The organism is Marinoscillum sp. (assembly GCF_040222955.1).
Classification (GTDB): Bacteria; Bacteroidota; Bacteroidia; order Cytophagales; family Cyclobacteriaceae; genus Marinoscillum.
In genome coordinates this window covers 1-115343 of record NZ_JAVKCA010000008.1, presented here as the reverse complement: position 1 = coordinate 115343, position 115343 = coordinate 1, and the positions used below count along the sequence as shown (strand labels likewise).

The 115343-nt window shown below is 46.1% G+C and carries 96 protein-coding genes, 1 tRNA gene and 1 other RNA gene (1 of these 98 running past the window's edge); 58 read left to right on the top strand and 40 right to left on the bottom strand.

Annotated elements, in window-relative coordinates; genetic code table 11:
- Both RIH33_RS06285 and ruvC read right to left on the bottom strand, forming a co-directional pair.
- Positions 1 to 5103, bottom strand: partial view of an FG-GAP-like repeat-containing protein gene (locus tag RIH33_RS06285; RefSeq protein WP_406654174.1) — the 5' portion only. It extends 426 nt beyond the left edge of the window; 5103 of the gene's 5529 nt are visible here — the first part of the coding sequence; the start codon lies at positions 5101 to 5103; its stop codon lies off the left edge, out of view.
- Positions 5104 to 5301: 198 nt separating this feature from the next.
- Complete coding sequence (ruvC, locus tag RIH33_RS06280; protein WP_406654172.1) at positions 5302 to 5859, bottom strand: crossover junction endodeoxyribonuclease RuvC; 558 nt, start codon at positions 5857 to 5859, stop codon at positions 5302 to 5304.
- Positions 5860 to 5912: 53 nt separating this feature from the next.
- Here ruvC and RIH33_RS06275 point away from each other — a divergent pair, with 53 nt between their 5' ends.
- The 12 genes from RIH33_RS06275 to RIH33_RS06220 all read left to right on the top strand — a co-directional run bounded on the left by RIH33_RS06275 (position 5913) and on the right by RIH33_RS06220 (position 14257).
- Complete coding sequence (locus tag RIH33_RS06275) at positions 5913 to 6722, top strand: hypothetical protein (protein WP_406654171.1); 810 nt, start codon at positions 5913 to 5915, stop codon at positions 6720 to 6722.
- Positions 6719 to 7828, top strand: coding sequence for a glycosyltransferase (locus RIH33_RS06270; RefSeq protein WP_406654169.1), 1110 nt, complete (start codon positions 6719 to 6721; stop codon positions 7826 to 7828). The genes RIH33_RS06275 and RIH33_RS06270 overlap by 4 nt, the downstream gene beginning before the upstream one ends.
- Positions 7804 to 8076 carry a hypothetical protein gene (locus tag RIH33_RS06265; RefSeq protein WP_406654167.1) on the top strand — a complete coding sequence of 91 codons (273 nt, stop codon included), beginning with the start codon at positions 7804 to 7806 and terminating at the stop codon, positions 8074 to 8076. Before RIH33_RS06270 ends, RIH33_RS06265 begins: the two co-directional genes overlap by 25 nt.
- An 8-nt stretch (positions 8077 to 8084) precedes the next feature.
- Positions 8085 to 9278, top strand: coding sequence for a SpoIIE family protein phosphatase (locus RIH33_RS06260; RefSeq protein ID WP_406654165.1), 1194 nt, complete (start codon positions 8085 to 8087; stop codon positions 9276 to 9278).
- Positions 9275 to 9910 (top strand): polysaccharide deacetylase family protein, encoded by a 636-nt coding sequence (locus RIH33_RS06255; protein WP_406654164.1) that lies wholly within the window; start codon positions 9275 to 9277, stop codon positions 9908 to 9910. Before RIH33_RS06260 ends, RIH33_RS06255 begins: the two co-directional genes overlap by 4 nt.
- A complete protein-coding gene (locus RIH33_RS06250) occupies positions 9907 to 10671 on the top strand; it encodes a TatD family hydrolase (protein WP_406654162.1) in 765 nt (254 codons plus the stop codon). Before RIH33_RS06255 ends, RIH33_RS06250 begins: the two co-directional genes overlap by 4 nt.
- Positions 10671 to 11738, top strand: a complete 1068-nt coding sequence (locus tag RIH33_RS06245) for an asparaginase (RefSeq protein WP_406654160.1) — start codon at positions 10671 to 10673, stop codon at positions 11736 to 11738. Before RIH33_RS06250 ends, RIH33_RS06245 begins: the two co-directional genes overlap by 1 nt.
- Before the next feature lie 87 nt (positions 11739 to 11825).
- A tRNA-Ser gene (locus tag RIH33_RS06240) sits at positions 11826 to 11914 on the top strand.
- Positions 11915 to 11989: 75 nt separating this feature from the next.
- Positions 11990 to 12820, top strand: coding sequence for a MotA/TolQ/ExbB proton channel family protein (locus tag RIH33_RS06235; RefSeq protein ID WP_159584926.1), 831 nt, complete (start codon positions 11990 to 11992; stop codon positions 12818 to 12820).
- Between the two features lie 20 nt (positions 12821 to 12840).
- Complete coding sequence (locus tag RIH33_RS06230) at positions 12841 to 13152, top strand: hypothetical protein (protein WP_406654157.1); 312 nt, start codon at positions 12841 to 12843, stop codon at positions 13150 to 13152.
- A complete protein-coding gene (locus RIH33_RS06225) occupies positions 13152 to 13787 on the top strand; it encodes an ExbD/TolR family protein (protein WP_406654156.1) in 636 nt (211 codons plus the stop codon). Before RIH33_RS06230 ends, RIH33_RS06225 begins: the two co-directional genes overlap by 1 nt.
- Before the next feature lie 8 nt (positions 13788 to 13795).
- Positions 13796 to 14257: an ExbD/TolR family protein gene (locus tag RIH33_RS06220; protein WP_406654154.1), complete on the top strand. Its 462-nt coding sequence runs from the start codon at positions 13796 to 13798 to the stop codon at positions 14255 to 14257.
- A gap of 56 nt (positions 14258 to 14313) precedes the next feature.
- Here RIH33_RS06220 and RIH33_RS06215 read toward each other — a convergent pair whose 3' ends face one another.
- From RIH33_RS06215 to tsaD, 4 genes are all read right to left on the bottom strand, one after another.
- Positions 14314 to 14724 (bottom strand): hypothetical protein, encoded by a 411-nt coding sequence (locus RIH33_RS06215; RefSeq protein ID WP_406654152.1) that lies wholly within the window; start codon positions 14722 to 14724, stop codon positions 14314 to 14316.
- Between the two features lie 70 nt (positions 14725 to 14794).
- Positions 14795 to 15301: an HNH endonuclease gene (locus tag RIH33_RS06210; protein ID WP_406654150.1), complete on the bottom strand. Its 507-nt coding sequence runs from the start codon at positions 15299 to 15301 to the stop codon at positions 14795 to 14797.
- Between the two features lies 1 nt (position 15302).
- Positions 15303 to 15770, bottom strand: coding sequence for an SsrA-binding protein SmpB (gene smpB / locus RIH33_RS06205; protein ID WP_406654148.1), 468 nt, complete (start codon positions 15768 to 15770; stop codon positions 15303 to 15305).
- A 56-nt stretch (positions 15771 to 15826) separates the two neighbouring features.
- Complete coding sequence (gene tsaD / locus RIH33_RS06200) at positions 15827 to 16834, bottom strand: tRNA (adenosine(37)-N6)-threonylcarbamoyltransferase complex transferase subunit TsaD (protein WP_406654146.1); 1008 nt, start codon at positions 16832 to 16834, stop codon at positions 15827 to 15829.
- 21 nt (positions 16835 to 16855) lie between these two features.
- Here tsaD and RIH33_RS06195 point away from each other — a divergent pair, with 21 nt between their 5' ends.
- The 5 genes from RIH33_RS06195 to RIH33_RS06175 all read left to right on the top strand — a co-directional run bounded on the left by RIH33_RS06195 (position 16856) and on the right by RIH33_RS06175 (position 24744).
- Entirely contained in the window at positions 16856 to 21364 is a 4509-nt protein-coding gene (locus tag RIH33_RS06195; RefSeq protein WP_406654144.1) for a translocation/assembly module TamB domain-containing protein, read from the top strand.
- 46 nt (positions 21365 to 21410) lie between these two features.
- Positions 21411 to 22715 carry a cryptochrome/photolyase family protein gene (locus RIH33_RS06190; RefSeq protein ID WP_406654143.1) on the top strand — a complete coding sequence of 435 codons (1305 nt, stop codon included), beginning with the start codon at positions 21411 to 21413 and terminating at the stop codon, positions 22713 to 22715.
- Between the two features lie 33 nt (positions 22716 to 22748).
- Positions 22749 to 23147, top strand: a complete 399-nt coding sequence (locus tag RIH33_RS06185) for a hypothetical protein (RefSeq protein WP_406654141.1) — start codon at positions 22749 to 22751, stop codon at positions 23145 to 23147.
- A 16-nt stretch (positions 23148 to 23163) separates the two neighbouring features.
- Positions 23164 to 23568: RNase P RNA component class A (gene rnpB / locus RIH33_RS06180), an RNA gene on the top strand.
- Between the two features lie 18 nt (positions 23569 to 23586).
- Positions 23587 to 24744: a sigma-54-dependent transcriptional regulator gene (locus RIH33_RS06175; RefSeq protein WP_406654139.1), complete on the top strand. Its 1158-nt coding sequence runs from the start codon at positions 23587 to 23589 to the stop codon at positions 24742 to 24744.
- A gap of 248 nt (positions 24745 to 24992) precedes the next feature.
- Here RIH33_RS06175 and RIH33_RS06170 read toward each other — a convergent pair whose 3' ends face one another.
- Entirely contained in the window at positions 24993 to 25964 is a 972-nt protein-coding gene (locus tag RIH33_RS06170; protein WP_406654137.1) for an acyl transferase, read from the bottom strand.
- Positions 25965 to 26015: 51 nt separating this feature from the next.
- On the opposite strand from RIH33_RS06170, the gene RIH33_RS06165 reads away from it, so the two are divergent.
- Entirely contained in the window at positions 26016 to 26765 is a 750-nt protein-coding gene (locus RIH33_RS06165) for a hypothetical protein (protein ID WP_406654135.1), read from the top strand.
- Between the two features lie 21 nt (positions 26766 to 26786).
- On the opposite strand, the gene RIH33_RS06160 is transcribed toward RIH33_RS06165, so the two are convergent.
- Complete coding sequence (locus RIH33_RS06160; protein WP_406654133.1) at positions 26787 to 29192, bottom strand: thiamine pyrophosphate-dependent enzyme; 2406 nt, start codon at positions 29190 to 29192, stop codon at positions 26787 to 26789.
- Between the two features lie 276 nt (positions 29193 to 29468).
- Here RIH33_RS06160 and ald point away from each other — a divergent pair, with 276 nt between their 5' ends.
- Complete coding sequence (gene ald, locus RIH33_RS06155) at positions 29469 to 30581, top strand: alanine dehydrogenase (RefSeq protein ID WP_406654131.1); 1113 nt, start codon at positions 29469 to 29471, stop codon at positions 30579 to 30581.
- Between the two features lie 58 nt (positions 30582 to 30639).
- Here ald and RIH33_RS06150 read toward each other — a convergent pair whose 3' ends face one another.
- Both RIH33_RS06150 and RIH33_RS06145 read right to left on the bottom strand, forming a co-directional pair.
- Positions 30640 to 31083 (bottom strand): type I restriction enzyme HsdR N-terminal domain-containing protein, encoded by a 444-nt coding sequence (locus RIH33_RS06150; RefSeq protein WP_406654129.1) that lies wholly within the window; start codon positions 31081 to 31083, stop codon positions 30640 to 30642.
- Entirely contained in the window at positions 31070 to 32365 is a 1296-nt protein-coding gene (locus RIH33_RS06145; RefSeq protein WP_406654128.1) for an MFS transporter, read from the bottom strand. Before RIH33_RS06145 ends, RIH33_RS06150 begins: the two co-directional genes overlap by 14 nt.
- Before the next feature lie 135 nt (positions 32366 to 32500).
- Between RIH33_RS06145 and RIH33_RS06140 the strand changes: the two genes are divergently transcribed.
- The 9 genes from RIH33_RS06140 to RIH33_RS06100 all read left to right on the top strand — a co-directional run bounded on the left by RIH33_RS06140 (position 32501) and on the right by RIH33_RS06100 (position 43193).
- Positions 32501 to 33829: an NAD(P)/FAD-dependent oxidoreductase gene (locus RIH33_RS06140; protein ID WP_406654126.1), complete on the top strand. Its 1329-nt coding sequence runs from the start codon at positions 32501 to 32503 to the stop codon at positions 33827 to 33829.
- Between the two features lie 4 nt (positions 33830 to 33833).
- Entirely contained in the window at positions 33834 to 34565 is a 732-nt protein-coding gene (locus RIH33_RS06135) for a C39 family peptidase (protein WP_406654124.1), read from the top strand.
- Complete coding sequence (locus tag RIH33_RS06130; RefSeq protein WP_406654122.1) at positions 34555 to 36003, top strand: RimK family protein; 1449 nt, start codon at positions 34555 to 34557, stop codon at positions 36001 to 36003. The genes RIH33_RS06135 and RIH33_RS06130 overlap by 11 nt, the downstream gene beginning before the upstream one ends.
- Before the next feature lie 5 nt (positions 36004 to 36008).
- Positions 36009 to 37250: a glutamate-cysteine ligase family protein gene (locus RIH33_RS06125; RefSeq protein WP_406654120.1), complete on the top strand. Its 1242-nt coding sequence runs from the start codon at positions 36009 to 36011 to the stop codon at positions 37248 to 37250.
- The gene (locus tag RIH33_RS06120) at positions 37247 to 37978 is read left to right on the top strand and encodes an N-formylglutamate amidohydrolase (protein WP_406654118.1); all 732 of its coding nucleotides are present in this window, start codon (positions 37247 to 37249) and stop codon (positions 37976 to 37978) included. Before RIH33_RS06125 ends, RIH33_RS06120 begins: the two co-directional genes overlap by 4 nt.
- Positions 37979 to 38012: 34 nt before the next feature.
- Positions 38013 to 38942, top strand: a complete 930-nt coding sequence (locus RIH33_RS06115; RefSeq protein ID WP_406654116.1) for a succinylglutamate desuccinylase/aspartoacylase family protein — start codon at positions 38013 to 38015, stop codon at positions 38940 to 38942.
- A gap of 130 nt (positions 38943 to 39072) precedes the next feature.
- Positions 39073 to 40710 carry an alpha-glucan family phosphorylase gene (gene glgP, locus RIH33_RS06110; protein ID WP_406654114.1) on the top strand — a complete coding sequence of 546 codons (1638 nt, stop codon included), beginning with the start codon at positions 39073 to 39075 and terminating at the stop codon, positions 40708 to 40710.
- Positions 40711 to 40806: 96 nt separating this feature from the next.
- On the top strand, positions 40807 to 42660 hold the full coding sequence (locus RIH33_RS06105; protein WP_406654112.1) for an ATP-binding protein: 1854 nt from the start codon (positions 40807 to 40809) through the stop codon (positions 42658 to 42660).
- A 92-nt stretch (positions 42661 to 42752) separates the two neighbouring features.
- Positions 42753 to 43193, top strand: a complete 441-nt coding sequence (locus RIH33_RS06100; RefSeq protein WP_406654110.1) for a hypothetical protein — start codon at positions 42753 to 42755, stop codon at positions 43191 to 43193.
- Here the strand turns inward: RIH33_RS06100 and RIH33_RS06095 are convergent.
- Positions 43190 to 44017 carry an alpha/beta hydrolase gene (locus tag RIH33_RS06095; RefSeq protein WP_406654108.1) on the bottom strand — a complete coding sequence of 276 codons (828 nt, stop codon included), beginning with the start codon at positions 44015 to 44017 and terminating at the stop codon, positions 43190 to 43192. The genes RIH33_RS06100 and RIH33_RS06095 overlap by 4 nt on opposite strands.
- Positions 44018 to 44076: 59 nt before the next feature.
- Here RIH33_RS06095 and RIH33_RS06090 point away from each other — a divergent pair, with 59 nt between their 5' ends.
- Positions 44077 to 46350, top strand: a complete 2274-nt coding sequence (locus RIH33_RS06090; protein WP_406654106.1) for a patatin-like phospholipase family protein — start codon at positions 44077 to 44079, stop codon at positions 46348 to 46350.
- Positions 46351 to 46353: 3 nt separating this feature from the next.
- Here RIH33_RS06090 and RIH33_RS06085 read toward each other — a convergent pair whose 3' ends face one another.
- Positions 46354 to 46974 (bottom strand): hypothetical protein, encoded by a 621-nt coding sequence (locus tag RIH33_RS06085; protein ID WP_406654105.1) that lies wholly within the window; start codon positions 46972 to 46974, stop codon positions 46354 to 46356.
- Positions 46975 to 47151: 177 nt separating this feature from the next.
- Between RIH33_RS06085 and RIH33_RS06080 the strand changes: the two genes are divergently transcribed.
- The 6 genes from RIH33_RS06080 to RIH33_RS06055 all read left to right on the top strand — a co-directional run bounded on the left by RIH33_RS06080 (position 47152) and on the right by RIH33_RS06055 (position 54636).
- On the top strand, positions 47152 to 47991 hold the full coding sequence (locus tag RIH33_RS06080; RefSeq protein WP_406654103.1) for a YHYH protein: 840 nt from the start codon (positions 47152 to 47154) through the stop codon (positions 47989 to 47991).
- A gap of 15 nt (positions 47992 to 48006) precedes the next feature.
- A complete protein-coding gene (locus RIH33_RS06075) occupies positions 48007 to 48645 on the top strand; it encodes a toxin-antitoxin system YwqK family antitoxin (protein ID WP_406654101.1) in 639 nt (212 codons plus the stop codon).
- Positions 48599 to 49279: an SCO family protein gene (locus tag RIH33_RS06070; RefSeq protein ID WP_406654100.1), complete on the top strand. Its 681-nt coding sequence runs from the start codon at positions 48599 to 48601 to the stop codon at positions 49277 to 49279. Before RIH33_RS06075 ends, RIH33_RS06070 begins: the two co-directional genes overlap by 47 nt.
- A gap of 411 nt (positions 49280 to 49690) precedes the next feature.
- Entirely contained in the window at positions 49691 to 50065 is a 375-nt protein-coding gene (locus tag RIH33_RS06065) for a type II toxin-antitoxin system VapC family toxin (RefSeq protein WP_406654098.1), read from the top strand.
- A gap of 593 nt (positions 50066 to 50658) precedes the next feature.
- Complete coding sequence (locus tag RIH33_RS06060; protein ID WP_406654097.1) at positions 50659 to 51672, top strand: TonB family protein; 1014 nt, start codon at positions 50659 to 50661, stop codon at positions 51670 to 51672.
- Between the two features lie 285 nt (positions 51673 to 51957).
- Complete coding sequence (locus RIH33_RS06055; RefSeq protein ID WP_406654096.1) at positions 51958 to 54636, top strand: LamG-like jellyroll fold domain-containing protein; 2679 nt, start codon at positions 51958 to 51960, stop codon at positions 54634 to 54636.
- A gap of 227 nt (positions 54637 to 54863) precedes the next feature.
- Here the strand turns inward: RIH33_RS06055 and RIH33_RS06050 are convergent, their stop codons facing one another.
- From RIH33_RS06050 to RIH33_RS06040, 3 genes are all read right to left on the bottom strand, one after another.
- A complete protein-coding gene (locus RIH33_RS06050; RefSeq protein ID WP_406654094.1) occupies positions 54864 to 56042 on the bottom strand; it encodes a DUF1624 domain-containing protein in 1179 nt (392 codons plus the stop codon).
- A gap of 105 nt (positions 56043 to 56147) precedes the next feature.
- Entirely contained in the window at positions 56148 to 57650 is a 1503-nt protein-coding gene (locus RIH33_RS06045) for a TolB family protein (protein ID WP_406654092.1), read from the bottom strand.
- 156 nt (positions 57651 to 57806) lie between these two features.
- Positions 57807 to 58973 carry an aspartyl protease family protein gene (locus tag RIH33_RS06040; RefSeq protein WP_406654091.1) on the bottom strand — a complete coding sequence of 389 codons (1167 nt, stop codon included), beginning with the start codon at positions 58971 to 58973 and terminating at the stop codon, positions 57807 to 57809.
- 206 nt (positions 58974 to 59179) lie between these two features.
- Here RIH33_RS06040 and RIH33_RS06035 point away from each other — a divergent pair, with 206 nt between their 5' ends.
- The gene (locus RIH33_RS06035; protein ID WP_406654090.1) at positions 59180 to 59923 is read left to right on the top strand and encodes a hypothetical protein; all 744 of its coding nucleotides are present in this window, start codon (positions 59180 to 59182) and stop codon (positions 59921 to 59923) included.
- Positions 59924 to 59938: 15 nt separating this feature from the next.
- On the opposite strand, the gene RIH33_RS06030 is transcribed toward RIH33_RS06035, so the two are convergent.
- Both RIH33_RS06030 and RIH33_RS06025 read right to left on the bottom strand, forming a co-directional pair.
- A complete protein-coding gene (locus RIH33_RS06030) occupies positions 59939 to 61261 on the bottom strand; it encodes a hypothetical protein (protein ID WP_406654089.1) in 1323 nt (440 codons plus the stop codon).
- Positions 61262 to 61398: 137 nt separating this feature from the next.
- On the bottom strand, positions 61399 to 61599 hold the full coding sequence (locus tag RIH33_RS06025; RefSeq protein ID WP_406654088.1) for a hypothetical protein: 201 nt from the start codon (positions 61597 to 61599) through the stop codon (positions 61399 to 61401).
- A 288-nt stretch (positions 61600 to 61887) separates the two neighbouring features.
- Here RIH33_RS06025 and RIH33_RS06020 point away from each other — a divergent pair, with 288 nt between their 5' ends.
- A complete protein-coding gene (locus RIH33_RS06020; protein ID WP_406654086.1) occupies positions 61888 to 63270 on the top strand; it encodes a T9SS type A sorting domain-containing protein in 1383 nt (460 codons plus the stop codon).
- 87 nt (positions 63271 to 63357) lie between these two features.
- Here the strand turns inward: RIH33_RS06020 and RIH33_RS06015 are convergent, their stop codons facing one another.
- On the bottom strand, positions 63358 to 64491 hold the full coding sequence (locus tag RIH33_RS06015; RefSeq protein WP_406654085.1) for a Fic family protein: 1134 nt from the start codon (positions 64489 to 64491) through the stop codon (positions 63358 to 63360).
- Between the two features lie 324 nt (positions 64492 to 64815).
- Here RIH33_RS06015 and RIH33_RS06010 point away from each other — a divergent pair, with 324 nt between their 5' ends.
- The 6 genes from RIH33_RS06010 to RIH33_RS05985 all read left to right on the top strand — a co-directional run bounded on the left by RIH33_RS06010 (position 64816) and on the right by RIH33_RS05985 (position 74644).
- Positions 64816 to 65457, top strand: coding sequence for a cupin domain-containing protein (locus RIH33_RS06010; protein ID WP_406654084.1), 642 nt, complete (start codon positions 64816 to 64818; stop codon positions 65455 to 65457).
- A gap of 103 nt (positions 65458 to 65560) precedes the next feature.
- Positions 65561 to 66169 carry a Pr6Pr family membrane protein gene (locus RIH33_RS06005; protein ID WP_406654083.1) on the top strand — a complete coding sequence of 203 codons (609 nt, stop codon included), beginning with the start codon at positions 65561 to 65563 and terminating at the stop codon, positions 66167 to 66169.
- A 296-nt stretch (positions 66170 to 66465) separates the two neighbouring features.
- The gene (locus RIH33_RS06000) at positions 66466 to 69843 is read left to right on the top strand and encodes a methylmalonyl-CoA mutase family protein (protein WP_406654082.1); all 3378 of its coding nucleotides are present in this window, start codon (positions 66466 to 66468) and stop codon (positions 69841 to 69843) included.
- A 240-nt stretch (positions 69844 to 70083) separates the two neighbouring features.
- Positions 70084 to 71955, top strand: coding sequence for a DUF1080 domain-containing protein (locus tag RIH33_RS05995; protein WP_406654081.1), 1872 nt, complete (start codon positions 70084 to 70086; stop codon positions 71953 to 71955).
- Between the two features lie 10 nt (positions 71956 to 71965).
- On the top strand, positions 71966 to 73882 hold the full coding sequence (locus RIH33_RS05990; RefSeq protein ID WP_406654080.1) for a c-type cytochrome: 1917 nt from the start codon (positions 71966 to 71968) through the stop codon (positions 73880 to 73882).
- 105 nt (positions 73883 to 73987) lie between these two features.
- Positions 73988 to 74644: a hypothetical protein gene (locus RIH33_RS05985; RefSeq protein ID WP_406654078.1), complete on the top strand. Its 657-nt coding sequence runs from the start codon at positions 73988 to 73990 to the stop codon at positions 74642 to 74644.
- Positions 74645 to 74695: 51 nt separating this feature from the next.
- Here RIH33_RS05985 and RIH33_RS05980 read toward each other — a convergent pair whose 3' ends face one another.
- Positions 74696 to 75556 (bottom strand): lysophospholipid acyltransferase family protein, encoded by an 861-nt coding sequence (locus RIH33_RS05980; protein ID WP_406654077.1) that lies wholly within the window; start codon positions 75554 to 75556, stop codon positions 74696 to 74698.
- A gap of 75 nt (positions 75557 to 75631) precedes the next feature.
- On the opposite strand from RIH33_RS05980, the gene RIH33_RS05975 reads away from it, so the two are divergent.
- Positions 75632 to 76462: a DUF1080 domain-containing protein gene (locus RIH33_RS05975; RefSeq protein ID WP_406654075.1), complete on the top strand. Its 831-nt coding sequence runs from the start codon at positions 75632 to 75634 to the stop codon at positions 76460 to 76462.
- A 53-nt stretch (positions 76463 to 76515) separates the two neighbouring features.
- On the opposite strand, the gene RIH33_RS05970 is transcribed toward RIH33_RS05975, so the two are convergent.
- Complete coding sequence (locus RIH33_RS05970; protein ID WP_159584878.1) at positions 76516 to 77574, bottom strand: 3-deoxy-D-arabino-heptulosonate 7-phosphate synthase; 1059 nt, start codon at positions 77572 to 77574, stop codon at positions 76516 to 76518.
- A 183-nt stretch (positions 77575 to 77757) separates the two neighbouring features.
- Between RIH33_RS05970 and RIH33_RS05965 the strand changes: the two genes are divergently transcribed.
- Positions 77758 to 78168 (top strand): OsmC family protein, encoded by a 411-nt coding sequence (locus tag RIH33_RS05965; RefSeq protein WP_406654074.1) that lies wholly within the window; start codon positions 77758 to 77760, stop codon positions 78166 to 78168.
- A gap of 1 nt (position 78169) precedes the next feature.
- Positions 78170 to 79132 (top strand): carbon-nitrogen hydrolase family protein, encoded by a 963-nt coding sequence (locus RIH33_RS05960; RefSeq protein WP_406654072.1) that lies wholly within the window; start codon positions 78170 to 78172, stop codon positions 79130 to 79132.
- 49 nt (positions 79133 to 79181) lie between these two features.
- On the opposite strand, the gene RIH33_RS05955 is transcribed toward RIH33_RS05960, so the two are convergent.
- Positions 79182 to 79373 carry a cold-shock protein gene (locus tag RIH33_RS05955; RefSeq protein ID WP_159584877.1) on the bottom strand — a complete coding sequence of 64 codons (192 nt, stop codon included), beginning with the start codon at positions 79371 to 79373 and terminating at the stop codon, positions 79182 to 79184.
- 110 nt (positions 79374 to 79483) lie between these two features.
- Here RIH33_RS05955 and RIH33_RS05950 point away from each other — a divergent pair, with 110 nt between their 5' ends.
- Positions 79484 to 80056: a collagen-like protein gene (locus RIH33_RS05950; protein WP_406654070.1), complete on the top strand. Its 573-nt coding sequence runs from the start codon at positions 79484 to 79486 to the stop codon at positions 80054 to 80056.
- 94 nt (positions 80057 to 80150) lie between these two features.
- Here RIH33_RS05950 and RIH33_RS05945 read toward each other — a convergent pair whose 3' ends face one another.
- The 4 genes from RIH33_RS05945 to RIH33_RS05930 all read right to left on the bottom strand — a co-directional run bounded on the left by RIH33_RS05945 (position 80151) and on the right by RIH33_RS05930 (position 84364).
- Positions 80151 to 80786, bottom strand: coding sequence for a peroxiredoxin (locus RIH33_RS05945; protein WP_159584875.1), 636 nt, complete (start codon positions 80784 to 80786; stop codon positions 80151 to 80153).
- 133 nt (positions 80787 to 80919) lie between these two features.
- Positions 80920 to 82845: an OmpA family protein gene (locus RIH33_RS05940; protein WP_406654068.1), complete on the bottom strand. Its 1926-nt coding sequence runs from the start codon at positions 82843 to 82845 to the stop codon at positions 80920 to 80922.
- 68 nt (positions 82846 to 82913) lie between these two features.
- Entirely contained in the window at positions 82914 to 83579 is a 666-nt protein-coding gene (locus tag RIH33_RS05935; protein ID WP_406654067.1) for a hypothetical protein, read from the bottom strand.
- A gap of 44 nt (positions 83580 to 83623) precedes the next feature.
- The gene (locus RIH33_RS05930) at positions 83624 to 84364 is read right to left on the bottom strand and encodes an NrtR DNA-binding winged helix domain-containing protein (protein WP_406654066.1); all 741 of its coding nucleotides are present in this window, start codon (positions 84362 to 84364) and stop codon (positions 83624 to 83626) included.
- Positions 84365 to 84453: 89 nt separating this feature from the next.
- Between RIH33_RS05930 and RIH33_RS05925 the strand changes: the two genes are divergently transcribed.
- Both RIH33_RS05925 and RIH33_RS05920 read left to right on the top strand, forming a co-directional pair.
- The gene (locus RIH33_RS05925) at positions 84454 to 86829 is read left to right on the top strand and encodes a glycoside hydrolase family 3 N-terminal domain-containing protein (RefSeq protein WP_406654065.1); all 2376 of its coding nucleotides are present in this window, start codon (positions 84454 to 84456) and stop codon (positions 86827 to 86829) included.
- Positions 86830 to 86984: 155 nt separating this feature from the next.
- Complete coding sequence (locus RIH33_RS05920; RefSeq protein ID WP_406654064.1) at positions 86985 to 87629, top strand: hypothetical protein; 645 nt, start codon at positions 86985 to 86987, stop codon at positions 87627 to 87629.
- A gap of 1 nt (position 87630) precedes the next feature.
- On the opposite strand, the gene RIH33_RS05915 is transcribed toward RIH33_RS05920, so the two are convergent.
- From RIH33_RS05915 to RIH33_RS05875, 9 genes are all read right to left on the bottom strand, one after another.
- Positions 87631 to 88101 (bottom strand): N-acetyltransferase family protein, encoded by a 471-nt coding sequence (locus tag RIH33_RS05915; RefSeq protein WP_406654063.1) that lies wholly within the window; start codon positions 88099 to 88101, stop codon positions 87631 to 87633.
- Positions 88102 to 88132: 31 nt separating this feature from the next.
- Entirely contained in the window at positions 88133 to 89257 is a 1125-nt protein-coding gene (locus tag RIH33_RS05910; RefSeq protein ID WP_406654062.1) for an ABC transporter permease, read from the bottom strand.
- Entirely contained in the window at positions 89254 to 90357 is a 1104-nt protein-coding gene (locus tag RIH33_RS05905; protein ID WP_406654060.1) for an ABC transporter permease, read from the bottom strand. Before RIH33_RS05905 ends, RIH33_RS05910 begins: the two co-directional genes overlap by 4 nt.
- Positions 90354 to 91100 carry an ABC transporter ATP-binding protein gene (locus tag RIH33_RS05900; protein WP_406654058.1) on the bottom strand — a complete coding sequence of 249 codons (747 nt, stop codon included), beginning with the start codon at positions 91098 to 91100 and terminating at the stop codon, positions 90354 to 90356. Before RIH33_RS05900 ends, RIH33_RS05905 begins: the two co-directional genes overlap by 4 nt.
- Positions 91090 to 92007: an ABC transporter ATP-binding protein gene (locus RIH33_RS05895; RefSeq protein WP_406654057.1), complete on the bottom strand. Its 918-nt coding sequence runs from the start codon at positions 92005 to 92007 to the stop codon at positions 91090 to 91092. The genes RIH33_RS05900 and RIH33_RS05895 overlap by 11 nt, the downstream gene beginning before the upstream one ends.
- The gene (locus tag RIH33_RS05890; protein WP_406654056.1) at positions 92004 to 92894 is read right to left on the bottom strand and encodes an HlyD family secretion protein; all 891 of its coding nucleotides are present in this window, start codon (positions 92892 to 92894) and stop codon (positions 92004 to 92006) included. Before RIH33_RS05890 ends, RIH33_RS05895 begins: the two co-directional genes overlap by 4 nt.
- Positions 92891 to 94180, bottom strand: a complete 1290-nt coding sequence (locus RIH33_RS05885; protein ID WP_406654054.1) for a TolC family protein — start codon at positions 94178 to 94180, stop codon at positions 92891 to 92893. Before RIH33_RS05885 ends, RIH33_RS05890 begins: the two co-directional genes overlap by 4 nt.
- Positions 94181 to 94191: 11 nt before the next feature.
- Positions 94192 to 94797 (bottom strand): TetR/AcrR family transcriptional regulator, encoded by a 606-nt coding sequence (locus RIH33_RS05880; protein WP_406654053.1) that lies wholly within the window; start codon positions 94795 to 94797, stop codon positions 94192 to 94194.
- A 118-nt stretch (positions 94798 to 94915) separates the two neighbouring features.
- The gene (locus tag RIH33_RS05875; RefSeq protein ID WP_406654052.1) at positions 94916 to 95719 is read right to left on the bottom strand and encodes a M57 family metalloprotease; all 804 of its coding nucleotides are present in this window, start codon (positions 95717 to 95719) and stop codon (positions 94916 to 94918) included.
- 331 nt (positions 95720 to 96050) lie between these two features.
- Between RIH33_RS05875 and RIH33_RS05870 the strand changes: the two genes are divergently transcribed.
- Positions 96051 to 97151: a lactonase family protein gene (locus tag RIH33_RS05870; RefSeq protein ID WP_406654051.1), complete on the top strand. Its 1101-nt coding sequence runs from the start codon at positions 96051 to 96053 to the stop codon at positions 97149 to 97151.
- Here the strand turns inward: RIH33_RS05870 and RIH33_RS05865 are convergent, their stop codons facing one another.
- Positions 97152 to 97952, bottom strand: coding sequence for a DnaJ domain-containing protein (locus RIH33_RS05865; RefSeq protein ID WP_406654050.1), 801 nt, complete (start codon positions 97950 to 97952; stop codon positions 97152 to 97154).
- 143 nt (positions 97953 to 98095) lie between these two features.
- Entirely contained in the window at positions 98096 to 98908 is an 813-nt protein-coding gene (locus tag RIH33_RS05860) for an alpha/beta hydrolase (RefSeq protein WP_406654049.1), read from the bottom strand.
- Positions 98909 to 99107: 199 nt separating this feature from the next.
- On the opposite strand from RIH33_RS05860, the gene RIH33_RS05855 reads away from it, so the two are divergent.
- Positions 99108 to 100070, top strand: a complete 963-nt coding sequence (locus RIH33_RS05855) for an amidohydrolase family protein (RefSeq protein ID WP_406654048.1) — start codon at positions 99108 to 99110, stop codon at positions 100068 to 100070.
- Between the two features lie 123 nt (positions 100071 to 100193).
- Here RIH33_RS05855 and RIH33_RS05850 read toward each other — a convergent pair whose 3' ends face one another.
- The gene (locus RIH33_RS05850; protein ID WP_406654047.1) at positions 100194 to 101207 is read right to left on the bottom strand and encodes a hypothetical protein; all 1014 of its coding nucleotides are present in this window, start codon (positions 101205 to 101207) and stop codon (positions 100194 to 100196) included.
- Between the two features lie 241 nt (positions 101208 to 101448).
- Complete coding sequence (locus tag RIH33_RS05845) at positions 101449 to 104109, bottom strand: T9SS type A sorting domain-containing protein (RefSeq protein ID WP_406654046.1); 2661 nt, start codon at positions 104107 to 104109, stop codon at positions 101449 to 101451.
- A 246-nt stretch (positions 104110 to 104355) separates the two neighbouring features.
- On the opposite strand from RIH33_RS05845, the gene RIH33_RS05840 reads away from it, so the two are divergent.
- The 7 genes from RIH33_RS05840 to RIH33_RS05810 all read left to right on the top strand — a co-directional run bounded on the left by RIH33_RS05840 (position 104356) and on the right by RIH33_RS05810 (position 111671).
- Positions 104356 to 105057, top strand: a complete 702-nt coding sequence (locus RIH33_RS05840; protein WP_406654045.1) for an SDR family oxidoreductase — start codon at positions 104356 to 104358, stop codon at positions 105055 to 105057.
- Positions 105058 to 105062: 5 nt separating this feature from the next.
- Positions 105063 to 105971, top strand: coding sequence for an ATP-binding cassette domain-containing protein (locus RIH33_RS05835; protein ID WP_406654044.1), 909 nt, complete (start codon positions 105063 to 105065; stop codon positions 105969 to 105971).
- Positions 105968 to 106693 carry a gliding motility-associated ABC transporter permease subunit GldF gene (gene gldF / locus RIH33_RS05830; RefSeq protein ID WP_406654042.1) on the top strand — a complete coding sequence of 242 codons (726 nt, stop codon included), beginning with the start codon at positions 105968 to 105970 and terminating at the stop codon, positions 106691 to 106693. The genes RIH33_RS05835 and gldF overlap by 4 nt, the downstream gene beginning before the upstream one ends.
- A complete protein-coding gene (gene gldG, locus RIH33_RS05825) occupies positions 106690 to 108372 on the top strand; it encodes a gliding motility-associated ABC transporter substrate-binding protein GldG (RefSeq protein WP_406654041.1) in 1683 nt (560 codons plus the stop codon). Before gldF ends, gldG begins: the two co-directional genes overlap by 4 nt.
- A 1-nt stretch (position 108373) precedes the next feature.
- Positions 108374 to 109276 carry a hypothetical protein gene (locus RIH33_RS05820; RefSeq protein ID WP_406654040.1) on the top strand — a complete coding sequence of 301 codons (903 nt, stop codon included), beginning with the start codon at positions 108374 to 108376 and terminating at the stop codon, positions 109274 to 109276.
- A 125-nt stretch (positions 109277 to 109401) separates the two neighbouring features.
- Positions 109402 to 110526 carry a DNA polymerase III subunit beta gene (dnaN, locus tag RIH33_RS05815; RefSeq protein WP_159584849.1) on the top strand — a complete coding sequence of 375 codons (1125 nt, stop codon included), beginning with the start codon at positions 109402 to 109404 and terminating at the stop codon, positions 110524 to 110526.
- A 980-nt stretch (positions 110527 to 111506) separates the two neighbouring features.
- Positions 111507 to 111671, top strand: a complete 165-nt coding sequence (locus RIH33_RS05810; RefSeq protein ID WP_406654038.1) for a hypothetical protein — start codon at positions 111507 to 111509, stop codon at positions 111669 to 111671.
- Between the two features lie 42 nt (positions 111672 to 111713).
- Here the strand turns inward: RIH33_RS05810 and RIH33_RS05805 are convergent, their stop codons facing one another.
- Both RIH33_RS05805 and RIH33_RS05800 read right to left on the bottom strand, forming a co-directional pair.
- Entirely contained in the window at positions 111714 to 112700 is a 987-nt protein-coding gene (locus tag RIH33_RS05805; protein WP_406654037.1) for a hypothetical protein, read from the bottom strand.
- The gene (locus tag RIH33_RS05800; RefSeq protein ID WP_406654036.1) at positions 112700 to 115228 is read right to left on the bottom strand and encodes a hypothetical protein; all 2529 of its coding nucleotides are present in this window, start codon (positions 115226 to 115228) and stop codon (positions 112700 to 112702) included. The genes RIH33_RS05805 and RIH33_RS05800 overlap by 1 nt, the downstream gene beginning before the upstream one ends.
- Positions 115229 to 115343 lie beyond the last annotated feature (115 nt).

Below are 115343 nucleotides of genomic sequence, written 5' to 3'. Positions count from 1 at the left end.
GTAAGTACCGCGTTCAATACCCGAGAAGTTGAATCGTCCTTCATCATCGGACTCTACATAGGCGTATAATATATATTCCCCGTCCTGATCGGTTCTTCCTGACCTTACAAACCTCCTCATGGAGCAACCAGCCTTTTTGACTTTTCTTCGGGCATTGATCCGGCCCTCTTCATCACCTATTTCGGTTTCGTCCAGATCACTTTGCAGCTCTCCTGAAAGTGTGGCACCGATCTCTGCAATTGGCTCCACGTAAAAGACCATTTGAATATCCACACCTTCCATTCGGTCTCTGACTTCCAGTACAGTCGCCTCTTCATAGCTTTCGGCTTGTTCGTAATACGTCTGTATGGTGCTAGGGAAGATGGCTCTATTGGGTTGGGTGAGAATGATGAAATCACCAAGGACCAGATCCGTAAAGCTGAAGTTACCAGATGCATCTAGCTGGGCGGTGTCCTCAGGGATAAAGGGGCCATCCTTCAATCGATAAATAATCACATCACCATCGGTGAGGAGGGTATTGTTATCGTCGGCGTATACAGTACCAAAGAGATCCGTTTTCGCCATGATGTTTACGTTCCTGCTGCTGATGGTCAGGCTTGGAGCCTGCGGATGCGTGGCGGTCAGTCGGTAGGTTCCCTGCTTGCTGGCATTGATATTCTCTATTTCATACACTGGATTGGTAGCTCCGGTGATGGGCGAGACATCATTGTTATAGGGCTGTCCTGGTATCAGTGGCCCAAAATTCCACTGATAAACAGTGCCTTCGCCAAGGTCCTGAATACTGACCACTCTGGTTTCTCCGGCAGGAATGGTGTCGTAAACGGTTTCTCCAAACCTTTTCTGGGGACTGTACGTGAAGTTGGCTACAAAAGTATTGGGTACAATACCTGCAAAGGTGAGTCGGTTATCACTTAGGTTCAGCGTGGTAAGACTGGTTACTGAGAGGTCAGGAAAGCTTCTGAGCTCGTTTCCAGAGACATTGACACTCTCCAGTAAGGTTAGTCCGCTGAGCGTTGCAGGAACGTCGCCTTGTAGTTCATTGGCGGAGAGGTCCAATGTTTTTAAACCTAAAAGATTCCCAAGGCTTTCTATGAGGGATCCAGCCAGTCCATTGGAAGGAAGGGAAAGTCCCGAAACCCTTTTGGTATCGTCCATAGTCACTCCAAACCAGGTGTCAGCATTACCTGTAAGCCAGTTGGTTTTATTAGTCCAGTTTTCGCCATCCAGGTTATTGTAAAAATCCACTAGTACCAGGGAGTCGGCTTCTACTATCGTATTGGTGGCTCCTGATTTTTCAATACTTACGGAGATTCCGGTAGCGCTCATCGTAGCGAATAATTCCCAAACCGCTCCTTGATCTGTTTCTGTGACTTCAAACTCTGCAGAAGAAGTTTCGTCCATAAGTATTCCCGGGTACTGCACATCCAGCTGGTATGCACCAGCATCAAGTAGTCCAAAGTCAAAAAGACCATCAGCATCTGTGGAGACATAGATGTATGGCTCCTGTATTGAATTGATCGATTTATTCAGATTAACAGCTAAATTCTCCAGATTAGCCTCTATGCCTGACACGGTGACATTGCCCGACACAGCCACACCCTCTGTGATTTGAGGCGGAGATGGAGCCCCCAGTAGGGTGATGTCCAAATTGGAGGAAGTTTGATTCAGGAAAATGGTATCGGCAGTAGTCCAGTTGTTGGTGTTGCCGTAGTAAGTATGTGTGCTTCCGGGGCTTACGGTAAGGTTCGGGCGGGCCAGCATCATGAATTCACCCAGTATCAATCCGGAAAAGGAGTAGTCACCGGCTTCATTGGTGGCGGCAGTGGCTGTTAAAAAATAGGGCCCTGATAACACTCTGTAAAGATCAACCTGCGCTTGAGCTGACACCGTGCCGGTGATGTCTGCTTCTCCGTACAGGGTGACTCTTTCGCTCGTAAGCGTAAGAAGCGGAGCATCCGGATGAGTTGCATTTAATTCATAAAATCCCTGATCTCCCATACTCATTCCAGGGATGTTATAAGTCTGAGAGGTCGCTCCGGCAATGGGCGTAGGGGTTTCATTGATTGGTTCATCAAAGACGTACACACTCATACTCCACTGGTATTGGGTACCAGCGCCCAGGTCTCCCCAGTCAAGGGTATAGCTGGAGCCTCCGGGAATGGTATCGGTGGAGGCCATTCCCAGGTTGGCCTGAGGGCTGTAGGTAAAGCTGGAAATAATGGTATTGGGGACAATACTTCCAAAGTTCAGGCGATTGTTTTCCAGCTTCAAAGTAGCGAGAGAGGTAATTCCTGAAAGGTTCGGCACACCTGTGAGCTGATTGCCTGAAACATCAATGTACTCAGCATTCACCAGTTGATCCAGGGGGGATGCAGTTCCTGTGAGGTTGTTTCCCTCCAGAGAGAGCACTGTAAGTTCTGTGAGCAGTGCGAGTTCTTCGGGTATTTCACCGGTAAGTTCATTTGATGACAGGGATAATTCTATTACCCGCTTGCTGTCTATGTTAAGCGTCACTCCAAACCATTCGCTGGCTTTATCGGTTTTCCAGCCACCCTTGTTGAGCCAGTTGGCACCGTCCAACTGATCGAAAATGGCGACCAGTGCCAGTGAATCAGAGGTGGTGATGGTGTTAGTGGTCGTTGGAGTATTCGTGGTATTGAGGATCAACCGGTTGCCCACGTAATACTCAAGGGCGAAAATATCCATGTCTCCATCGTTATCAATGTCACCAGCTACAGGGTGATAGGAGTGTATTCCCACTGTTCCCAACAGGGTAAAACCTCCGGAACCATCACCTGTCCAGATTTCGTCTTCGTAATCTTCACCACCAGCAATGTAAAGATCAAGGTCACCGTCCAGGTCAAAATCCTGAATCAATACGCCTGCGTAGTTGCTGCTGCTGATGTCCAATACAGCGCTTTGGAAGGTGGCGTCCCCATTATTGGAAAGTATATAATGAAACTGGCCATTGTAAGCATAGTCATTCAAGGCAATGATGTCTATGTCACCATCACCATCCAGATCCCCAAGACCCATATTGTCAAAGGCCCCGGCATCTGCCAGGTAGACGGTAGGTGAACTGATCGTACCTGCGTTATTGGTGAAAACAATCACTCCCATATTGCCACCAGAGATAATGTCCGGGTCACCATCACCATCCAGGTCGGCAGCCAGGAGCACATCGTCTATCTCGTATGAAACATTTAAGGTCTGATTGAGGGTGAAATTCCCTGTTCCATCATTGTCAAAAGTGATTAGGTGATAGGAATTGTTGTGGTACCCACTTGATGCTAAATCAATGTCTCCGTCCCCGTCTATGTCCAAGGCAAGGACCTGTTCCAAATCTGAATAGGGTGCGGTTTCTATGACAGAGGCTTGGGTGAATGTGCCAGTTCCGTTATTGGTCCAAAGTACCAGTTCATCCGCATATGAATCGGAAAAGACCACATCTACATCTCCGTCTCCATCAAAATCGGCAGTGGCCATGGCATAGCTCACGAAGTTGTTTTCTCTGGCGATGTTTTGTTTGATGGAAAGGTGGCCTGTGCCATCGTTTTCGAAGATTATGGTGGTTCCGGAGATGATGATATCCAGGTCATCGTCGTTGTCTATGTCTACCATTTCGGATTCGAAACCATAAACTACTTCCACCAGATCCTCATCCAGGAGGGTGAAATTTTGATTTCCATCATTAGCGAAAACCACAATATCGAAGTAATTAGACACCACCAGATCTATATCCAGGTCACCATCCACATCCAGGCCAACCAGCGCTTCTGCTTCTCCTATATTGGGTTGGATGTTATTCAGAGAGGATTGGGAGAACGATCCTGAAGTGTTGGTGAGCAGAAGGTAACTTTGGTCATAGATGTAATCATTTCTGTTTTCATAGTCAGATTTTATCAAAATGTCAAGGTCTCCATCACCGTCTATATCCACCACATCGGAGAGGTAATAGCGCTGGTATATCCCGCCCAGATTAGTGCTCGCCAGGATAGGTTCTGTAGCTCCCAGAGAGATCATGGACACACCAGTGAAGTCGTCAAAGACAATGTCTATGCTTTCGTCATTGTTAAAGTCGCCGGCGTGGGCCTCATTAAAATAGAAGGGTACACCCTCTGATATGGTGTAGGTCTCGTTGGCGAAGGCACCCCCTGCGTTGGTGAATATTTTGAGGTAGTAATTTTCTACTGCTATGTCTATATCTCCATCATTGTCAAAGTCCCCGGTGACAAACCGACTACTTCCAAGCAGGTCTTCAGTGCTTGCGAAAAGCCCGCTTCCATCATTCGATAAAATACTTACTGCACTGCCATAGCCGAAGAGATAAGTACCTGCCAGAAGGTCCAAATCCCCATCTCCATCTATGTCTTTTAACTCAAGATCATCATCCAGTTGGATCCCCTCGAAAAGCTGGCTGGATTCGGTGAAAGTGTTGTCGCCATTGTTTTTGAGCAAGTAAATACGTGTGTTCACGCTGCTTCCATCAGGAATGCTATAACTATCTCCAATCAAAATGTCCAAATCCCCATCCCCATCCAAATCTGCCACCAAAAGATCACTGGGATCCATCACCTGAGCCACATTGATGGCGGTACCAAAGTGGCCACTGCCATCATTAGGCAAAATGCTAAGAGGCCCGTAATAGGATGCCACGAGAAGGTCCTGATCCCCGTCTCCATCGAAATCTCCGTAATGACGCACGCCATCTCCGATGAGAGGATCTCCCAGAAAGTCCTGCGGCTCAAAAAGACTGACAGTGGCTTGAGACCTGGATTTCGGACCAAAGCTGTGACGCATTGTTTGTTCTTTTCCGTCTTTTCTGAGGTGTAATTTTTCTTCTTTTTGCTTTTGGCCACCCTGGCCGGATGCAGTCACTGTGATAAAACCAAGGGCAAGAGCCATGGCCCAATGTTTCAGCCTGGGATTGGATTTTAAGCCCAACTGAGCCTCCAGCTGTTTAATCTTTTCTATCAGGTGGCGCTTTTGCTTTCTGGTTTTGCTTTGGAAGACCCCGGTTTTGAGGCCTTTAATGAATCTGGATTTGAGCTTTCGGTAGGTAGATTTCCGTCTTTGCTTGAGTACTTGATCGAGGTTATTCATGGCGGTTGGTAGAGTTTTTGGGTGGCTCATTTGATTTCACACTGATCAGACAGAGCCTTCTTCAGGGGGAGAAGGAGTGATCAAATGAGATCCTCCGCAAACAAGCACACTATGAAAATACGAGAGTTAATCCGAAAATTCAATAGGGGATCTCAAAATACCTCTTTGTAGGTACTACTCTCAGTGACAAGGAATAAGCTACTTAATCCGGCCCGGATTTTCTGAAAGGAATGCTTTCCAGCTTTTGGAAGATTGTTGCGACTTTCCCCCCTGATAATGGTGACAAAGAGCTACTGCCAGTGCATCAGTTGCATCCAGGAGTTTGGGTGCATCATTGAATTTGAGGAGTGTTTTCAGCATGGCGGCCACCTGCTCCTTGGAAGCGTTCCCATTCCCGGTGACGGATTGCTTCACTTTTTTTGGCGCATATTCTGTAATGGGTATTTCCCTGGAAAGGGCAGCGGCCATGGCCACACCCTGAGCACGGCCCAGTTTGAGCATGGATTGGACGTTTTTTCCAAAAAATGGAGCTTCCAGCGCCACCTCGTCTGGGTGGTAGTCATCAACAATGCCAATGATGCGTTCAAAGATTTTTTTGAGTTTTAGCTCATGACTGGCGTATTTGCTGAGATGGATTACACCAAATTGCAAGAGTTTAATGTCCTGCTTCTTAACTTTGATGAGTCCGTAACCCATTACACTCGTGCCGGGATCCAGCCCCAATATGATCTTTTCTAATGAAGTATCTTTTGACATCAATGCAAATTAACCATTACACAGAGAGATATAAAAAATCACTGGGGTGGACTGTGAAGATAATGATCACAGGGCTTTGTATTTATTTTATTGGTACCAGAGTTGATATCTTCAATATTAACTTGTCGGAGGCTTTTGATCAACCCGATGCTGTGATCACATACCTGCTGGTATTGGTGCTGATGCCCTTCAACTGGGCGCTGGAAGCAGAAAAATGGCGGGTGTCAATTCCCCATGAGGCAAGTTCATTTCAGGAAGCATGGCACAGGGTGCTGGCCGGTCTTGCACTCAACTGGGTGATTCCACTTACCCTGGGGGATGTAGGGGGCAGGTTGCTCAATGTGCGAAACCCAAAGAAATCGGCTGGCGCGCTGCTCATTAACCGAACCATCCTGCTATCCATCACGCTGCTTTTTGGAGGAATTTCAGTGCTGTATTATTTTGGTTGGTACGGTCATTGGGTGTTGGTTGTGCCCGTTGTGCTGATTGCGGTTGTGCTGCTAATGCTCAGGAATGATGGCAAACCCTCAATTTGGTTAAGGGTGTTGGTGCTGTCCGTGGTTCGCTATGCCCTCTTTACGTTTCAATTTTATCTCATATTAAGGCTTTTCATGCCTGAGCTGTCGTGGTATCTGGTATTGCTCGGTATTGGTTGGGTATTTCTTTTCAGGTCTTTTATTCCCTCAGTTTTTGGCCATTTCGGGGTGCGTGAAGCCAGTGCAATAGTGTTTTTTCAGGCCTATTTGTCAGATGTGAGCATTGTTTTGATTCCCTGTTTGATCATTTGGCTGATCAATACAGTGATCCCCTCTCTCATCGGCACAGTCTATGTTTTTAAATTAAAACTTAACATTGCGCAATGATTATTTTCATTGCGCTTTCGTTGGTTTATTGTGGCTTTTTGTTGTGGGTGAGGTACCACTGGGGCCAAATAGAGGCATCGGGGGAGGCGGGTAAGGCATTGTTGACCTTTTCTGTTGTTATTCCGGTACGCAATGAATCGTTAAATATTGCTGCCATACTTGCTGACCTGCAGTCTCAGGAATATCCCCGGGATTTGTATGAGGTCATCGTCATTGATGATGACTCTGAAGATGGAACCTTGGAAATAGCAGCGGAGGCACTCCAAAAATCGACAGTGAATTACCGTTTGATTCGCTTGAAGGATGATGGGATGAAGGGGAAAAAACAGGCCATTTCCAAAGCACTGGAACTGGCTGAAAATGAGATTATACTGGCCACAGATGGAGATTGCAGGGTGGGACCAAGGTGGATTCAGGCTTATGCTGACCAATACACTGAGGATATACAGATGATCACAGGGCCGGTGCGGATGGTGCAGCATAATTTTTTTACCCGGCTTCAGTCTTTTGAATTTGCCGGATTGATAGGGCTGGGTGCAGCGAGCCTGCAATCCGGTAACCCTGGCATGTGTAATGGGGCCAACCTGTCGTATCGCAAGTCTGCTTTTCAAGAAGTTTCCGGGTATGAGGGGAATCATGAAATTGCCTCCGGGGACGATGAGTTTTTATTGCAAAAAATATTTAAGATTTACCCCAGGGGAGTGGTATTCCTCAAAGATAAGAGAGCCATTGTTTCCACCCCTGCGAAAGACACTTTGGCCGAATTGATCAATCAGCGAAAGCGATGGAGTAGCAAATGGAAATTCCACAAGAGTTATTACATCAAACTCATGGCCATAGCAGTGTTCTTTAACTACCTCGTATTTGCTTATATGCTGATGGCCAGTTTTATGAATGAAACGTCGTTTGCCATATTCTTGTCGATCTTTATGCTCAGGGCATTTACTCTTAGTATCTTTATCAAGCCAGTGGTTGTTTTTCTTGGTATACGAAATGCCATTTGGGTGTCGTTAGTAATAGAGATTATTTATCCTTTCCTCGTGCTATTCTTGGGAATAGCCTCTATTTTTGGGCATTATTCATGGAAAGGCAGATACTATTCATGACCGACGAGGAGTTTGATGTTCTAGATGAGCTTTATTTTGTCACCCCATTCGGAGCACTTCGGGAGACTACTGGCTGGACTCCGGCCAAATTGATTCCTGTGCTGGACAGTATCTATAGGAAGGGGTGGATCAAAGTCATGAAGACGATAGATGATGAGCTGCCAGAAGAGCAGATCGATTTGAACAATCACGCCGACGAGTACTTTTTCCTGGCCACCAAAAGTGGATTGCTCGCACATAATTCATAACATAAAAAATGCCGAACGGCCTGGACATAAAAGACCTGGAGCTCAATGCGCTTCTGGAGATCACTCAAGCAATCAATAATAATCTTGCTGAGGAAGATCTTTTTAGGATTTACAAGTTTACACTGCTTGCGGATCTGAAGGTACAGCGCCTTGCCCTTTATGTAAAGGATGTTAACTGGGACTGTAAGGTTCATTTTGGGACACAAACGGATTGGACTAAGGTATTTCTGCCACAGTTTTTCTGGGATTTATGTGAGGTCAGGGAGCTTGCTGACTGTGACGAAGAGTTTCAGGAATTTGAGTTGGCTATTCCGGTTACTCACAAGGATCGCCTGCTGGCCGTTGTTTTTGTGGGAGGCAATGAGCGATCAGGGAAGAAGAGCAATACCACTTTTCTAAAGGCGCTCACCAATATCATCATAGTCGCGATAGAAAATAAGAAGCTCGCCAGAAAGCAACTCCAGCAAGAGGCTTATAGAAAGGAGCTGGAAATCGCCAAAAAGGTTCAGAACTTTCTCTTCCCAAAGGAATTACCAAAGACCCATCGACTGAAGATAGAGGCTGTGTACCTGCCTCATCAGGACGTAGGGGGTGATTATTATGACTATCTGGCCATAGACAATGATCGTTTTTTGGTCTGTGTGGCAGATGTGAGCGGCAAAGGGGTACCGGCCGCCTTGTTGATGTCCAATTTTCAGGCTTCGCTCCGCACGCTGGTGCGTAAGACCCAGGATCCTATGGAGATTGTGGCGGAGCTCAATCACATCATTACTGACAGTGGCAATGCCGAGAACTTCATCACTTTCTTCCTGGGTATTTATGACTTTCATGATAAGTCATTCGAATATGTGAACTGCGGACATAACCCACTTTATTTGGTGACTGCAGAGGGTGTTCAGGAACTCAATGATGGTACTACGATCCTCGGAATGTTTGATCCATTGCCCTTTTTGAAGACAGTTCGGATTGAAAACCTGACTGATTTCTTCTTTTTCGGATACACAGATGGTCTCACTGAGACCTTTAATGCTGCCGATGAGCAGTACGGTGAGGAACGCCTGCGGGAATTTTTGGAAGGGGGGATTCCTGCTGATATTAATAAGCTACACCTCGATATTTTCAAAAGCCTGGATGAATTCAGGGTAGATGTACCCTATCGGGATGATATCACCATGCTGTCTTGCCTGGTCAAAAATCCATGAGGCGTTATTTTCTCAAAAATCCCTTTTGGGTGCGATGGCGCTACCCGGGAGCTGTCTGGAAGGTCCCGACGACAAAAAGAGAGCTGTTTTTGACCTTTGATGACGGGCCGCACCCCGTGGCCACACCTTATGTGCTCGACTTGTTGGCTAAGTACCAGGCCAGAGCCACTTTTTTTTGTGTAGGTACGTGCATAGAAAGGAGCGGACACCTGATGGAGCGAATGGTGAGGGCGGGACACATGATTGGTAATCACACCCACAGTCATCCGGATGGGTGGGTTTCTGATACGGCATCCTACCTGGAAGAGGTTACAGCTTGTCAAAATCTGATTGGCTTATCCGCAGGTGAGCTTCTTTTCAGGCCACCTTATGGAAACCTCAGGTTCCGGCAACTAAAAGCTCTGAAAAAGGCAGGTTATCAAATCATCATGTGGTCTCATTTATCTGGCGATTTTGATCAGGCGTTAGATCGGGAACAATCGGTTGGTTATATGAAAAAAGCTGATTCAGGTTCTATTTTGGTTTTTCATGATAGCGAGAAAGCTTTCGAAAATCTCAGAGAAATGTTGCCCCGGGTGTTAGAACATTTTTCAACTTTGGGATATTCTTTTAAAACCCTAAGCAACTTATGATTCTGATAGACTCACACGCACACATATATACAGACGAATTCAAAGCCGACATAGAGGAGGTCATTGCCAGGGCCCGGGAGGTGGGTGTTGATCGCATTTATATGCCCAATATCGACCATGAGTCAATTGATGACATGCTCAACATGGCAGAGAAGTATCCTGGTTTTTGTATACCCATGATGGGCTTGCATCCTTGTTCGGTAAAAAAAGATTTCGAAAAGCAGCTGTATGAAGTAGAGGAATTTCTCTCTAAGGGAGGCTTTTGTGCGGTGGGTGAAATGGGGACAGATCTCTTTTGGGACAAGACTTTATTTGAGGAGCAAAAGGAGGCTTTTCGCATTCAGTGTGAGCTGGCCCTCCGGCATCAATTACCCATAGTGATTCATTGCAGAGAATCAATTGATGAGACCATAGCTCTGGTGAAACCTTATGCCAAAAGGGGGCTAACTGGCGTATTTCACTGTTTTACAGGTTCTCTGGAGCAAGCCAATGAAGTGATTGGTTTGAATTTCAAGCTGGGTCTTGGTGGAGTGGCCACTTTCAAGAATGGAGGAATGGAGCCGGTGATTCAAGGGGTTTCTTTAGAGCATATTTTACTGGAAACAGACAGCCCGTATCTCGCTCCGGCACCTCACCGGGGCAAGCGAAATGAGCCTGCATATACCCAAATCGTTGCCCAAAAAATCGCGGAGATACTTGATAGAGAAGTCGTAGAAATTGGAGAAATTACCTCCCAAAACAGCAAAACCTTATTTCGTTAATGAATTATAAAATAGTCAACATAAGGACTACTGCCTCTGTAGACCCTGTTGATTCCATATTGATTATATACACCGGAGGTACTTTTGGTATGGCTTATGATGAGTCTGGTGCCCTTGCTCCATTCAATTTTGGCAGGGTAATAGACCGTATTCCAGAGCTGAAGGGGCTGGAACTCAGGCTTACCGTTATCTCCTTTCCTGAGCCCCGGGACTCATCCAATATTAATTCGCAGGACTGGCAGGATATGGCCTACATCATTTATGAGAATTATGCTCAGTATGATGGCTTTGTGATTTTGCACGGTACTGACACCATGGCTTACAGTGCTTCAGCGCTAAGCTATATGTTGCAGGGGCTGAATAAGCCAGTGATTCTGACCGGAGCACAAATCCCAATAGGGTCCATCCGGTCAGATGCCCGGGAGAACCTCATCACAGCCCTGGAGATTGCATCTGCCAAAAATGAAAAGGGCCCGATAGTCAATGAGGTTTGTATTTACTTCAACTACTATCTCCTGAAAGGAAATCGCTCGCAAAAGATACGAAGTAGTACGTTTGCGGCGTTTCAGTCTCAGAACTACCCGTATCTGGCAGAGTCTGGCATTGACATAGAGTACAGGCTGAACTACATGTGGCCGCACAATGCACGGAGCAAACTGAAGATCAGGAAGGATTTTGATGAAAATGTAGCCATTTTGAAGATTTTTCCTGGGATTAACCAGCCAACTGTGGAAAGTATCTTTAATATTAAGGGCCTGAGGGGCGTGGTACTCGAAACCTATGGTTCCGGGAACACCATGAACTTCCCCTGGTTTATCAAGGTGCTGCAAAAAGCGATTAAAAAAGAAATCATTATTTACAATGTAAGTCAGTGCAGCGGGGGAGAGGTGATACAAGGACGATACGAGACGAGTAAGCGTTTAAATGACATAGGGGTTTTAAGTGGAGGTGACATTACTACAGAAGCCGCTATCACCAAGTTAATGTTCCTTTTGGGGACAGAGAAGAACCTGGATGAAGTGCGTAAAAAGTTGGTCATTCCCTTAAATGGCGAAATGGATAATTGAATATCTGCTAATTGCATTTAAAATTTGCATAAGCTTAATTTTCTTGATTTATTTGTTGCCCTGTATAAAAAAATTCAAGTGAATTTAGGAGAGGTGGCCGAGTGGTTGAAGGCGCACGCCTGGAAAGTGTGTATACTCTTCACGGGGTATCGAGGGTTCGAATCCCTCTCTCTCCGCGAGTTCTTGAATAATTGATATATTTACGGATTGAAAAATAAATAAAAACTTAACCGAAGACGACCACACAGATTATGAAACAGTTATTTACTCTTTTGATGTTAGCAGGTGTTTTCACCTTTTCTTCAGTGAATGCATTCGCACAAGATAGCCCCGATGTAGCATCGGATACTATAGCGGCTGAAGCTGATTCCGTTGAGGCTCCTGTAGAGGAAGAGCCAGTGGCGGCTGTTGTTGAAGAAATTGTTGAACCTGAAGAAGAGGCTGACGCAACCTTCCACCAAGTAGTGAAAGAACAATTTATCGATGGTGGACCAGAATTCATGGGGATCGTATTGCTTTGTTTGATCCTCGGATTGGCTGTTGCAATCGAAAGAATCATTCACCTCAACCTGGCTACTACCAATGTTAAAAAATTATTGACCAGTGTAGAAAGTGCGTTGTCTTCAGGTGGCGTAGAGGCTGCCAAAGAAGTTTGCAGAAACACCAGAGGGCCTGTAGCGTCGATCTTTGTACAAGGAATGATGAGAATGTCAGAAGGTATTGAAATGGTTGAAAAATCAATCATTGCTTACGGTTCTGTGGAGATGGGTAAATTAGAAAGAGGAATGGTTTGGATTTCCCTTTTCATCTCTCTGGCTCCTATGCTTGGTTTCATGGGTACGGTAATAGGTATGATCGGTGCATTTGATGCCATCGCAGAGGCTGGAGACGTTTCTCCTTCACTTGTGGCGGGAGGTATTAAAGTAGCCCTTTTGACTACTGTTGCTGGTTTGATCGTTGCTGTAATCCTTCAGCTTTTCTACAACTACCTGGTGTCTAAAATCGATTCTTTGGTAAATAGTATGGAAGATGCTTCTATATCTCTTGTAGATATATTGGTGAAGCATAATCTTTCTAAATAATATTTAAACTAGACAGACACATGGATATCATAGATGTAGGGCTATACGCCAGTTATATTTTAATCGTGCTCTGTGCTTTGGCTGCAATAATCATTCCTTTGGCTCAGTCCATAGGTGATCCACAGTCACTCATAAAGTCAGGGATCGGACTAGGCGCACTTTTAGTGGTGTTTTTAATCGGATATATTATTGCGGGCTCAGATACAGGCTCTGCGGACATCACTGAAAGCACTTCGAAGCTAGTAGGTGGAGGAATCATATCAATGTATATATTCTTCTTCATTGCGCTGGCAGGGATTGTTTATACTGAAATCTCAAAATTGATTAAGTAATGCCAAGAGGTAAAAAACGACCACTACCTGAGGTTAGCTCAGGGTCTATGGCGGACATAGCGTTTCTCTTGCTCATTTTCTTTTTGGTAACTACTACCATAGCAAATGACAAAGGGATTACGCTCTTGCTTCCTCCAAAGCCAGACCCCAATGAGCCACCACCAGAGGTGACGAAAAACGATAAGAATATCTATAAGATTCTTGCCAACTCAAGCGACCAGTTATTGGTGGAAGATGAGCCATACAAGGGGACTATGGAAGATCTGAAGAAAGAGGTTAAGGAGTTCGTTTTGAACTTTGGCGACCCGACGGAAGAAGGGATAATAGTTTATAACAGCTTACCATCAGCCATGAAGGCTGAGGTGAACAGATTCGGAAAGCGGCTTGATTCATCAGACGATCCTACGGAATGTGTGGTGTCCTTCAAATCTGCCCGAGGTACGAGCTATGAACTATATATCAACGTACTGGATGCAATCAACGGTGCCTACAATGAAATCTATGCTCAGAGAGTAGGGATTTCGGTAGAGGAGTGGTTAGCATTGGACAAGGATGACGATATTCAAAAGGATATGTACGATCGGGCAAGATCTAACATACCCCGGGCGATATCAATTGCTGAACCTGATAAATAATTTGAAGCATGTCTAAATTTAAGAAGAGTTCGAATACGCAACAGGAAATACCTACTGCCGCTCTACCTGATATTATTTTCATGCTCTTGTTTTTCTTCATGGTAACCACCGTGATGAGAGAGACTGATATCATGGTGAAACAGCAGCTTCCTCGTGCAACGCAGTTGACTAAGATTGAAAGAAAGTCCCTGGTGAGTTATATCTACATTGGTGAGCCGAAAAATACTTCTCAGTATGGAGATGAGCCAAAGATTCAGACGAATGATGTCTTTGTGGATGCAAATGAAATTGTTCAGTTTGTGAGCCAGGAAAAAGACAAACTTTCAGAAGTGGAACGCGACCAGATCACCATGTCTATGAAAGTGGATGTGGAGGTGAAGATGGGGATTGTATCTGATGTACAGCAGGAGCTAAGAGAAGCTAACGCCAGAAAGGTGCTATACAGTTCTGTCAAGAAAGCTGAGATTTAATACGAGTACTACTCGATAAAGCATAGAAAACCTGAAGGCAATCCTTCAGGTTTTTTTTATTGCTTCTGTTTCTCCAGCCAGTCGGTAAATTCACCACGGATATCGTCCAGTTGTCTTCCGGCATCCTCATAAACTTCTTTGGCCTCCTTGCTTACTCGCTTGAGGTCTTTTTCAGAAGTGTTTTTTACTCGTTTGATCATCCTGCGGACTTTGATTCGTTCAGCCTGGAGCTTTTCAATGGCTTTGTAGGTTTGAAACCGCGCATCCTCGGCCAATTCACCAGCTCCTTCCTGGAGGTCAGCTATTTTCTTCTCCAGATCTTCTTTTGTGTCTTCCAGGTTTTTCTCCAATACCTGCTTTGAGAGAGGCTCCTCTGCGCGGGATTCCTCTGAGCGGGATTCCGTAGTTTGACACGAAATACATAGGACAATTAAAGGAATGAGTAAAGAAGATTTTAATAACTTCATGGGATTGGTTTTAATGTGATCGTAGTACGAACCTACAAATATTGAACAATTTATTCTTTCTAAGTCATCGTCAGGCTATTGCCTTCCTTTCCAGATAGGGTATCCAGTCCTCCCGCAGGCTCTTGGTGGTAGATCTTAAGAACATCACGTAAGAGGGCCTCACAGGCATGCTGGAGAGCTTCAGTCCCACATCCTCGGGTCTGTAGTCACCCTTTCGCGCATTGCAGTGCTTGCAGGCCGTGACCAGGTTGGTCCAGGATGACTTTCCCCCTTTAGATTTAGGGATCAGGTGATCAAGTGTCAGGTCCTTGCCGGTACCACAGTATTGGCAGGAAAACTGATCCCTCTTGAAGACATTGTGACGGGTGAGTATGACCCCTTTATATGGGACATTCACATACTTATGAATCTTAATCACCGAGGGGTACGGATACTCACGAGATACACTCCGCAGTGATTTTTCTTTCACGTGGCTGAGGGTGTCAGCTTTTTGGAGGAAGACCAGCAAAAATGCGCGCTCCACAGAGCATACTGTGAGGGGACTGAAATCCGCATTTAATACCAGTACAGTACTCATTTCAGATTTTTAACCGTTTGAGTTCCCTATCCTGATCTTTCTTTTTGATGCTATCTCTTTTATCAAAAAGTTTTTTACCTCTGGCCACAGCAATTTCCACTTTGGCAAATCCACGACTGTTGATGTACATCTTCGTTGGCACAATGGTCAACCCTTTTTCTTCTGTTTTGGTCTTTATTTTTTCTACTTCTTTCTTTTTGAGGAGGAGTTTGCGGTCACGAGTGATCTGGTGGTTGGCAAATGAGCTGTTGGAATACGGAGAGATGTTCATGCTCTTGATAAATACCTCGTCATTTTTGAGGTAACAATAGGCTTCCTGCACACTAGCCTTGCCCTCACGAATGGACTTGATTTCAGTGCCCTTCAATACAATACCTGCTTCATATTTGTCTATGAACTCATATTCAAAACTGGCTTTCCGATTTTTGATCGAAATGTTATTTGAAAAACGTGAGGTATTTTTTGTCATGGTTTACTGGTCAATTCTAAAAATAATGAAGTTGAAGGTGTAATGGAAAGTATTGGCTAGGAAAATGACATTCTCGGTTGAGGGCTATCCCGCAGCGAGCCTGTTTTGCCTGCTTTTAAATGGTAATAGCCGGCTGTAGCTATCATGGCCGCATTGTCAGTGCAGTACTCAAATTTTGGAATAAAAACCTTCCATCCATATTTATCGGCATCTGACAATAACCGATTCCTCAAGCCGCTGTTAGCAGAAACACCTCCGGCAATGGCTATGTTTTTTATTTGTTCTCTTTTAGCCGCCATTGTGAGTTTCACAAAGAGCATGTCTATCAGAGTGCCTTGCAGGCTGGCGGCCAAATCATTGATACTTTCGTCGATGAATCTGTTATTCTTTTTCATCTCATCTCTGAGGAAGTACATGAAGGCTGTTTTGATCCCGGAAAACGAATAATCAAGGTCTGGAATATCACTATGTGGAAAATTGAATTTTTTCGAATCTCCTGTTTTGGCCAGTTGATCTATCTTAGGTCCGCCCGGATATCCCACACCCAAAAGTTTGGCACATTTATCAAAAGCCTCACCAACAGCGTCATCTTTACTTTGGCCTATGATGTACATATCCAGATGGCTGTTTACCCTTACGATTTGAGTGTGCCCTCCACTTACGGTCAGGCATAGGAAGGGAAACTCAGGGATGGGATCTTCGATGAAGTGTGCCAGTACATGAGCCTGCATATGGTTAATGGGAATGATGGGTATATCCAGCGCCATGGCTGCGCTTTTGGCAAAGGAGCTCCCCACCAGCAGGGCACCGAGCAGTCCTGGTCCCTGTGTGTAGGCAATGGCATCTAAATCTGACATTTTTATATCGGCGGCCACCAATGCTTCGTTAATCACCGGAATGAGATTCTTTTGGTGTGCACGTGAGGCCAGTTCAGGGACTACCCCTCCGTAACTTTCATGGATGGATTGAGTTGCAATTATGTTATTGATTATTTTTCCATCTTTGCACACAGCAGCGGCGGTTTCATCGCAAGATGACTCTATACCTAATATCATGGTACTCATCAGAACAGAATTTTACGGGATTTGAAGGGAAAGATTACATTTAGAAGTGCGGTTGTTTTGCTCAGAAAGCTGATTTTCTGGTGCATCACTAGCATCGCTATTTTCCTGGTCATCTTGATTTTGCTCTTGCAAACTCCCTTCTTACAAAATTATATTGCCAACGAGGTGCTGGCGCTAATCAACGTAAACACCCGACAAACCGCAAAGTTTACAAACATTAACATCAAATGGTTTGATTTTGTGGAAATAAAAGGGCTGGAAGTAAAAGATTATCAGGATAATGTGATGATTTCGGCCAGTAACCTTCAGGTGGATTATCAGTTGGATCATCTGCTGGTAGAGGGAGATTTGTGGTTTGATCAGATTTATTTGAGAGATGGGGCACTGCATATGAAGAAGTATCAGGACACGCTCAATATCAACCTCATTGAGTTTATTAACGACCTGAGGGCACTAGCCCCTCAAAAGCAGGACACGCTGTCCAGACGTGCAGCTCCGAAATTGTCTCTTGGTAAAATCAGGCTTGACCAATTCCAGTTTTCTTATGACAATCAATTGAATGACAGCTTGCCTCAGGGGAAGTTTGATTATGGACATTTCTTATTGGAAATACCTGGAGCTACGTTTGCGGACTTTACGGTGGTGAGGGATACCATACAGACCGAGATCAGATCACTGGCCGCGAGGAATCCAGCAACCGGCCTTACGGTGGAAAGGTTGCAAACAAAGTTTACCCTGAATAGCCATGAAATAGACCTGAGTGATTTGGTGCTGGAAACTCAGCATTCCTATATTAAGGATCATTTCGGGCTGAAATATTCAGATTTTTCGGCCTTATCAGACTTTACTAACAGTGTATCGCTGGATGTGAATCTGGTGGACTCGCGCATTTCAAAGCGGGACCTTGCGTTTTTTGTTGACTTGCCTACAGATGATTTCGAAGTAAATATATCCACACAAATCTCTGGTCCCGTTCCGAGGCTTTCTTTGAGTAACCTTCAGTTGGATTTTGGAACAGGAACACACCTGGAGGGAAGTTTTGATTTCATGGGGCTACCCCTGATCGAAGAGACTTTTATAGACGCAAGGGTGAAAGAAGCCCTGATTTATCCACAGGATGTGCAGGTTTTCACAACTACCTCACTGAAGGAATTGGAAGATTTGGGTGAGATTAGTTTTTCTGGCCGGTTTTTGGGATTTACTAACGATTTTGTGGCCCATGCCTCTTTTGATACGAATGAGGGCAAAGTCTATTCTGATTTGAACCTGAAATTCCCCAGGGGATGGGCAGAGGCCAGCTACTCTGGAAAGCTGAAGCTCGACCACTTTAATGTGGGCAAAGTCATTGGGGATACGATGCTTGTGGGCAGGGTGAACCTGGAAGGAAAGATAGACGGTCAGGGCCTGACCCAGAAAAACGCAAAGTTCTATTTGGATGCAGAGGTGTTTAGGTCCGAAATCTTCGGGTACGAGTATGAGCGTATCACGGCCAATGGCCAATTTTCTTCTCAGTTTTTTGAGGGCAAACTGGAAATTACTGATCCTAACTGTAGGGTCTTTACCGAGGGGAGTGTAGACCTGAAGCAGGTGCCGGAAAAGGTAAAAATATTCTCAGAGATCGATACACTGGATCTTTTTGCGCTGGGCTTTACTAAGACCAAATGGAGAATCAACGGGCAGTTGGATGCTGACCTGAGCGGACTTAGCCTGGATAGTCTGCAGGGTAACGTGAGAATAGATAACCTGGGATTGAGATGGTCGGGGGATTCATTGAAACTCGATTCTGTGAAGCTCAGCTCCTCATTAGTAGGGCGGCACCGACTGATTGAACTTACCTTGCCAGAGCTGGAGGTTGAGTTGGAAGGTGATTTTTATTTCTCTCAGATATCCTCGGATTTTGAAACGATGGCTTCTGAACTGGAGGCTTATTTCAGTCCTGACTACTCCAGAGATCAGGAGAAAGTGCCGGCAGAGCATGCAATGAATAGTTATGCCATTGATTTTCAGGTCAGATACCGTGATATCTCCAGATATACCGACCTGGTCTTCGAAGAGGATTTTTATTTGTCCCCTCGGGGTGTACTTGAGGGCACCTATTACCAAAGGCAGAATGCCACATTATCTGTTTTCTCTGAAATAGACTCGGTGTATTTCAATGGGTTTTCCTTCAATCAGAATACCATCGATGTAAACTTGTCAAAGGACCTGGATTCGGCTGGGATCATTGCATCGGTTTTTGTGAACTCGCAAAAACAGGCTTGGAAAGACAACCCGCCTACAAAGAATTTATCCATTGAAGCCGTCTGGTTTAATAATAAAATTAGTTTCAATACAAGTATAGCTCAGCCTCAAAATAACAGTTCGGCAGATATAAATGGGGAAATGAAGCTACTGGACGATAGGATTACCTTCAATTTCCTGCCATCAAAATTGGTGGCTTTTGGTGAGCGATGGTATTTCAACCCCTATAATAAAATCACCCTCACAGAGAAGGAATTGTTCATTGACAGGATGGAGTTGTATCAAAATGATCAATCCATTCTTTTAAAAGGCACCTATACAGACAGTGCCGCCACTAACCTGAATTTGTCGTTTCAAAATTTTGACTTGCAGGCCCTGGGGGCGCTTCTTCCGGTTCGTCTCGGGGGTGTATTGGATGCCACCGTTGAGCTGATCAGGGAAGATTTGCTAAACCCTTTTATTCTTGATAGTGACCTGAAGGTAGATGCCTTCGAATTGAATGAATTTGTGGTGGGAAATGTATCTGGCAGATCCAAATGGAATCCAGCCAGGCGCGGACTGGAAGTGGATTTTGGCGTACAGAGGGAAGCCATTAACACCATTACCATCGGGGGCATGTATATTCCCGGAGACTCGGCGGAGCAGCTCGATGTTAAGGCCAGCTTCAATCAGGCCAATCTCCAATTGCTGGACCCATTCTTACAGGGCTTGTTTTCTGATATTGGCGGGCTCGCGGATGGAGAGATTGCAATCACCGGATCCACAAAGTACCCAATACTCAACGGCTCAAGCAGTGTTTCCAACGGGCGTTTTACATTTGACTATCTGGGCACCACTTACTCATTTGACGGGGATTTATCCTTCGACAACCAGGCGATTAATTTCAATGGGATCCGGCTCAGGGATCGTGATGATGACAGGGCCACTTTGAGCGGATCTATCTATCATCGTGGGTTTCGCGAACTCGAAGTGGATATCAACATGGCTGTGAGGGATTTTCAGCTGCTGAATACCACTGCTTCTGAAAATAGTCTGTACTACGGTACAGCCAATGCCACAGGGGATATCAGTGTCGTAGGGCCTGTGGAGGACCTGATCATTAAGGCCAAGGCCACCACGGAGAAAGGTACCAAACTATTCATACCCCTGTCAGAAAGCAGTGAGATCTCTCAAAAGGATTATATCTCCTTTGTGGATTTTTCTGACACCACCAGCACTTTTGATATAGATGAAATCGTCAAAAACAGCATTTCAGGCATTCGGTTGGATTTTGAAATTGATGTGACCCCAGATGCGTATGTTGAGTTGATTTTTGATATCAGGACTGGAGACATTATCCGAGGAAGGGGAAATGGCAACCTCAAAATGTTTTTGGATACAAACGGAGAATTTGAGCTTTTTGGTGATCTCAGTATTACTGAGGGCGCTTATAATTTCACCATTCCGGCGCTTGGCATAAGCAAGGAATTTACCGTTTCTTCCGGAAGCACTATTTCGTGGTACGGAGATCCATATTCGGGCATACTGAACCTCAATGCGAGTTACAGACAGTTAGCTTCTTTTGATGAGTTTGATGGAACCACCGATGCGGGTGCGGTCAGTCAAAAATATCCTGTGCTGGTAGTATTGAAACTACAGGGTGAAATGCTTTCCCCGCGTATCGATTTTGAGATCAGACTCGAGGATTCTCAGTCTTCGCCCACATCCGAAGTACAGCGGGCATTGAGTGTCATGAATAATAACGAACAGGAATTGAAGCGACAGGTCTTTAGCTTACTTATTCTCCGTAAGTTTTACAGGCAGTCCAGCTTCAATGTGGGTGGTAGTGATGTAGGTGGTAGTCTCAGTGAGTTCCTTTCCAATCAGTTTTCTTATTTCATTAGTCAGGTGGATGAAAACCTGGAGGTGGATGTAGACCTCTCTTCTCTTGATGCCAATGCCTTCAACACGTTCCAACTTCGCCTGTCCTATACCTTCATGGATGGGCGCCTGCGTGTAAGTGGTGGTGGAGCCATACCCAGCGGCGGAGCAGATGACCCCACCACAAATGACGTAATTGGCGATTGGTCCATTCGGTATTTGCTGACTCCTGATGGTCATTTCAGGGTGAAGGCTTTCAGCAAGACAGAGCAAATAGCTAACGATTTGCAAAGGGAAACCGGGGTGAGCTTTCAGTACATCAAGTCCTTTGATGATCTGCGAGAATTGCTCACCCGTACCCGTGAAGAAGCCATCTCCAGCAAGCCTAAAGATATGAGTAAGGAACGCGCAGCTAACGAGGAGGGATAATTGCCTCATTGTTTAAACTATTCCTGCCGGATCGGGTTTTCATGCCATGGCTAAGATTAATATTTTCTGGCACCGTAGAGATCTTAGGATCCATGATAACGCCGGGCTTCATTATGCTCTGACCGATGGACTTCCTGTTTTGCCCATTTTCATTTTTGATTCCAATATATTAGACGAATTGGAGGATAGGAATGATCCAAGGGTCACCTTCATACATGATCAGGTCACTAAGCTGCATGCTCACTATCACACTTACGGAAGCACCCTGCAGGTCTATTATGGCACTCCTGAGGAGGTTTTTAAATCGATCCTGGAGAATTATGAAGTCAATGGCGTTTTCACCAATCGTGATTATGAACCATATGCCACTGCGCGGGATTCTGCTTTGGAAAATAGTTTGAAAACCAAAGGCGTGGGTTTCTTCACTTTTAAAGATCAGGTCATTTTTGAAGCTGGTGAAATTCTTACCAAAGAAGGAGAACCGTACAAGGTTTTCACTCCTTATAAGAATAAATGGTTGGAAAAATTCCGTCAGCTGGGGGTGACGAAGTACGACTGTGAAGCCGACCTGAAAGCCCTCCTGACAATTGAGGGAAGGGAAATACCACCCCTGAGCCAGATGAAATTTGAACGTACCAAACTCAACTTACCTACCGCTGAAGTGAGTGATGCGTTAATTTCCAATTATGCATCTAAAAGAGACTTCCCTGCTGAGCATGGTACCTCCAGGATTGGAGTGCATTTGCGCTTTGGTACAGTGAGCATCAGGGACTTGGTTCGCAGGGCTCAGCAACTATCTGAAAGATGGCTCAGCGAGCTGATTTGGAGGGAATTTTATATGATGATATTGGCACACTACCCCAGAGTGACAGATCAGGCCTTCAAGCCACAATATGATCGCATTCCATGGCTCAATGATGAGACACAGTTTGACCAGTGGTGCCGTGGGATGACGGGCTATCCGCTGGTAGATGCGGGTATGCGTGAGTTGAATGCCACAGGATATATGCACAACAGGGTGAGAATGGTAGTTGCCAGTTTTCTGACTAAGCACCTCCTGATCGACTGGAGGTGGGGTGAGCGCTATTTTGCGGAGAAGCTCCTGGACTTTGAGTTGAGTAGTAACAATGGTGGCTGGCAGTGGGCAGCAGGTACAGGTACGGATGCACAACCCTATTTCAGGGTTTTTAACCCGCAAAGCCAGCAGGAGAAATTTGATCCGGAACTGAACTATATCAGACGTTGGGTGCCAGAGTATGGCAGCCCTGACTACCCCGACCCCATGGTTCCACATAAAGAAGCGCGCTTGCGCGCTATAGAAACCTACAAGCGGGCACTTTCTCAGAACTGATTTTTTTGTATATTTCCATAACCAAAAAACATCATGGACTTTAAAGATTTTAGTAAAAGATTTGCCAATAAAATTGGTGGAGAGTATCAGGAATATGATGACAACCATTCAATTTTTGTAATTCCCTTAAAGGACGAGCGATTCCAGACTGTGATAGCCCGGGTTGTGGACCACGAAAAATACAATCGAAAGACTGTACAGGTGACCTCCAAGGTATGCAGTGTGGATCATCCCATTGACTACCCGGCAGTATTGGAAGCAAGCAAGGATTTTGTACATACCAACTTCATTGTGGAGGATGGCTTTCTGAAGGTGGATACTTCCATATTTTTGGATCACACAGATGAGGGTCTTATCGAAGAGATGATCACAGAGGTGGCTTATACCGCCGATGAGTGGGAGTTTAAAATTACCGGTCAGGATGTCTTCTGATTTATCTATTTTTGCCATTGCAAGTCGGCTCATCGCTCTGATCCCATAATTACAGGAGTCAGAGAGGAAAGTCCGGGCAGCGTAGAGCACCGCACTTCCTAACAGGAAGGCGCTAATTCAGGAATGGATAAGCGACAGATAGTGCCACAGAAAACAAACTTCCCTTTTGATTTTTTCGATTGGGTAAAGGTGAAAAGGTGAGGTAAGAGCTCACCGGCTCTTGTGTGAGCAAGGGTGCATGGTAAACCTTGCGGGCTGAAAGGCCAAATAGGTTCTGCTCTAAGGGTTGCTCGCCCAAATGCAGAATGGGTAGGCTGATGGATCCTGATGGTGACGTCAGGGCTAGATAAATGATGAGCATTCTGTTTTGGTATATTGCCGGAGCAGGATACAGGACCCGGCTTATAGACTTGCTTTTTTTATTTTTAACTCATTTTACATGTCTCATATATTGATTGTTGACGATGAAAAAACCATTCGTCAAGCCCTGAAAGATATCCTTGAGGATGAATCTTATGAAGTGAGTGAAGCCCCGGACGGTGAGGCTGCCTGGGCGTTGCTGGAGGAGCAAAGCTTTGATGCGGTGCTCTGCGATATCAAGATGCCTAAAATGGATGGAGTAGAGCTTCTCTCCAAAGCCATGGAGAGTGGTATTGATGTTCCTTTCATTATGATTTCGGCTCACGGGACTATAGAGACGGCTGTAGACGCCACCAAGAAAGGAGCGTTTGACTTTATTCAGAAGCCCCCGGACCTGAACAGACTGTTACTCACTGTCAGGAATGCGCTCAGCAATTCTACCCTGCAGACTGAGACTAAAAGACTGAAGAAAAAGATTAACAGTCGGTATGATATCGTTGGAGAGTCAGCAGGAATTGTTGAGATCAAAGAAACCATTGAAAAAGTGGCGCCTACTGAGGCAAGGGTATTGATCACAGGAGAAAATGGTACGGGAAAAGAGCTTGTGGCCAGGTGGCTCCATGAAAAGAGTCAGCGCAGTGCCGGTCCGATGATCGAAGTGAACTGTGCCGCAATCCCGTCAGAGCTTATTGAGAGTGAGTTGTTTGGCCACGAAAAGGGGTCATTTACCTCAGCGCACAAGCAAAGAAGTGGGAAATTTGAGCAAGCTCAGGGTGGAACCCTTTTTTTAGATGAAATAGGTGATATGAGTCTGTCAGCTCAGGCCAAAGTGCTTCGGGCGCTTCAGGAAAACCAGATTACCCGTGTAGGTGGGGATAAAAACATTAAGGTGGACGTCAGGGTGCTGGCGGCTACCAACAAGGATCTGAGGAAAGAAATTGAGGCTGGAAGGTTTAGGGAAGACTTATATCACCGGCTGAGCGTGATGATCATACATGTGCCTGCATTGAGGGATAGGAGTGATGATATTCCTTTGCTGGTGGATCATTTTCTCAATCAGGTGTCTCAGGAGTATGGCACGGCCCCCAAGAAGATTGGGTCAGAGGCTATTGAATTACTTCAAAAGTACAAATGGACAGGAAACATACGAGAACTTCGTAACATCGTTGAGCGACTGATTATTATGTCAAATGCTCAGATTACGAAGGAGGATGTGATAAAATACGTAGAGATTTAAGGGCTTATACCTTGGCCGCTTCTTCAACAAGCTGCTGCTCAACATCTACGTTAGCGTATGTTGGGCATGTCTTTTGGGTACAGGCTGAAAAACCTAATATTACGAGTGCGATAATTACAAATTTCAATTTCATGAGCGGCTTTATTTTTCTAAAAGGATAGAACACTCTGGTTGGTTACCTTTCTCAAAAATATCACTTACTTTAGTTCTAAACAAAAAAAATCACCTAATTGTCGGCATTAATATTATTATACCAAGAGGTTGCATCCCCTCACATCTGAGTTATCAAAGCGACCAAGTACCTCAAAATGACCCGTTTTACTCTCCAATCCAAGGTCTTTGGTTTCCAGAAATGAACATGAATTTATGTTGGCCAGGTCAATAATGTTCAGGCCTCCGGTTCGCCCGGCAGGCAGAAAAGTGAATGGGTCATTGATGTCTCTTATCAGTGCCCTGGCCCATGGGGGGAAAGCGAACTGCCCTTCTACTGCATAAGCCTGGGAGGTAAGTTCAGTCATGCCGTATTCAGAGTGAATGTGTGATGCGGAGAAGTTCTTCATTAGTACCTCATGTAGTTCAGTTCGGATCATTTCTTTCCTTCGCCCTTTCATGCCGCCGGTCTCCATTATGATCAGGTTGTCGGCAGAAAGCCTTGTTTCATCCGTCACGTCTAGTAATGCATAGGATACCCCAATGAGCAACTTTTTGCGGTCTGAGGAGTTAATTGCTTGCCGAAGAAATGAATGATCTCCCAGATAGTAAGCGCTGGAGGGGTGGCTGTGGCGCATAAAGTGATCCACCATGCTAATCAGGGAGGAGTCTCCTTGCTCCAGATAGGAGGGAAGGAGCGCCATGATCTCTATAGACGGGAGAGGGCCGTAATGGCTTTCAAAAATTACCTGAGCTATCTGATGATAGAAGCTCAGATCGCGCACATGATGCTCACTTCTTTGCATTCCTGTGGTGCCGCTGCTCATGAAAACCTTCTCCGGCTCCCATTGTCCGGTCATCACCTGATGGGTTTTGAAAAACTCAATGGGTAAAAAAGGAATATCTTGTAAAGAGTGAACGTTATCCGGGGATTTTCCGAGATGCTGGCAGTAAATTTGATAGGTAGGGTTGTGGAAGTACTGATAGGCAAAGACCTCCAGTGCATTGATCTGAAAATTTTCGGGCTGAATAGAAAATATTTTGGATTTGAAATTTTCGTAATCAAACATCGGTTATATCCACAATAAGGGAAAGAAATAATAGTTTTGTCTTTAACGAGTATGAACCTGAGAAAAGCTCAAATATCTATAATTTTAATCACACTGCTGGTCAGTGCTTGTTTTCCGCCACCAGAATTTCCGGACATTCCCAGTATTCGCTTCAGCAGCCTTCAGTACATTGACTATGAGACTGCCAGGGATTCCATGGTATTGAAATTTGAGTTTGAGGATGGCGATGGAGACATTGGTCTTACCGCAGATGAGATTTTCACGCCCTACCACCCATTCAATATTGTCATTGATTCCCGGGATTCCGTGGTTCGATATTCTGACCCGCTCGTGGAGCCACCTCTTTATCTCGTAGATCCATTAAAAAACGTTACACCTTTTAGTGAAACGGATAACAGGCCCCCCTTTAATTGCAGTAGCTATCAGGTAGGGGATTATGAAGACATTGGTAGTGATACTTTTTACATTCAAAAAAACCCATTTCACAACAACCTTCATATTGAATTTTTGAGGAAGAAAAATGGTGCATACACCAAAATAGATTTTGCTTCCGAATTTGGTAATGCGAGTTGCGATGTGGTAGATTTTAATGGGCGTATTCCCATTTTTGACCGGGAAAACATTGGCCGCTCTTTGAGTGGTACCATTAGCTACGCCATGCTTTCAGCGGGCTTCCCGATAATTCTTCGGGCAGACACTTTTAAGGTCAAATTCTACATCTACGATCGGGATTTGAATAAAAGCAATGAGGTAGAATCACCGGATCTTACCCTCAGCAAGATTACCCTCAACAGAGACTAAAACCAGAGATCGAATCACAGGCTACAAAATAGCCTTATACCGATCAGGATTTATCTCATTCATCAACGCATAGATTTTCTCAAATACATCTTCCGTGCTCGGCTTCGAGAAGTAATCTCCATCCGTACCATAGGCAGGTCGGTGCTCCTGGGCAGTGATGGTGATGGGCTTTGAGTCCAGGTGGAAGTATCCACCATCCCTTTCCAGTACGTTTTGCATCATGAAAGCCGAGGCACCACCAGGCACATCTTCATCAATGAAGGCAATTTTGTTGGTTTTCTTCAGTGACTCTACAATGTCCTTGTTTCGGTCAAACGGAAGAAGGGTCTGCACGTCGATGACCTCACATGAGATATTGAAATCACTCAGTTGCTGGGCGGCATCCATCACGATACGGCACATGCTGCCATAAGTGACCAGTGTGATGTCCGTGCCCTCGCGGAGGGTTTCCGGAATCCCAAGGGGCACCTTGATCTCTCCAATGTTTTGGGGCATTTTTTCTTTCAGACGGTAACCATTGAGAGATTCGATGATCAGGGCCGGATCGTCAGCGTCCATCAGTGTATTGTAAAATCCTGCAGCTTGGGTCATGTTTCTGGGCACCAGCACGTGTATACCACGCAGAGAATTGATGATCATCCCCATGGGAGATCCGCTGTGCCATACACCTTCCAGTCGGTGCCCTCTGGTACGAATGATGAGTGGCGCCTTTTGGCCTCCTTTCATGCGGTAATGAAGGCTGGCCAGATCATCTGATAGGGTCTGGAGCGCATAAATCAGGTAGTCGAGGTACTGGATTTCAGCAATAGGCCTCAGGCCTCTCAGGGAGGCCCCAATGCCTTGCCCAATGATAGTGAGCTCGCGAATTCCAGTGTCTGTAATTCTGATTTCCCCGTATTTTTCCTGCAGGCCGGCGAATCCTTGATTTACGTCGCCAATCTTACCAACATCTTCTCCAAAGGCGATCACCCGTGGGTCGCGCTCAAAAAGCGCATCAAAGCAGGCCTGAACAACTTCTCGTCCGTCCACCAGTTTGGATTCTTCTCCAAAGACCGGGGCCACAGCTTCCGTATTTAAAGGCGATTCTGCAGACTGGCTGTAGAGATGTGAACTGTATTCGTCTTTGTATTTTTGCTGCTTTTCTTTCAGCCAATCCTGAAGTCGCTTCTTTTCTTCAGAGTTATTGTCAGTCAGGTACCTGAGGCTCTTTCTTACAGCTTTCACAATGTCAGCTTTTAGGGCATTCAGGGAGCTTTTCAGGTCATTTTTTATTTGCTGCAGGATCTTATTGTTGTCGGAGGTCAGTGCAGCTTTTCCGATCAATTCGATCGCCTGGTTAAGGTCTTCTTTGATCTCGCTCATGTAATCCTTCCAGGCATTTTCACGTGCCTTTTTAGCCCTGGCTTTGGCTTCTTTTTCCAGTGTATCCAGCTCGGTGGCCGAAGCGATTCCTTCTTCTTCCATCCATTTGCGCATCTTCAGGAGGCAGTCATGTCCTTTCTCCCATTCCAGTCGGTCTTTAGGCTTGTAGCGCTCATGTGAGCCGGATGTCGAATGTCCCTGGGGCTGTGTGAGTTCTTCCACATGCACCAGACAAGGTACATGCTCTTCCCTGGCTATTTTCACAGCCTTGCGGTAGGTCTCTATCAGGGCGGGATAGTCCCATCCCTTTACGGCAAATATCTCTATTCCGGCCTGGTCTTCGGTACGCTGAAAGCCCGCCAGTGCCTTAGAGATAGATTCTTTAGTGGTGTGATATTTTTGTGGAACGGAAATTCCGTATCCGTCATCCCAGACCGACATCACCATGGGGATTTGTAGCACCCCGGCGGCATTCATGGCTTCAAAAAAGTGACCTTCTGAGGTAGAAGCATTCCCGATGGTGCCAAAGGCCACTTCATTTCCATTGATGGAAAAATCTTTATAATCTTTGAGGTTTGGGTTATTTCTGTAGAGTTTGGAAGCCCATCCCAAGCCTATCAGGCGAGGCATTTGCGCGGCAGTAGGAGAGATGTCAGAGCTGCTGTTTTTGATGTCTGTCAAGGTGCGCCACTCTCCTTTGGAGTTAATGGATCGGGTGCCGAAGTGCCCGTTCATCATTCGTCCGGCAGAAGCAGGTTCTGCCGCCACATCTGTATGCGCATAAAGCTGCGCAAAAAACTGCTGGGAGGTCACCTGGCCGATGGCCATGACGAACGTTTGGTCACGGTAATATCCCGATCTCCAGTCTCCATTTTGAAAGTATTTGGCCGCAGCGATCTGTGCGAGTTCTTTCCCGTCACCAAAAATTCCAAATTTGGCCTTGCCCATAAAGACCTCCTTACGCCCAATCAAACTATCCTCACGGCTTTCAATAGCCAGGGCATAATCTGCGAGTATTTCTGCTTTTTTCAGGTTGGTCTTCTTGCTGGTTTTCACGGGACTCATAGGAAGAATTTATGTAAAAATGAGAATGAAAAAGAACTATCACAAATCTAATAAATTAGCGGGAATTTTCTTTGAAATAACGATATAAAGTTACTGAAAGGAGGAGTTTAATCGTTTTCATAAAATATAATATTCCGAATTGGAGCATTAAACAGAATATTATTTCAATAAAGGATATAAGGGTGATTGCTTCTATCGAATTTCAAAACGGCTAATTATTTGTGATTTGGGCCATTTATCTTTGCTCAAATAAACACCCAAATTTGACTCAAAATTATGATTATCGGCGTTCCAAAGGAGATTAAAAACAACGAAAACAGAGTGGCTGTCACCCCTGCAGGTGTCATTGAACTTTCTAAAAACGGACATCAAGTATATGTACAATCTACCGCCGGTCTGGGTAGTGGGTTTACAGATGAGCAATATGAAGAGGCTGGAGCCACGGTGCTCCCCACCATAGAGGAGACTTATGCCATCGCTGAGATGATCATGAAAGTAAAGGAGCCAATAGAGCCTGAATATAAGCTGATTAAGAAGGATCAGTTGGTGTTCACCTATTTCCATTTTGCTTCTTACGAGCCGCTGACTAAAGCCATGATGGCGAGTGGGGCGGTTTGTCTTGCCTATGAGACCGTAGAGAAACCAGACAGATCTCTGCCTCTTTTGGTGCCTATGTCTGAAGTAGCCGGTAGAATGTCCATTCAGGAAGGAGCCAAATACCTGGAGAAACCTATGGGTGGAAGAGGTATTTTACTCGGAGGTGTACCAGGTGTTCGTCCTGCCAAGGTTTTGATCCTGGGTGGTGGAGTGGTTGGTACCAATGCGGCGAAAATGGCTGCGGGTATGGGTGCAGATGTCACTATTATGGATGTGAGCCTGCCGAGATTGCGATACCTCGATGACGTAATGCCTGCCAACGTGAATACATTCATGTCCAATGAGTTCAATATTCGCGAACTGATCAGAAACCATGACCTCATCGTAGGTGCAGTATTGATACCAGGTGCCAAGGCACCTCACCTGATCACACGAGATATGCTGAAGGAAATGAACCCTGGTACAGTTCTGGTGGATGTAGCAGTGGATCAGGGTGGATGTATCGAAACCTGCCGACCTACCACACATCAGGATCCTACCTATGTGATTGATGGTATCCTGCACTACTGTGTGGCCAACATGCCAGGAGCTGTGCCGTATACCTCTACATTGGCACTTACAAATGCTACCCTCCCATACGCCATGCAGCTGGCGAATAAAGGATGGAAAAAGGCATGTCAGGACAATAGAGAATTACTTCTTGGTCTGAATGTCATCAACGGAGAAATTGTATACGAAGGGGTAGCAAAAGCCTTCAATCTTCCTTTTGCTCCGGCTGAGAAATTTTTGTAGAAATAAAGCTTTGGTTAATAGAAGTGAAGGGTGTCGCATTGACACCCTTTTTTTATGCTCAATGGAATTTTGGAAATTCCTTGAGTTGGGTGTATTGATTCAGGTCACTGCTATACTCCCAGATAAAGTGCAGGAGGCCATTCGTGATAGCCACATAGCGGGCCTTTAATTCCTTATTGTATACACTGATCTGATTCAGGGTCTTTCGGTCTATTTTCACATCGGCAGCTTTACACTCTACCAATAAAAAATTACCGCCTTCCCTATCGCAAAGAACGATATCACTTCGCTTGGCCGATTTGAAATAAGCAAGACCTGTTTCCACTTTGATCAGTGACTTTGGGTAGGCCAGATGATTCACCATGAGGTGAATAAAATGCTGTCTCACCCATTCTTCGGGGGTGAGTACCAGATATTTTTTTCGGACAATGTCGAAAATAAACTGATTGCCCTCCTCGCTTTTTAACTTGAAGTCACTGGATGGTAGATTAAGTTTTTGCATGTTGGTTTTTGGGCATTTTCACAAAGATCAAAAGCAAAAAACCGATGACAAAATAAGAAGCCAGGGCAAGTGTACTGTTTCTCATGCTTCCCGTGATCTGCTCGATAAATCCATAGCTAAAGGTGCCAAGTACTACACTGATGTGAAAAGTTACGTCGAAGAAAGAGAAATAGGAAGCATGGTCCATGGTGTCCACAGGGATCAGTTTGGAAAACGTGGCCCTCGAAAGAGCCTGAATTCCTCCCATCACCAGGCCTACCAGGACGGCAACGATATAAAATTCATTGACCGAGGTGATGGTGTATGCAAACACACAAATGCCCACCCAGATAAAAATCATCAGACTTAGTGAGAAAATGTTCCCTCTCCAGTCGGAGATTCGGGCAAAGAGTGTAGCACCCCCGATGGCCACGAATTGAATGATCAGTATTACTGGAATGAGCTCCCCAGACCCCAGCTTGAGTTCCTTAGTGCCGAAAAGTGTGGCCAGTAGCATGATGGTTTGCACCCCCATATTGAAGAAAAAGAAGGCGAGCAGGTATTTCTTGATATTGGGCTGATGTTTCAGTGCCAAAAAGACCTTTTTTAACTCCAGATAGCCATTGAGGAGGATTCTGCCGGTGGGTTTTCGGTTGAAGACATTGGACGGGAGATGCCTGAGTGGAATCTGTGCAAAGCCAATCCACCACAGCCCTACTAGTAAAAAAACGGTACGGGTGGCGTCACCTTTATCGGCAAAACCAAATGATTCATAAAATGTGATTAGAACAAGGCTAAGAATAAGCATCAGCGCACTGCCTGCATATCCAAAGGAATAGCCCCGGGCACTGATTCGGTCAGTCATGCTGGCTGGCGCAATTTCAGGTAGATAGGCATCGTAAAACACCAGTCCGGAGCTATAACCCAGGCTGGCTAAGAGTACACAGATAATGCCCCACTCCAGTGTGTCGGAGGTAAAAAAGAACATGCCCATACAGGCGATGGCACCTAGTGTGGTGAATATCCGTAGATACTTCTTCTTCTCGCCGGTATAGTCGGCTATGCCAGAAAGTAGCGGGAGGATAAGTGCCGACAAAAGGTAAGAAAGAGAAAGTGCATAGCTGTAAAGGACAGAGTTGATCATCTCAAATCCAAAGAAGCTCACCTTGTCAGAATTGGCTTCATTGGCGGTCACCGCTGTGTAGTAAATCGGGAAAATAGAGGTGTTGATCACCAGGTTGTATACAGAGTTGGCCCAGTCGTACATACACCAGGAATTCACTACTTTTTTACTGCTTTCCATGTCTGAAAATTATTTTAAAAATATCGCCATTCCGGGTGTCCATTCTTCTATGAATCTCGTTGTAATTTTGCGTGTTTATATAATGGCAAGGTTAATAAGATTTAACCTGATCTGATTAATAAAACAAAAGGCAAAGTGGAAGAATTGACTGAAGCACCCGTACAAAGGAGGAATAAAATCACTGAAAGAATACCCTGGACCGGGATGACCCGCGTGGTGATTATTGGAGGCGGTTTTGCGGGCATCGAGTTAGTACGGAAACTCAGCAAACAAAAAGTGCAGATAGTGATGGTGGATAAACACAACCATCACACTTTTATTCCATTGCTCTATCAGGTGGCCACTGCGGGGCTCAGCCCGGGGGACATATCCAGCCCCCTCAGAGAGTTTCTTCAGGATCATAAAAATTTCCATTTCCGGATGGCCAAGGTTACTCAAATCCACGCGGATGAAAAGAAGATAGAGACCAATCTTGGTTTTTTGAAATATGACATTCTGGTGATCGCCTCCGGTGCCACTACCAACTTCTTTGGCAACAAACAACTGGAAAAAAATGCTTTCAAACTCCGCGAGATGAGCGATGCCATTGAGTTGAGAACAAAACTCATTGCCAACTTTGAGGAGGCACTCCAACTGGACGAAGCAGAGGATGAGGCTTTGGAAAAGTTCATGAACATCGTCATAGTAGGCGCGGGGCCTACCGGGGTGGAGCTGGCCGGGGCCATAGGGGAGCTACAGAAGCACGTGCTGCCTAAGGACTATCCGGAGATTGATTTTACAAAATTGAAAATCCACCTCATAGAAGGGGCGGACAGGGTGCTGCCACCCATGTCTGATAAGTCCGGACAAAAGGCTGCTAAATACCTTACTCATTTCGGGGTAAACGTGCAGTATGGAAAGCTTGTGGAGAAGTATGATGGTGAAACGGCCTATCTCAATGATGGCACCAGCATCAAGACCAACTGTTTAATTTGGGCAGCGGGAGTAAAAGGCAATACCATCCCCGGACTGAGGGAAGGAGCTGTGGAGAGAGGGCGTATTTTGGTGGATAAATTCAACCTGGTGAAGGGACATGAGTTCATTTATGCGGTGGGAGATGTAGCCATGCAGGTGGATGAGGAGTATCCCAAAGGGCTGCCTCAATTGGCCCCCGTGGCCATCCAGCAGGCTGACCTTTTGGGCGAAAACCTGAAGCGGTTGTTCAGCAAAGAACCCATGAAGCCATTTAAATATGTGGACAAAGGAACGATGGCGACGGTGGGACGAAACAGAGCCGTGGTGGATGCCCCCCTGAATATTACTTTTGGAGGCTTTTTTGGTTGGTTTGTCTGGATGTTTGTACACCTGTTCTCCATTATTGGGTTAAGAAGAAAATTTTTGGTTTTCTTAAATTGGGTATGGAATTATTTTACCTACAATCGAGGAAACCGGTTGATTATCAATAAGGATTTAGAAGACGTTTAAAGCGTTGATCAAAAACCCCGAATTGGATGCCAGGACTTTAAGTTTGGACATCCACGCACAGCCCAACGACGAAACATGTGGGCCAACCTGCCTTCAGGCAGTTTATCAGTATTTTAATGACCCAATGCCGCTGGAAAAGGTTATTTCAGAGGTGAAAACCCTGAAGAGCGGAGGCACTTTGGGCGTGATGCTGGGGAATCACGCACTGGCCAGAGGCTATCAAGCCACACTGTACACCTACAACCTCCACATGTTTGACCCTACCTGGTTTAGTCAGGGGGTGGATCTCCGCGCCAAATTGGAAGAGCAGAAGATTTATAAAACCGCCAAGCGATTTCATGTGGCTGCCAATGCATACCTCAAGTTTTTGAGCCTTGGTGGGGAAATCAAATTCGAGGAGTTAAACACCAAGCTCATCAAGAAGGTTTTGAATGAAAACAAGCCCATACTGACCGGGCTGAGTGCTACCTATCTCTACAACTGTTCCAGAGAGATCGGGGCCATCAATGAATACCATGACATAAAAGGGGAGCCAACGGGGCATTTTGTAGTGGTGTATGGCTACGATCCTGTGAACAGGGTGGCACAGATAGCCGATCCGCTGGAAGCCAACCCCATTAGCGACACTCAACATTATCGTGTATCCCTTCAGCGGCTGATTAACTCCATTTTATTGGGAATAGTCACCTATGATGCTAACTTATTGATTTTATCCCCAAAGCACAATGGCTTATAAACTGATAGTAACAGAGCGACAGGACGAGTGGAAGGACCTGCCGGATGATGTAGAATTGATTTCACCAAGTGATTACTTTTCCAACGAGACTTACCAGAAGTCCCGAAAGTATAAAGTCGTCAATCTTTGCAAAAGTTACCAGTATCAGAGTGTAGGGTATTATGTGTCCCTGCTGGCGGAGGCCCGTGGGCATAAAGTTATGCCTCAGATCACCACCCTTCAGGATTTTCGCTTTCCGGCATTGGTGAGAGAAGATGCTGAGGACTTTGATGATATCATACAGCAAAGCCTCAAAAAGCAAGCAGGTGATAAGCTGGACCTCATCATTTGTTTGGGACAGGTATATCAGCCACAGTTTACCAGGATCAGCACCTTGTTGTTCAACCTGTTTCAGGTACCTATCCTCAAGGCATGCTTTGCCAAAAAGGACAAATGGATGCTCACTCAGCTGAAACCATTGAACCTGAGTGAACTACCCGAAGATCAAAAAGGGCTCTTGCGTACAGCACTGGATGAATATCTCCAGGGCAAAAACAAATTGAACAAGCAATACAGTCGTAAGAAATACGATCTGGCGATTTTGATCAACCCTGAGGAAGAGACTCCACCGTCCAATAAGAAGGCCATTCAGAACTTTGTGAAAGCGGGGGAAAAGGTGGGTTTCAATGTGGACCTTATTACCAGGAATGACTTTGCCAAGCTCATTCAGTACGATGCATTGTTCATTCGCGAAACCACCAATGTCAACCATCATACCTTCAAGTTTGCCAAAAAAGCAGCATCAGAAGGGCTGGTGGTGATGGATGACCCGGAATCAATCCTGCGCTGTACCAATAAGGTGTATCTCAGTGAGTTGCTCAGAGCCCACAGTATCCCCACTCCGGCTTATTACATCATCAAGAAGGATAAGATGAGCCAGATCAATGCCTCAAGTTTCGAATATCCGATCATCCTGAAGCAGCCCGATGGTTCCTTTTCTAAAGGGGTGAAAAAAGCAAAAAATGAAGCTGAGCTGATCAAGGTGCTGAAAGATTTCTTTCAAACCTCTGAACTGGTCATTGGACAGGAGTTTATACCAACAGATTTTGATTGGCGGGTGGGTGTACTCAACAAAAAGCCCCTGTATGTGTGTAGGTATTACATGGCCGCCGATCACTGGCAGATAGTGAACTGGAAAGGCTCGGGTACCCCGGATGAAGGGGATGCAGATACCATTGCTGTGGAGGATGCACCGAAAGCTCTAATAGATCTGGCTGTAAAAGCTACTTCCCTTATCGGCAATGGGCTCTATGGAGTGGACATCAAACAAAGAGGCAAGAAATTTTATATTATAGAAATCAATGATAACCCCAACCTGGATGAAGGAGTGGAAGATGCTGTGCTTAAGCACCAACTCTACCAAACGATCATGCAGGAATTTATGAACCGATTGGTTTAAGAACCATGGAAAAAACATCCCGCCTCCACTTGTTCGAGGGCTACGGCGTAGAACTCGAATACATGATCACCGATCAATCTTCACTTGATGTCAGGCCGATAGCAGATGTGCTGCTTCGCAATGCCGAGGGTGAAGTAGAAGGAGAAATGGATCAGGGACTCACGGCATGGAGTAATGAGCTGGTGAGCCACGTAATCGAATTGAAGTCTAATGGCCCCACAGGAGACCTTGTAGCGCTGAGAGATAAGTTTGTGCTGGACGTGAGGGCAATTAATGGCCAACTGGCCACCAGCGGAGCTATGCTCATGTCCTCTGCCGCCCATCCATGGATGAATCCCGCCAAGGAGACCAGGCTATGGGAGCATGAAAGTCAGGAGATTTACCAGGCTTATGACCGCATTTTTAGCTGCAGAGGGCATGGTTGGTCTAACCTTCAAAGCACCCACATCAACCTGCCTTTTTACGATGATGAGGAGTTTGCCAGGCTGCACACCGCCATCAGGTTTATGATGCCCATGATCCCGGCTCTGACGGCTGCCAGCCCGGTTTTGGACAGAAAGTTTACCGGATACATGGACAAGCGACTGTACTACTACGAAAAGAATCAGTCCAAGATTCCCGTGCTTACCGGGAAGGTGATCCCTGAAAAATTATTCAGCAAATATGCCTATCAAAAGCATGTTTATGATCGGATTGCAGCAGCGATCAAGCCGTTTGATACAGATAACATTTTAAAGCCGGTATGGCTGAATTCACGGGGTGCCATGGCCAGGTTTGACAGGGGCGCCATTGAGATCAGAATTATCGACATTCAGGAGTGTGTGAGTGCAGACCTGGCCATCGTGGCTTTGGTGACTGGCCTGGTAAAGCTTTTGGTCAAAGAAAAACTGGTGCGCTTTGATGTGCAGGAAACATTTGAAACGGAGGACCTGTATGACGTATTCAAAGGCTGTGTAAAGTCGGGAAGCGTGGCACTCATAGAGGACCCGGCCTACTTCAGTGCCTGGGGATATGATCAGCCGGTCACAGGTAGACAGTTTTGGGCGGATGCCATACAGAAAGTGGGGCAGGCCCTGCCCGAGTATATGAAGCCCTGGATGGAAACCCTGGAACAGCTGAATGCGCAGGGGACACTTGCAGAGAGAATCGTTGCCACCCTCAATGGAGATTTCTCAGATGAGAGGCTAAAGGAAACCTACGCGAAACTGGCACAGTGCCTCCACCAGGATCAGCTTTTCATTCCATGAAAAAGGTGGCAGCTCTGATTACTTGTGAACACGCAAGTAATCAGATCCCTTCCCAGTATCAGGGCATATTCTCCGACGCACACAGTGACCTTCAGACCCATCTTGGCTGGGATCCAGGAGCCCTGAACCTGGCCCGGATTATTTCAGGTGAGTTAAAGACTCCACTGATAACCTATGATTATTCGCGGTTACTCATTGAGGTCAATAGATCACTTGACCACCCTCAGTTATTCTCCAGGTATTCGACAAGATTGTCTGAAGAGGATAAAGAAAAGCTGAAACACACGTTTTACCAGCCTTACAGAGATGGGGTGGAGGCCCAAATCGGTGAACTTATCGATGAAGGTCATCAGGTGGTGCACCTTTCCGTACACACCTTTACTCCTGTTTTTTTTGGTCAAAAAAGGGAAGTGGAAATCGGTTTCTTATTCGATACGGCACGAGTTGCAGAAGCTGATTTTTGCCTGACATGGCATGAGGGATTAAGCAGGATAAGGCCATCGCTGGTCATTAGAAACAATGAGCCCTATGCCGGAGCAGATGACGGATTTACCACTTATTTGCGCACCCGGTTTTCTGGAGCGTACTATTTGGGCCTTGAGCTTGAGGTGAGTCAGAAGTTTGACGGCCAATGGCATGAAGGACTCGGAACTGATATTGCAGAGAGTTTTCACAAAGCGCTTGCCGTATGGAGTTCGGATTTGGACATGGATCAAAAGAATTTGTAACTTCAGTTCGTTTTATCAGCCAAACAAATAACATATGCGCATAGCCGGGGTGGATATTCCTGTAGGGAAGACCAAAAAGATCGATGTTAACATTGCCAAACTTCCATCCGGTACACTCATTGATATCCCGATTATTGTCTATCGGGCACCCAAAGAAGGCCCCACATTGATGCTGCTGGCGGGTATGCATGGTGATGAGATCAATGGCGTGGAGATCATGCGGCGGATCATCCGTGAGAAGCTTTACAAAGTGGATGCCGGTACGGTGATTTGCATTCCCATCATCAATATTTATGGGTTTATCAATTTTTCCAGGGATGTGCCCGATGGTAAGGACATCAACAGGTCGTTTCCAGGCTCCAAAACGGGCTCCCTGGCCAGTCAGGTGGCGCACTTCATGATGGAGGAAATCATCCCTCACATAGATTATGGAGTGGATTTCCATACAGGCGGCGCTCGTATCAATAACTCACCTCAGATCAGGGTGCAGACAGACGATGCACAGAACCTTGAGCTTGCTCAGGCCTTTGGCACCAGGTTCATCCTGAACTCTCCTTATCGCGAGAAATCCCTCAGAAAGGAAGCTTTTAAGCATGGCAAGAGAATATTGGTTTATGAGGGTGGTGAGTCACTTCGTTTGAGAAAGAGTGCCATCGATGAGGGCATCACCGGGATGCAGCGGGTGATGAAACACCTGAAAATGAAGGATTCGGCACCCAAGCCAGAGCGGGAAACCATCCTGATCAATAAGTCCACCTGGGTTCGTGCCAAATCGGCGGGTTTGCACTACTCGTTTGTGCGGAACGGGTCTAAAATAATCCCCAAGGAAATACTGGGTGAAGTATGCGATCCATACGGTACGTACCAGATAAACATTAAGTCCCCACTGGAAGGATACATCATTGCTGTGAATAATCACCCTGTGATCAATAGGGGCGATGCCCTGTTTCACGTGGGGAATTGATCTCTGATGGGAAGCACTTCTGCATCGGGCAATGATTGAAAACGTTTGTATAAAAAATGTATTCCTTTTTATATCTGACTTGTGCTTTAAAATCTTATTTTCGAGCCCTTTAGCATAAGATTTTAGACAAATGACTCAATATAACAAGTGGTTTCATCCGTATAAACCGGACAAGAAGTACAGCAAAAAAGTAGCCTATTTCAGCATGGAATTTGCCATTGATCAGGCCTTGAAAATCTACTCAGGAGGCCTTGGGTTTTTGGCAGGTTCACATATGCGCAGTGCGTATGAGCTTCGCCAAAATATGATTGGGATCGGCATGCTCTGGAAATACGGGTATTATGATCAGAGCCGTGGAGAAGACGGTTCGCTGGAAGTGAAATCCATAGAGAAATATTATCCTTACCTGGAAGATACCGGTATTCAGGTGAAAATTCAGGTGTTGGATAACGCCAACGTGCATGTGAGGGCCTATGTATTGAAACCAGAGACATTCGGCACTGTACCAATGTATTTTCTCAGCACGGACGTACCGGAGAATGACCACCTTTCCCGTACCATCACTGACAGGCTTTACGACGCTAACGACCTGACCAGGATATCTCAGAGCATTGTTTTGGGAATAGGCGGCGCAAAGGTAGTAGAGCAACTCGGCGGTGCTGATATCTATCATTTGAATGAAGGGCACGGCCTTCCGGCGTTCTATTACCTCAAGGACAAAGGCTATACCCGGGAACATTTTGCATTTACCACCCACACTCCGGAGAAGGCAGGAAACGAGGAGCGCAGCGGTGACTTCCTGAATAAAATGGGCTTTTTCGGCAGACACCTTTCGGCTGAGGAGCTGGATACTCAAACCGTGAATGACGGAATGCTCAGCTACACCGTGGCGGCCCTGAGGTTGGCCAATCGATCCAATGCCGTTTCTAAACTGCATGCCAGGGTGTCGCAGGATATGTGGAATGGTTATGAAGGCATCAGTGAGATTATCCCGATCACCAATGCTCAGAATCAAAAATACTGGCAGGATGAGGCGCTGGCAGCAGCGGCCGAAAGCGGTGATCAGGTTGCCTTTATCAATCGAAAAAAAGCCCTAAAGGCTCAGCTTTTCAAGGAGGTGGCTGATCAGACAGGTAAGTTGTTTGATCCAGAGGTGCTCACCATCGTGTGGGCGCGCAGGTTCGCCGGGTACAAGCGTGCTGATTTGCTGCTGAGTGATGAGGCCCGATTTGAAAAAATGCTCAGCAATACCAAGAAGCCTGTTCAGGTGATATGGGCCGGCAAGCCTTACCCAAAGGATCAGGACGCCATAGATACCTTTAATAAGCTCCATTTTTTCAGTAAGTACCGCAGCAACGTAGCGGTGCTCGTTGGGTATGAGCTGGAGCTCTCCCGGCTTCTGAAACTTGGCTCGGATGTGTGGCTGAACAATCCGAGAGTGACCAGGGAAGCTTCTGGTACCAGCGGCATGACTGCAGCCATGAATGGGTCAGTAAATTTGTCTACTTATGATGGTTGGATTCCTGAGTTTGCCAAAGATGGGAAGAACAGTTTTGTGATACCGCCAGCTGACCTTAAACTGGATATGGATGGGCAGGACCAGCAGGACTACGAAAGCCTTTACCATATTTTGGAGAGTAAGGTGATCCCTACCTACTATGGAAAACCGAATAATTGGCATGACATTGTGGTGAATGGAATGAAGGATGTATTGCCGGAATTTGGCAGTAACCGCATGGCCGCTCAGTACTTCAAAGAGCTTTACTAATCAGGGATAAGTCCCTTTTAGACGAAATAGATTTCTCTGAGACGGTTTTTTCACTTATTTTCAAGTGAAATGAGTCCCGCACGGAAACTAAATTTGGTGATCTGCATAATAGGTGGAGTCCTTATGGTCACTCTTCCGTCGTTTGCAGTTTGGCTGGCATCCATTGTCCGGCGCTCTGGCGGGGCAGGTATTTCAGGTGAACTTTACCTCTATAGGAATGCGTTGTTTGGGGCGTCAGTTATAGCCGTGGGGTTGTTGCTGGTTCTTTATTGGCATTTCCAAAAATTGCTTTCGGAGTACCTTCAGGAGAAAAGAAAAGTTGAAGAAAAGCTGGAGACCTATTCGGCTCGTCTCACTTCTTACATTGAAAGTCCTGAGTATGTGAGCATTTTTTCCCTGGATCGGGATATGTGCTATACCGGGTTCAACTCCCTGCATCAGAAGGAGATGCGGCTGTATTTTCATGCCCATGCTGAAGAGGGCGCTTATATCGTGGATCTTCTACCCGAGGAGATCAGGGAGCGTACAGTTAGAAATTTTAAGAGAGCACTGAACGGGGAACACTTTTCCGTGACCAGTCTGTACAACCACCGGTACTACACTCAGATTTTCAACCCTGTATATGATGATCAGGATAAAGTGGTGGGACTCACCAGCAATGTTTTTGATGTCACGGATCGCATTCAGGCGGAGCAGGAACTGGAAAATTATAAAGACCAGCTGGAGGAGCTCGTAAGGCAGCGAACTGCTCAGCTGGAGGAACAATCAGAATTTTTTCAGAAGATCATTGATAATTTGCCTAACCTCATTTTTGTCAGGGATGCCCAAAGTAAATACGTCCTGGTGAATCAGGCCATGGCTGATTCTTTCGGGCTGAAAATAAATGAGTTTATAGGGCGAACCATTGCCGAAACCCATCAGAATGCAGCAGATGCTGAAAAATTTGCAGCGGAGGATGTCGAAATTCTGGCGAATAATAAAACTGTGGAGGAGGAGTCACTGCACAGGTATCCGGACGGTTCTGAAAAATGGCTTTTTCTCAACAAGCGCAGGATGCAGATAGGTACTGAACGGTTCCTATTGGGTGTGCACAATGACATCACCAATCTGAAGCAGACCGAGTTTAAACTTCTGGAAGCCAACCATGAGCTGCAGCAGACCCTCAATCGCCTGCGAACTACCCAAATGCGACTGATAGAATCAGAAAAAATGGCTTCACTTGGCCAGCTAACTGCCGGCCTTGCTCACGAGATCAACAATCCCATCAACTATGTGGCGGGTAATATTGGCCCCATCAGAAGAGACCTGGGGGAGTTGAGAGAATTCCTTACCAGCCTGAATAACAACCACCATGATCAAAGCCAGGCTCTTCAAACGCAGAATTTCGATATGCTTTTTGAGGAGTTGGATTCTTTATTGGATGGAGTGAATGAAGGAGCGGACAGGGTGAAGACCCTTATGAACGACCTCAATACCTTTTCGCTGCCGGAAGGTGCCAAAAAGGTATATTGTGATGCCAATGATTCACTCAAATCCACCATCAACCTTATTCGCCATCACCTCAAGGATAGAATTCGCCTGGAGCTGGACTTTGGTGAGTTACCTGATATTCTGTGTAATCCCCAGCAACTGAGCCAGGTGTTTTTAAACATCCTGAACAATGCCATTCAGGCCATAGAGCATGAAGGAGTGATCACGGTGAAGACCAGAAGGAAAGATGAGTATGTGATCATAGAGATGTCAGATACTGGTCACGGAATCTCCAAAGACCATATCAACAAGATTTTTGATCCCTTCTTCACTACCAAGGAAGTAGGTGAAGGCACCGGGCTGGGCTTATCTATTTCCTACCGGATCATCGAAGAACACAAGGGGAAAATAGAGGTGTACAGTGCCCCGGGGAAAGGGGCCAGGTTCAGAATATTCCTCCCGCTCGGTTCGGATTCATAAATTCCCATCCATTCGTGGTTTTTACCTGTTCATTGTTGGGCATTAGGATGTCTTTGACGGAATTCTAACTTTGGTTTGGATATTATCTGCTAATGGAACAAAATCTCGCCTCGAAGCTCTCGGGAAAATACCTCGGAAACATGGTCTATTCTGCCTCACGGAAGGTAGTGAGGACTCATGTAGAGGTGGTGAGATTGAACCACATCATCGTGAAGGTGCTTTTCAGCCTGGAGGGTCAGGAGTTCGTCTTTCGCGCCATGCTTTCAGAACAGGAGGAAGGTCTTTTGATGATCATACAGGATCGCGTGACCAAAGATCATATCCTGTCTGGTGTGAGCGGTTTTCTGTATCAGAAACCAAATGTACACGGGGGGTATATTCACAAACTCAACTCTTTTTACTTTCACATCCGTGTCAAGGGATTTGAGGGGGACTTTACAGAGGTCTACTTTATGGGTAAAGAGGAGCTTGAATATCAGCTTTTGGATCAGAAGCGCTCTCAGGATATTTTGAAAGCCAGTTCAGTATCCTAGGCTTCCGCCAAAATCCACTCAGCTACTCGTTGCATCACTGTTTCTTTGCCCAGGTCCTGAAAGGGTTCATGTAATACATTTTCCAATTTTACCCACTCCAGCAGCTCATTTTGCTCTGCGTAACTTTCTGAGGCTTTCCAGCTTACAATGGGGTCTGCGTTGCCATGAATCACCAGCCCTTTGATTTTAACCTCCGGCGCCCGCTGAAGTGCCTCTTCGCCTGCGGCAGAAGCCGAGGTAAATAATCCTGCGGAGATTACCCGGTGCACCATCGGGTCAGTGTTATAAGCTTCTACTACTGCGGGATCCTTGCTCAGGTCAGCTGCATTCAGGTCATTGGGCTGTGTAAGCGCGGGGAAGATTCCAGACACTAACTTACCCAATGCCACTTTCCATTTTGGAGGCTCGAATGCCAGGCGAAACCAGGGGCTCGTGAGCACAAACCCTGACAGTTCGGTGGTGTTCATCTTGAGTGCATAGTTGGCCACCAGATTACCCCCCATACTCTGGCCCAGCAAGTACATGGGAAGCTCGGTGTACTCTGCCCGGGCGGTTTTCAGGAGTTCTTCGATATCGCTGAGGAGGAGGGGGTAGCTTCGGGCATGCCCCCGCTTGCCCTGTGAAAGTCCGTGGCCACGGAGGTCCATGGCAAATACGGTAATCCCTTGTGAATTGAGGAAAGCAGCCAATTCCCTGTGTCGGTTACTATGCTCACCCAGGCCATGAATAATGCAGAGCATTTTTCTGGGATGCTCACAATCCCAGTGGCGATAATAAAGTCTAAGGCCGTCCTGGCTTAAAAAATATTCGGTTTCGCTATCCATTCTCAATCTTTGAAGCCGAATTTATATAAATTATCTGGATCAAATAGGGTGCCCCGATTATGCGAGAAAAGTTTAACTCATTCATCTATTCCTTTCCTGTACAATTAGTTTTTCATCACATCAGGAGAAATCTCGCCCTGGTGATACTCTGGATCCTCTTTATCGCTACGCTGGGAGGAGGTATTGGCAAGATCTATGGCATCCATTATTTGTATCTCGATCCCGAATACATGAATAAGGTGGGGTTTTGGAGCTTCTTCCTCGTGGGCCTGGCCTTTGGTAATTTCACCATGGCTTACCACATCACCTGCTATATCCTAGACAGCCATCGGTTCACCTTTGTGGGAATACTTGAGCGCCCTTTTGCCAAGTTTTCAGTGAATAACAGCTTGATTCCCCTCGTAGCATTTGTGGTTTATGTCATTTTGATTGTCCGGTTTCAGGTGAACAATGAGTTTGCCGGAGCCACCAATGTCATAATGGACCTCCTGGGTTTGCTACTGGGGATAGTCAGCATGCTTTCAGTCTTTTTTATTTACTTCAGGTTTACCAATAAGGACATTTTCAAGTACCTGGCCGGGTCCGTGGACAAGCGGCTGAGGAAGGCCAAAATCAGTCGCGAGCGGATGATGAATAAGCTCACCGAAACCAGAGAGCGAAGGTATACGGTGCATTCATACCTGGATTTGAAGCTGAGGGTCATGAACTGTAAGAATTTGCAGGATTTCTACGACAAGGAAGCCGTGTTGAAGGTTTTTGATCAGAATCACTTCAATTCTGTGGTGATCGAACTTGCGGTGATTTTTCTGATTCTATTCCTGGGCACCTTTATGGACAACCCTTATTTTCAGATTCCGGCGGCAGCCAGCTCACTTTTGCTTTTTTCTTTTTTAGTGATGCTTATTGGGGCATTTTCTTACTGGCTACGTGGCTGGGGGCTCGCTTTCGTTTTTGGGCTGTTTCTGGTAGTGAATGTGCTGGTGCGGTGGGGAGTTATTAAGGGCGAATACCAGGCGCGCGGACTGACCTATGACACACCCAAGGTCTCTTACTCACTCAGTAAACTGAATGCGATGAACAGTCAGGAGGTGTTCACTGCCGATAGCCTTCGGATGATAGAGGTCCTGGAGAACTGGAAGGCGAAGCAGGACAGTGCCCAGCCACATATGGTGTTTCTGTGTGTGAGTGGTGGTGGTCAGCGGGCGGCTTTGTGGGCTGTGAATGCCCTGCAGAAGATCGACAGCACCATAGGAAGTCCCATCATGGACAAAACGGCATTGATTACAGGAGCCTCAGGCGGCATGATTGGTGCGGCGTATTATCGAGAGCTGGAGCTGATGCGCAAGCGAAAAAAGGCAACCCCACCTGAGTCTGAACAGCTGGCCAGAATGGGCCGTGACAACCTGAATGCCATTATTTTTTCACTGCTGGTGAATGATGCTTTTTTCAGGGTGAGGTCTTACGAGTACGCCGGAAAAAAATACATCAAGGATCGGGGATTGGTTTTTGAGGAGAACCTCAATAGTAATTTGGGTAGGGTCTTTGATAAAAGGCTGATCGACTATGAGGGGCCGGAGGCTGAGGGGCTGATACCACTGATGCTGATGTCGCCGGTCATAGCCAATGACGGCCGGAAGCTCTACATTTCTCCCCATTCCGTCTCCTTTATGAACATCAACAATGAAGAGCTCCGGGAGGGTGACTATAAGATCAGAGGGGTAGATTTCAATCAGCTTTTTAATGGTCATGGTGCCAATGATCTAAGCTTTCTCACAGCCCTCAGGATGTCTGCTTCCTTTCCCTATATCACACCTACTGTGTCACTTCCCAGTCATCCGCCGATAGAGATCATGGATGCGGGTATTTCGGATAATTTTGGTGTGGGGGATGCCTCGCGGTTTATCTATGTTTTCAGAAGATGGCTGGAGGAAAACACCAGTGGGATTACTTTGCTCATCATTCGGGATACCCGAAAAAATGCACCCATTGAGCCCAGAACCAATTCATCGCTCGTGGATAAGCTCACTTACCCCATTGCCAGTGTTTACAACAATCTTGGCAACATTCAGGACATCAACAATGAATCGAAAATAGAAGGGTTGAGGACCTGGCTGCACCTGCCGGTGAATGTGGTGGAGATTGAGTACAATACTTACACGAATATCAGTGAGCAATACCTGGTGACCTCCAAGGAGCTGGAGCGGAAGCAACTGGAAAGGGCCTCACTCAGCTGGCATTTGACCACCAGGGAGAAGCAAAACATCATTCAAAACATCGAGCTGCCCAATAATCAAAAAGCGCTACAAAAGCTCCGGGAAATACTCAGTGAATAATGGTCATTTCATTTTGATGGAGTTGACCATTTCATAAAGTGCCCCCTTTTGGTCGTCATCGGCGAAGGAGAGAATGCACGAAAGGGCATATCCATCGCTGACTTTTGTGACGTAATGTTGTTTGATTTTTATCCCCATATAGGCCAGTTCTGCGGATAACACCGCAAAGCCATTCACCTCATCGTATGGCTCTCCGAAGGTGTAATCCATCCCTGTTTGCTTTAGAGCGTTTTTGGTATGAAACAGATAGTCTTCACCTTTTTTTACCCCGGGTGCATTGGAGAGATTTTCTGCAAGCATGAGAAAAGACGGATTGTAATCTACCGGAGCGCCTTGCTCATACTGGGAGATCCCAAAGAGATAAACCGTCTGTAGCATGGCCAGATCCAGCATTTCACCAAAATCAGCATTTTTGGATTTAATAAGTTCTTTACCGGCATTGGTCATGGCCTTGAGTTGTTCCTGATCCATGGTGAACCACGTGGTGTCAAATTTCACGGTAAGGTCAAAGTATTCATTTGAGTATTCATCTCCCTCCAGTTGGCCAAAAGTGAGTGCCGTGTCCTTTTGGCCAAAGCCAGTAAACGCTGAAAGGAGGGATAAGAGAAACAGGAAAGTCTTCATGGTTGTGATTTTGGGTTAAGATATTAAATATTCCCCCTTCTTAAAAAGACGATCCATCTGCTTCAGGTTTTTTTCACAATCGGGTGAACCATAGGGTAGGGTATATGGAGGGCTTTCCGTTTCATTTGTCAAAGAAGGGATACCCTTCACTTGGTTTGATTTAAAGAAATATCAACTATGAAAGTAAGAGATTTTATGAAACAATTGGCCATGCTACTTCTGATGAGCTTTTTGATCTTCACCACGGCATGCGATGAGTCCCCGGTGGACGAACCTGATCCTGAAGAACAACAGGAAGAGGAGGAAGAAGAGGAACAGGAAGAAGAAAATGAAGAGGAGGAGGAAGAAGAGGAAACGAAGGTGGACATCAGTGTGCTTGCTGCTAAATTTTACCACACCAGCGCTGTGTCCGTTACCATTACAGACGAGAGTGTGATCATTTCATCCAGCGATCAGCCTGATCATAAGAGTATGTACTACTCACCCAACAACTCATTGTATGAGGACTATGACGAACCTAATAATCCTGATTTTAAGAAAAACCCGAACAGTATAGAGATTCAGAATTTTGTCTATACGCTGCCTCGCTTTCCTGAAGAGGCTACCAATAAAGAGGCCACTGATTTTGGCCCCATGGGCGTGGCGGTCAACAGTGTGGCTTTTTACAATCAGAATGCAGGGCCGGGCGATGATATCCTGGAGGAGCTCAATACTTTTGATCAGTATGAAGGGCATCCGGCTCAGGCGGGAGATTACCATTACCACTTAGAGCCCGTCTGGCTTACCGAGACCCTCAGTGACGATGCTTTTCTCGGCCTGCTGTTGGATGGGTTTCCCGTATACGGGCCTGTGGAAGGCGGTAAGAGGTTGATTAATGATGATCTGGATGATTATCACGGGCATATTTCAGCTACTGCTGAGTTTCCCGATGGGATCTATCATTACCACATCACAGACGACCTTCCGTGGATCAATGGTGATGGATACTATGGAACTCCGGGTACCATCACCAAGTAAGAATTAAGCTAAGAAATGAGAGTACTTATCCTGTTGGTTGTGTGTGGTCTGTTTCTTGCCCTCTCTCGGTATGAGGGGGGGGAGAAGCCTGATGACGCGGTGCTTGAGGAGGTAGAGAAGCGAATCCCCAGTACCCAGCTGATCAGTACACATGAAGACCTTCGGAAGGATTCAGCAGGCGTGCTGCTGTACCGTGAGGTGCCCTATTCGGGCTACCTGGTAGACCTCAATACAGAAGGTCAGGTGATGCTGCGACAAGGGTATTTTGAAGGTAAGCTGGATGGAGAGATGCTTGCCTATTATGCCAGCGGCGCACTCAGGTTCAAAAGACCCTACACCGATGGACAAAAACATGGAGCACATATAGCGTGGTATGAGGACGGACAAATGAAGTTTCTCTATCACTTTGACCAGGGCAGGAGTGTGGGTAACCACAAGGAGTGGTACCCCGATGGCAGCCTCTTTCAGGACTTAAACTACCAGGACGGCCGGCCCTTTGGTGCTCAGAAAATATGGAGGCGCGATGGTAAGATAAGGGCCAACTATGTGATCCGTGAAAATGGAAAGCGCTATGGATTGATGGGAATTAAAAGATGCACAAAAATAGATGGAGAAAAAGAAGAAATTGACCCGTATAAAGGCATTGAGAATTAGCCTTGTATGGCTAGGCCTGATCCTGGTGGGGTCAGGATGCCAGCCCACCGCCAAAAAGGAAGCGGAAGAAATATTGCTCCCTTTTTTCAATGAAGCCACTTTTACACCCATGTGGGTGAAGGAAGGTACGGCGGCCTACGATGATATTCATACCATTGCCCCATTTCGTTTTGTAGACCAGCGCGGGGACACCGTCAGCAATGCGCTGACCGACGGGAAGGTGTATGTCGCCAATTTCTTTTTCACACTCTGCCCGAGCGTATGCCCCAGGATGTCCAAAAACCTCTTGCGGGTGCAGGAGGCCTTCGAGGCGAGCGAGGTAGTCATCCTATCGCACACGGTGATGCCCTGGGCCGATACCGTGGAGCGCCTTCAGGTGTATGCCGAGCTGAATGACATCCGTGCTGACCAATGGCACCTGCTGACAGGAGATAAGCAGGAGATTTACTCCCTGGCCCGGGAGTCTTACTTCGCCGATGAAGGGTTTGGCAAGACGGTTACCATAGAGGCTGATTTTTTGCATACGGAGAAAGTCATTTTAGTAGATCAGCAGCGACGTATCCGAGGGGTCTACAATGGCACCATTCCTCTGGAAATGGCCCGCATGATCGAGGATATAAGCACTTTGCTGTAACGAAAGCACAGCGTGCATGGGCCTTAATCACCCAAACCTCCAGGGTTTTCAAAACCCTGGAGGTTTCAAAAGGCATACCCCACACCAGTCTCGCTTGTTGGTGCCTGAGCCTGGTATTGTCATCATGAGTTTATCGAAGGATAGGACAATCCCTCTTCCAACCCCTCTCCACAAGTAGTCTCTGGCGCTTCCAGACCAGACTCCACGATCAATGCTTTCAGAACTTAGAAAAGAGTAATCCGTATATTTGGAGCATGGTAACAGTAATAAAAAAGGGCTCGCCAATCCAGGAACAACTTAAGAAGCTCAACGAAGTGGTATCAAAGGAGCATAAGGGTATTTCTACGTCCAAATACAGCGGTATCCTTAAAGGTAAAATCGACCCTGTTAAATTCCAGTCTGAATTAAGGGATGATTGGAAATAAGCTTTTTGTTGATACCAATATCCTAATTTATCTTTTGAATGGAGATCAGGAGGTTACACAAATCCTTGAAGGTAAGCAGCTTGCAATATCTATAATAACAGAACTCGAGTTACTGGCAATCCCGAATTTGTCTGCCGGTGAGCAGAAGATAATCGAAGAACTCATTGGTGAATGTCAAATAATTAGTATAAGCTCGGGCATTAAGAAGATAGCAGTTGAGTTCCGCAAAACCAGGAAACTAAAGTTGCCAGATGCCATTGTCGCGGCTTCAGCTTTTTATAGCAAGTTACCTTTATTTACAGCAGATAAAGCATTTGATAGAATCCAGGAATTGGATGTGATCATCTACGCAGTAGAATAACAAGTATTCACTGATGAGATTCCCGCCTCCGCGGGAATGATCACCCAAACCTCCAGGGTTTTCAAAACCCTGGAGGTTTCAGAAAAGAAACGCTCGATTTTTTCTGTTTTCCCCTGCGCAGGTCTGCGCAAAGTAAAAAAGATCAGTTTCGGGCTGTGCCAACATGCGGAGCGAAAAAATTTTCTTTTTCGGAGTTTCCAAATCTGTGGAGGCTAAAAATTTTCTTTTTCGGTTGTTTCCCGACTTGTGGAGAGCTAAAAATATCTTTTTTGGAGTTTTCTGACTTGTAGAAGCTAGAAAATATCTTTTCCGGGCGGCGCAAACGTGCGGAGCCAGAAAATTTCTTTTTCGAGATAATCAGGTTGGCGTAAGCGATTGACCCAAAGCACAACGTGATTGGATAGGTAGGGTGGGTCGTCCTTAATCACCCAAACCTCCAAGGTTTTGAAAACCTTGGAGGTTTCAAAAGGTATACCCCACACCAGTCTCACCTCTTGTTGAGCACCCCGAATTTCACTATTTTGCTTCTTCGATCCAAGTGCGAGCCAACGTCTCATGCACGGATATGGGACTAAAAAAAATCACAAATGAACATGAAAACTTTCGTTCGACTCTCACTGATCTTAATAACATTTCACCTTTCAATATTCTCTCATGGACAGGATGTTAAATACTTGGGGAGAGTCATTAACTCAGAAACCAAAAAGCCCGTTTCCAATGCTAATGTTATATTAAAAGGTACAGCTACAGGGACTTTCACCAATTTTCTTGGCTATTTTGAATTGACCGGGTCGAATCAGGAAATTGTTATTTCGCATGTTGGATATGAAACGGTGACTACCGCGCTTGATGAAACAAACACACAATTTCAATTAACTATTCCCCCTGTTAAATATGCACTGCAAACGTTGAGATTGGAAGATTCTGTGATAGTCAATGGTTTTCAATACAATCAAAATTACTTTTCTCAAGAAATTGATTTAAGGTCGCAAGAAAGTGCACCTCTTGAAATACCAGCCGAGTTTCCGGGTGGCCTCAGAGAATTTCATGATTATTTGATAGATGGATTATTTGAATCAAGCGGTTCCATTCCTATTCCTATCGATGTAGATGTCCGTTTTTCAATCCTTAAAGACGGTACATTAAGAGTTGATTCCATTCTAAATGCAACTGACTATGTTGACATCATTAAAGAATTATTTGAAGGTTCACCGAAATGGATACCGGCCTATCAGCGACATTCGCCTGTAATCACATCATTCGAACAACCGTTTCTCTTTAACCCTCAAGCCGAAATGTGGTCAGTTGTCGAGCAACAGCCTGAATATCCGGGCGGAATGGTGGCATTTTATAGGTTGATTGGAGACAATATGAGCTACCCTAGAGAGGCAAGAAGGAGTAAAGTTGAAGGTCGTGTTTTCGTGTCATTTGTGATTAACAAAAGTGGGGAACTGGAAGAGGTAAAGGCAGAAAGGGCCTTAGGGTATGGTTGTGATGAGGAGGCCGTACGTCTTGTAAGGTTAACTTCAGGTAAATGGATTCCAGGAAATCAAAGAGGAAGACCTGTTAAAACGAGAATGGTTCTCCCAATTATTTTCAAGCTTTAAATCGGCTAGCTTACTCAAATTACAATGAGGCGTTATAAGTGAGATCCCTCATTAAAAAGATGCTCCAGGGTTTTCAAAACCCTGGAGGTTTCTTAGAAGCACGAAAAATAATGCTTGACTCGTAATGGTTATATGGCTATTTTGAGATGGTGTTAAATATCTCACATACTCGGATAACATGTTTCATGCCCACCTGATGAAACGCCAACAATAAGCACAGTTGCAAGTCGCACGAGCTTGTGCAGCCAAGACTTGCAAAAGCATAGGGTAGCTAAACTTTATTGAATGGACTTCAAAAGGAATGAACTTAGAAAACTAATCCCTCTGACGTCATCAATCCTCGTCGGACTGATAACATACTTCACGCTTCGAATAATACCGTCTTCTGATATAGTAACCTATGAGGTGGTCGAAAATCAGAGCAGCAAGGACGTTTCCCTACTTAAAGATTTGGATGCAGATGGTGATCATGAACTAATCACCAAGGGATACCATAGAAATGGATTCGCGACAATTTATATTAAAGATGGTTCTGATGGCGTTTACCAACACAACTTCAAGTCGGAATGGCTTGACGATGCCGCACTTTTCTATGGTGATTATAATCGAAATGGAATTATGGAAGTCTATGGGTTTCAATATTCAGAAGACAGTCTGTTTATCAGTGGGGTAGAATATCCAAAAAGAGTCATACTCAATAGAAAGTTTGTGATAACTGGATTTACTGATATTAAAAGCACTACCACATCAGGTAGTATTTTATCCATTCGTGAAAATGAAAAGCGACGTATGGTTCTTTCAATAATGGGAGGATTTGGTGCAAGGCCGAGGAACGTTTGCCTCTATGATTTTGACAAAGATGAGTGGACTTATTCACAAGACTCAATTAAAGCGCATCAGCAATTTAGCACCAGTTTTGACCTGGATCAGGATGGGGTCAATGAGATTATCACCTGGGGACGGTCCCCCGACAACAACCATGGAGGTGAATACTTTAGTGATCAAAATAGTTACATTATAACGTTTGATGAGAATCTGGAAATAAAAGATTGGTATGAGGCCAAGGGATTATCTTCCAATACAATCTTCATAGTTCTGGGAGGTAAACCATATTTTATTCTCAATCACTTCGATCAATCACCGAGATCAGATGTCTATTCTTACCAAAATATAAATCAGGCTTCAATCCTTTTCAAATTGGGCCCCGATGCAAGAATAAGTCATATTTTTAGCGATCAGGACCAAAGCTACTATATTAAAACAGCCAATGATGCCAGCCAATACCTGGTTAAAGTAAAAGAGGATTTCAGTGAGTCGGCCACTTATGCTATTCCAGAAAATTTGTATTTCATTAGTAACTCCCCAAACATTGAGGAGGATTACAACTTTCTAATTTTCCGTGATAAGTCGACAAGAGATTTGTTTTATGCGAAAAGACCAGGTGCCATTTTAGAGCCGGTTCAGGAGGTTAGTGCTCAGGGTACCCTGTTATTCAGTCAGGGAGTTTATCACACCAAAGAGACCCTCGTAATGTCAGGTTCAACAGGAGATTTTTTCTTTGACCTGTCAGCGTCCGAGCTTCGAACTTATTGGGAAATACCAGCAGCTATCATAATGTCATTACTGACGTTCTTTGGCCATGCCGTACTTTTAAGGCATGGGTCAGCAAAAAGTAAAAGTAGCAACTCTAAAATTCTCAAAATAAATACACGAACGGGGTTTGAAATCATCCCACTGGAAGATATTCTCTATTGCAAAGCTGATGGTAAATATACGGCCATTCAAACCACTGACAAGCAATTCTTGAATGTAATTTTATCGATTGTTCTATCACTTCTTTTCCTAACAGGCTGCAATAAGTCTGATGACAAAATTTTACCAGAAACAGAAAGTGTAAAAGGAACGGTGAGTCTTGGTGTTAATATTCAAAACTCTGAAAAATCAGGAAATGGGAGAGTTACAAATGATCCCATTCCTGCCGCAATGCTCATAACAATTAAAGCTTCCGATGGACAGATAATTTATTCGCTGGAGAAACTTACTTTGGTAGAAGTGAATGGCTCTTATGTAAGCACAACAATCGAGCTTGATACCGGCAGTTACACCATTGAAGATTTCATAATCACTGATGCTAATGACACTTCAATTTACATTACGCCTAAAACGGGATCTGGATTTGAAGATTTAGTATCAACTCCTTTACCATTTGAATTTGAAGTTTTACCGGATGAGATGACAAAAGTTGGGCTTGATGTAGTTTCGGTATCGCTCGGGCAAACTAGCGATTTTGGATATGCGGAGTTCACTTTCAACGTGGTTGATTTAAAAGCAGGCCTGGTTGCATATTACCCTTTTAACGGAAATGCCAATGATGAGTCTGAGAATGAAAATGATGGAACGGTGAACGGAGCTACACTTACCTCAGATAGACATGGTAATTCTAACAGTGCTTATGACTTTTCAGGCGCTGGGGGATATAGTAGTCCTGCAATTGACATCCCAAGGGCTCCTGAGCTGGAACCAACAAATGCAATTACCGTATCTGCGTGGGTAAATCCTGATAATTACGAGAACACGGGCATCGTTTGCAAACGAAACTCAGCCAATGGACGACCTTATAATTCTTATAGTATCTCCTTCGGTGGGGATAAAAAATTCTCCTTTACAGTTTCCACCACTGCTACAGGGGATGATGGATATGGTTTAATTCAAAAAACTGATTTTGAGTATGGTACATGGAATCATGTGGTTGGAACGTATGATGGAAGCAAGGTCAGCCTATATGTAAATGGTGTACTTGAAACAGATACAGTGGCATCTGGCTCAATTGTTTACTCTTCGCTAGACTTATATTTTGGCAGAACCGGAGCGTCTAATTACACTTACGATGGCCGTCTGGATGAGGTTAGGATATACAATAGGGCTCTCAAACCAGCAGAAATAAAGGTACTTTCAGAATACTAAAACAATATTCTGAATAAAATAGGCCACACACTTTAATAGGTCGCACCTACTGACCTGCGACAAAATCTATCAAAGAGTGTGGCCTAAGATTAAGCCACGGGCTACTGGAAAATCAAGCAAAGACATGACTGCAAGCCTCTAGGGCATTTGAGACTTAATCTGCAAACCCAGTGTACTGGGAAATGCGTGAAGGCTTATTACCTGCTTCTGCAAACTGGGTTAATCCCCTACAAATAACTCAGCCACCACTGTTCCCGATGGTTTTGCTTGTACTGATAGTACCACTTACACACCGGGTACAGCCCCACGATCAGCAGCAGCCAGAGGGCATACACTACCCACAGTCCAAAGCCATAGCCGTCCAGCTCTGGCTGTTCGGTGATCCACACGTCTATCACCATATCCGAAAACGTGAAGCCGGTGAGCATCGCGGCTATCACTCCACCGATGTGAATGATGTAGATGTGAATGATGTAATAAAACATAGGTACCCGGCCTACGGTCACCATGTAGTTGGCCAGAGTTCCCTTCCATCTTTCGGCCAATGACAGCAGATAGATGGCCGGCCCCAGTGTCACCAGCAGATAGAGCAGCGAAGGGGGGTATTTGGAGACGTTGAAAAACGACATAATGGTATACCCCAGGTTTTTCTGTACCGTCCAGATAACCGGGTCGCCATAGAGGTTGGTGAGGCGGATGATTACAAAAAGCAGAAAGGCACCGAGTCCGATCTGCCGGAGTTTTGCTATGCGGTATTCCGGGTCAGTGCCGGGGGTGTAGAGCTGTCCGAGGTAATAGCCCAGCGGCATCACGAAGATCCATGGGATCATGGGGTAGCCCACAAAAATGGCCACCGAACCCACGGGTACGATAGAAAAAACATGCAGGAAGGACCACATCCCGCTCCAGCTTTCTGAAGGCTGGTAGCCATTGAAAGCATCGTGCCCAAAGACCACCAGCAGGCAGAGGGCAATGGTGAATTTCTTTGGCAGATGGATAATTCCTGCCAGGAAGATCATGGAGATGCCCAGCACCCAGATCACCTGAAGCACTATTAATGAGAAGTCCAGCTTGAAAAACCAGGCCAGCTTGATAATGGTGATTTCAGCAATGACCAGCCAGATGCCGCGCTTGATCAGCCAGCCGGAGAGCGCTTTTTTACCTCTGCGCTCCCCCACCAGAAAGGCTGAGGTACCCGCCAGAAAGACGAAGACCGGCGCACAAAAATGGGTGATGAAACGCGTGAAAAAGATGGCTCCATTGGTCTGAGTAAGATCCGTGGGGTCATAGAAGAAGGCATCGTAGTGGAAGTAGTCCCGCACATGATCGAGGGCCATTAAAACGATAACGACTCCCCTGAGAAGATCAATGGAGGTGATTCTTGAGTGGATGGGTGTGGCGGTCATAGGTGTAATTTCATCCCAAATTAAAGAAACAAAATTCCGCAACCAAGCCTTTTGACGCCTGCAGGAATGGGCGGGTGCTCACCGAGCACCCGCCGTATCACTTGGTTAGAGCTGAGAGTTGCTCACAAAGGCTATTTTTTTACCATCAGGCGACCAGGAAGGGACATTGATCGTCCCCTGACCTCCGTATAGGTAGGCAATCACGGTAGGCTCACCACCATCTATGGGCATGATCCTGAGGTACACGCGCTTATAGAAGGGGTGGTCTGCCGGGTCTATGTCTGTGGGATAGGAGATGATCACCATGTTTTTCCCATCCGGGGAAATGTGCGGAAACCAGTCGTTGTATTCGTCAAAGGTCATCTGCTGCTGCTCGCTGCCATCGGGCTTCATTCGCCAGATTTTCATCTTGCCTGAGCGTGTAGAGTTGAAGTAGATGTACTTTCCGTCAGGCGTGTATTCAGGCCCATCGTCCAGTGTGGTGAGATCGGTAAGTTTGGTCTCTTCACCCCCTTTTTTGGATATTTTATAGATGTTGTAAATGTCATTTCTACCTCCGGTATACACCAACTCTTTCCCGTCTGGTGACCACCCGTGAAAGTAGGATGGACCCTTAGGGGTCACCCGCACAGGGTCGCCACCTTTGGTGGGGAGGTAATACACGATAGACTGCCCATTGTCTTCCTCGCTGTGGTGGCTGATGCCAATGGTTTTGCCATCGAAAGTAAGCACATGGTCATTGTTGTTTCTGGTGGCAAAGCCGGTGTACAGTTCTGAGGAGGTGTTGGTGGCCAGGTCAAAGTTGAAAAGCTTGCCTTGGCTGTTGTAAATGAGCGTTTTTCCATCCAGTGTCCAGTTGGGAGCCTGGATGGAGTTGGGAAACTGTGCCAGGATCTTTCTTTGTCCGGTGGCTATGTCCATCACTTCCAGGTTGCTACCAATGTAATCCCTGTAAGGGGTGAAATCATCGGGCGCAGGGAGGACTATCCTCACGTTGCTGAATATGGCCTTTTCTATCACGTCGGCATTGTGCGAGCAAATGAAAATGCCCGCAAAAACCTCATCACCGAGATCTACATTGCTGAGTGTCACGCTGGTAAAGGTTTTTCCATATTGAGCGGTGGACATGATGTAGGTTCCTGCCTTACGCTCCAGCTGGATGACATCCGGAAAACTGTCTGTGGAGTTAAGACTTTCGGTCATTCCTCCTATCTCACTTCGGCTTTGGATTGCGGTGAGTCCATCGCCGTGTAGCTCGGCACTCACATGGATGCCGTTACCTTCCAGTGTAGGCCGCACAGACCACCCTATCTTGCGATGAGGATCCACCCCGGCGCCTATGAACTTCACATTGGCTCTGAGTATAAAATCGCCCTTTAGTTTTTTGTAAGCAAACTGAAATTCGTCTTTTTCACCCCACATATTAGTGCCGCTACCAGTGAGGGTATACTCCTGGGTGCTGGCGTTGTAGGAGGTGCTTCCGGTGTTTTTGGGGGCACCCACGTCGGTGGTGGCCTCCAGCACACCCAGCAGGGAGGTTTGTACCTGTGCAATGGTGGTAATACTCATGAGGAGTATGGAGCAAAAGAGAAGTCTGGATATCTGCATGACTGGTTTTGGGTTTGGTCTAATAATAACAGTGAAGGAATTTAAAGCTTGCAAAGGTCATAAGTGAAATGTATGACGATTTGATCCTTCACATATAGACATTCCAATCCCTTTCAGACCAGTGTCCTGTTCCTTTTCACCAGGCAGAGAGATGAATTAATCGATGAGTGACCTCAGGGTGAGTGAAACAGATTTTTCCTGACCGTCCTGTTTGATCACCAGGTTCACCGTTTCACCTTCTTTTTTCAGCAGGTCCTTGATGTCAGGTAGATTGATTTCGGCCACAGACTGATTATTGATGGTGATCAATTCGTCATTGAGTTTGATCCCGGCTTCAGATGCAGGGCTGTCCTCAAAGACCTGATGGATAAGGACACGTTTTTTGTCTGGGGTCAGCTGCAGGTCTATGCCACTGCAGTTGACGGAGAGCTTCTGGCCGAAGGTTGCGTTTTTCTCAAAATAGAGCATTTTGGCCGGGACATCTATCGTGATGTTGTACATGCTCAGGATTTTGTTGCCAATGATACCGGATACGTCCGGACTGGCTTGTATTCCGCTTTTGGCCTGGCTGATGCCTATAGGCAGATCTTTGATCACCTGATTGCCAAAAGACAGGGAGAGTACATGGCCTTCATAGTGTAGGGTTTCTTCATCGGTGATTCCCTTCACCACATAGGAGTAGTGTTTTCCGGTTTTATGAATCACGTCATACTTCTGGGCATAGGGCGTGTTGAAGTCCAGGGTGGTGCCCGCACCAGACATGATAAAGAAGGTGCCCGTATGTGGTTCTTTATTATTCAAAACCACCCGGCCGGAGATGGTGGGAATGGACGTGTTAAGTACAAACGGGACAGCATCGCCATTTTTGGGTCCTTTGCCGTGTTCGTAGATGTCCATCGTCTTTTTCTCATAGTTGATGTGGATCGTGTGGTGATGCATCAGATCGTAGCCCACTATACCGTCTATGTCCAGGCCAAGGCTGATTTCGAGGTGATCCAGATCCGTGGCGTATACCTTGATATTCTTTTCCATGGGAAAACCGTCGATTTCTATCTCATTGTGCTTGATGAGTTCCACGGTGGTGGTGGCTTTATTCATCTTGATTTTTTTCCCGGATAGCTTCAGACCCTGAGCTACATCACTATCGATCACGGTAAGGCCGGAGCCTGTGTCAAAAATGAAATTGAGTGGGTCTGAATTGTCCACGCTCACCTTGATGAGCATGTGATCCCCAAATAATTCAAAAGGGATGCTGGTGATGGGAGATTGAGCAAAAGCAAATGAGCAAACAATGAGACTACAAAGAGAGGCTATCTTTTTCATGTGATTAGGGTGGTGAGTTTGAGTAATGAAATTATCGATTCTTACGGAGAAAAGGAAAAAATTGAGGAGCTAAAGGCAGGTTCACCCTGTTGTAAGCGTCAGGTGGTTGACAAAATCGTGGAACCGGCCTGGTTTATTTGTAAGCTCCAAGACGTTTACGCTCACACTTTTTTGATAGAAAAAGAATGAAAAACTATCTTCAAACCATGATAAAATACATTTCCATTTTCGTATTGATTGCTGTGGGTTGTACCTCCCCAAAAGCGGATCAGAGGGGCTCTACTCTGGCAATTCCGGTTGAATTTCAGAAGGTTCTTCAAAAACATGGCGAAGTTGACAGATGGAATAGCTTCCAGGCTGTGGAATTTGATCTGGGAGATGAGCACCACCAAATCAGCTTGGGCGATCGAAAAACCAGAATAGACAAAAAGGAAGGTGGAATCATGGCATTTGATGGGGAGAATGTTTGGGTGACCGATTCCGCCGATTTACAGGGTGCCCGGTTTTACCACAACCTGTTTTTTTACTTCGGAGCAATGCCTTTTGTATTGGCAGATCCGGGTATCAGCTATGACATGGTAGCACCACGGCAATTCCTGGGCAATACCTATGATGGCATTCGGGTGTCATTTGCGGAGGGTGTAGGGGAGTCATCCGGGGATAGCTACCTATTGTTTTATCGCCCGGATCATTACCAGATGGAATGGCTGATGTACGAATCTACTTTTCACAGTGGACAGGCCAGCAATGCATACAATTTGATTCATTACAGTGATTGGGTTTTGGTAAATGGACTATTGATGCCCTCCAAAATTCAGTGGCATTCCTTTGATGGAGACAGTGTAGGAGGGGTCACGAGCGAAGCCTTTTTTGAAGAGATTCAATTAAGGGAAACCGCATTGGCGGATTCCCTTTTTGTCTTACCGGAAAATGGGCTGACTGCTCCTTAGCCATTCCAGGGTGGATTAAAATCCACCTGAATTTTTGCTGTTTTGCAACTGCTTGGCCATGGCCGCACCTATCAGACTTTCTAATGGTGTGCCACCCTTGTCTCCTCCCATGATCATGGTTTCAGGAAATTTAATTTTGGCAATTTCAGCTGCTACTTTAATGTCTCTGTCGAGTTGCATCTTCAGCTTTACCTCCGGAGTGATCCCGGCACTTACTTTTTTCATGATTTCATAAGCGTCCGCATCGGCCTGCACCTTTTTTCTTTGAGCATTAAGGCGCTCAGTTTCCAGAGCAATAGCCGCTAGTTTTTTGTTGGTTTCTTCTTGTTTCAGCTTGGTTTCAATGGCAATCAGGGCCTTCACCTGCTCCTTCTCCTGAGCCACTCGTTCCGCGGCTTTATCACGCTCACCCTCTGCGATGATTCGCTGCTGGGCATCTTTGGCTGTTTCCACTTTTTGCTGTTCCAACTGCCTTTTGGCGGATTCATCGCGCTGGGCCTCCAGTCTTTGCTTGAAGGTAGCCTCGAGCTCTATGTTGTCTACAATCACCTGTGAGACTATAATCTTGTTTTCGCTCAGCTCATGCTTGATTCTCTTTGGGATACCATCTTCGAGTATTTTCTTAACCTCGTAAGAGGTTTTGATTTCCTTGATGATGCGGTTATCATTTTGGACACTTGCAAAAACAGTGTCACGCTTTTCCAGCTTTTCTACTGCATAGGCACCACCTTTTAGCTGCTCCTCAAATGCCTGTCGGAAACTTTGAGCCTCTCCGGAAATGTAGTTTTGAGCAGCAAACATATAGGCAGTGTTTACCAACTGTTCTTTTACCGTTGGGACAATCGTGTTATTCACCAGATTGCTCATCGTACGGAATTTTACTGCCAAATTGATAAAGCTTTCTTCATCTCTGGGTAGCTCAAACCTCGTGGAAACATAACCTGAAGCCGTTACCTGATCTATAAACCGGAGAGGAATGGGTTTCATAATTCCACTGACTTCTCTTTGATCTACTTCAATGCCTTGCCCCACTACTTTTACATCAATGAATTTTTGCCAATGGTCGATCTTCGCGAAGCCTCGCCATTTAATGCCCTGCTCCATTACGGCGCTCATTCGGCCGGTGGGATACACAAGTAGATAATTGAAGCCCCTGTCTGCAAAGAAAAATAGTGAATTGATCAGCATCATAATGACACCAAAAGTCACTAGAAGCATTCCTTGTCTTATTTTGAATCTTCTCATCCAGGCCAATGTGGGCACGGTTATTTCAATTCTGGAAATGAGAATGACCACAACTCCAGTGGCCAATAGCAGTAATCCGATAAAGGTAAACATGATAGATTAAGGATTGGTGAAAAATAACGTTATAACTGGCTGTCAATCTAATAAAGATGTTGGTTATAAAGCAATTTTTTCAACCGGCCAATCATGGTGTGGTCCTGTTTTTCGGTCTGTATAGAATAGATCCGGTGCTAGATCGCTCGAACTACCCGTAATGGAAAGGTGAGTATAGCCCCAATGACCCGAAACACCACTTCGAGTGTGAAGCCGACGATTCTGAATGGGAGTAGAATCAGCCAGAAGAAGCCCAGAAAGAAAAAGAGAAAGATGGCCAGGGGCCAGGAAATGCTGAAGAGGATAAACCAGAGGATGATGGCGATGACAGTTTTCATGTTACAGTGGTTTAGGTTTATTCTCTACAAAAAGCAAACCACACTTGTAAGCCTTTGAATTTCAGACAGAAGTCTTTTGGAAGCTTGGAAATGACTATCCGTTTGCGGACAGTTATGGCCAGTACCGGACATGAACAAATAGGCTTGAGTGAACATGACTAAGCCCACCTTTTACCCGATAATCAGGTCTTAAAGCAGGTTTGAATCCAAAAGTCACCGTTCAGACCTTTATTCTGAAACCACCCAATTGGCTTTTCGTTCAGATGTAGAATTTGATTTCATTTTTTTGTGAGAAAAGTACTCTTGCTGTTGATTTTGATACCACAAGTGGTGGTGTCCCAGCGAAACACCTCCTTTTGGGAAGTATTGGATTCCAAAGCCGATCCCCAAGCGATTCATTTTGACATTGCCATTGACCCTGCCAGTGATGAGATTCACGTGGCTACGGATCATGGATTGTATAAGAGCGGGCCTGAAGGTGACAACTGGCAAAAGCTCAGTGCACCGACGATGGCCTTTTTCCAGATTAGAATTTCCGGACAGTATCGCTACGCCGTGGCAGCTCAGGGTGCTATCTACCATTCGCAGGATGGGGGCGATACCTGGGCGGAGAGTCAGCTGCCAGATACTCAGGAAATTCGGGACCTGGAAGTACTGCCCAATGGAGACGTAGTGGCTGCTACAGGTCATATTTTGGAGAAGAACCAGGTGGGCTATTTCAGGGGAAATGGTCTATTGAGATCTGTTGACCATGGAGCTACGTGGCAAAAGCTGGATATTGGCAGCTTCAACAATCGATACATTGCGCAGCTGGCTCAGGATAGCCACGGCAATCTCTTCGCTTCGGTGAATGAGTATAATGCCCAGGACGGGGCCCTCATCTACTCGGTTGACGGTGGTCTGTCATGGCGAAAAATACCTAACCCAACTTTTTTAGGAGGAGGAAACGAACTCCTCACCACCAACGTGGTGCAGGTGACCAGCCTGGAGGTGGATCATACGGATCGTATACATGTGAGCCTGCAGGGTGGCATTGGATCCATGGCTACTGCCCTCAATTTGACCAACAGCCTCACCGGGGCATTGGATAATGGCGAATGGTCGCACCTGAAACTCACACCTTATGGCTATGAATGGTTTTACAATGAGGGTTATGATCTGTTCTTTGCTGAAAATGGAGATATTTACGCGCCCAGATTGGGATTTTCCTTTCGGTTGTCGAGCATTTTCTACCTGGACCATGAGCAGGAGCACTTTGAGCGAATGCCGCTCGATCCTGTGATGATCAATGATGCACCGTATTTCAACTTTTGCCGGTTTGCTCAGCGCAAAGACGGGCGGGTTTTTGCCGTACAGCAACTGGACGGTCAGGTGTACTACACAGATCATAGCCGCAAGCCTGAGCCCGTTTTGGGGGTGGAGGATCCAAAGTCGTTGCAGGTCTTAATCTACCCCAACCCTGCTCAGGACCGATTGAAGCTTGTTTTGCCTGAGACTCAGGGTAAAGCAGAAGTGGTGGTCTATGATTTTGCGGGGCGAATGGTTGAGCATTATGAACGCTTTGAGCACCAAACGCTCGACCTGGACGTCAGGGTTTGGCCACGGGGTTTGTATACTGTTCAGGTACAGATAGACGGCACGTCAGAGTGGAAAAAGCTACTGCTCAGATAGGTTTTGATGCCTGATTCAAAGTAAACATTGATTATTTACTTTTTTGATGTTTAGTGCGGGTTGAGCCCTCAGTTTAGCACCCCACAATTACTCAGACAAAATTCGGTACAGTTCCATATTCAGGTAATAATGATGCCCGGAGATGGTGCGTTTTTCCAGAATGGATAAATCACAAAGTTGATTCAAATAGTTTCTGGCCGTACCCTCCGCATAGATTTTAGCATCGGTCAGGTGACTCACCTTGGTGAGCGGCTGGGTAAAGATCATCTGTACGAGTTGCTCAGGTTTCCGGATTTTGGTTTCCTCTGATATGGCTTGCATCATGCCTTCTTTGGCCGCCAGGATGTCATTGACCTTGTTGAATGTCAGGTTGGCTGTGGTTTCTACAGCTTTCAGCATATACAAAATCCAGCGTTCCCAAAGTCCGCGCTGGGTTACACCAGCCAGCAGGGAGTAGTACTCACTTTTATGGCTGATGATGTATCGACTCAGAAACAGGATGGGCAGATCCAAAAGCCCTTTTTGGGTCAGAATGTTGATGTTAAAAATCCTGCCGGCACGTCCGTTTCCGTCCCGAAAGGGGTGAATTACCTCAAACTGGTAGTGGGCAATGGCCATTTTGATCAGGGGGTCAATGGCATACTTTTCATCATCATTCACAAAATCTACCAGATTTTGAAGTTTTTGCTCAATAATTCCCCGGGCCCTTGGAGGAGTATAAATAGCCGTGCCCGCGTTGGGGCCGGTGCCGCCTTGTTTGATGTAGATATGAGCACTGGATGGCCGCAGACCATCATTGGTTTGCTTGATGATCCTGTACAGACGGATAAAATAGTCCTGGTCAAACTGCCCCTGCGTCATCAAATACCGATGACCTTCCCATAGCGCCTCGCGGTAGCGGAGTACCTCCTTCGGTGCACCTTTCACATGCACATCTTCCCCTTCTTCGCTGTAGGCCTGATAGAGTTCGTCGTCCGTTGTGAAGATGTTTTCGATCTCACTGGAAGCCTTGGCTTCCTGCAAACTGATAGTGTTGATGAGGATGCCCTGGTTGGGAATGGCGACCGACCGTCCATGCAGCCTCCCCAATGCCGACTTGGTGTTGCCCAACTGCTCCATGATGTCTACCGTGCGGTAAAGATTGGGGTGTATGGGCAAATCCGGCAGGTCATTCCAGGGCTTGTTTCTGTCCGGGTTGATCTTGAATAGAGGTGCTTCCATGGTTTGATGTTCAAAACTGAGTAAACATCAAATTATTAGTAATTTGATGTTTACTCGAAAGTAGACATTAATTTTCAGGGTTGCAAGAAGTCATACACCCAACCCACCAATTGTAATCCTATTGAATTTAGAAGCGTTTTGGCCAGGCTGAAGGGGTCTTACTTCAGTTGCCAGCTAATCAGACAGAAAACACTTGACTTGCAATGGTTATTTTTCTATTTTAATAGTCTAATAGCGGATATCAACATCCTGTTTATCAGCGTGTTGAAAGATCACCCAGGAGAAATCCGCAATTACCTTCGTGCGACACCAATCAATACCGATATGAAACTTCTTAGCTTTTTTGTGACAGGAGGAATAGCCATCCTTCTTTGTGCGTGCTCCCGAGACAACGGCACGCATTCCCATGGACCGGAGACCCATACCCATGGCTCGGCAACTGAAACCTTCTCGATTGAGGGTCTGGTTGACGAGATAAAAACAGTACCTGATTCCATCATCGAATACCTTCACGCCCAGCATCATTCACACAAGGTACTGGAAAGGCGAACCGTGCCGCCGGGCTATGCGACCCGGGAGCTGAAGAACTGGAAAGAATACGCTGCCCGGCTGGATGAACTACCGGTCATTAACCCGGGCCCCGGGGAATATGTGCATGTCATGGAGGGCTATAAAAACGGCTATCAAAACCTCGTGATTGGGATTACAGAGACTTTTCCTGGCGGTGCTCCGCCAATGCACACCCACAAGGGGGAGGAGTCGCATGTGTTGTTGGAAGGAACGATCCTCTATGCACTGGGAGATACCCTTTTTACCATAGAGGCGCCATATATTGTCAACATCCCTCCGATGGTGCCACATGCATTTAAGAACATAGGGGAAAAAACCGCCAATCTGGTGGTGATATTTCCTACGAATGTCTGGGAATATGATGTGCTCGATTACTTTCCGTTTCAGGAGGAGTGACCTGGGATGCATGTAACTCCAAAGACCATTTTTTGCATGAAAATGAAGAGATGCGCTAAGGAATTTTTCAGAATCATGAAGATGATTAAATTAGCATCGCGTTATGAGGAAAAAATGGTCAACATTTTTAGCGGTTCTGGCTTGGGTAGCTGTATTGACTCAGTACTTTTTAATGCTGGAAAACAGGGTTGCCTCCGTGGGTGAAACAACCATCCGATTCTTCAGCTTTTTTACCATACTGACCAATTCGCTGGTGGCGATTTATTTTACGATGATCGTTCTCCGGCATAAAAAGCCATCCAGCCTGAGTAAGCCCGGTACCTTAACAGCCGTTACCGTGTACATTACCATGGTTGGGCTTGTTTATCAGATTGTGTTGCGGCCTGTTTGGGAACCTACCGGGGTTCAGTTGGTGGTGGATGAGCTCCTTCATTCGTTGATTCCCATTGTGGTCATTGTGTGCTGGTACTTGTTTGAAGACAAATCGCAATTGGCCTATCGGCAAATACCGAAATGGCTGATTTACCCATTAGTTTATCTGGTATACATCCTCATCAGGGGCAATAGTGCTGGTTTTTACCCCTATCCCTTTGTGGATGTGGAGAGCCTTGGCCTTTCGGCCGTATTAATGAACGCCGTGGGGCTGATCATTTTATTTGTTGGGATGTCAGCCTTGTACATCAAAGTAGGGAGGGTGATTACTAAAAAATAAGGAACGATCAACTACGTCCAATGTCTGACTCCCTAAAGTCAATGGAACGGGTTTATCAAATGAGATTCCTTCAATTCTCAAAATAGAGATCACCCAATTTCTTAACTTCCCGAACATCCTTTTCCCTTTTGTCAAATCCCCGAAATGGGCACCTTCACAGTAGGGTTTTACTTATTTTTGTAGCTGTAGTCGGGAACTTAGGGCTTCTGTGAAGCGCAAGTCCAGGCTCATGAGTCATTTGAGTACTCAGTAAGACAAACAACATTAAAAGACCCCAAAACATAAACCGATCATTTATGTCTCAGACCATTGCTCCTTACAAACCCGTCAATCACATCAGGATAGTCACAGCTGCCTCACTCTTTGATGGACACGATGCGGCCATCAATATTATGCGTCGGATTATCCAGTCCACCGGTTGCGAGGTGATTCACCTGGGCCACAACCGCTCCGTGCAGGAGATTGTGGATTGTGCCATCCAGGAGGATGCGCAGGCCATTGCGATTACCAGCTATCAGGGCGGGCATGTGGAGTACTTCAAGTACATGTTTGACCTGCTGAAAGAACGTGGCGCCAGCCAGATTAAGATTTTTGGCGGTGGTGGTGGCACCATTCTTCCAGAGGAGATCAAAGAACTGCACGAATACGGCATTACACGTATTTATGCGCCCGATGATGGACGCGAGATGGGCCTACAGGGCATGATCAACGACCTGGTGAAAACCAGTGATTTTCCGGTAGGAGAAAACCTCAACGGACAGATCAAAAAACTACACAAAAAGGAAGTTAACGCCATTGCCAGAGTGATCTCAGCGGCTGAAAATTATCCTGAAGAAAACAAAGGGCTACTGGATGAAATTCGCAGTACCATCGATGCGAAAAAAACTGCGCCGGTTCTGGGGATCACAGGTACAGGAGGCGCTGGAAAGTCCTCGCTGGTAGATGAGCTTGTCCGAAGGTTCTTGTTGGATTTTGAGGATAAGAACATTGCAGTGATTTCGGTGGATCCATCCAAGCGGAAAACCGGAGGTGCACTCCTTGGCGACCGTATCCGCATGAACTCCATCTTCAGTGACCGGGTGTACATGCGCTCACTGGCCACACGCCAGTCCAATCTGGCCCTTTCCAAATATGTGAAAGATGCAGTGGACATCACCAAGGCGGCGGGTTTTGATCTGATCATTCTTGAAACCTCAGGAATCGGTCAGTCAGATACGGAAATTACGGATCACTCAGACATGGCGCTCTATGTGATGACCCCAGAATATGGAGCTGCTACCCAGCTGGAGAAGATAGACATGCTGGACTTTGCGGACGTGATCGCCCTCAATAAGTTTGACAAACGGGGCGCCCTGGATGCATTGCGGGATGTCAAAAAGCAATACAAACGCAACCATGGCCTTTGGGAAACTCCGGATGAGGAATTGCCGGTATATGGTACCATTGCCAGCCAGTTCAATGATCCGGGAATGAACCAGCTCTATCGCGCGATTATTGATGAACTGGTCAGGAAAACTGGGGCTGACCTGAAGTCCGGTTTTGAGTCTACCCAGGAGATGTCGGAGAAAATCTACATCATCCCGCCTAAGCGCACCCGCTACTTATCTGAGATTTCAGAAACCATCCGGGACTTTAACCAGACGGTCGAAAAACAAAAAGAGATTGCGCAGAAGCTTTATGGATTGGACAAATCCCTGGAGGTGATGAAGGCGATGGATAAGGAAGCTGCGATTGAGGCCATTGAGGAAGCCAAAGCACAACTGGAACTGGATCTGGATCCGCACAATAAAAAGCTACTGGAAGAATGGGAAGCCAAAAAGGCCAACTATGCCGGTGAAAAATTCACCTACGAAGTACGGGGTAAGAAAATAGAAGTGGAGACTACCAGTGAGACGCTTTCACACTCCAAAATTCAAAAAGTGAGCCTGCCGAGATATGAGGCCTGGGGGGATGTGCTGAAGTGGAGCCTGCAGGAAAATGTACCTGGAGAATTTCCCTATACGGCCGGTGTATTTCCATTTAAAAGAAAAGGAGAAGACCCTACCCGGATGTTTGCCGGAGAGGGCGGCCCTGAGCGAACCAACAAGCGTTTTCATTATGTGTCACACGGATTGCCAGCGGCGCGACTGTCTACGGCGTTCGATTCGGTCACGCTTTACGGGGAAGATCCGGATCACAGGCCGGATATTTATGGGAAGATTGGCAACTCCGGGGTGAGCATTTGCAGTCTGGATGATGCCAAGAAACTATATTCAGGATTCAACCTGTGCGATCCCACTACGTCCGTTTCCATGACCATTAATGGTCCTGCTGCTACCATTGCAGCATTTTTCATGAATGCAGCTATTGATCAGCAATGTGAGCTCTACATCAAAGAAAAAGGACTGGAGCAGGAGATAGCGGCTAAAATCAAGAAAATTTATGATCAGCTGGGCAGCGAGCGACCTACTTACAAAGGCGATTTACCAGTGGGTCATGATGGGCTTGGGTTGATGCTCCTTGGTGTCACCGGTGAGGATGTGTTGCCAAAGGAAGTTTATGAGGAGATCAAGGCCAGAACGCTCTCCAGTGTGCGAGGCACGGTGCAGGCAGATATTCTTAAGGAAGATCAGGCCCAGAATACCTGTATTTTCTCTACCGAGTTTTCTCTGAGACTGATGGGCGACGTACAGCAGTATTTCATCGATCAGGCCGTGCGCAATTTCTATTCAGTATCTATTTCTGGCTATCACATAGCCGAGGCAGGTGCCAACCCGATCACCCAGCTGGCTTTCACGCTGGCCAATGGTTTCACCTTTGTGGAATACTACCTTTCACGTGGGATGGACATCAACAAATTCGCGCCCAACCTGAGCTTCTTTTTCTCCAATGGCGTGGATGCAGAATATGCCGTGATTGGCAGGGTGGCACGGAGGATTTGGGCGAAAGCCATGAAGCTGAAGTATGGTGCCAATGAACGTTCGCAGATGCTGAAATACCACATTCAGACTTCCGGTCGTTCGCTGCATGCCCAGGAGATTGATTTCAATGACATCCGTACCACCTTGCAGGCTTTGTATGCCATTTATGATAACTGTAACTCACTGCATACCAATGCTTATGATGAAGCCATCACCACACCCACAGAGCATTCCGTGCGCAGGGCCATGGCAATCCAGCTGATCATCAACAATGAGCTGGGACTGGCCAAGAACGAGAATCCAATGCAAGGGTCATTTATTACCGAAGAGCTCACCGATCTGGTGGAAGAAGCAGTAATGGAGGAGTTTGACCGGATCACCGAGAGAGGTGGTGTGCTGGGTGCGATGGAAAGCATGTATCAGCGTGGTAAAATTCAGGAGGAAAGTCTCTATTATGAAACCAAAAAGCACAATGGCGATCTGCCAATTATCGGAGTGAATACCTTCCTGTCATCTACAGGATCGCCTACGATCACACCAGATGAGGTGATCAGAGCTACTGAAGATGAAAAACAGGCTCAGATCACTAACCTCAATGCGCTCCATCACAGAAATGAAGACAAGTCGGCAGAGGCCTTGCGCAAGTTGCAGGATGTGGCCCTGAACAACGGTAATACATTTGCTCAGCTGATGGAAAGTACCAAGTATTGTTCATTAGGACAGATTACCCATGCCATGTTTGAGGTCGGTGGGCAATACAGGAGGAATATGTAAACATCTTTCAGGTACCGGAGGGGCAGGGCGTTTACCCATCCTTCCGGTATTGAATTAATTCTTTTTTGAGGATTCTCTCGAAATGGATTCAGGAATCAATCGCGGATACCCCGTGGGTCTTGTCTTGGATAATCAAAGCTGCGTCTGTCGGCAAGGTGAATCAGGCTCATTTCTGTTTTGACACCCGTCAATTTTTCTTTAGCTTCATCCACTCAATTTTTTGATTAAGAACCCAACAATATGAATTCAATCCGAATCGCGCTCAGTGCAGTGATGTATCTGGCGTTATCAGCCTTCCTTTGTGCCCAGGATCGAGGAATGAGACCATTGCCTTTTGATGATCTTTCCGCCTTTCAAAATCAGTCTGGCAACTGGCAGATAGTAGGTGATGTGACCATGGATCCCACGGTAGATATCCATGCGCAGCCCCCGGTAGAAAAGAAGAAAAAGAAGAAAAGCCAACCTCAAGCGGATCCCATTACTTCTGTTTCGGGTACAGGCGTGTTGCTCAACAAGCCGGATGACTCACACAAAAGCCACCTCGTTACCAATTGGGAGCACGGGGACATTGCGCTGGAAGTGGAGGTGATGATTCCCAGGGGATCTAACTCCGGGCTTTACCTGCAAGGTAGGTATGAAGTCCAGCTTTGCGACAGCTGGGGGGTGAAAACCGCTCGTTTTTCGGATATAGGAGGTATTTACAGGAACTGGGAGCAGAATCCCGAAACCAGCTACATGGGGAAAGCCCCTTTGATCAATGCGGCCAAGGCTCCTGGTCTTTGGCAAAAACTGGAGGTGGTTTTTAAAGCACCGAGATTTGATGAGAGTGGAAAAAAAACAGCCAATGCCCGCGTTATTTCTACCATACTCAATGGGGTGAAGATTCATGACAATGTAGAAATCCCCAGGCCTACTGGCGGACCTTTGGTGAATGATGAAGTGCCTATGGGGCCAATCATGATTCAGGGAGATCACGGGCCGGTGGCCTTCAGGAACTTCAAATATAAGCTCATTGGTGACCTGGATATTCGTTTGGAAGACTTGACCTATGAGGTGCATCACGGCCCTTTTGAAACAGAATCGGAAGTGAAGGAATCTGCCGTGGTGAAAAGCGGAAGTATTCCTGCACTCACCTACGAGGTGGCAGGGAAAGACAATCAATACGGGATTGTTTTCAACGGGAAGCTGATAGCACCACGAAGTGATGAATATTTCTTTGATATGGTATATGGAGGTTTGGGTTCACTTAGGATTGATGGAAAATCAGTTGGAGATGGGTGGAGAGGACTTTCGGAATCTGCTACTCTGGAGGAGGGACCGCATGCTATAGAGGTAGTTCTTTTTAAAGCACAAAGTTGGTTGCAGAATAGTTTGAGCTTGTTTGTATCCACTGCCAATTCTTACCCGGTGGCTTTGCATACTTTCGGTTCTGCACCTCCTGGAAGTAATCTGGTGCCACCCATTCTTATCGAACCAGCGAGTGAGGTGAAGTTGCTCAGGGCCTTTCTTGACTTTAAAGGAGACCGTAGCCAGCGGCTCACGCATACCATAGGTGTGGGCGAACCTGATCGGATTCACTACATCTATGACCTGAATGCCGGGAATCTTGTGTGTGTTTGGAAAGGTGACTTTGTGGATGCCACACCCATGTGGCATGATCGGGGAGATGGATCATTCCGACCCCTGGGGATGCTGCAATACCTGTTTTCTGGGCCGTCTTTGGCGGTTCTCAATAGCCCCGAACAGGCATTCCCTTCATCATCTGACGATTTTAAATCCAAAGGATATACGCTGGATTATGACACTCAGCGCCCCACCTTTTTGTATGAATACAAAGGGGCTGAGGTGAGTGATAAAGTGGTTCCTGATGGGGAAGCAAAGTACTTCACCAGAGAAGTGATCGTAGCTAATCCAAGCGCAAATACTTATCTGAAAGTAGCTGAAGGAGGTAAAATAGAACAACTGCCCAATGGTTGGTACGCTGTGGATGATAAGCAGTACTTCATTAGCATGAGTTCCGGCCAGGTTCCGGTTATCAGAAGAGCGGGTGACCTTCAGGAACTGATCGTACCCGTGGACACTACACCTATCCAATATTCATTAACCTGGTAAGTCTAATCACATGAAAACTTTAAAATATCATTTTACGCTGGTTTTGACCTCTTTGTGGATTTCGTTGGTGGCTCAGCCTAAGGAAGAAGATTATTATAAGATCATCACCATGCCCGTGCCGGAAGGCATCTTGCTGGAAGTGGGCGGTGTGGCTACATTGCCGGATGGGCGGGTGGCTTTGTCTACCAGAAGGGGAGATGTTTGGATCGTGGAAAATCCTTATCTCTATGACGGAGAACTGCCCAAATACACACTTTTTGCTTCTGGTCTGCATGAGTCCCTGGGGCTGGCCTATTATCAAAATGCCCTTTACTCCGCACAGCGTGGAGAACTCACCAAGCTGGTGGATACCAATGGTGACGACCGGGCGGATGTTTATGAAACGGTTTACTCTTGGCCACTTTCGGGTCACTATCATGAATACTCTTACGGTCCGAAAATAGCTGATGATGGCAGCATGTTGGTTACAGCCAATGTGGCGTTTGGAGACCAGGAGTGGTGGCGTGGAGAGAGCAGAGTACCCTGGAGAGGCTGGACGATGAAGATATCCCCTGAAGGAGAAATGGAACCATGGGCTACTGGAATGCGCTCCCCATGCGGAATTGGGATGATTGACGGTGAGTTTTTCTATGCTGACAATCAAGGCGACTGGATGGGTTCAGGAGGTGTTTGGCATGTCACCAAAGGGAGCTTTACCGGACATCCGGCTGGGCTCAGGTGGTCTGGGGAGTCTGATTCACCGGTGAAGCTTTCACAAGAGACATTTTTTGAGGAAATAGATGAGCGGAGGAGATTTGAAGAGGGGAGATACATCAAGCCTGAAAACATCATGGATGAGGAAAACCCGCTCACTTTGGCCAAAGCCAAAGAGCAATTTCCCGAGATCAGGTTACCGGCGGTGTGGTTACCACACGCCATTTTAGGGATCTCCAATTCTGAGATACTGAAGGATGATACAAATGGTGCTTTTGGTCCGTTCACAGGGCAGGTTTTCGTAGGTGATCAGGGTCAGAGCAAGATCATGCGAGTGGTCATGGAGAAAGTGAATGATGAATTTCAGGGGGTAGCTTTTGATTTTAAGGAGGACTTTCAGTCTGGTATTTTGAGAATGGACTGGGGGAGCGATGGTTCACTTTTCATTGGTGAGACCAACAGGGGCTGGGGATCAGCCGGAAACAAGAATTCTGGTTTTGAGCGACTGGTGTGGACGGGGAAGGTACCCATGGAGATGAAGACCGTTTCGGCTAAGCCTGATGGTTTTGAGATCACGTTTACGAAACCAGTGGATCGCACGTTGGCAGAAGATCTGGATAGCTACAGTGGTCAGCGCTTTACCTACAAGTATCATTCGGTGTATGGCAGTCCTACGATCAATGCCGAGCCATTGAAAATCAAAGGGGTAAAAGTATCTGAGGATGGGCTGAGTGTACGACTGGTGGTGGACAATCTGACCCGGTACTATATCCATGAGATCAATGTCATGGGGATCAAATCTGCTGAAGAACGACTTCCTGTATTGCATCCTACGGCCTATTATACGCTCAACAACATTCCTGAAGGGAACAAGCTGCCTGCATCAGAATGGAGCACCAAAAGGACATCTGCACTGGTACCGAAAAGGCCAGCACCACCAAAGCCTGTTGTGAAGCCGACCAACGAAGTGCTCACCTACGAGCAGGTGAAGCCGCTTCTGGATAAAAATACGTGTAGCGCATGTCATCAGGTCAACAAACGGGTGGTGGGCCCTGCATTTAGCGACATTGCCAAGCGGCGCTATACGGATAAGAAAATAGTGGACCTGATCTATAATCCTCAGCCGGAAAACTGGCCGGATTATTCTACTCCCATGGCCCCGATGCCTCAGGTACCAAAGGATGAAGCGATGAAAATTGCAGCCTGGATCAACTCACTGAAGACAGGAGATTGATTTAAATGAATCTGTAAGTAATTGATATATAGTTAGTTATTATTGTGGTGAGTAAATTGGCACCATACTTGGTAATACCTCTGCATAAACCAAATATGTGGAGCCATGAAAAGAGCAATAATACTTTCCGTTTTGAGTGTCATCCTTTTAGCCTCTAAAAGTGAAGCACAGCAGTTCAGATTCGTAACCTCACTGGGTGTACAGCAGCACTGGGAAATTCCTTATGAGGTTTATCACTCCATCGAGCATGAATACCGGGGTTTTGATCTGGTTCATGCCAGACGTGTTCCGTTCAGACGTGGCTACACTTTTGAGGTGATTATGAGAAGGGGAGATATGTTTGTGGTGATTGATATTGAGCGCAATGGTCGTATAGTTCGACAAGTGGTAGATTATAACTATCCCCTTTATGACCACCACTGTAGCACTTTCTGTGGTTTTCATAACACCTATTATGCGAGCCAGAGCTTTCATCATTACCATCACGGGCCTCACTACCGTCCGGTGGCCATTCATTATCAAAATTATAGTCAACCCGGGCATGGGCACGGCCATCATAAATATGACAAAGGACAACATGGAAAAAACCATCACTCAACCAACAAGGTGGATTATGGGGTAAGCCGAAGGGAGAGTGTCAAGTATTCCTCCAATGAAGGCAGATCCAGGTTGAATGCAGGAGCTACCCAGAGAAATACCTCGGATCGTGGGGAAGAGCATCCCACGTATAGGAGTCGCTCCGGAAGAACGAGTACAAACTGATTATGAAACGAAATCAAAGAAGAGGCTGCCATTGGCGGCCTTTTTTTTGTTTTAGGGTTTCTTAAGCTTCCAGCGCTTGTGCGTCCACAACCAGTATTCAGGTGCTTCGTAGATTTGCGCTTCCAGTCGCCTGGTTTGACGCTCGGTAATAGCTCCCTCCGGGGTGTCTTTGGGGCTGTCTTCAAGGAGTTCAAACCTTAACTCATAGTGACCTCTTTTTACTTTTCGGGCACTTCCGTATACCACAGCATAGTTATAGTCTTTGGCGTACTTTTCGGCGCCAAAATGCACCGCCGTGTCCTGGTTCAGGAATTTTGTCCAGTAAACGCGCTGGCTTTTCCGTGGGCTTTGATCAATGGCGAAGGTGGTGGCTGTAAGCTGACTTTTGAATTGGTCGAAAGTGTCTTTTACTTTTTTCTTGGGAACCAATATCAGCCCAAATTTCGAACGTGATTCGGAAAATTTCTTTTCGAAAAAAGAATTGGTAAGTGGCGTATAAATTCCCAGCAGCTGATGCGAAATTTGAGGGTCTGTTGCGACTGCAAAAAGCTCCCAGTTGTTGTAATGTCCCCCCACCAGCAGAGCACTTCTGGATTGCGCGGCAAGTGCATCAAACACCTCAGGGTTTACCGCTTTAAATCGGGCAATGGCTTCTTTCTCTGAAATACTAAACAACCGGATTGACTCTGCCAGCAGGTCACAAAAGTGCCGGTAAAACTTCCAGGCAATGGCTCGGATTTCTTCATCGGGTTTGTCTGGAAAAGCATGGGAAAGATTACTGAAAACAACTTTTTTCCGGTAGGTGAGGCCACATCGCATCAGTAGGTATAGCAGATCTGCCAACACATATAATGCCCGCATGGGGAGAAATGAGAGCGGTTTAATGATGAGATAGTAAAGTATCCTTGCCATGGGAGCGCCAAAGTAATAAAGAACATCATTTTCACTAGGTTTCTTTAGATTTATGATTCAATAAACAATCAATTCATGAAAACACTTTTTTCAATTCTCTTCACCGCACTTTCAGTCTCTCTCGTGGCACAGGATATCCCTCAGCCCAACTGGGATGAACTCAATAAGACCAAGCCATGGGAAGTCACGGAACTCTACAAAGAAGTACCCACCGTTACTCCCGGAGCTAATGCCGGAGCTCCTTCCGATGCTATCGTTCTATTCAATGGGAAAGATCAAAATCAGTGGCAGAAGGCTCAGTTTGGCTCACCAGTGAAAATGGATGGCTTCAAGGCGATGATTCCTCTGATAGATCCCGAGTACAAAGGAGCGCCTGCTGAGTGGAAGATCATTGGAGAGGCACTGGAAGTGGCCCCTGGCACCGGAGCCATTGCTACCAAAAAAGCATTTGGCGATGTACAGCTGCATCTGGAGTGGAAAGCACCTAAGATGCCGGCGGATAAAACCGGACAGGCTGGGGGAAACAGTGGAGTCATTTTTATGGGGATGTATGAAGTGCAGGTGCTCAATGGCTATGAGAACCCTACCTATAGCAACGGTCAGGTGGCGTCAGTTTATAAGCAGCACATTCCACTGGTCAATGCCTCCACCCAACCAGAAGAGTGGCAGACTTATGATATCATTTTCATGGCACCGAAGTTTTCAGAAAAGGGCGTTGTGGTGAGCCCGGCTAGAGTTACTGTACTTCACAATGGTATTCTGGTTCAGAATAATGTGGAACTTTTGGGGCCAACCTGCTTCATTGGCACTCCCTATTACATCGCCCATCCGGAGAAGTTGCCACTGGTGCTGCAGGACCATAGTGACCGGATGCAGTTTAGGAATATTTGGGTACGGGAGCTGTGACCTTAAGTAAATCGAACAAAAAAAAGGCTGCCATTTGGCAGCCTTTTTTGGTTTTATACGGTAACCGGAAGCTCTTTCTTGTAGTGCTTCCTGATTTCCCAGATCTGATGAATGTCCTGAATTAACTTTTTCAACACATCCGGAGTGATGGCTTGCTTAGGGTCATCACCAATCCCTTTTTTAGGGTCACAGTGTGATTCCACGATCACCCCATCAGCTCCATAAGCCATAGCAGCCATAGCAGCAGAAGGCACATATTTAGCTCTTCCTACAGAGTGGGATGGATCCACGATCACCGGTGCCCAGGTTTTTTCCTTCAGGAGTGGCGTGATGCACTCGTCAGGATAATTTCGGTATCCGTCCATGGTAGGAGAGGTACCTCGTGGGCAAAGCATCACATCCGGGTTACCACCCGCAGCAATGTATTCTGAAGCTGCAATAAATTCATTGACAGGGCCCATGCCCATCGATCTTTTGAGTAATACCGCGATTTGCTTATCGGCGGTTTCCTGACCTACTTTTTTTAGCAGAGAGTAGTTCAGCGCATTTCTAGCACCAATCTGCAGAATGTCAACCCCTGCTTCCACAGCGATAGATAGCTGATGCTCATCCATTACTTCAGTATCCACAGGCAAACCAGTTTGCTCTTTGGCTTCAATCAATATTTTCATAGAAGCATCGTCACCCTGAAATGCATAAGGCATGGTTCGTGGCTTCCACACTCCACCTCTGATGGCAGCCGCTCCGGCTTCCTTCATGGCATGAGCAGACTCAATAAATAAATTCGGATTTTTTGGGTCTATGGTACAATGGCCCGCGATGATAAACGGCGCTTCACCAAGGATAATATTCCCAATCTTAATTTTGTGATGCGCCAGCTCAGATTTTATATCCATTAATTTAAACGGGGTATCCACCGCATCAAATCTGTCAATGTAGTCCAGACCCAGGATTCGGGTGACCATGATGGTTTCCCGTTCATCACCCAGCACGGCATATATCGTCCTGTGATGTCCTTCAATTGGTTGTACTCTACAGCCGTACTCTTCTACGATCGAAACGACCTCTTCAAACTGCTCTTTTGTTAACTTTGGCTCCTTTGGAATAATCATGACCCTGACTTTGTTACTATTGAATCGGCAAAAGTAAGTCACTCAGGACATAAGCCAAGAAGATTGGGGAAAATGTTACTTATAAATGGAAATATTTAGGATGACCTGAATATTTGCAGCCGGAAATTTTAAAAATTGTAAAAAGGACAAAACATTAAACTATAGCGTACAAGTATGAGCACCATGAAAATTAAAATGGGTTTTAAATCCGATCAGGAATATTTTGCAGTCAACGAATCCGGCAACCGGATAGAAATAGACATGCTGGCGGCTGAAAATAAAAAGGCGATGTCCCCGATGCAGCTGCTTCTCTCCGGGGTTGTCTCCTGTGCGGCTGTTGACCTGGTGGCCATGGTGAAGAAGAGGAGGAAGACCCTCCTGGCCTTTTCCGGTGAAATAGATGGTACCAGACGTGAGGAATATCCTAAGAAATTTACTGATATACATGTAAAGTACACCTTCACCTCACCGGATTTACAGGAAGAAGAGGCCGAGAAGCTCGTAAATCTGGCAGTCGAAAAGTACTGTTCGGTAGCGGCCACGATTAACGAATCTACCAAAATCACCCACAGTTTGGAGATTTTAAGACCGTAGTATGGGCCAGTCGGAGATACTCAAAGTCGCCATTGCGCAGATCAGCCCAAAGTGGCTTCATCGGGAAGCCACCCTGCAGAAGGTAATCGACTGTGTCAGAGAGGCTGCCGGTAAAGGAGCCGGACTGGTGGTTTTCGGAGAGGCGCTGGTACCCGGATATCCTTTTTGGGTGGAGAAGACCGACGGAGCTGTTTTTGAAAGCCCCGTTCAGCAAGAGATTTTTGCCCATTATGTAAATGAGGCTGTTTGCATAGAGCGTGGAGACCTGGATGTCCTTTGTGCAACGGCCTTAGAGAGTAAAATTGCTATCTATTTAGGGATCATAGAGCAGCCGCGCGACCGGGGCAGGAGCTTGTATTGTACCCTGGTGTATATAGATCAGCAGGGTGTTATTCAGTCTACCCACCGCAAGGTGATGCCCACCTATGAAGAGCGCCTGGTGTGGGCCAATGGAGACGGAAATGGCCTGGTGACACATTCATTATCTCCATTTACGGTAGGAGGTCTCAATTGCTGGGAGAACTGGCTGCCTCTGGCCAGAGCTACCTTATATGCTCAGGGCGAAGATCTGCATGTGTCTGTCTGGCCGGGAAATGATCGCAACACCAGGGATCTCATTCCTATGATTGCGAAGGAGTCAAGGTCATATGTGATAGCAGCCTGCGGACTTTTTTCTGATAAGGACATCACCGATGATTTACCACAGTCTCCTTTGATGAAAGAGAGAATAAAAGGCACCCTGGCCAATGGGGGGAGCTGCGTGGCAGCGCCGGATGGGAGCTGGCTATTGGAGCCGGTGATCAATCAGGAGGGGATATTCTATGCAGATATAGATCATCAGAAAGTGAGAGCTGCGCGGCTAAGTTTAGATGTATCCGGGCACTACAGCCGGCCTGACATCTTTCAGCTGGAGGTGAACCAGCAAAGAGCTACCATTTTGAAAAAGCCACAAAAAAACCCCTGACGTTAAAGTCAGGGGCCAGCAATGATTAAAATACTTTTATGATTAATTATTAAGCAAGCTTAACATCAACTGCATTTAATCCTCTTTTACCTTCACGCAACTCGAAGGTTACTTCGTCATCCTGTCTGATCTCGTCGATAAGACCTGATACGTGTACGAAGTATTCTTTTTCTGATCCATCTTCTTTAATGAAACCATAACCTTTAGAATCATTGAAGAATTTTACTTTTCCAGTACTCATTGTAATAAAATAAATTGTTAAAAATTGGATCAAATGTAGTGAATAAATTCTTTCAAACCACAAAGTGGAACAATGTTTGGTAAAGTCTACCTGAATCAAACATTAATATCATGAAAGCTACCGTACAATTTTTCGCAATAGGCCTCCTGGTGATGCTAAGTTCTTGTTACTCAGATACCAGTATTGGCCCACAGGGTCCTGCTGGTCCACAAGGGCCTATTGGTCCTAAAGGAGCTGATGGTCAGTCGGGGTTCGTTTTTGAATGGGAAAACATCAATTTCACTGCTCCCGACTATGAAGTGATACTGGCTTATCCAAACAACTTCGAGGGGTTTGATTCTGATGTGGCACTGGTCTATTTTTTATGGGATACTTATACCAATGCGAACAACGAAGTGGTGGAGGTTTGGCGCCAATTGGATCAGACACTCATCACCGATGACGGGCTGCTGATCTATAATTACGACCACTCCAAATATGATGTGCGGTTGTTTCTCGATGCTGAGTTTCCGCTGGATTGGCTGGGAGCTATAGATACCGACGCCTGGATAGCCAGGGTAGTGGTGGTGCCTGGTGAATTCTGGAATTCCGGGAGAGTGGATTTCTCGGATTACGCGGCGGTCGAAGCAGCTTTAGGGTTGCCTGAGATTACCGGGAAACGCTCCGCAGTAGAAAGAAGATAATATGACATCAAATAAATAAAAGGCGCCCGCAAAATTTTCAATTTTGCGGGCGCCTTTGTTTTTACCTGTATTGGTCAGGGTATTTATCCCTAATCTATTTATCAGGCTGAGGAGTCATCCTCAAATAAGGCTTGATAATGGTATGTCCTTTTGGAAATTTCGCCGGAATGTCTTCCGTTTTGATTGCCGGAGTGATCACCACATCCTGTCCTTGTATCCAGTCTGCCGGAGTGGCCACGCTGAAGTTGGCAGTCAGCTGCAAGGAGTCAATGACCCGCAGGATTTCCGCAAAATTGCGCCCGGTACTGGCCGGATAGGTGAGAGATGCCTTGATTTTCTTATCTGCACCAATGAAGAATACCGAACGTACGGTCGCTGTGGCGGAGGCATTCGGGTGAATCATATCATATAGATTAGCCACCACCCTGTCCGGGTCAGCAATGATCGGGAAATTTACTTCAGTGTTTTGTGTCTCGTTGATGTCTTTGATCCAGCCCTGATGAGACTCCAGATCATCCACGCTCACGGCCAGCACTTTGGTGTTTCGCTTGGCAAATTCCGGTGCCAGCTGGGCCGTTCTTCCCAACTCTGTGGTACATACAGGGGTATAGTCAGCAGGGTGCGAGTAGAGGATTCCCCAGCTATCTCCCAACCATTCGTGAAAATCAATTGCTCCTTCTGTGGTTTCCACCTGAAAGTTGGGAGCGTCATCTCCAATTCTTAAAGCCATAATTTGATGTAAAGTTTTTTGTTGAAAATTTAGGTTTGTGCAAGTGTTAACGCTCTTACTCTGTAAGAAGTTTGGAGAAAGCGCTTATTTAAACCTAAAAGGAAAATAGCCGATCCGCCCACCTAATCAAACATCAAAACTCCACGATTTCAAATTCTGTTCGGCGGTTTTTGGCGCGACCTTCCTCAGTAGTATTGTCTGCAATGGGCTGTGTTTCTCCATAGCCTTTGGCTTTGAGGCGGGTTTCATCTATTCCAGCCAGTTTCAGGTATTCCATCACTGCATTGGCCCTTTTTTGTGAAAGCGTGAGGTTAAGGTCATCTGATCCCAGGTTATCCGTATGGCCACCCACTTCTATGATCATGGTCGCGTTATCTTTCAGTAAGTCTGCCGCTTTGTTGAGCTCCACATAGCTGATGGGCTTGAGCTCCGCACGTCCGCTTTCAAAGAATATGTTGTTTAGTACCACTTTGGTGCCCTTCTCTATTGGCTCCAGCATGATATTGAGGCTGATCTCCTGATAAGACGTATCCTTAGGCAGTTCAAAGCTTTGTGAGTAAAAGAAAAAACCCTTGCTACTGGCCGAAACGCTGTAGTCTCTACCGGCAGGCAGCACCACGAGGTATTCACCACTGGAGGAGTTGCTTTTGTTTACACTGATGAGCTCGCCTGAGTTGATGTCTTCTATGAGCACCACTGCCTCCAGCGGGGCGCTGGTTTTGGCATTGGACACGATCCCCTGCACCACCACGGTAGGCTTGGGTTTCAGGTGATCCGGAAGTTCTATCTGAAAAATCTCATAATCTTCTCCATTCAGCCTTGAGGAGGAGAAATAGCCCATCCCCTCTGCGGAAATACTAAAGTTGGTGTCGTCCCCGGAAGAGTTGAGGGGAGCACCCAGGTTGATGGGCTTAGACCATTTGCCATTTTCAAATATGCAATAGAAAATGTCCATTCCTCCAAACCCCGGGTGGCCGTTGCTGGCGTAGTAGAGGGTTTTGCCATCGGGTGCCAGATAAGGACTGTTTTCATTGAAGGGTGTATTCACTGTACCGCCCAGGTTTTGCGGGATGCCCCATTCACCCAGGTGATTTTTTTCTACCATATAGATATCCGAGCCGCCATAGCCACCCGTTCTTGCGGAGGTAAAGATGATCCGGTTGCCATCCGAACTGATGGTAGGCTGTGAGTCCCAGTCGTCGCTGTTGACTACATTTCCCATGTTCATGGGTTCGGACCATTCTGTGCCCACCAGCTGGGTGATGTACAGGTCACAATTGCCTATGCTCTCTTTGTCTCCGCAGCGTACATAGACCATCATCTGTCCATCCCCAGTAAATGCCGATCCGAAATCATCACCCATGGAATTCAGGGGTTCGGGAAGTAGCTTGGGGGAGCTCCAGGTGCCGTTTTCGAGTACCGAAAAATAAAGGTCTTCACCAAAATCCATCATGCGCGTGCTGTCGTCCAGGTTATCAAAACCACCCTGACGCACACTGGTGAAGTAAAGACGGGTGCCTGTAGGGCTCACCTGCGGCATGTAATCTCCCGATGGACTGTTGATGGTACTTAGGGGCACAGGGTCGGTCATACTTTTGGGAAGCATCCTCAAACCTGGACTTTCACGGGCGTAAACCAATTTGGTGAGGGCCTGGTGCCTGCTGAGTTGATCCTTTGGTTTGTTGGAGTATTTTTCTAAAAATGCCGTGGCTGCATTCTGAGCATCTGGCAGTTTGTCCAGTTCGATCAGGGCTCTGCACGCCTCGTAGTAAAACCACGGATTGTAATTGGGGTTGAGTGCTTTCAGCCTTGAAAAAGAGTAGACCGCTTCTTCCCACCTTCTGGCGTAGTTGAAGGTGAGTCCCAGTTGATACCAGGCATCCTGATAGTCATTTTTCAGGTTGACAGCCTCCTTGAAATCAACGATGGCTTTGTCCAGATTGCCCTGACTCAGTGCTTTGTTGCCATTCAAAAATGATATTTTAGGATCCTGTGCCTGCACAGAGATCGTGAGCAACATACAGATAGATAGTACTAGTGGTTGGATGAGTTTTTTCATGGTTCTAAGAATGATTCAAGAAATTACTTAATTAATCCCATAAACCAAAGACTAACCAACAAACCCTATCATTTTAAGGTCCGGAGTAACTTGTCCATGATTCCTGCATCATGTGGATGGGCGCTGCTTTCGGCGAGCTGATAGGTGGTAAAATGTCCTCCATATACGCTAGCCTCAGCATGTTTTTCTGCTCCGCGTGTCAATAGGAGATCTACCATTTCCGGAAGGTTATGAGGGACCACCTGGCGTCTCATTTCCACCCCATTGCAACCGCAGTAGATGAGTAGGGTGGCCTGGTGACCAAAAGGTGAGCGGGATTTGATGAGCGCGGGATTGCTGCTCAGTATTTGATCGAGCGTTTCTATATCTCCGCTCAGCAGGGTATCCACGGCTTGCTCAAATTTTAAATTGAATGCATTTTCAGGATACCGTTCTACTCCTTCCCAATCCTCAAACCCGTGGAGCCTGGCCACCGTGGTGCGTGCGTCCAGCATCGTAAATCCATAGTTGAATATCTCGCTGATACTTTTACCAGCAAACTGCGGGAGGCCATTTCGGATCTCCACATAGGCAGCATGATGGTTGGCGCGATGCGCATGAAGCAATTTTTCAGCGGAAGCCGTCAAAAAATCAATCACCAGAGGGGTTGCCGATAAATCCGCAGTAAGGTCTGAATAGAGCTCCCGAATAGAGGATATATCCTCATGAATGTATACGTGAGTGGCAGGCGGCATTTTGTAAGTAACAAAATTTATCCCTGTAAATCAAGGGGTTAGCATTACCAGCCTGATTGTAATCCACTTTGTATAGCCTTATTATACTTTTCTTTGTCAAACTTGTAGAGCAGTGGTGCTTTGTGTGCCCCACCCTTGCGCCGGAGGTCGGTTTGGATCAGGATATCGTAGCTCAACATTTTTCTTCGGAAGTTTCTCCTATCCAGAGACTTTTCCAGTACTGTTTCATATAGGGCCTGTAGTTCGGGCATGGTAAAGTGCTCAGGAAGCAGATTGAGGCCTATTGGTTGATCGTTAAGTTCTTTTTTCAGGGTTTGGTGTGCTTTTTTCAGTATGTCAGCATGGTCGAGCATCATGGGAGGGAGGTCATTGAGTGCCCGCCAATCGCAGCGCTCACTGGTGAGGTCGGGTGTAGGTTTCTTTACTCTTGAATACTCCACCAGCGCGTAATAGCCTGCCGTCACAAAGCGCTGATCAAACCATGCTTTCAACTCTGGCGGGATCACCCCTTTTTTGACCATTGTGTCTGAGTGGCCCGCTTCATTTCGGTTCACATTTCCAAAAAGATGAAATTGATTGAGAAAAATATGATCCAGGCCGGTTCGCTTTTTCAATACCCTCACAGCCTCCGAGTCTACGTCCTTATCCTTTTCCACAAAGCCACCTGGGAGTGCCCATTTGTCGTCATTTTTGAGTTTCAGGAGTAAAACCTTAAGCTCGTTTTCATGAAATCCAAAAATCACGCAATCAATAGATAAACCAGGGTGGAGGTTTTCAGTCTGCATACATACTTGTCCTTTTCGGAGGCAAAGTTGATGAAAAATTATGATTAAGTATTATGTTTGTGTCATACTGACACAATGAAAATATGACTATGAACAAACTTTTTGCTCTCAGTTTGCTCATCCTGTGGGGGTGTGCCACTGAACATCAGAAGCCAGTATTTTCTGATTTGAATAAGAATGGTAAAATGGATCTATATGAGAATCCTGAGGCTTCACTCGATGAGCGTGTAGGGGATATCATACCAAGACTTTCCCTGGAAGAGAAAGTGGGACTGGTAGTGGGCATGGGTATGAATATTCCCGGAATGTCGATGGCCGAGCGCAAGGATAAAGTGCAGGGTGCCGCAGGTAGTACCCTGGAGCTTCCGTCGCTGGGTATTTCTTCTATTGTATTGGCGGATGGGCCAGCGGGATTGCGAATAGATCCTGTGCGCGATAGTTTGGATACGAATACTTATTACTGCACAGCATTCCCCATTGCAACGGTGCTGGCCTCCACCTGGAACCCAGATCTCGTGTATCGGGTGGGGCAGGCCATGGGCAATGAAGTGAAAGAATATGGTGTGGATGTACTGCTCGCTCCGGCCATGAATATTCACAGAAATCCACTGGCCGGCAGAAATTTTGAATATTTCTCGGAGGATCCGGTATTAAGTGGAAAGATGGCTGCGGCCATTGTGAATGGAGTGGAATCAAACGGAGTGGGTACATCGGTGAAGCACTTTGTGGCCAATAATCAGGAGACGAATAGAATGCAGATTAACACCATAGCCAGTGAGCGGGCGATCAGGGAAATCTATTTACGTGGGTTTGAAATTGCCGTGAAAGAATCTCAGCCCTGGACAATCATGAGTGCTTACAATCAGCTCAATGGCACTTACGCTTCTCAAAACGTTGAACTTTTAAATACAGTATTGCGAGAAGAGTGGGGCTTTGAGGGTCTGGTAATGACCGACTGGTTTGCGGGCAAAGATGCTGTGGCGCAGATGCAGGCCGGGAACGATCTGCTCATGCCAGGAAGACCGGATCAGCGGCAAGCCATACTGGCAGCCGTCTCTAATGGTACTTTGAATGAGGCTGTACTGGACGAAAACGTCAGGCATATTTTAAAAATTGTTGTGCAATCACCATCGTTTTCGGGTTATGCTTATAGTGATCGGCCCAGCCTGAAGGCTAATGCCCAACTGGCACGAGAGGCAGCTGCCGAAGGGGTGGTTTTGCTTAAAAATGATGGCACATTACCGCTGAAGGATTCCAGTGTGAAAATTGCTGCTTTTGGGAACGGGTCTTATGATTTCATAGCAGGCGGATCAGGCAGTGGAGATGTCAATGAAGCTTATACGGTTTCTTTGGTAGAGGGCCTTGGGCAAGCCAAGTACCTGGTGAGTGGATCGCTCAGGGAGGATTATCAAAAGTACATTGCTCAGGAGAAGTCCAAACAACCGGAAAAGAAGTTTTTCTTTGAGTTGCTTCCACCTATAGCGGAGCGGCCATTGCAGAAGGCAGAAATAGCAGCCCATGCCAGAGAAAGTGATCTGGCACTGATCACCATTGGAAGAAACTCGGGTGAGTTTCAGGACAGGACACTGGATGGTGATTATTACCTCACCGATGCTGAAAAGGAGTTGATTCGTAATGTGTCGACAGTCTATCATGCTGAGGGAAAGAAGGTTGTGATGATACTCAATATTGGTAATTTGATCGAGACGGCTAGCTGGAGGGACCAGGTAGATGCGATTGTGTTGGCATGGCAGGGAGGTCAGGAGGCTGGCAGTGCATTGGCAGATGTACTCATTGGTGCAGTGAATCCGAGTGGAAAATTACCTACCACCTTTCCTATCGCTTATGAGGATATTCTGAGTACCAAAAATTTTCCTGGGGAAGAATTGCCAGGTGCAGAGGAAGTGATGATGGGACCAATGTCTCTCGGGAAGGCTTCAGGGGTGGTATATGAGGAGGGCATTTATGTGGGGTATAGATATTTCAGCACTTTTGGAATGAAAACAGCTTTCCCTTTTGGTTACGGCCTTTCGTATACCGCATTTTCTTATAGTGGGCTGGCTTTGGGATCGGAATTTTTTCAGGACAGTGTGTACGTGTCGGTGGTAGTGACCAATACCGGAGATACGGAAGGGAAAGAGTCAGTGCAGTTATACATCACCGCACCCGGAAACGCTATGGATAAGCCTGCAATCGAATTGAAGGCTTTTTCAAAAACCAGGCTTTTGAAGCCCGGAGAGCGTGAAACGATCAACTTCAGTCTGGGCGGACGAGATTTGGCCTCATTCGATAGTGGACGTTCAGCATGGGTGATAGAGCCAGGTGAGTATGTTGTGAAAATTGGAGCCTCCAGTGAGGACATAAAAGCGGAAGCTAAATTTCAGGTGGTTGATGAAGTTGTCGTAGAAAAGGTAAATAGGGTACTGATTCCGAATCGAGCGATTTCGGAAGTCACAAGGAAATAGTTGTGGTTCAAATAAGTAGATTATAAGGCCCGGCTCACAGAGCCGGGCCTTAATTTTATCCCAACGAATAACTAGATTTAAGTGTCTTTATGAAACTTATCACTTAAGATAGCACTGCCATGATTTCTACCCGCCCGTTACTCATAGCTCTCTTGATGTCTTCGGTTATCTGGATTTCCTGTGAGTCCGAAGATGCAGCAGATGTCAACCAACAGCGAATCGAGACTAATTATACCCTCTCTTACCAGGCAGGGGACAATAAAACCACGGCCTCTGCGAGTTTCCTGTTTGGGTCTACTTTTTTGAAAATCAACTCACCGGGGAGTATCACTTTCGATGGTGATCGTCTGAAGGAAACCGAGATTCTTGGAATTGTGGATTACCAAAAGAGCTACAGTGCAAAGGTGGCTGGCGGCACTTTTGTGTATACCAACAATGATGGTGAAGTATATGAGAATACTTTGTCATTGCCCGCCGACATTGATTTGCCCGCATCTCTCACGGAATTATCCATTGCCGAAGGGGCTAAGATAGCCTGGGAGGGAGCACCTCTGAAATCTGGCGAAACCATCACTTTTCACCTTTCAGGTGATGGAGGTGATTTTTATGCCTCTATCAGCCTGGTCAACGCCACTTTCATTGAGATTGATTCTGCGGATATTCAGGCGACACTGTTAGGGCAGTGCGGCATGAGCATATCCAGGTCTTTTACAGGTTCTTTGGCAGAAGCTACCGAAGAGGGTGGTGTGGCCCACGCTCAGGTTACTTCCGAAACGTACGCTGTGAATGTAGTGGAATAAGCTAAACCTCGCTTTTCCATCTCATTTTGACCGCTGAGAGTTTTGGAGTCTCCAGTCGGGTCAGGTTCAGTTGTTCAAATTCATTTTTCAGATAAAAAGCAACCGGAGAGCGGTAAGGCTGGCCATTGGATTTTTTGTAGTTATCATGGTCGATCACCCAGCCATTCAGTGTGCCGTGCTTCAGTTTAGCTCGTGAGAGCAACTGTGAGCCCAGCCTCTGCCCCTGCACATCCGAATCCAGAAGCATGGCAAACCAATGCTCAGCATCCCGCTCGAAGGTAAAGAACCAGCCCACGGTTCGGTTCTGGTCGTCTATCACCAGCAGATGATGGTGGTTAGTCAGGTTTTGAAGATAGCCATCAAAATCTGCCACAGTGGTCAGGGCCAATGTCGTCGGGTATTCTTTGTTCCAAAGTGTCATGACAGCTTCCTTTTGAGCTGTATGAAGGGTTGTGGTTTCGAGGAAGGTCATTGTCTCCGGGTTTCCTCTCAAAAATAGGCGATTATACCGTCTTTCGGTAATTCAAAATAGCCAGTGCATTGATGAGAATGGCATACAGTCCGATCACCACAAATTGAGTTTGCACATCGTAGAAGATCGCCCCTTTGAGCATAACCAGCCGAATGACTTCTATGAAATACCGGATGGGGTTGATCAGTGTCAGATTCTGAGCCCATGGTGGCATATTTTCTATCGGAGTGAAGAGTCCACTCATCAGGATGAAGATCACCAGAAAAAACCAGGAAATGAACATGGCCTGCTGCTGGGTATTGGTGAAGGTGGAAATGAGCATGCCCAGCCCCAGAATCATGATCAGGTAGATCGCCGTGAAGCCGTATATCAGAAAGAGGCTTCCTATGATGGGCACGTGAAAGGCCAGCTTGGCTACCATCAGACCAATGGTAAAGATGAATAATCCGAGGATCCATAGCGGGATGAGTTTGCCGGCAATAAATTGGTACTTTCTGATTGGGGTGACGTTCAGTTGCTCGATGGTGCCCATTTCCTTCTCACGCACGATGTTCATGGCGGATATGAACGCCCCGATCATCGTGACCAACATCACCAGTATACCGGGCACCATGAAGGTCTTATAATTGAGGTGTTGGTTGTACCAAAAGGAATACGTGGGCACGATGGATTGCGTGGCTGCGGCTTGTACATGGATGGCAGAACCATACTTGGCCAGCCAGTCACGACTAAAATCCTGAATCAACAGATTGGCATAGTAAGTACCCAGCCCGGCCTTAGTGCCATCTATCGCATCGGCAGTCAGCTGAATGTCCGAATGTCCTTCCCGGAAAAGGTTGTTCTCAAACTCCGAAGGAATGTGGATCACCAGATCCGTTTTGCGTTGCTCCAGTGCTATGTCGGCGGCTTGTGGAGAAAATGATTGATCCACCAATTGGAAATAATCTGATGCCTGAATTTTTTGAAGTAGCATTCTGCTAGAGGTGCTTTGGTCATCATCCATCCAGAAAATACGTACGTTTCTGATTTCGAAATCTGCAGCATAGGACAGAATGAAAAGCTGTATTACCGGCATCACCAGTATCAGCGGCAGAATGCTTTTATTTCTGAATATCTGCAGGAATTCCTTTCTGATAAGAAATAGTATGACCCTCATTCCAGTCTGATTTTGAATTTTCTAACACTTACAGCAATAAAAAAGAGGATAAACCCAAACATGATCAGGATTTCCTTCCAAAGGAGGAAGAAACCGGATCCTTTGAGCATGATGGATTTTACAACGATGATAAACCACCTGGCCGGGATCACATTGGAGATGACCTGCAAAGGCCAGGGCATATTTTCTATGGGAAAAATGAAGCCGGAGAGCAAAATAGTAGGCAGCATCAGCCCCATCAGTGAGAGGAGGAGTGCGGTCTGTTGATTGGGCGAAACCGTGGAAATGAGGATACCAAGAGACAGTGCCAGGAGAATAAAAAGCAAGGTGACACCTAAGAGTAACGCAAGACTACCCAGGATCGGCACACCAAACACAAATTTGCCAAGGGTGAGAATGAGCATGGCGTCCAGAAACGAAAGCAGGACATAAGGCACTACCTTGGCCAGAATAATCTGGGCAGGTTTCATTGGTGAGGCCAGTAGCACCTCCATGGTACCGGTTTCTTTTTCCCGGGCGATGGAGATGGAAGTCATCATGGCTGATACCAGCATCAGTAGAATGGCGATAAGTCCGGGGACAAAATAATATACGCCGTTGAGTTCCGGATTGTAGCGCATTTGTGACAGTACACTGATCAATGGAGGGCTTTGTTGGGGGGGCAGGTCCCTGGCATAATCGAGTATGATGGCCTGCGCATAGTTCACCACCGTGCTGGCAGTGTTGGGGTCGGTAGCATCCGCGATCAGCTGGATATTAGCCCGACCATCTTTTTCTAACCTTTGCCCAAAATCATTTTCGAAGATCACCACCAGCTTAGTCTGACCATCCCTGAAGATGTCTTCGATTTCGGCGGGCGTGCTGATTTGCCCGGAAAGAGAAAAGTAGGGTGAGGCCAGTATTTTTTCCTGAATGGCCAGGGTTTGGGGGTCGTTGGAGTGATCCAGAAAGGCCACGCGTGCTTCCTTGAGTTCGTTGGTGATGGCAAAGCCAAAGAGCATAATCATGACCGTGGGCATGCCGATCAGGATGACGAGCGTGCGCTTGTCCCGCAGGATGTGGTAAAACTCTTTCGTGACAAATGCTGCAAATCGTTTCATTGGGCTATCGGTTGGGTGTGGCGTGCTACTTTGATGAACACCTCGTCCATGTCTTTGGCCTCAAATTGCCTTTTGAGGTCATCCGGGGTGCCCAGTGCAGTGATTTTTCCGCTGACCATCATCGAGATGCGATCGCAGTATTCAGCTTCGTCCATATAGTGGGTAGTGACAAAAATCGTTTTACCCATGTCTGCGGCTTCATAGATAAGGTCCCAAAACTGCCGCCTGGTGATGGGGTCTACCCCGCCTGTGGGCTCATCCAAAAAGACGATTTGTGGGTCGTGAAGCATCGCCACTGAGAAGGCAAGTTTTTGTTTCCATCCCAGTGGTAATGCGCTGATGAGCTCGTTTTCCGAGGAGGTCAGCTCCAGTCTGGAAAGAAGCTCTGTGCGTTTTTCCCTGATGTGGCGGGTGCTAAGGCCGTAGATCCCTCCAAAGAGCTCGATGTTTTCTTTCACAGAGAGGTCCGCGTAGAGAGAAAATCGTTGGCTCATGTAGCCAATGCTGCGTTTGACTTTTTCGGCCTGGGTGAAAACATCATGGCCGGCCACTGTGGCCTGGCCGGAAGTAGGTTTCCAAAGGCCGGTGAGCATTTTCATGGCCGTGGTTTTCCCGGCACCATTGGCACCTAAAAAACCGAAAATTTCACCCCGGTAAACTTCAAACGAAATGTCATTGACGGCATGGAAGCTGCCAAAGGTTTTCATGAGGTTCTGGACGGAAATTACTGCTTCACGAGTCATGGCTGGTCATTAGTTTCATGAATGAATCTTCTATAGAGGGCGAGATCTCTTCTAGGGAAATATCGGAGTGTCCGTGTGCCTGAAGCGAAAGGCGTAGCTCGTCAACATCCAGCTGCGGACGGGTGTCTGTATAATGGATACTGGAGCCAAAGGAATACGCAGACTGACAGTGTTCAAAGGACTTGAGGGAATGGAGCAGTGCGTGTTTATTGCCACCTTTGATGGCATAGAGCCTGGTGCCGAAAGCGTTATTTATATTTTGTGGGGTATCCACCGCCAGTATCTCCCCGGCCTGTATCAAGGCTACCCTGTGGCATAGAGAGGCCTCATCCATATAGGGTGTGGATACGAAGATGGTAAGTCCGCTGGCATTGAGTGTTTTGAGCATCTCCCAAAATTCCTTACGTGACACAGCATCAACACCGGTGGTAGGTTCATCCAGAAAAAGGATCTCAGGACGGTGTATCATCGCGCAGCAGAGCGCCAGCTTCTGTTTCATGCCTCCCGAAAGGGCTCCGGCTCTTCGGTGCTTGAATGGCTCTATCTGCTGGTAGATGTCTTTCACCAGATGGTAATTAGCCTCGATGGTGGTCTCGTATATGCTGGCAAAAAGGTTCAGATTTTCTTCCACCGAAAGATCTTGATAGAGTGAAAACTGCCCCGGCATATACCCAATCTTTTGTCTCAGCGCCTTGTACTCCATTTGAGGATCCAGGCCCAGCACGGTCACGGCTCCTTCTGTGGCAGTGAGCAGGCTGGTGAGGATACGGATCATGGTGGTTTTTCCGGCACCGTCCGGCCCTATGAGCCCGTAGAGCTCACCTTGAGCTACCTCCAGGCTCACCGCTTTCAATGCGGTTACCTTTCCGAAATCTTTTTTGAGCTGCTGGATGGTAATGGCTTTCATAGGACGAAGGTTACATCCACGGGCATCCCAATCTTCAGGCGCCCATCGTTTTTCATTTTCAGTTTTACCGCATATACCAAATTGACGCGCTCGGCTTTGGTCTGAATGGACTTTGGAGTGAACTCAGCCCGGTCGGAGATCCAGGTAATGGTACCATCATAGTTGATGCTCCCCTCTGCACCATCTACCGAAACTTTGGCCTGCCCGCCCAGCTTTATAGCCGATAGCTGATCTCCGGTGATGAAAATTCTGGCTTCCAGGGTTTCCAGATTGGCCAACTTAGCCACTGGCTGGCCCGGCATTACCATTTCGCCTGGTTCTTTAAATTTTTGTAGTACAGTGCCGTTTATGGGGGATTTGATGGCGCTTCTGGCGATCTGATCTTCCAGTTGCAGCAGTTGCCAGTTGAGGGGTTTAATTTCCGCAAGAATACTTCTATTGGCCGTGGATAGCTGACTTTCCAGTGCCTCGCTTTGCCTGGTGACCACCTCCAGTTCACCGGACAGATCGTCCAGTTGCTTTTGGGTGGCGGCTCCTGCTTCCAGCAGGTTTTTCACCCGTTGTACTTCGTACCGGAGTAGTTGTTCTTTTTTTTGATACACCTCCAGCTGAATCGGTATGTTCTGAAGCTTGTCTCTGAGGGCAGAGATCATGGCTTCTGTTTGCCCTTTTTTCAAATAAAGTTGCGTGGTGTCTACCGTGAGGATGATTTGGTTTTCTTCCAAAAGACCACCTTCCTGAATGGAGGATTGAATGATTTTACCACCTACTTCGGCTGAAACAAAGACTTCTGTGGCTTCCAGGTTGCCATAGGCATCTGGTGTCTGATCTGAAGAGGAGCAGGACAAAGCAAATGCTCCTACGAGTAATAGGCTTAGTTTTTTCATGGTAAGTTTCCGGATATGGTCAATAGTTCTACATTCATTTGCGCCAGGGCTATAGAGTGTATGGATAAGTTCATCTTCAACTGCGCCTGTTCATGAAGGATGCTCAGCAGGTCGGTTGATGAGCGGGTGCCATTTTCATATTGTTTTTCAGCCTCTGTTACAATTTCGTTTTGCATTTGCAGGATTTGTTCATCCAGTGCAATAGTGGCTTCCATTTGTGCGATCTCTGATTGTTTTTTGAGCAGATCATTGTTGATCTGTCGAAGGAAGTTTTCCTGCTCGGCCAAAGTCATTTCCTGGGTGATCAGGAGTATTTCCTTTTGGTTTTTAGAGGCCCCCCAGTCCAGCCCCCAGGTAAGTCGTGCCCCCACGATGTAGTAGCCGTTCCAATCCGTCTCGTAGAAGTTTAGTGGATTGGGCTGTGCATAGCCCACATTGGCGAATCCATAAAGCCGGGGAATATTTTTTGTGGAGGTCAGGTGGGCCATAGCGGATAGTTTTTCATTCCGACTGGTGAAAAGTGAGAGTTCGGGTCTGTCTATGGTATCGAGGTTTTTATTCTCAACAGGTGCGGGTAGTTCCAGCTGCTCCGCACTGATTTCCCGATTGATCCAGGTGGATAAAATGGAGAGTGTGGCCGCTTTTGCATGACTCACCTGCACGAGTTGTTGGCTCACTTTCAGTTGTTCTTTTGCCAGTTCATTGAGCTCACTTTTGAGGAGGATGCCATTGGCGAAGGCCGCCCGGGCGGCTTTGGTTTTATTTTCAAACTCGGCCAGCAGACTGATGAGTACGGCCTCCTGCTGATGGAGCCTGAGGCTTCCGAAGTAGAGTTCGTTGATGATGTTCCTGATCTGATAAAGGGAAACATCCAGTTCATTTTGCTTTACTTGCTCGTCCAGGGCCTCTATGATTTTTGAGGCTTTGGATACTCCGCCATCGAAAATCTTTTGGTTTACCTTCAGAGACATGTTGTACTGGTCTCTGGGAATTGCAGGAAAATCCACTCCGGGAATGTTGACTGGTAAGCCAAACACATCTGATTGATAGGAAGCAGAGGCCTCAAGCGTTACACTGGGGAGATTACGGGTATTTTCAATGAGCTGGTTGAGATCATTGATGGAGTTGAGGTATGTTTCCTTACGTTTTAATGGACTTAAGTCTTCGGCCATTGCGTAGCAGGAGAAGACACTGACGGGCTGACTCTCCACAGTGGTGGAAAGGATCAACATCAGGGAAAGTAGTCCTGGTTTAATTGTTTGGTTTAACCTTTTGGTTAATTTCATGACAAAATTTTTTAAGGTCTCAATGCGTTCATAATAAATTTTGGAACTTCCGTTCTTCTGGCCTCCATGATGCGCTGAAATTCTTCTTCAGACACACCAAAAATACCTGTGAACATGTGGCCTGCCGCGAAGGGGAATACCATCATGGAGACAAAGTTCAGCATAAACTGAGGCGCTGTGATGGGACGTATATTTCCTTTTTCCACTTCCTCATCGATTTGTCGCTGGATCACCGATAGGTCTATCAATCCACCGATATTCAGGGTCTGAATGAGTTTGAGAGGACCTCTTCTAAGCTCTGTGAGGATAAAAAGAGGCATTTCCCTGTGTTCTGAAAGGAAATCTACATACTTGTCTGCCATCTGGTACACTTTGGCTTCCAGTGGCAGGTCACTGGTGAATAGCTGAAGCATTTTAGGAATAAATGCCTTGATGATCCCTTCGAAGACCGCTTTGAACAGGAGCTCCTTACTCCTATAATAGTAGTGAAGGAGGGCTTTATTGATGCCGGCCTTATCGGCAATTTCCTGCATACGAGCTCCGGCCATTCCTTTGACCATGAAGACGTCTTTGGCAGCTTCTTTGATTTTGTATTCGGCAGTTTCCTGTGTCATCATGCAAATATACGGAAGCGCTGATATTAGGTTTAACCATTTGGTTAATTTTTTTTACTTAGTAAAAAAACTCACGACCAATCGATCGTGAGTTTTCTGAAAATAATATGAGAACTAAAATTTAATACAGGTAATCCAGGGCCACCTGATCGTTGCTGGTAAATGGACGGTCACCTTCGGGGGTTCCGCAAGCCAGCATCCAGGAGTCGGCATCCGGGCCGGTAGGGGTACCTGGTATGTGGTTGGCACCTACACCTCCGTCACCTTCATTGTCCGGTACGCCACCGCAGCTATAGCTTCTGTCCATATAATCAGTGTGTCGCATGCCGATACAATGACCCATTTCGTGGGCGATGGTGGTGGCCAGGCCATTGATGTTGCTCACATTGTCATAATAGCCACGCGTCATCAGAATGGTGGGGTAAGGGTCACCATTTTCGGGGAATCCGGCAGACCCCAGTATGCCAAGAAAGCGATAATACCAGGGAGATGCTTTGATGGTGATGTCTGCTCCCGCAGAGCTTGTCACCCGCTGAAAGGTGAGGTTAAGGCTTTCTGCGTTGTACCTCGCGTTGGCTATGTCGGTAGCATCTTTGTATTTCTGAGGCATGTCTACAAATACGCTGATGGTACGGGGATTACCGGAAACCAGGTTATCGGTACTGTACTGCTCTTCTGTGGGAATTCTTTGACCAGGCTTCATTTGGTCAAGCTTCGAGACCGGAATGGCAATGTCTCCTTCGATAAAGAGCGTGCCATCGTACATGCGGACTTCATTGGCATTGAACCCGAGCGCATCCACTTTGTCGAGTATTTCATTGGGTACATCTTCCAGTTGTGGTTGCTGAGGAGTGTCCTGATCCTGACAGGACGCAAACAGGAATACCAGGAGCGCAAAAGCGCTCAGTTTAAGATAGTTTGTCATGATTGTTTTGAATTAGGTTTAAAATCATAATTTAAAAAACATCACTTTCAATTGAAAGAAATCAGAGATAAAAGATGTGTGTGCTAATCACACAGAATTTAGGTTTTGTTTGGCACTTCTGATCCGCTCAAGCTCACCGGGAGATGGATTGGGGGGGTTAGGAGGGTGATTTGCGGTGGTGATTGGTCAGGTGAATTTGTTGGTTTTGAAGTGATCTTACAATTCACTTACACAGGGCAACTACAAAAAGTCAATGGAGAGGACGTTTTTTCTTTTCTTATACTCCCTGAATTTGAAGGCCATGAGTAAATTGTCGAACCAAACTTTTAAAATGATGAATTTCCAACACCTGACCGCCCTGCTACTGGGCATTTTTGTTCTTTCCTGCACTCAAAAAAACACTAAAATGGATTTGCTGATTGGCACTTATACCGACCAGACCAGTGAGGGGATTTATAGGGTTTCTTTTGATACACAGACGGGGGAGCTTACGGACCTCCGGTTGGCAGTGAAGGCCGCCAGCCCATCATATTTGTCCATTAGTCCGGATCGCAAGTATGTATATGCTGTGGGCGAACGAGGTGATGGTGCTGTGGTAGCCTATGAGTGGGAGCAGGATAGTCTGAAGCGAATCAATCAGGTATCATCCATGGGGATCAATCCCTGTTATGTGGATTTTAGCGCAAACAAGAAACTAGTGGCGGTTGCCAACTATTCATCTGGGAATGGTGCCGTGTATGCGGTGGCCGCGGATGGCAGTATTGTAGGGGAGCCTTCGACCTATCAGCACGAAGGTGTTGGGTTGGACTCTGCCAACAGGCAGGAAGCGGCTCATGCCCATTGTTCCATGTTTTCAAAGGACAGCCGTTTTGTCTATGTGGTTGACCTGGGGATCGATCAGGTAGTGGGCTATCCCGTGATAGATGGCGGCATTGGTGATGGGTTTACAGCTTTGAGTCTGGTACCTGGTGATGGCCCGAGACATATGGTTTTCCACCCGACAAAAGACATGGCCTTTTTGATCAATGAGCTTTCTAATAGTGTGATTTCGATCAAAGTAGATGTGGAGACGGGCATGCTCACGGAAATAGATCGGGCGAATACGGTGCCGGAAGATTTTACTGAACACAGCCAGTGCGCGGATATCCACCTTTCCAGTGATGGTAAGTTTTTGTATGGCTCCAACAGAGGCCATGATAGCATCGCTATTTTCGCGGTAGGCGAAAGTGGTGAGCTGGAGCGCATAGGGGTGGAGTCTGTACAGGGTAAATGGCCAAGAAACTTTACCCTTTCTCCTGATGAGCGCTTCCTTCTGGTGGCCAACAAAGACACGGATAACATTACAGTGTTTTCCAGAGATCCAAAAACAGGATTGCTTACCTATACTGATCAGGAAATAGCTGTTTCAAGGCCTGTTTGCCTCAAGTTCTGATCACGGCATCAGGAGTATCCAGAGCTGGATCATAAAAAAGGCCAGCAGAAAAAGCGCCAGGGTGAGTTTGGGATCTAGTGACGAGACGACATATCTGTACAGCGTCAGAAACAGGAGTATGGCCGGGATAAGGAAACCGAATACTCTGTAGATACTATAAATCTGCTCGTGTCTTTCTTCATTTCCTGCGATACTGATGTAGGCCGCGATAGGCGTGTGGAACAGCCTGGTGGTAACCACGCGACCCGTTGGCCCCAGGTCTTTCAGCCTAGAGGCATTCCCTCGGTCAAACAGCATGGTGACATTTTCAAACCGAATTTCATCGTAGCGGTAGGTTTTTTTGCTATGGCGCCCTGATTCAAATACACTGTATACACCCAGTATTTCCTGGGTTTCCTCCTTTTTGGGGAGGATATAGTCCACGATCAGCACCATGTTGGTCAGGAAAATAATGAGGGCCGCTACATTGAAGCCCTTGAGTAGTTTCATGATCAGCTCCTGCTGCATCCGTTCCTGTTCTTTGGCCTTTTTCCAGGCCCTGTGGCGAGCTTCTTTGCGCCATTTGTCATACTCCGATACGTAGGGGTTGTAGTTATAGGAGACCGTTTCCTGATGTGGGGTGGGCCCTACTTTGGTAAGGAAATTATAGGCCTCATTGATTTCAATAAACTTCTCCTTGGCGTTCGGGTCTTTGCTGATGTCTGGGTGGTGTAGCTTGGAGAGCCGTCTGTAGGCAGCCTTCACTTCCGCTTTGGTGGCGCCGGGCTGGAGTCCCAGTGTATCGAGGTATTGGTTTTTCACCCGGAAAAATTAGGAAATGTTGGGGATAAAATAATCGCGGGGCATAATAGATTAGCTGTTTTTCCTGGTGAGTTGTAAGTGGTAAATTGTTAATAAATCGACTTTTACATTAACTCAAGCGGGATTTTTGAGTTTCATCTACTTCATGGGCGCAATTCTATAATTCTCCAGACCTCATTTAGCAGCAGCGGAAACGCCGGGTAGGTCATGCCGTGGCCGTAACCCTCCATTTCATAGAGGGTGGTCTGCTCATGGCCGGCCACTTTCATCATGCGCATCATGTAGGCGTTTTCTTCATATCGGCCGAGCATTTCGAGTTCCCGGTCACCGGTAATGAGGAGTAGGGGCGGAGCATCCGCCCGCACATGATACAGGGGGGCCAGTTCATCCACGATCGGCTGGTGACCGGGGATGCCGCGCTCCTCACGGATGGTAAAATGGGTAATGGTATGACCACTGAAAGGGATGAGTCCGGCAATGTCATTGGCATCTATCCCATGGACCTGCAGGTATTTTTTGTCCAGCCCGATCATACTTGCCAGATACCCACCGGCTGAGTGCCCGGAGACAAATATTTTGGAGGGATCTCCACCATACTGTTCAATGTTTTTGAATACCCAGGCTACTGCCGCAGCAGCATCCTCAATGCACGTGGCGGCACTCACCTTCGGGCTTAGCCGATAGTTGACACCCACGATGGCAACATCTTTTCCCTGAAGCGCTTCCGGTAGCTCCTTATGGCCTCCTGTGAGGCCCCCTCCGTGAAACCAGATGACTGTGGCAAAGTCTTTGGATGCAGGGTAATACAGATCCAGTACACAGCGTTCGGCAATGTAAGGATCCCCGTTCCGCTCCGTTTGATTTCTATAAGGGAGATTGGTCAGGGTGGCATATTCCTGTGCCAGGCATGCCAGGCTGCAAAACAGGAGTAAGAAGTAAGCAAATGATCGGTTCATAATTGTATGGTGTAATCACACTGGTTGGAATGCAAAATAGCATTTTGATAAGCGGTGAAACTAGCTTTTTCTGAGGTTGATGCCAAATGCGCTTGGCCTCAGGAGGTAGATGATCCTTTATGTGTTACATTTTCACTAGATTTAATCAGAGGCGGTCTTGCTTCTGGAACATACGTATTATTGTTTTAACATTCTCGACATGAAGAAACTGCGATTTTTTGGAGTTTTGCTGCTCAGCAGTTTGGGCGGACACGCTCAAGACTCTTTGGAAATTTTTCTTAAGAATCAGCCTGTGATTGATATGCACTTTCATATTACAAAGGGTTTTGAAGACAATGAGAAGTATAATGACAGAAAGGCCGATATAGATAGCGCCAAACTAGACTGGGTAGTTGAAAATTTCGATCAGAATAATATCGTTCTGGTTGTAGGTGGGGGAAATTTGAAGTATTCCCAAATGTATGCGCAGGCTGATACAAGAATCTGGGCTGGATTAATTTTTCCCTGCAGAGATGCTGTGGAGCAAGATGCGCCATGCGAGAAGGAATTTCTCACCGAAAACGAATTGCGGGAGGTCTATCGAGTAGGGAAGCTGAAGAGTATGGGAGAATCCTTTTACAACTACTACGGAATACCTCCAACAGACGAGCGCCTGGCGCCGTATTGGAAAATCGCAAACGAATTTAACCTGCCTGTAGGAATTCATTCTGATTCAGGTCCGCCAATGGAAAGGGCTCAGAAGGAGAATCCAAATTACAACCCTGCCTATGCCAATCCTGAATTATTGAAACCGATTCTTGAACAGTATCCTGAGTTGAGGATTTATTTAATGCATTTTGGGAATGAGTATTCAAATGAGGCCATTGAACTAATGAAAGCTTACCCGCAGATTTATTGTGAGATATCCGCAGTGAGCATGTTTCTTCCAAAGCGAGTATGGGAGGTCAACCTCAAGAAGTTGTATGAAGAAGGGCTTGGGGATCGTTTAATGTTTGCCTCCGACTATTTCGGGACAATAGAAAAGAACCTGAATACCATAAACAACATTGATTGGTTGACAGAGGAGCAGAAGAAAGATATCCTGTATCATAATGCCGCTCGTTTTTTAGGGCTTTCTCAGGAGAAAGTGGCTGCGGATTATGAGCGGGTAAAAGAGAGGTAAGGATAATGCTCACTGCTCCTTAATTGGAGACGGTGAGCTGTGAAAGTAGCTTTTCCTGAGGTTGAATGTTAAGTCCGGGAAGGAGGAGGCTTCATCTCATCAAAAAAACGGTTAGGGATGGTTCTACCATATTCTGCTGCTTCCGTCATCAAAGTCAAATGCTTCCAGTTCTGTCCAAATGAAGGAAACGATCACTTCATAATTGTCCCGAACGTTCTCATGAACGGTGATGGGTACCACAAATTTAGCTGGTGCCGGTGTTCCATATATGGACATATAGGTGACCAGAGATGCCAGAAAGTAAATGGTTGGTCTCCCATGGGGCGCATCATCCTCATATAATTCCGTCATTGAAATGCTACTCAGCGCATTTATATCCGTTAAGAGCTTTGCTAAAATGGGGCCAACGGGAATCATTTTAACATCTCCATTTGGGACAGCTTCACGTACCCTGTCCTGATAATCCAGCCACCACTGATGAAACTCCCCACGTGTGTAGTCATTATAAGCCTCAAACTCCGAGGCATTGGGAGGAAAATCATTGTGTAAGAACGATGCCATATCAGGCCAGTTCTCATAGATATAGATGGTCATTTGTTCCTCTTGACCCAGGCACCAATTGACGATATTTGCAGTAACATCCACAGGGGTGAAATTTTCTCCATAATAATTTTCGGTCGCAGGTTGATACTGAATGAAATTTCCGGCTGTGAGCAAAATTGTGTTAAAATTCGCCTGATCAAACGTACTGAGATCGGAATCCCAGGCTGAATTGACATGATCGAAACCCCACTGAGAGATTGGAGGGGTGTTTTGATGCTGAGGCAAAAATCCGTATTGACCATTTGCTGCAAAATCGTATCCTGCCGCATCCGAAAGAAAATGAATCCAATGTGGGATGGTAGTTTCATTACTCGGTGTGGCAATAGCTGGTGGTTCATGTACCATCAGGCTATGCCCAAACATGAAAGCCCTTATGTTGGTTGTTATCGGCTCAGAAGTAGGTACTTCTTCTTCTTCTTCTTCTTCCACTTCCTCCACCTCATCTATCACCTCTTCCTTGTCGATATCCGGGTCACTCTGATTGCAGGCGTTGAGTGCAAAAACACATAAGACTAGCGCACATATTCTTTTCATGCTATTGGTTTTAATTGTAAAAATTTTACAAGCGAATAATAGTTGGTTTTTACACTTCTGTTTTGAAGGAACTTTAGCATAACTTATGATTTTTGATTTTGCCATATTTCACTATATCCTACAGGTTTCATTAACAGGAGAATGAATTTTGGATTTAAATAAATTTGAGAAATCGCGAGAATGAGAAAATAATAGTGATCCCCAAACAACATTAAAAGTGGTCATCGAAATGTGCTTACATCTATTTTTTAATGATCTTGGATTGAATCAACTGACCATCTTGGGTGCGTGTTTTTAGCAAATAGATGCCTTTTTTCAGGTGAGAGATATCGATGGAATACCTCTCCCTGTCTAAGGAAATATGGAGCTCTCTTCCTGCAAAATCATACATTTCCACAGATGATGGAATAATGAGTTCGGTGAACAAAATGTGATCATCAGCTGGATTTGGATATGTTATCATTTCATTGTCTGTAACTGATAAAACAACTTTAGCCTCATGAACGTAGACTGAAAATTCAGATTGGATAGTTCCGTAGCGATTGAACCCGGTGATATGGTATGTATTCAAGCCTGATACGGTTGGTGTTATCTCATAGGATTTGTCTATTTCCAGATAGGTTTCATTGCTCTCAAGATCAATCTTCAATCCATCATTACTCAGGTTACGCAAAGTGAAACTTTCTCCTAAAAGAAGATTATCAGCGGAGAGTTCGTAATCCAGAACGGGTAGTTTTTCAAATAAATCAATAAACCAATATCTCATGGAGGAAAATTCCTGACCATCTTCATTGATAATATGACCATTGATGTAAAGGGCATCGTCATAAGTTTGAATGCCAGTTATTTTAGAATCCTGATGTATGCCAATATCCAAGTCTTTTACAAAAGCACCGGTCTCCAAATCCAAAACCCGAAACTTAAGATCTGGATAAATCGAATTGTCATAATCATAGAAATAAGCAGCAATGATCAACCAATCCTGATATTCAGCCATTCCCAAAAACAAAGGCTTTTTTATCATCGGTTGATTGAACAGATCAGGATTAAAAGTATCAACCGGTTCACGGCCATTATATTTTTTCAAAACAGCCACTTCTTCGGGTTCGCCATAATAGCTGCTATTACCGGCCACTATTACGCTTTGATCAGATAGTTTCAATAGCCCTTGTCCCTTTTCTATCCAACCCCCTTCATTTAAGGTGATAACCTCCTGCTCTTCCAAATTCAAATCAGAAATCAATAATCCGCTTTTCTGATTGTTAAATAATCCAGTACTATATATCAGACCATTACTTATCTCAAGGTTTCCAGCTCCTGACAAACCAGAAGGAATCTCCAGAAGGTCGGAGGCTCGTTTGATAACATTTCCATCTGAGTCCAAAATCAGGGCCTGGTAATTGTTGCCAGCTTGCACAAAGTATCCAAAGAAATATTGACGTCCGTTTACATTGTCGTAAGCACTATTTGAAAGAATGAAATTGTCAAACTCTTCTCCTAGGAGTTCATAAATACCCACTTCATCAAAGTTTTTAGTGAAAAGAAATGTATTGACCGGGCTATTATGAGCAAAATCAACCCTGATTCCATATAACGAGTCTCCGAGCGATATCAGGTTCTCCTCATTGTAGTCACCTGGATCATATTTGATTGGGATATTTAATTTTATTATTTCCTCATTTCCATCATATCCGATTTCCATCATATCCAAATTATTTGCTGACCTATTGAATAAGCCTAATGTAACCATTGACTCATCCTCAAAAATAAAATGGGCTGGTTTCAAAGATTGAAAGTTCAAACCAGTCTCGGTCAGGGTACGAGATCCCGATTCATCGAGATTAAACCAGGCAAAACCTTCTGTTTCAATAGGATTTTGCCAGTATAGGTCCTCACCGGAAGTGATAAAATGGAATCCACCAGAAAGAATAAGACCATTATGTCCAGTAAAGACAAGTTGGTCATAGGAGTTTTCATCTACACGTCCTATAATCTTGTCAGAATTCTTCTTTAAATCGAATTGATGGATTTCAGATTGCAGAGTATATACAAGAAAATCATCATTGATCGCTTTCATTTCGTACATACCGATAAAAGAATTCAGAGAATGTTTTAGCGTCGATTCCTCATAATCATATACTGAAATTCTGGAACTACTCTCATCGGAAGAAATGTACCATATACCGTCCTCATCAGCCTTGACAAGGTTCGAGTTTGGTAAGGTAAATTGGTTCAATAGATTGCCAGTCTCAGAAAGTGAAATGTAATTGCCTGAGTTGCCTTTAAAGAGTAATTTCTTAGTTTCATTGTGAAACAAGAGAATATGAGGGGTAGCAGATACATTCGCACTGAAAGACTTATCCAAAGTCCCATCTTTTGTGAGTTTAAAGACTCCGTTAGTTTGGTGGCCTTCAATTTCAACTATTCTTGCAGATATGTAAACTGAGCTATCGGGCGTCACAATATACCTTCCAATGATTCCATTAAGGAGATAAGTGTCCCTAACATAGTCGTTCAAAGCATATTCCCAAAGCTTTTCACCTGTAGAGGAACACATGATTATCGATTCTACTTTGTCAGAATAATTTAAAAAAACGACAACACTTCCGTTTGATTCCAGACCGACCGCAGGTTTAGTTAATGGTTTATCACCTTTATACCAATTCGCATCATCCAAGCTTCCATCTGTATTTATAGAGACGATATGAGATGATGAAAGCCCATTAATTTCATGGAAACTCCCACGTATCAGAATTTTCCCGTTGACTAACGGAGTTACCTTCCAGAAATGGTTCTTTCCTCTTGTTTTTACTTTAAAATCTGGGTCGATGCCTTGAGCAGAGGTAAATAGAAAACTACATAAAACGCAGATACTGGTTAAGAGGGTGCATGTTGGTTTCATAATTCTAAGTAGGCGGTGGGTGGGAATTATGTCAAAGTTCTATCCAAAATACGAATTCACTTGAATTTAAGCAAGAAAAATTTGTACTATTTATTTATTCCATCTGTTCGCTTTAACGGAAATATGAATACGGTTCACAAAATCGGTACACCTAATGTCCCCTACCCCAAACAGAAATGCCCCGCGACTGTTTCAGATAAGAATAAAAACCAACAATATTGCGTTTAATTAAAATCAACAGGGAGAATGGAGCATTTGAAGGGTAAGCGAGCCATCGTGACAGGAGTGAGTAAAGGAATAGGTTTGGAAATGGCCCGGCAGCTGCTGGATGCAGGTGTGGAGGTAGCCGGCTGGAGCAGGTCTCAGCCAGAGCTGATGCATGACCACTTTCATTTTGTGGAGACCGATGTTGCGGATTTTAACTCTGTGGCCAGCGCCTACCGGGAATCCGTTTCGCGCATGGGTGAAGAGATTCACATCCTCATCAACAACGCCGGATATGGCGTGATGGGACCAGTGGATGAACTGAGCGTGGAGGATTGGAAAGGGATGTTTGATGTGAACGTACATGGACTCATGTACTGCACCAAAATGGTGGTGCCTCAGATGAAAAAGATGGATCAGGGCCACATCGTCAATATCAGCTCTATAGCCGGCCTCAACGGTGTGAAAAATATGAGCGGCTATGTGGCCACCAAGCATGCCGTGCGGGGATTTGGCCACTCCCTGATGATGGAGCTTCGTGATTGGGGCATCAAAGTCACCAATGTATATCCCGGGAGTATCAAGACTGCATTTTTTGATGAGATAGAATCCATAGAGGCGAATGACAACATGATGCGTCCGGAAGACGTAGCTAAGTCGGTAGTTGACCTTTTAAATACGCATCCTAATTATCTTCCTGTAGATTTGGAACTCAGACCACTCAGACCAAAAGGCAAGCAGTAAAACCTATGGCCGTATCTATCCAGCATTTAACAAAAGTATTCGGGGCACAGCGGGCCGTCAACGACATCTCTTTCGAAGCTCAGCAGGGTATGATCACTGGCTTTTTGGGTCCTAATGGAGCCGGGAAGTCTACGACCATGAAAATGGCCACCGGGTATATCCGGCCCACGGCAGGCCGGGTGGTCATAGAAGGTCTGGATGTGACAGAGCACCCCCTTCAAACCAAGGCACTCACGGGCTATCTGCCGGAGCACAATCCCTTGTACCTGGACATGTACGTGCGGGAGTTTTTGCGATTCATCGCCAGTGCCTATGGGCTAAAAAGTGCGGGCAAGCGGGTGGATGAAATGATAGAGCTCGTGGGACTGCAGCGGGAGCGCGGGAAGCGGCTCAGTGCCTTGTCTAAAGGTTACCGGCAAAGAGTAGGTCTGGCAAAGGCCTTGATTCACAACCCCAAAGTACTTATCCTGGATGAGCCCACTTCTGGCCTGGACCCGAATCAGATCCTTGAGATCCGCCAGGTGATCAAAGACATTAGTGTGGACAAGACAGTCATTCTCTCCACGCACATCATGCAGGAGGTGGAAGCCATCTGCGACCATGTGGTGATCATCGATCGTGGTGAGCTGGTGGCCAATGATAAGCTCTCAGTACTCAAAGAAGGACTCAATCATACCAATGGGATTATCATCGAATTTGAACAGCCCGTGGATCAGCGTGTGTTTATCCAGGCGGGTTTCGAACCCCAATCCTTCGGTGCCAGTGCTTACCTGGTTGAGTCTGATCGCTCAGACCTGCGGGCAGAGTTACTGAGAATCACCTCCGAACATGATCTGCCATTGGTGAGCCTCACCAAATCCCAGCAGTCGCTGGAAGAAATTTTCCATCGCTTAACGCAAAAGACGGAAGCATGATTAGCATTTTTTTGAAAGAAGTCAATGAATTTCTGGACTCCCTGATTGCCTATGTGGTCATCGGTGTTTTTCTGGTGGGCATCGGCCTTCTTATGTGGGTTTTCCCTGATACCAATGTACTAGACTATGGCTATGCCAGCATGGAGCCACTTTTCAGCCTGGGGCCGTATATGTTTATGTTTTTGATCCCGGCCATCACTATGAAGTCTTTTGCGGAGGAGAAGCGCTCCGGGACCATTGAGCTTTTGCAGACTTTGCCCTTCAGAGATTCTCAGATCATCATGGGGAAGTTCCTCGCCGGATTCTTCCTGGTCCTGTTTTCTGTGCTACCCACCATCATTTATTACTACTCCCTGAGTTACCTCAGTAACCCCGTGGGTAACCTGGATACACCGGGCATTATTGGTTCATACCTGGGGCTTATTTTTCTGGGAGGTGTATTCACGGCCATTGGCATTTTAGCTTCAGCCCTCACCGGAAACCAGATTGTCTCTTTCATTCTGGCGGCCTTCCTGTGTTTCTTCTTCTACGCCGGTTTTGATGCCGTTGCAGAAATCAACCTTTGGGCTGACTGGTCCTATTACATTTCTGAGCTGGGCATTATGGCACACTATACTTCTATCAGTCGCGGCCTACTGGATTTTAAGGATGTTGTCTATTTCGGGAGCCTTATGGCTCTAATGTTGCTGTTCACACAATTAACCCTGGGGTTCGGAAAATGAGGAAAAGTGGTTACAGGTTAGGGTTGTGGTTGCACCTGGGCATAGGCTTGCTGGTGATAGTGTTGCTTTTTCAGATTGCTGACCGGTACAGGTTTCGCCTGGACATGACCGAAGAAAACCGGTATAGCATTTCAGATCCTACCAGAAATCTGCTCAAAAGGCTGGATGCTGATGTGATCGTGGAGGTATATCTGGCAGGGGAATTACCCGCCAATTTCATTCGTTTTCAGAAGTCGATTCGAGAACTGCTGGAGGAGTTTTCCATTTACACCGATGTGAATTTCGATGTGAAATTTGTAGACCCGGGAGAAGCGGCGAGTACCCGCGCCCGCAATCAGTACTTTCAGGGATTGATCAATCAGGGGCTTCAGCCTACCAATCTCAATTATACCATTGATGGGAAGAGCACGCAAAAACTAATTTTTCCGGGAGCAATTATTTCCTACGGGGGACGCGAGTTGGCCCTTAATTTACTGAAAGGTAACCGGGCCAGTGGGCCGGAGGAGATTATTAACCAGTCGATCGAAGGGTTGGAATATGAGTTTGCCAATGCCATACAGCAGCTGGCAGGCACGGGTCGGAAAAGGGTAGGACTGATCACCGGACATAATGAACCGGATACCAGTCAGCTGGCCGGACTGAATAATCTGGTGCTTACGAAGTATGATTTATTCCGGGTGAATCTGCCCACTCGCACCACACCTATTACGGGCTATGATTTGCTGCTGGTGACCAAGCCCACTACGGCTTTTTCAGATCGTGAGAAATTTCTTCTGGATCAGTTTGTGATGAAGGGTGGCAGCATTGCTTTCTTTCTGGATGCGCTCAGTGTGAACATGGACAGTGCGGCGGGTGATGGCACTGTGGCCATTCCATATGACACCAAACTCGCCGATTTGCTTTTCAAATATGGCGTGCGGATCAATCAAAATTATGTGGCCGATCTCAACTGTGGTGATTTCCCTGTAGTGGCGGGCAATCTGGGTGATCAGGCCCAAATACGGATGTTACCCTGGCCGTACTTCCCGATCATCACCAACTATGGCAATCACCCGGTTGTGAAAAACATGGATGCGGTGATGGCCAGGTTTGCTTCCACCATTGACACGGTGAAGGCCGTGGGGGTGGAGAAGATTCCTTTGCTGATGACCTCAGCCAATAGCAAAGTGATGGGGGCGCCGGTCACCGTAAGCTTCAATGACCTGCAGTCGGATCTCATGCCAGAAAAATTTCAAAGTGGCCCACGAGCGGTTGGCTATTTGCTTGAAGGCACATTTACCTCGCTCTATAAAAACCGATTTCCACCTCAGGGATTCAAAAAGGAAAACATGGTCGAGGATGGGGTGAAGAACAAGATCGTCGTGATTGCGGATGGTGATCTCGTGCGCAATGAGCTGAGCCTTGAGGATGGCAATCCGTTGCCTTTGGGTGTGGAGCCCTATAGTCAGAAAACCTATGCCAATGAGGCATTGCTCATGAACCTGCTCGACTACCTGGTAGATGAGGATGGGCTGGTGGAGACCCGCGCCAAGGAGATTAAAATTCGTCCCCTGGACAAAGTGAAGGTGAAGCAGGAGCGTACCAAATGGCAGGTCATCAACCTGGTAGTCCCCATTGTCCTGCTCGTGCTCTTCGGGATACTCAAAATGATTTGGAGAAAACGCAGAAACAAATACTGACATGACAACACATAATCGTAACCTGTTGGTGATTTTTTTGGGACTGCTACTGGTCAATGTGGTATTCTTCTTTCTTGGGAGCCAGCGATCAGGTATCTCTTTTGATGAAAATAAGTTCATGGTGACGGATACCACCGGGATCAGCGGCATCCAAATAGGTGAGGGAGTGGTACTCTCCAAAAATACGGGCACGTGGCGGGTGAATGATCAATATCCCGTTGACCCGTCTGTTCGCCAACTGCTCTTCTCTATTTTGACGCGGGTGAAGGTGAAAAAGCCGGTGGAAATAGCACCTGAAGAGGGTATTGAAGTGTCAGTAGGTGGAGCGAGTCCTTTGAGTTTCAGGGTTTGGGGCAATCCCACCAAGACCAAAACCTATTTTGCCCTTACCGGAAGTGAGGAGGTATTTGAAGTGCACATTCCCGGATACAACGAGTACCTGGGGGGGCTTTTTGAGCTGCGGCCAGCACAATGGCGCGATCGCCTGGTGATAGACGCAAGCTGGCGTACCATTCAAAAACTAACTTTGGATTATCAGCGGTCTGACGACTCGGATTTCACCATCAATTTTGATAAAGACTTCTTTGTGGTCCAGGACATTGCCCCCATTGATTCGAATGCGGTGGTCAACTATCTCAACCTGTTTGAATATTTTCAGACCAACGAATGGTTGAGTACAGGTCGGTTTGAAAAATACGATAGCCTCTCCAAAATGCCACCATTGGCTACCCTTACCATTGAGGCGATTGACCAGGAGGCACCTGTGGTTTTAGACATTTTCCCGAAGCTATCCGGGGATCGCTTTTACTTACTCATGACGTACGAAGGGTCTATGCTCGTGGTGGATGACCGGCGAATGCGGGAGATTCTACTTAAAAAGGAGGACTTTAAGTATAAAAAATAGGATCGAGACCACATTCAAGGGGCATAAAATCGAAAGATTATTATTAAGGAAACCAATTCTCCGGTATATTTTTTTCCAATGACAATTTCGGGTTAAATTTGACGCCCAATTGAAATCGTGAATTCATGAAATTTATAGTATCATCATCTTATCTGCTCAAGCAACTCTCTGCCATCAATGGTGTAATCACCACGAATCCTGTGGTGCCAATTCTTGAGAATTTCCTTTTTGAAATTACAGATGGGACATTGACGATCACAGCCTCTGATCTTCAGACAAGTATGATCACCGAGCTGGAAGTGGAGGCCAAGGAGAATGGGAGTATTGCTATTCCTGCCAAGATTCTTTTGGAGACGCTCCGGAACTTGCCTGAGCAGCCGGTGACCTTTTCTATCGATGCGGATACTTATAGCATAGAGATCAATTCGGACAACGGTAGATACAAACTAAGTGGTGAGAACGCCACCGACTTCCCAAAGATCCCTACAGTGTCTGACGGATATGCGGTGAATATGTCATCAGGGGTGCTGGCTCAGGCCATCAACAGTACCATCTATGCCACCAGCAATGACGAGCTAAGACCTGCGATGACGGGTGTATACATTAAGCTGGATGAGACCAATACCACCTTTGTGGCTACGGACAGTCACCGACTGATCAGATACAGAAGGGTAGATATTGCCTCGGACATGGCACATAATATGATTATCCCAAGGAAAGCGTTGACGCTTTTGAAGTCTACACTTCCTTCTGAAAATACCAATGTCAATCTGGAGTTCAATGCTTCCAATGCATTTTTCAGCTTCAACAATGTGAAGATGATTTGCCGACTGATCGATGAGCGATTCCCTGATTATGAGAACGTGATTCCTTCAGACAATGAGAATGCGATGAACATCAACAAGAGCGAACTTCTGAGCTCGCTGAAGCGTATCGCGATTTACGCCAATAAGACCACCCACCAGGTGCGGTTGAAGATCACGGGTAGTGAATTGCTGATCTCTGCTGAGGATTTGGACTTCTCCAACGAAGCCAGTGAGCGTTTGTCTTGTGAGCATGATGGCGAGGATATCGAGATTGGCTTCAACGCTAAGTTTTTGATCGAGATGCTCAATAACATGGATGCGGAAGAGATCACCCTGAAACTCAATGCGCCGAACAGAGCTGGGATCATCCTGCCTGTGGAAAAAGACGAAAACGAAGACATCCTTTTGCTGGTGATGCCAGTGATGCTGAACAACTACGTGTAAGGAGTTTCAATGATATAATTTAAGAAAGAGGGACCCAAGTGGTCCCTTTTTTGTGTCTATGCCGGCCACGGACTGAGAGCATACCCCGTAAAAAAAGGGCTCCTGAAAATTTTCAGGAGCCCTTTTTATAGCTTAAATCACGTTACTTCTTCTTTTTGGCACCGCCACGCCCTTGTTGTTTTAAGTGTTCCGTCAACTGACGGGTCACTTGAAACCTCTTAAATGAAATCCAGTGTCTCTGACACGGCCAATATTTACCCAATCAACATATATCCAATAAACCCCTCGCCTCTGTTCGTGTTGTCACCAACAGACATGATGAAGCTAGTCTGCATGGTGAGTCAAAAACTGATGCCTTTCAGCGCCCCCTAATGTAAGAACGGGCTAAGAATATTCATAGTCCGGAGTACTTGATCTCATCCTGCCTTTGCAGGGTTGTGGTTTAGTCCGCCGGCCTTTAATTGATCCGAGATTTGTGGATCGCACCCTGCATTTGTTGGTGAACCACGGAGGCGAAGTGCATAACCCATAAGTGGTTTCAAACAGTCGCTTGCCAGTATATTTTCCTTTCGATCAATCCAAAAAAGATGGCGGTCTTTTCTGAAAAGATGGTGATGTTTTTCGAAAAGACCGCCATCTTTTTCGAAAAGACCGCCATCTTTTTTAAGGAGATGGCGGAGTCTTCAGCCAGTGGTTTTCACCGTTGAGCTGTGCCTGGTTATATCCGCTCTGCCTCTGGCGGTGTTGTCACCAACAGACATGATGGAGCTCGCCTACATGGATGATGCCTTTCAGGCGCCCCTAATGTAAGTACGGGCTGAGAATACTCATAGTCCGGAGCAAATGGACATCATCCAGCCTTAACAGGATTTGTGGTTTAGTCCACCAGCCTTTAATTGATCAGGGATTTGTGGATTGCACCCCTATCCTGCTTGTTGGTCACAAGACCAACAAGGGCAAAGGGGCTATCGAGAAAATGGATGAAGGAAACCCATCTGGTAGGCAAAACAGATGTAAAACTGGACAGCAAAACCATGAACCGTATTCTGGAAGTACAGAACTTAAAACAGGACATGCGGGATAAAATATTTGATTACATTGACCTAGTGATCAGGGACACCAAAACCCGACAGGCTTATTCATAAAAAAGCCACACATCTGTGAGGCTCTCAATGTCTCTTAATTATTTACTCTTGCTCATAAACATGAAGGGTATCCAGGCTATCCTTGATGTAGAGCTTCCCTTTATGATAAATGGGGGGATCAGCTTTTACACCTTCTGCTACATCCAATTTCTGGATAAATTCTATCTCGTGGGTTTCGGTATTAATTTTACCAAATTTGCTAATAAACATGCCCATGTTGGTATGAGTGCCACCAACAAAATATAAGCCACCATCACCGATAGAGTTCATATGTTGGGACACCCAGAGGTCATTTATCAGCTTTTTATCAACTAATTTTTCACCCGACTCAATATCAGTAACCTCATAAAGTCCATGCGCAAAACCATATAAAAGGCCTGAACTTTTCACTAACTGGTAGTACTGAAAACTTCCATCTCTTTTCCAAAGCAATTCACCAGATTCAACATTTATACCGTACAAATAATCCTTATTATCTGGTGCTTGCCCTGCCACTGATGGAACCACCAATACACTTTCATACAAGAAAATATTTCCTGCCACCTTCTCGCCTTCTGGAAAAGAATAAGACCAAAACGCTTGTTGTAGTGAAGTGTCTACATATTGTAACCCTGACTTTATTTTGCAGATACAACCTTTAGAAGTACTAATAAATGGAAAGCAACCATAATCAATTTTTGATTGAACTTTTAAACTATTGATATCCAATACGTAAACCACCTTCTTTCCTTCACTTTTACCAAGTACATAGATTTGCTTATTACCAACAAAAAACGCCCCTCTTAGTGAAAATGTACCTTCAACATTAACTGTACTAAGGTCAGTCAGGCTCATCCTTATTAGATTGCTCAAATTTTCTTTCTGAAAAAAAACATCGCCATTTTTAGTACTGTAGGAAAAAACATCATCGCTAACTTTTATTGGCTTGTTGTTAACACTGTACAACTCTCCATTCTTAAGCTTGTAAACGATTGAGTCCGCAGACAACGCGGTTTCTACGTCTCGGATTTGATATGACTTTTTAAACATTATTCGACTTTTTGAAAAACTTGTTTAAACCAACTATCATTTTGACCTATTGCGTCAATCAAGTCATCAGCATCAATAAAGCTTTCTTCCAAAGCATCCTCAAAAAGGTTTTTCGCTTTACTATTGAATAAATCGTTTTTAGATGACTTTAGAGCGTTAACAAAATCTTGCTGTACTAATTCATCTACCTTTTTACCATCAAAAACCCATCTCAACTGATCTAATGAATTGACTTCTCCTAGCTTTAAGTCCTTTACAAACTGATCTGCAAATCCTTTCGGTGGTAATGGAGGTTGAACGGATTTAAACTCAAAGAAGAAGTCCTTTACTCCTTTTGTGGTTTTGACATCTATCCTTCTTATTACTGAACCTGTAACATCATCTATCTTTTCCACTGATTCAAAAACGATCTTATCAAATCCCTTAAACAAATCAGCATTCTTGCCCATATATTCCAACGTCCAGTTGGATCCTATCATTTTGCCATAATCTGTTCGCTTAAGTTCATTCTTCAACAAGTCGATTCCTTCTACCTTGGTGAGATCAAGCCCTTTGAACGCACTTTCGATATTGTCAAACAATTCCTTCATTGCAGGAACTGAACCAGTACCAGCAGTCTTTTGTACATCTGACATAGCTTTTAAAAAGTCATCATCAAACACACCTTTTAACTTGTCTGAACTTGGGATTTTTTGAAGTGATTCTAGAGTAGGGATATCCTTTTTTAAACTTGGTCTCCCCCAGTTGTCGAGTTTAGCCCACGAGTCTACCAACTCCGGCTCGTTTGCCAGAGCAGTCTTAAAATTAACGGATTCTGAAAGATCGTCAAGCAGATCGTCCAACTTTTCAACATCTACTCTTGAAAATATGGCTTCAAGCTTTTCAGAGCCTACTTCAGTCGCTAAGTCATCAAACTTCTTGAGCCTCACAACATCCTTCCCTTCCACTGACTGCTGCACATACTTTCTCAGACTTGGGCACTTTTCAAGCTTATTCCCAAGCGTCCCCACTTTCTCCAGAACCTCATTCAACCCTTTTGCGGCCTTCCCTAGGAGCATATAATAGCTAAGGGCAAGCTCCACGGAGGCTTTCGTGATGGTATATTCTCTCCTTTCATCGTTGGTGAATACCTCAACGATCTCCGATGCCACCGCCTCTTTCAATCGGTCAAATCCTGCCGCGGTAAATATTTGAAGAGCAGCATTTTTTTGATCTTCAAAAATGATGAGCTGGCCCAGCGTTGAAACAAGGATCGGAATCCCCATTGCAGACTCTACTCCCCCATCAATAGCCCCACCTACAAGGGGACTCCATTTGCCTTTTTCGGGTATCAGATGCCTGACTGGGTCATCGCTCTTCCACATAGCCGCATGCATGACTCCTGCCTTTGCAATGTGTTCGAGGTTAAGGCTCATCAGCTGCAGGAATTCGAACACTTCCGAAACACATTGAGGATTTACTTTCGAATCACCACAGAACTTAATTTTTGCTTCATCCACCAGATCATCCAGATTTCGAATAATCTCAGCGATAATGGAAGGGTCGGTGAATCCCAGGTTTCGCAGGAATTCCTCAGAAATCGTTAAGTCGAGTACGCCCTGCTGATCAATAGTCACTGTAAAGAGAGACTCTGATTCATTAGGATGACCCAATACTTCCTGGCCCCCTTCTGTTTTTACGGTGACAGTAATCCTTTCATTGGGTGAAAGGGGGCTCCTCAGCGTTCGCTTAACGTTTTCAACCAGCTCGTTGGGGTTTTTTCCAGTTGCCTGGCTGCCAATACACTGGGCTAAGGAATTAAGCAGGAGGTCTTTTTCATTGGTTCCTAAACTTTGATCACAATAATCAAAGGAGTCGAAATAATCGTCAATGAACTTTGAGCAGGGAAGTAGTTCATTGCTTTTGAGAACACCAAACAATGCCTGCGTGGACTCCGACGTTTCCATCAAAGAAAGTATTCTTATCTCACCAAGGGACAGCTGACTTTGATCTGTTAAGTCTATATCTCCCTCCTCCTCTGAGTTAAACCCGTCTTCTGTAACATTGAAGGTATAAAGAAGACATTTCAGCCGCTGATAAATGACTTCTGTTAAACTCGAGGAAATTGAAACCTCTTGAAAATCTCTGACTTCTTCATCACATTTACGACAATACAGATATCCGGCTACCTGTTGTTCAGCATTCAGATTTAAAGTTGTCAACTTTTCAGAAACGAAGCTCTCAACAGGGTTCTGCTCTCCCTCCATCTCCCCCTCCTCATCATCCTGCAGCCAGCTGGTCACACCCTCGGGGTTGTGTACATTGTCCCATTGGTGTTTGTACAGGTGGGTGGCTCCGGAAGATGAACCTGCCCCGGCAGATAAATAGTCCATCAGGTTGTCAGTGGAGCCTTGGGTAGCAATGAAGGCCTCAGGGCTGAAGGTGTGCCTCAGCCTGAAGGCCCCGTGGGCCAGCTCATGGGCAATCGTGCGGGGCAGGTCGCCGGTGGACCCTGTCCAGATATAGCCATACTGCCGTTTGAAGGGCATGAAGCCTGCCCGGGCACCCGAACCAGGAATCAGGAAGAGGTAATAGGCGTCCTTGTCGGTGTCCCGGCTCTTCTTAAAGTCTTTCTGGAACTGCTTCATGTTCTTCGGAAAGCTG

What these genes read in the sequence shown, in the direction of transcription:
- RIH33_RS06225 (WP_406654156.1), top strand. Translation starts at nt 13,152, where the DNA reads ATGCCAAGAGGTAAAAAACGACCACTACCTGAGGTTAGCTCAGGGTCT.
- tsaD (WP_406654146.1), bottom strand. Translation starts at nt 16,834, where the DNA reads ATGAGTACCATGATATTAGGTATAGAGTCATCTTGCGATGAAACCGCC.
- RIH33_RS06100 (WP_406654110.1), top strand. Translation starts at nt 42,753, where the DNA reads ATGGAACAAAATCTCGCCTCGAAGCTCTCGGGAAAATACCTCGGAAAC.
- RIH33_RS06045 (WP_406654092.1), bottom strand. Translation starts at nt 57,650, where the DNA reads ATGCAGATATCCAGACTTCTCTTTTGCTCCATACTCCTCATGAGTATT.
- RIH33_RS06035 (WP_406654090.1), top strand. Translation starts at nt 59,180, where the DNA reads ATGATAAAATACATTTCCATTTTCGTATTGATTGCTGTGGGTTGTACC.
- RIH33_RS05995 (WP_406654081.1), top strand. Translation starts at nt 70,084, where the DNA reads ATGAATTCAATCCGAATCGCGCTCAGTGCAGTGATGTATCTGGCGTTA.
- RIH33_RS06075 (WP_406654101.1), top strand. Translation starts at nt 48,007, where the DNA reads ATGAGAGTACTTATCCTGTTGGTTGTGTGTGGTCTGTTTCTTGCCCTC.
- ruvC (WP_406654172.1), bottom strand. Translation starts at nt 5,859, where the DNA reads ATGTCAAAAGATACTTCATTAGAAAAGATCATATTGGGGCTGGATCCC.
- RIH33_RS06170 (WP_406654137.1), bottom strand. Translation starts at nt 25,964, where the DNA reads ATGTTTGATTACGAAAATTTCAAATCCAAAATATTTTCTATTCAGCCC.
- RIH33_RS05855 (WP_406654048.1), top strand. Translation starts at nt 99,108, where the DNA reads ATGAAGAAACTGCGATTTTTTGGAGTTTTGCTGCTCAGCAGTTTGGGC.
- RIH33_RS06065 (WP_406654098.1), top strand. Translation starts at nt 49,691, where the DNA reads ATGATTGGAAATAAGCTTTTTGTTGATACCAATATCCTAATTTATCTT.
- RIH33_RS05845 (WP_406654046.1), bottom strand. Translation starts at nt 104,109, where the DNA reads ATGAAACCAACATGCACCCTCTTAACCAGTATCTGCGTTTTATGTAGT.
- RIH33_RS05970 (WP_159584878.1), bottom strand. Translation starts at nt 77,574, where the DNA reads ATGATTATTCCAAAGGAGCCAAAGTTAACAAAAGAGCAGTTTGAAGAG.
- RIH33_RS06270 (WP_406654169.1), top strand. Translation starts at nt 6,719, where the DNA reads ATGATTATTTTCATTGCGCTTTCGTTGGTTTATTGTGGCTTTTTGTTG.
- RIH33_RS06055 (WP_406654096.1), top strand. Translation starts at nt 51,958, where the DNA reads ATGGACTTCAAAAGGAATGAACTTAGAAAACTAATCCCTCTGACGTCA.
- RIH33_RS05805 (WP_406654037.1), bottom strand. Translation starts at nt 112,700, where the DNA reads ATGTTTAAAAAGTCATATCAAATCCGAGACGTAGAAACCGCGTTGTCT.
- RIH33_RS06060 (WP_406654097.1), top strand. Translation starts at nt 50,659, where the DNA reads ATGAAAACTTTCGTTCGACTCTCACTGATCTTAATAACATTTCACCTT.
- RIH33_RS06215 (WP_406654152.1), bottom strand. Translation starts at nt 14,724, where the DNA reads ATGAAGTTATTAAAATCTTCTTTACTCATTCCTTTAATTGTCCTATGT.
- RIH33_RS06095 (WP_406654108.1), bottom strand. Translation starts at nt 44,017, where the DNA reads ATGGATAGCGAAACCGAATATTTTTTAAGCCAGGACGGCCTTAGACTT.
- RIH33_RS05860 (WP_406654049.1), bottom strand. Translation starts at nt 98,908, where the DNA reads ATGAACCGATCATTTGCTTACTTCTTACTCCTGTTTTGCAGCCTGGCA.
- RIH33_RS05890 (WP_406654056.1), bottom strand. Translation starts at nt 92,894, where the DNA reads ATGAAAAAACTAAGCCTATTACTCGTAGGAGCATTTGCTTTGTCCTGC.
- RIH33_RS05910 (WP_406654062.1), bottom strand. Translation starts at nt 89,257, where the DNA reads ATGAGGGTCATACTATTTCTTATCAGAAAGGAATTCCTGCAGATATTC.
- RIH33_RS05850 (WP_406654047.1), bottom strand. Translation starts at nt 101,207, where the DNA reads ATGAAAAGAATATGTGCGCTAGTCTTATGTGTTTTTGCACTCAACGCC.
- RIH33_RS06220 (WP_406654154.1), top strand. Translation starts at nt 13,796, where the DNA reads ATGTCTAAATTTAAGAAGAGTTCGAATACGCAACAGGAAATACCTACT.
- RIH33_RS06190 (WP_406654143.1), top strand. Translation starts at nt 21,411, where the DNA reads ATGGCTAAGATTAATATTTTCTGGCACCGTAGAGATCTTAGGATCCAT.
- RIH33_RS05920 (WP_406654064.1), top strand. Translation starts at nt 86,985, where the DNA reads ATGTCTTCGGTTATCTGGATTTCCTGTGAGTCCGAAGATGCAGCAGAT.
- RIH33_RS05955 (WP_159584877.1), bottom strand. Translation starts at nt 79,373, where the DNA reads ATGAGTACTGGAAAAGTAAAATTCTTCAATGATTCTAAAGGTTATGGT.
- RIH33_RS06150 (WP_406654129.1), bottom strand. Translation starts at nt 31,083, where the DNA reads ATGCAAAAACTTAATCTACCATCCAGTGACTTCAAGTTAAAAAGCGAG.
- RIH33_RS05925 (WP_406654065.1), top strand. Translation starts at nt 84,454, where the DNA reads ATGAACAAACTTTTTGCTCTCAGTTTGCTCATCCTGTGGGGGTGTGCC.
- RIH33_RS05930 (WP_406654066.1), bottom strand. Translation starts at nt 84,364, where the DNA reads ATGCAGACTGAAAACCTCCACCCTGGTTTATCTATTGATTGCGTGATT.
- RIH33_RS06210 (WP_406654150.1), bottom strand. Translation starts at nt 15,301, where the DNA reads ATGAGTACTGTACTGGTATTAAATGCGGATTTCAGTCCCCTCACAGTA.
- RIH33_RS05800 (WP_406654036.1), bottom strand. Translation starts at nt 115,228, where the DNA reads ATGCCCTTCAAACGGCAGTATGGCTATATCTGGACAGGGTCCACCGGC.
- RIH33_RS06000 (WP_406654082.1), top strand. Translation starts at nt 66,466, where the DNA reads ATGTCTCAGACCATTGCTCCTTACAAACCCGTCAATCACATCAGGATA.
- RIH33_RS06125 (WP_406654120.1), top strand. Translation starts at nt 36,009, where the DNA reads ATGGAAAAAACATCCCGCCTCCACTTGTTCGAGGGCTACGGCGTAGAA.
- RIH33_RS05880 (WP_406654053.1), bottom strand. Translation starts at nt 94,797, where the DNA reads ATGATGACACAGGAAACTGCCGAATACAAAATCAAAGAAGCTGCCAAA.
- RIH33_RS06265 (WP_406654167.1), top strand. Translation starts at nt 7,804, where the DNA reads ATGGAAAGGCAGATACTATTCATGACCGACGAGGAGTTTGATGTTCTA.
- RIH33_RS05990 (WP_406654080.1), top strand. Translation starts at nt 71,966, where the DNA reads ATGAAAACTTTAAAATATCATTTTACGCTGGTTTTGACCTCTTTGTGG.
- RIH33_RS06005 (WP_406654083.1), top strand. Translation starts at nt 65,561, where the DNA reads ATGAGGAAAAAATGGTCAACATTTTTAGCGGTTCTGGCTTGGGTAGCT.
- gldF (WP_406654042.1), top strand. Translation starts at nt 105,968, where the DNA reads ATGATTAGCATTTTTTTGAAAGAAGTCAATGAATTTCTGGACTCCCTG.
- RIH33_RS05940 (WP_406654068.1), bottom strand. Translation starts at nt 82,845, where the DNA reads ATGAAAAAACTCATCCAACCACTAGTACTATCTATCTGTATGTTGCTC.
- RIH33_RS05870 (WP_406654051.1), top strand. Translation starts at nt 96,051, where the DNA reads ATGATGAATTTCCAACACCTGACCGCCCTGCTACTGGGCATTTTTGTT.
- RIH33_RS06165 (WP_406654135.1), top strand. Translation starts at nt 26,016, where the DNA reads ATGAACCTGAGAAAAGCTCAAATATCTATAATTTTAATCACACTGCTG.
- RIH33_RS06235 (WP_159584926.1), top strand. Translation starts at nt 11,990, where the DNA reads ATGAAACAGTTATTTACTCTTTTGATGTTAGCAGGTGTTTTCACCTTT.
- RIH33_RS05820 (WP_406654040.1), top strand. Translation starts at nt 108,374, where the DNA reads ATGACAACACATAATCGTAACCTGTTGGTGATTTTTTTGGGACTGCTA.
- RIH33_RS06185 (WP_406654141.1), top strand. Translation starts at nt 22,749, where the DNA reads ATGGACTTTAAAGATTTTAGTAAAAGATTTGCCAATAAAATTGGTGGA.
- RIH33_RS05810 (WP_406654038.1), top strand. Translation starts at nt 111,507, where the DNA reads ATGAAGGAAACCCATCTGGTAGGCAAAACAGATGTAAAACTGGACAGC.
- RIH33_RS06085 (WP_406654105.1), bottom strand. Translation starts at nt 46,974, where the DNA reads ATGAAGACTTTCCTGTTTCTCTTATCCCTCCTTTCAGCGTTTACTGGC.
- RIH33_RS06050 (WP_406654094.1), bottom strand. Translation starts at nt 56,042, where the DNA reads ATGACCGCCACACCCATCCACTCAAGAATCACCTCCATTGATCTTCTC.
- RIH33_RS05915 (WP_406654063.1), bottom strand. Translation starts at nt 88,101, where the DNA reads ATGACCTTCCTCGAAACCACAACCCTTCATACAGCTCAAAAGGAAGCT.
- gldG (WP_406654041.1), top strand. Translation starts at nt 106,690, where the DNA reads ATGAGGAAAAGTGGTTACAGGTTAGGGTTGTGGTTGCACCTGGGCATA.
- glgP (WP_406654114.1), top strand. Translation starts at nt 39,073, where the DNA reads ATGACTCAATATAACAAGTGGTTTCATCCGTATAAACCGGACAAGAAG.
- RIH33_RS06175 (WP_406654139.1), top strand. Translation starts at nt 23,587, where the DNA reads ATGTCTCATATATTGATTGTTGACGATGAAAAAACCATTCGTCAAGCC.
- RIH33_RS05900 (WP_406654058.1), bottom strand. Translation starts at nt 91,100, where the DNA reads ATGACTCGTGAAGCAGTAATTTCCGTCCAGAACCTCATGAAAACCTTT.
- RIH33_RS06030 (WP_406654089.1), bottom strand. Translation starts at nt 61,261, where the DNA reads ATGTTTACCTTTATCGGATTACTGCTATTGGCCACTGGAGTTGTGGTC.
- RIH33_RS06130 (WP_406654122.1), top strand. Translation starts at nt 34,555, where the DNA reads ATGGCTTATAAACTGATAGTAACAGAGCGACAGGACGAGTGGAAGGAC.
- RIH33_RS06230 (WP_406654157.1), top strand. Translation starts at nt 12,841, where the DNA reads ATGGATATCATAGATGTAGGGCTATACGCCAGTTATATTTTAATCGTG.
- RIH33_RS05905 (WP_406654060.1), bottom strand. Translation starts at nt 90,357, where the DNA reads ATGAAACGATTTGCAGCATTTGTCACGAAAGAGTTTTACCACATCCTG.
- RIH33_RS05950 (WP_406654070.1), top strand. Translation starts at nt 79,484, where the DNA reads ATGAAAGCTACCGTACAATTTTTCGCAATAGGCCTCCTGGTGATGCTA.
- RIH33_RS06250 (WP_406654162.1), top strand. Translation starts at nt 9,907, where the DNA reads ATGATTCTGATAGACTCACACGCACACATATATACAGACGAATTCAAA.
- ald (WP_406654131.1), top strand. Translation starts at nt 29,469, where the DNA reads ATGATTATCGGCGTTCCAAAGGAGATTAAAAACAACGAAAACAGAGTG.
- RIH33_RS05895 (WP_406654057.1), bottom strand. Translation starts at nt 92,007, where the DNA reads ATGAAAGCCATTACCATCCAGCAGCTCAAAAAAGATTTCGGAAAGGTA.
- RIH33_RS06070 (WP_406654100.1), top strand. Translation starts at nt 48,599, where the DNA reads ATGGAGAAAAAGAAGAAATTGACCCGTATAAAGGCATTGAGAATTAGC.
- RIH33_RS05985 (WP_406654078.1), top strand. Translation starts at nt 73,988, where the DNA reads ATGAAAAGAGCAATAATACTTTCCGTTTTGAGTGTCATCCTTTTAGCC.
- RIH33_RS06025 (WP_406654088.1), bottom strand. Translation starts at nt 61,599, where the DNA reads ATGAAAACTGTCATCGCCATCATCCTCTGGTTTATCCTCTTCAGCATT.
- RIH33_RS05885 (WP_406654054.1), bottom strand. Translation starts at nt 94,180, where the DNA reads ATGAAATTAACCAAAAGGTTAAACCAAACAATTAAACCAGGACTACTT.
- RIH33_RS05965 (WP_406654074.1), top strand. Translation starts at nt 77,758, where the DNA reads ATGAAAATTAAAATGGGTTTTAAATCCGATCAGGAATATTTTGCAGTC.
- RIH33_RS05945 (WP_159584875.1), bottom strand. Translation starts at nt 80,786, where the DNA reads ATGGCTTTAAGAATTGGAGATGACGCTCCCAACTTTCAGGTGGAAACC.
- RIH33_RS06010 (WP_406654084.1), top strand. Translation starts at nt 64,816, where the DNA reads ATGAAACTTCTTAGCTTTTTTGTGACAGGAGGAATAGCCATCCTTCTT.
- RIH33_RS05975 (WP_406654075.1), top strand. Translation starts at nt 75,632, where the DNA reads ATGAAAACACTTTTTTCAATTCTCTTCACCGCACTTTCAGTCTCTCTC.
- RIH33_RS06015 (WP_406654085.1), bottom strand. Translation starts at nt 64,491, where the DNA reads ATGGAAGCACCTCTATTCAAGATCAACCCGGACAGAAACAAGCCCTGG.
- RIH33_RS06160 (WP_406654133.1), bottom strand. Translation starts at nt 29,192, where the DNA reads ATGAGTCCCGTGAAAACCAGCAAGAAGACCAACCTGAAAAAAGCAGAA.
- RIH33_RS06090 (WP_406654106.1), top strand. Translation starts at nt 44,077, where the DNA reads ATGCGAGAAAAGTTTAACTCATTCATCTATTCCTTTCCTGTACAATTA.
- RIH33_RS06080 (WP_406654103.1), top strand. Translation starts at nt 47,152, where the DNA reads ATGAAAGTAAGAGATTTTATGAAACAATTGGCCATGCTACTTCTGATG.
- RIH33_RS06120 (WP_406654118.1), top strand. Translation starts at nt 37,247, where the DNA reads ATGAAAAAGGTGGCAGCTCTGATTACTTGTGAACACGCAAGTAATCAG.
- RIH33_RS06245 (WP_406654160.1), top strand. Translation starts at nt 10,671, where the DNA reads ATGAATTATAAAATAGTCAACATAAGGACTACTGCCTCTGTAGACCCT.
- RIH33_RS05835 (WP_406654044.1), top strand. Translation starts at nt 105,063, where the DNA reads ATGGCCGTATCTATCCAGCATTTAACAAAAGTATTCGGGGCACAGCGG.
- RIH33_RS05875 (WP_406654052.1), bottom strand. Translation starts at nt 95,719, where the DNA reads ATGACAAACTATCTTAAACTGAGCGCTTTTGCGCTCCTGGTATTCCTG.
- RIH33_RS05960 (WP_406654072.1), top strand. Translation starts at nt 78,170, where the DNA reads ATGGGCCAGTCGGAGATACTCAAAGTCGCCATTGCGCAGATCAGCCCA.
- RIH33_RS06040 (WP_406654091.1), bottom strand. Translation starts at nt 58,973, where the DNA reads ATGAAAAAGATAGCCTCTCTTTGTAGTCTCATTGTTTGCTCATTTGCT.
- RIH33_RS05840 (WP_406654045.1), top strand. Translation starts at nt 104,356, where the DNA reads ATGGAGCATTTGAAGGGTAAGCGAGCCATCGTGACAGGAGTGAGTAAA.
- RIH33_RS06255 (WP_406654164.1), top strand. Translation starts at nt 9,275, where the DNA reads ATGAGGCGTTATTTTCTCAAAAATCCCTTTTGGGTGCGATGGCGCTAC.
- dnaN (WP_159584849.1), top strand. Translation starts at nt 109,402, where the DNA reads ATGAAATTTATAGTATCATCATCTTATCTGCTCAAGCAACTCTCTGCC.
- smpB (WP_406654148.1), bottom strand. Translation starts at nt 15,770, where the DNA reads ATGACAAAAAATACCTCACGTTTTTCAAATAACATTTCGATCAAAAAT.
- RIH33_RS05980 (WP_406654077.1), bottom strand. Translation starts at nt 75,556, where the DNA reads ATGGCAAGGATACTTTACTATCTCATCATTAAACCGCTCTCATTTCTC.
- RIH33_RS06115 (WP_406654116.1), top strand. Translation starts at nt 38,013, where the DNA reads ATGCGCATAGCCGGGGTGGATATTCCTGTAGGGAAGACCAAAAAGATC.
- RIH33_RS05935 (WP_406654067.1), bottom strand. Translation starts at nt 83,579, where the DNA reads ATGCCGCCTGCCACTCACGTATACATTCATGAGGATATATCCTCTATT.
- RIH33_RS06145 (WP_406654128.1), bottom strand. Translation starts at nt 32,365, where the DNA reads ATGGAAAGCAGTAAAAAAGTAGTGAATTCCTGGTGTATGTACGACTGG.
- RIH33_RS06260 (WP_406654165.1), top strand. Translation starts at nt 8,085, where the DNA reads ATGCCGAACGGCCTGGACATAAAAGACCTGGAGCTCAATGCGCTTCTG.